We start from the raw sequence: 108,712 nt of genomic DNA, 5'->3' as shown, positions 1-108,712 counted from the left end.
GCGGCGTCGGCCTGAACAACGCGATGGCCTCGGCCGTGAATGTGCTGGGCGACGTGCATGGAGGCGCCGGCGAGCAGGCGGTGGATCTCTACCAGTCCATCGCGGCGCGCCTGGACGCAGGCGAATGCATCGAGGCCGCCGTGAGCGCCGGGCTCGACGAGGCGATCGAAAGCCACGGCAAGTTCGTCTCCGGGTTCGGGCACCGCTTCCATCCGGTGGACCCGCGCGCCCCGCGCCTGCTGGAACTCGTGGACCAGGCGGCGGCGGCGGGCTCGGTCAGCGGACGCTATGCCCGGATCGGCCGGGCCGTGGAGGCGGCGCTCGCACAGCGCAAGGGCGGCAAACGGATTCCCATGAACATCGACGGTGCGACGGCCGTGATCTACGCCGAGCTCGGGTTTCCCGCGCCGCTGGCACGAGGTCTTTTCTGCCTCTCGCGCTCGGTCGGCATCCTCGCGCACGCGTGGGAGCAGATGCAACAGGGAGGCCGCAACAAGGGGCCGATCCCGCGGCAGTACCTCTGGACCTACGACGGGCCGCCCGAAAGACCCGTGCCTACCACCCCAGCCCGAACCGCAAGGCCAGCATGACGCCGGTCCCGCAGACGATCGTGCCGAACAGGCTGCCTCGCCAGACGTAGAACGCCAGGCCCGCGAGGGCGCCGAAGATCCGTGCGTCGCGCCAGGTGTCGATCAAGTGGCCCTGTGTGATCACCAGTTCCGGGGCCACGACCGCGGCCAGGGCCGCGGTGGGCGCATAGCGAAGCCCCTCGCGCAGCCAGCGCGGCATCGGCAGGTCCTGCTTCGGCAGCAGGAAGAACGAGCGGCACAGCAGCGTGATGACGGCCATGCCGAGCGCGGTGAAGAAGATCTCCCACGGGTTCACGGCCTGTCTCCCGCGCCAGCGGCGCGCGCATGATCGACCAGCACGCCCACCGCCACCGCCGCCGCGATCGCGACGACGATGTTCAACTTCAGCGGGAGTGCGTAGGCCGCCACCGCCGCGCAGGCCGCCACGACGGCGGCCACCCAGCTCGACGGGTTGCGCAGTTGCGTGCAGGTCAGCGCCAGCAGCGCCATCGTTCCCGCGAAGCCGAGGCCCCACGAGGCCGGGATGCCGTGGCCTGCGACGATCCCGGTGATGATGGACAGCTGCCACACACCGTAGGTCACCAGGGCGCTGCCCAGGAAGTAATCCTCGTGCGCGTGGCCGGGCGCGTGCTCGGGAAAACGCCGGATGAACAGCGCGAAGTTCGTGTCGCCCGTCAGGTAACTGAGCGCGATGCGCTTCGGCCGCGGCAGGTGGGCGAAGTAGGGGCGGTAGTGGAAGCTGAACGCCATGAACCGCAGGCTGACGCACAGCGTGGTGGCCCAGACCACCCACATCGGCGCATCCGCCGCGATCAGCGGCAACGACGCGATCTGGGCGGAGCCGGCGTACACCAGCAGGGACATGAAGACGGCGAGCGGCACGCCCATCCCGCTCTTCGCCATGGCGACGCCGGCGACGACGCCCCACGCGGCGATGCCGATCGCCATCGGCACGGCATCGCGGGCTCCTTCGCGAACCAGGGGCCGGCGTGCGATGGCCAGCGCCTCGGCGCGCCATGTTGCGGCACAGGATCTCAGAGACAACGCTTCTCCCCTGTCGAGCCTTCGAAACAGTTCATTGCCCAGCCAGCCCGCGCACCCGCGCGTCATAGCATGGCCTCATCCACCGGAAAGGATCGCTCCCATGAGCAAACGCACACGCTACGCCGACAACAGCAAGCGACGGCAGCCCATCCAGCAGCAACGCGCGCAAGCAGCGCTGCAGATGCGCAACCAGAAGAAAGCCGCCAAGGCCGGCGAGCAGGAGGATACCCAGGAGCGCCCGGCGGAACGGACAAGCCGCTGACGACCTGCTCCTCACGGGATCAGCAGGGCAGCGACGAAGATGCCGATCATCATGAAGGCCAGGACGAATTTCGCCAGCATTCCGGCCAGCAGCCCCAGCCAGGTGGCGATGCCGACGCGAAGGGCCTGGCCATGGTGGCGGCGCGCGACGAACTCGCCCACGGCGGCGCCCACCAGCGGCATGAAGAGGACGCCGACCAGCCCCATGAAGATGCCCGCCACGGTGCCGAGCGCGGCACCGGCCACCGCCTGCCGGCTGGCGCCGGCACGCCGGGCGCCCAGCATCGCGGCGACATAGTCCATCAGCAGCGCCAGCACGGTCAACACGGCGACGGCCCCCAGGGCCCAGGCGCCGACGCGCTGGAAGTCGTCGATCCAGGCGGCGAGCGCGATGCCGGCGAAGACGAGGAGGGGGCCCGGCAACGCGGGCAGCACGATGCCGGCCAGACCGGCGATCATCAGCGCGATGCTGAGGAACCAGAGGAGGGTGTCGTTCACTGCGGCCCGAATCATGCCATCTGACGCGTGCAGTGCGCGCATGTGGGATCGCCCGCTGCTCAGCCGCAGGGCCACCCCTACAATCCGCCATGCTCATTGAACCCATGCTGTCCCGGTTGGTGGTGGCCCGCGACCTGGCGGAAGCGCTGAAAGTGGCGCTGCGCGATTTCGTCGCGCTGCACGGCGCCGAGATGGGCGACGTGCAACTGGTCGGCCGTGACGAAGACCTGGTCATCGTGGAGGCACGCGGCGTGAGCCGCGAGTTCCTGGAGACCTTCCGGCGCGTGTCCGTGAAGTCGGGCAGCGTGTGCGGGCGGGCCGCGCGCGATCGCGCACCGATCTACATTCCGGACGTCGGTGTCGACGCGGAGTTCGCGCCGTACAGGGATTTCGCGGCGACCGTCCCGTTCAAGACCGTCCTGTCGTGTCCGCTGCTCGCGCCCGACGGCGGGCTGGTCGGAATGATCTCGGCGCTGTCCGCCCATCGCTTCGCGCCCACACCCCTGGAGCTCGAGGCGGCCCGCCGCTACTGCGTCGAGTTGTCGGCCGTGATCGGGCAATTCTTCGGTGCGCCGAACTTGCCGGAATGGGCCGAGCAAAGGTCCGCGGCGCTGCTCGCGACCACGCCACTGCGTGCCCGCAAGGTGGCGAACGCCAGGTAGCCGGGGCTCAGGCCCGCAGCGACTTCAGCACGTTCTCCGGCGTCGCCGGCGCATCCATCGCCACCGGCGCGCCATCTCCACGCGCCTGGGCGACCGCGTCGCGGATCGCCTCCCACACGCTGATCGCGAGCATGAACGGCGGCTCGCCGACGGCCTTGCTGCCGCCCACGTTGTCCTCGCGGTTCGCCTCGGGCCACAGGCGGATCTCGAAATGCGCGGGCACGTCGCCGGTCGCGGGAATCTTGTACGTGCTCGGCGCGTGCGTGGTGAGCAGGCCCTTGTCGTTCCACACGAGCTGCTCGGTGGTGAGCCAGCCCACGCCCTGGATGAAGCCGCCTTCGATCTGGCCGATGTCGATGGCCGGGTTCACCGAGGTGCCGACGTCGTGCAGGATGTCCACTTTCAGCACGCGCGACTCGCCGGTGAGCGTGTCGATCGCGACCTCGCTGCAGGCCGCGCCATAGGCGAAGTAATAGAACGGCCGGCCCGTCAGCGTCGCCTTGTCGTAGTGGATCTTGGGTGTGCGGTAGAAGCCGTCGCTCCACAGCTGGATGCGGTTGGCGTAGGCGGCCTTCACCACCTCGTCGAAGGAGCGCGTCGTCGTCGGCGAGATCACCTGGCCGCCCGCGAAGCGCACCGCGCCGGCGCCGCAGTGGTCGAGGCCCGAGACGAAAGCGGCGAGGTTGTCGCGCACGTTGCGCGCGGCGTACTGGGCGGCGCGGCCGTTGAGGTCGGTGCCGCTCGATGCCGCGGTGGCCGATGCATTCGGCACCTTGCTGGTATCGGCCGCGGTGGAACGCACCCGCTCGAACGGCACGCCCAGCTCGTCCGCCACGACCTGCGCGATCTTGGTGTTCAGGCCCTGGCCCATCTCGGTGCCGCCGTGGTTCACCTGCACGCTGCCGTCGGTATACACGTGCACCAGCGCGCCCGCCTGGTTGAAGAAGGTCGCCGTGAAGCTGATGCCGAACTTCACCGGCGTGATCGCGAGACCGCGCTTGATGACCGGGCTGGCCGCGTTCCACTGCGCGATCCGCTCGCGTCGCGCACGATAGTGCGAATGCGCTTCGAGGTTGGAAATGAGCGGCTCGAGGATGTTGTCCTCGACCTTCATCCGGTAGTGCGTGACGTTGCGCTCCTCGACGCCGTAGAGGTTGCGCTTGCGCACGTCCAGCGGGTCCATGCCGAGCGCACACGCGATGTCGGCCAGGATCGCTTCGATCAGGATCACGCCCTGCGGGCCGCCGAAGCCGCGGAAAGCCGTGTGGCTCTGGATGTTGGTCTTGCAGCGGCAGGAGACGATCTCCACATCTGACAAAAAGTACGCGTTGTCGGTGTGGAAGACGGCGCGGTCCGCGACGGGCCCCGACAGGTCGGCCGAGAAGCCGCAGTTGGCCATCATCGTGAGCTTGAGCGCGGTGATGCGGCCCGTGTCGTCGAAGCCCGCTTCCCAGTCGTAGGCAAAGGGATGCCGCTTGCCGGTGACCAGGAAGTCGTCGTCGCGGTCCAGCCGCATCTTTACCGGCCGCCCGCACTTCTTCGCGGCGAGCGCGGCCCACACGGCGAGATGGCCGGCCTGCGTCTCCTTGCCGCCGAAGCCGCCGCCCATGCGCCGGCATTCCACGGTGACGGCGTTGTTCTCGATGCCTAGGGCGTGCGCCACCCAGTGCTGCACCTCGCCGGGATGCTGCGTGCTGGAATGGATGTGCCAGCCGGCTTGCTCCTGCGGGAGCGCGTACGCGACCTGGCCCTCGAGGTAGAAATGCTCCTGGCCGCCGACCTCGAGCTGGCCTGTCAGACGCCGCGGCGATGCCGCGAGCGCCGCGTCCGGGTCGCCGCGCCGCACCGTGACCGGCGGCAGCACATAGCTTTGCTTCGCATGCGCCTCGCGCGGCGAGAGGATCGCGGGCAGCGGCTCGATCTCCACCTGGACCTTGCGCGCGGCGCGGCGCGCATCCATCACGGTCTCGGCCACGACGATGCCGATCACCTGTCCGACATGGTTCACCTCGTCCACCGCGAGGATGGGTTCGTCGTGCACGAAAGTGGCAAGGAACGGGTCGCCCGGGATGTCGCGCGCGAGCACGACGTCGCGCACGCCCGGCATCGCGAGCGCCGCGCGCACGTCGACGCTGCGCAACTTGCCGTGCGCCACCTGGGACATCACCGGCGCGGCGTGCAGCGTGCCCTTGATCTCGGCGATGTCGTCGATGTAGGTGGCCGTGCCCATCACGTGTGCGCGCGCGCTTTCGTGCGCGACCGGCGCGGCCATCGCGGGCACATGCCGCGCCGGTGCGTGCGGCGACACGGTGGCGGGCGCCAGGTTGCGCTCGCCCGCATCGGCCGCCCCCGCGGGCCCGCCGCCCGTGGCCGATGTGAACTCGCTGGCGTTCTTGTCGCGCACGTTCATGCCGGCTCCTCGAGCACGAACTGCTCCAGGTTGAGGTGGTCGAGCCCCTGGCTCTCGAGCCAGAACCGCTGCACCAGGTTGCCCAGCACCTCGCGGCGGTACGCGGACGATGCGCGCATGTCGGAGATGGGCGAGAACTCGGTGCGCAGTTCGCGTGCCATGGCCATCGCCGTGGCTTGCGACCACTGCTTGCCCACAGAAAGGGATTCCGTCTGCTTCGCGCGCGCCGGGACGGGGGCGACCCCGCCGGCTCCGATGGAGATGCGTGCGATCCTGTCGTTTTCCAGTTGCAGATGGATCGCCAGGCACACGGCGCTGATGTCGTCGTCGAAGCGCTTGGACACCTTGTAGACGCGCAGGAACTCGCCCATGGCGGGACGGGGCACCTTGATCCACGCCAGCACCTCGTCGGGCGCGAGCACGTTCTGGCGGTAACCGGTGTAGAAATCCTCGACCGGCATCTCGCGCTGGCCGCGCACGCTCTGCAGCACCACATGCGCGCCCAGCGCGATCAACAGCGGCATCGAATCGCCGATGGGCGAGCCGTTCGCGACGTTGCCGCCCAGCGTGCCGGCATTGCGCACCGGCAGGCCGGCGAAGCGGGCGGCGAAGGCCTTGAGCTGCGGCCGCTCGTCGACGAGCGCCGCATAGGCATCCTGCAGCGTCACGGCCGCGCCGATGGCGAGGTAGTCGTCATGGCGCTCGAGGCGGCGCAGTTCGGCCACGCGCGTGACGTCCAGCACCTGCGGCAGGCGCTGGTGCATCTTGGTGACCCACAGCCCCACGTCGGTGCAACCGGCGACGATCTGGGCGTGCGGATGCCCGGCGCGCAATTCGAGAAGCTCGGACAAGGTGGCGGGAAGCAGGTAAGAGTCGTCCCTGTCTGCGCCGGGCCTTCGCACCCGCTGGAGCTGTGCCAGCAGCGCGCCCTCGTCGATCGCATCGGCCGGCCAATGCTTCATCGTCTGCGCCGCATCCAGGATCGGCCGGTAGCCGGTGCAGCGGCACAGGTTCCCCGAAAGTTCCTCCTGCGCCAGCTCGCGCGTGATGGTTTCGCCGCGGCGCACGTGGTTCTGGTACATCCCGAACAGGCTCATCACGAACCCCGGAGTGCAGAAGCCGCATTGCGAGCCGTGGCAGGCGACCATCGCCTCCTGCGCGGGATGCAGCGAGCCGTCGCGGTTGGCGATGTCCTCCACCGTCCAGAGCGCGAGGCCGTCGACGGAGTGCGCGAGGCGGATGCAGCTGTCGATCGCCCGGTACTCGACGCGCGCGCCGTCGTCGCTCGCCTCGCCCAGCACCACGGTGCAGGCGCCGCAATCGCCTTCGCCGCAGCCTTCCTTGGTGCCGGTGCACCCCAGGTCCTCGCGCAGCACCTCGAGCAGCGTGCGGTCGGGTGGTACATTGGGCAGCGCCACGACTGCGCCGCGGCGGATGAAGCGGATCGTTCGGGTTTCCATGTTGCGATGCCAGTATGGTCGAAAATCGGGCCATGCACGAGAAGGAGAAGAGCGGTTGAGCACGCCCCGCCTGGAGCTGGAGCACATCACGAAGCGTTATCCCGCCGTCGTCGCGAACGACGGCGTGTCGCTCACGGTGCTGCCCGGCGAAACGCATGCCGTGCTGGGTGAGAACGGCGCCGGCAAATCGACGCTGATGAAGATCATCTACGGCGCGGTGAAACCCGACGCCGGCACCATCCGCTTCAACGGCCAGCCGGTCGCGGTGCGCAACCCGCACGAGGCGAGGGCGCTGGGCATCAGCATGGTGTTCCAGCATTTCAGCCTGTTCGACACGCTGACGGTGGCCGAGAACGTGTGGCTGGGCCTGCAGAAGACGCTCACCCTCGCGCAGGTCACGCGCGACATCGAGGCCAAGGCCGCCGAATACGGCCTGGACGTGAACCCCTCGCGCCATGTGCACACGCTGTCGGTGGGCGAGATGCAGCGGGTGGAGATCATCCGCGCGCTGCTCACGAACCCGCAGCTGTTGATCCTCGACGAGCCGACCTCGGTGCTGACGCCGCAGGCGGTGGAGAAGCTCTTCGCCGTGCTGAAGAAGCTGGCCTCGCAAGGCTGCTCCATCCTCTACATCAGCCACAAGCTGCACGAGATCCGCGAGCTGTGCTCGGCCTGCACCGTCATGCGCGGTGGCAGGGTCACCGGCGAGTGCGACCCCCGCCGCGAAACCAACGCGTCGCTGTCGCGCCTGATGATCGGCGCCGAGCCGCCGGCGCTGGAACATCATGACCGCCAGCCGGGCGAGCCGGTGCTGCGCGTGAACGACCTGCGCCTGAAAAGTGCCGACCAGTTCGGCGTGGACCTCGAGGGCCTCTCGATGGAGGTGCGCGCGGGCGAGGTCGTGGGCATCGCGGGCGTCTCCGGGAACGGCCAGCAGGAGCTGCTGCTCGCCCTGTCCGGCGAGGACGCGCGCGCGCCCGCCGAGGCGATCCAGGTGTTCGGCAAGCCCGCCGGCCGCATGGGCCCCGCGCAGCGCCGCGCGCTCGGCCTGCATTTCGTGCCCGAGGAGCGGCTCGGGCGCGGCGCGGTACCGACCCTGCCGCTCGCGCACAACCTGATGCTCACGCGCACGGAGGCCGTGCACGCGAGCGGCTGGATCGACGTGAAGGCGCTCAGGCAGCAGGCGCAGGACATCATCGCGCGCTTCAACGTGAAGGCGGGCGGGCCGAATGCGGCGGCGCAGTCGCTCTCGGGCGGCAACCTGCAGAAGTTCATCGTCGGGCGCGAGATCGACGCCAAGCCCAGGCTCCTGATCGTTTCCCAGCCGACCTGGGGCGTGGACGTCGGTGCCGCGGCGCAGATCCGCGGCGAGCTGCTGGCCCTGCGCGATGCGGGCTGCGCCGTGCTGGTGGTCAGCGAGGAACTCGAGGAGCTGTTCGAGATCTGCGACCGCCTGTACGTGATCGCGAAGGGCCGCCTGTCGCCGCCGATCGCGCGGCGCGAGGCGACGGTCCAGCGCATCGGCGAGTGGATGAGCGGCTTGTGGGAAGCGCAGCATGCTGAGGCTTGAGCCGCGGCCGGAGCCTTCGCGCTTCTGGAGCATCGCGTCGCCCCTGCTGGCGCTCGCGCTCACGGTGGTCATCGGCATCGTGCTGTTCGCGGCCCTGGGCAAGGACCCGGTGCGCGGGCTGCAGGTGTTCTTCTGGGAGCCGGTCAAGTCGTCCTACGCGATCGGCGAGCTGATGGTGAAGGTGACGCCGCTGCTGGTCATCGCGCTGGGGCTGGCGGTGTGCTTCCGCTCCAACGTGTGGAACATCGGCGCCGAAGGCCAGTACGTGATCGGCGCCGTTTTCGCGGGCGGTGTGGCGCTGATGGCCGGCAAGGAGACGACGCGCCTGATCGTCGTCGCGATCGTGCTCGCGGGCATCGCCGGCGGCATGGTGTGGGCGGGCATCGTCGCCTTCCTGCGCGACCGGTTCAACGCCAACGAGATCCTCGTCAGCCTGATGCTGGTGTACGTCGCCGAGCAGCTGCTCAATTACATGGTGTTCGGCCCGTGGAAGGACCCGCAGGGCTACAACTTCCCGCAGAGCAAGACCTTCGAGGCGGTGACTCAGATTCCGCGCCTGATGCCCGGCTCGCGCGTGAGCATCGGGCTCGTGATCGCGCTCGTCGGCGTGGCGGCGATGTGGGTCTTCCTGTTCCGGACGCGCGCCGGTTTCGCGCAGCAGGTCGGGGGCCTGGCGCCGCACGCCGCGCGCTACGCGGGCTTCTCCTCGCGCCGCGCGCTGTGGACGGCGCTGCTCGTGTCCGGCGGCGCCGCGGGGCTGGCCGGCGCCCTGCAGGTGGCGGGCCCGATCGGCCAGCTCACGCCTTATGTGCCCGAGGGCTACGGCTTCGCCGCGATCATCGTGACCTTCGTGGGGCGGCTGCACCCGGTCGGCACCGTGTTCTCCGCGATCCTCATGAGCATGTTCTACATCGGCGGCGAGCTGGCGCAGTCGCGCCTGGGCCTGCCGAAGTCCCTGACCGGCGTGTTCCAGGGCCTGCTGCTGTTCACGCTGCTGGCCTGCGACACCTTGATTGCCTATCGAGTGAAATGGACGCGTACGCCCTCCTGATCGCCGCCACCCTCAACGCCGGCACGGTGCTCGCCCTGGCCGCGCTCGGCCTGTTGGTCAACGAGAAGGCCGGCATCGTCAACCTCGGCGCCGAGGGCATGATGCTGTGCGCCGCCATTGCCGGTTTCGCGACCGTGGTGCACACGGGCAACGACTGGCTCGGATTTGCGGCCGGCATGGCCGCTGGCGCGGTCCTTGCTGCAGCATTTGCCGTGCTCGTCATCTGGCTCAACACGAACCAATACGCGACCGGCCTCGCCCTCAGCCTGTTCGGCGCGGGCTTTTCGGCGTTCGCGGGCATCAAGTACGTGCAGGAGAAACTGCCCGAGCGCCCGCACTTCGACATCCCGTTCCTTGCCGACATCCCGCTGGTCGGCCCGGCGCTGTTCCGCCAGCACCCGATGGTGTACTTCGCGATCGCGCTGGTCGTCGCGCTGGTCTGGTTCCTCGACCGTTCGCGCGCCGGGCTGGTGCTGCGCTCGCTGGGCGAATCGCCCTCGTCGGCGCACGCGCTCGGCTACCCGGTGCGCTGGATCCGCTTCGCGGCCGTGGTCGCGGGCGGTGCGCTGTGCGGCCTGGCCGGCGCGTACCTGTCGGTGATCTACACGCCGCTGTGGGTCGAGGGCATGGTCGCGGGCAAGGGCTGGATCGCGCTGGCGCTGACCACCTTCGGCACCTGGCGGCCGCTGCGCGTGCTGCTCGGCGCCTACCTCTTCGGCGGCGTGACGATGCTGCAGTTCCATCTGCAGGGCACGGGCGTGGACATCGCCAGCCAGTTCCTCACCATGCTGCCCTACGTCGCGACCATCGTCGTGCTGGCGCTGATCTCGCGCAACCCGGCGTGGATCCGCATCAACATGCCGGCCTCGCTTGGAAAACCGTTCTATCCCGGCTCATAATCGCCGCCTACGCATCTACCTCCCGGAGAAGAAGCACTCATGGACCTGAAGAAACGATCGATGCTGAAACTCGCGGCCCTGTCGGCACTCGCCGCGGGCGCGCTGGTCGGCTGCAGCAAGAGCGAGGCCCCCGCGCCGGCTCCCACCGCTGCGGCGCCCGCCGCTTCCGCCGCCGCACCGAAGGCCGAGCCGCTCAAGATCGCGTTCGCCTACGTCGGCCCGGTGGGCGACGGCGGCTGGACCTTCGCGCACGACAACGGGCGCAAGGCGGTCGAGAAGGAATTCGGCGACAAGGTGCAGACCAGCTTCGTCGAGAAGGTGCCCGAGGCGGCGGACGCCGAGCGCGTCTTCCGCGACATGGTGGGGCAGGGCAACAAGCTGATCTTCGGCACCACGTTCGGCTACATGGAGCCGATGCTGAAGGTGGCCAAGGACACCCCCCAGGTGAAGTTCGAGCATGCCACCGGCTACAAGAGCGCCGAGAACATGCGCGCCTACGACAGCCGCACGTACGAAGGTGCGTACATGGCCGGCGTGATCGCGGGCAAGATGACCAAGACCAACGTGCTGGGCGTGGTCGGCTCGATCCCGATCCCGGAGGTCGTGCGCAACATCAACAGCTTCACGCTGGGCGCGCAGTCGGTCAACCCCAAGGTCAAGACGCGCGTGGTGTGGGTGGGTGACTGGTTCAATCCGCCGAAGGAAACCGACGCGGCCACGTCGCTGATCAACGGCGGCGCCGACGTGCTGATGCAGAACACCGATTCGTCGGCCGTGCTGCAGACGGCGGAAAAGCTCGGCAAGCGCGCGTTCGGCTGGGACAGCGACATGTCCAGCTACGGCCCGAAGGCGCACCTGGGTTCGGCCATCATCAACTGGGGCCCGTACTACATCTCCACGGTGAAGTCGGTGCTCGACGGCAGCTGGAAGACCTCGCCCACCAAGATCTGGTGGGGCGTCAAGGAAGGTGCGATCGATTTCGTCTCGGTCGCGGCCGACGTGCCGGATGAAGCGAAGCAGAACCTCGAGAAGGTCAAGGCCGGCCTCAAGGACGGCAGCTTCGTGATCTGGAAGGGCCCGATCACCGACAACGCCGGCAAGGTCGTGCTCGAGAAGGACAAGGTCGCCGACGACGAATGGCTGGGCGGCATCAACTTCTTCGTCAAGGGCGTCGAAGGCAAGGTGCCCGGCGGCGAGAAGAAGTAATCACGAACGCAAGGCAACTGCGATTTGGAAAGCCGCCCGGAGAGGCGGCTTTTTTTTGCTCCCGATCTTCAGACCGGGTCCACCGACACGCGAACGCGCAGCGTGGGCCCGGGCTGCTCCTGCCGGAAGGTCGAGTACATCTGGCCGCGGTACTCGTAATCCACGCGGTAGCCGGTCAGGCGCTGCTGCAGGTCCTGCACGGTGCGGCAGGTCGTGACCTGGCGCGGAGCCTGTTCGTACGCTTCGGTGCGGCCGCGGTTCGCCAGGTTGTCACCTGCCAGCGCGCCGACCACCGCGCCCACGGCGGTCGCCGCTTCGCGGCCGTGACCGCGGCCGACCTGGTTGCCGAGCAGCGCACCGGCGACCCCGCCGATCACCACGCCGCCGTAGTCGCGCGACGCCACAGGGCGCACTTCGTTCACCCACTGGTTCGAGCACTCGTTGCGCGGCACGGCAACGGTTTCGTACTGCGGCTCCACGCCGCGCACGCGCGCCTGGTCGATGAACGTTTCCGCGTGCGAGATGGCGGCCAGGGCGGCGAGACCGGCAAAGACAGCTGCTTTCTTCATTCGAGGCTCCTTGTTGCGATGAGGCATCTTGGTCCGCCGTGGCTGAACAGGAACTGAATGGAATCCAGTGCGATGATGGCCGCATGACACGAGCTGCCGTCGACCTGGTCGTCATCCATGAACACCCCGAGTGGCAAAAGCCCCTCTTTGCCGCCCTGGCGGCGCGCGGCGTGCGCTTCGAAGCGTTCGACGTGACGCGCGCCGCCTTCACCAACGAGGACGCGCCCCGCGCCCGCCTGTATTTCAACCAGGCGAGCCCCAGCGCCTACGTGCGCGGCAACACGCGCGCCGTGCCGCTGGCGCTGGCCTACATGCGTTCGCTCGAACGCATGGGCGCGCGTGTGCTGAACGGTGCCGATGTGTTCGCGCTGGAGTTGAGCAAGAGTGCCCAGGCCACGCTGCTGCGCACGCTGGACATCGCGACGCCGTTTTCGATCACGTTCAACGAGCCGTCGGCGCTGCGGCCTTACGCGGACCGGCTCCAGTGGCCCGCCGTCCTCAAACCGGACCAGGGCGGCAGCGGTGCGCGCATCCAGGTCGTGGAGTCGATCGAACAGGTCGAGGAGATCTTCCGGCGCGATCCCGCCTACTGGTTGCCCGACAACCTGTTCCTGTTGCAGGAATACCTGCAGCATGATCCGGCGCAGGGCATCGTGCGCCTGGAGTTCCTGGGCGGCGAGCTGCTGTACGCGATGCGGGTGAAGACCCACGGCCGTTTCAACCTGTGCCCGTCACCGGTGTGCAACCCGGACGAGGGCGGCGGCGTGTGCGAGCTGCCGCAGCCGGAAGCCGTCGCCGCCCCGCCCGTGGAGTTCTACGCCTACCCGGAGGTGCCCGCGGCCGCAGTGCAGGCCGCGAAGCGCATCGTGCAAGCGGCGGGGCTCGACGTCGGCGGAATCGAGTACCTCGAGACGCCCGATGGCCGGCGGGTGTTCTACGACATCAACGCGAATTCGAACCTGCGCCCGTCGGTGGCGGCCGAGTTCGGGTTCGATCCCTTCGAGCGCGTCGTCGATTTCCTGGCCGGGCATCTGGGCTGAAAAAAAGCCGCCCTCGCGGGGCGGCTTTTTCCTGGGTGCCGACGAGCTTACTTGGTCGTCGTGCTGCCGGACGTCGTCGCGCCCGTGGAGCCGCTCGTGCCGGTGCTGCTCGTGGTCGAGGACGAGGAGGGCGGCACCGTGCTCGACGAGGACGAAGACGGCGACGAGGTGCTCGAGCCCGATGCGCCCATGCCGGACGTCGACGTCGAGCCGGAGCTCGGCGCGCTCGCACTGCCGCTCACCGAACCTGCCGACGATCCCATGCCCGATGCCGTGCCGGAGGCGGTGCCAGTCGAGCTGCAAGCGGCGAGCGCGGCGACGCACGCGGCGGTGAGGAGAACTTTCATCATGATCCACTCCATTCTGGATGTTGAACACATGCGCCGGACACAGGATGGGCCCGAACACGAGCTGAGCGTGCCCGGGGCGAGCCCCATCCGGCATTGCCGCAGCGCTTGGCCTCGCGTCGGACGTCGCCGCGCGTGCCCGTCGGCCATGTCGGGCCAACGGTGCAGGGCCCGCTCAGGCTGCGACGTCCGCGCCTTCAGGTTGGAGTTCGCTGCGCACCTCACGCACACCGGCCATCTGGCTCAGCTCATTCACCAGGCGGTCGGACTCCATGCGCGAGGCATGGCCGCGCAGGATCACGCAGCCGTCGACCACCTGCACCACGATGGCCTTCGGATGGTCGATCACGTGGCCCAATTTCGCGCGCACACGCTCGTGCAGCTGGTGATCGCTGCCCGGCTCCTGCGAGGTCTCGCGGTCCATTCGTCCGGTCGCCATGACACCCCGGGCCTGGTCCATCGCGTGCCTGCGCTGGTCCCGGGCCGCATCGGCGATGTCGTGGCCGGCCGAAACGAACTTGTCGTGCACGAGTGCGCGGCGCTGGCCGCCACCGCGCGGGTCGAGGTAATACATCGCGATGGCGCCGACTGCGGCGCCCGCGGCGAACGAAAGCGGGTGCTTGACCATGGTGTTCTCCTTGTGCTGCTGAGTTTGCGGACGAGTGCCTCCCACCCACTTTGCACAGCCGGATCGTGAAGTCTGTCGGACGATATCGACTGAAACCCTGTCGCGCAAAGCCGCGCCGGGCCGCACAATCGCGCCATGGCGGTCATGGACCCGATCAGCGCCTCGGCTACTTTCCAGCAGCCGGACCTGCTCGCAGCCATTGCCCAGGCAACCGACGACGCGATCTTCGCGAAGGACACCGAAGGCCGCTATCGTTTCGCCAACCGCGCCACGCTCGCGGCGTTCGGCCGGGAGGAATCCGAAGTGCTGGGCCGCTGCGATGCGGAACTGGTCAGCGATCCCGAGACGGCGACTCGCCTGATGGCCAACGACCGCATCGTGCTGGGCGGCCAGTCGCTGGAATTCGAGGAGCTGATCCGGCTGCGCAACGGCGCCGTGCGCTGCTGGCTGTCGCGCAAGATGCCGCTGTACGACGCGTCGGGCCAGGTGGTGGGCCTGCTCGGCATCTCGCGCGACATCACGCTGCGCAAGGAGGCGCAGTCGCGCGCGGAGGCCGACCGCGTCAAGCTCCGGATGGCGATGCAGGCGGCGGGCCTGGTCACCGCGGAAATCGACTACCGCACCAACCAGAACCACATCTCGGGTGAGCTCGCGCGGCTGCTGGAGATCGGCGACCATCCGATGACGGTGCCGCGCCAGCTGATCTTCGACCGCGTGCACCCGGAAGACCGCGAGCGCTACGTGCGGGCGATCGCACGCACGCTGGATCCCCGGGGCAACGGCTACCTGTCGATCAAGGTGCGCACGCTCCCGCCCAGCGGCAACGTGCGCTGGATGCACATCGCGCTGCAGGTGACCTTCTCGATGATCGACGGCGAGATGAAGCCCGATCGCGGCATTTGCGCGGCGGCGGACGTGACCACCGAAATGGTCGCCGAGCGCAAGGCGCGGGCTGCCCAGCGCATGATCGAGGCCGTCATCGAGAACGCGGGCGCCCTGGTCTATGCGAAGGACCTCGAGGGCCGTTTCATCCTGTCGAACCAGGCGTGGCGGTGCCTGCACGACCTGACGCCCGAGCAGGCCGCGCAGCAGGTGACCGACGTGCAGGTCTTCGGCCCCGCGGTCGCCGGGAAATTGCGCGAGAACGACCGGCGTGTGATCGAGCGCGGCGAGCCGATGGTCTTTCAGGAGCGGGCCATCGTGCGTGGCCGCACCGTCGTGTACCGCTCGCACAAGTTCCCGCTGTTCGACGACGCGGGCCAGGTGTACGCGGTGTGCGGCGTGTCCACCGACATCACCGACGTGATCGAGGCCGACCGTCGCAAGGACGAGTTCATCGCGACGCTCGCGCACGAATTGCGCAACCCGCTCGCGCCCATCCGCAACGGCCTGGAGATCCTCAAGCGCACGCCCGAGATGCCGGCGCAGGCCTCGAAGGTGCGCGACATGATGGACCGCCAGCTCTCGCACCTGGTGCGGCTGGTGGACGACCTGCTCGACGTTTCGCGCATCACGCGCGACAAGCTCGAGATGCGGATGCAGCCGCTCACGCTGCAGGAGATCGTGGAGCACGCGCTCGAAGCGAGCCGCCCCGCGATCGACGCCGCGCAGCACGAACTGGCGGTGGACCTGCCCGCGCGGCCCGTGCCGGTTGAAGGCGACCTCACGCGCCTGGCGCAGGTGGTGAGCAACCTGTTGAACAACGCGGCCAAATACACGCCGCTGCGTGGGCGCATCGAAGTCTCCGCCCGCATCGAAGGCGACCAGGTCGCGCTGGCCGTGCGCGACAACGGCGCCGGCATCGGCGCCGAGATGCTGCCGCACGTCTTCGACCTGTTCGCGCAGGTGGACCGCACGATCCACAAGGCGCAAGGCGGCCTCGGCATCGGCCTGTGGCTGGTGAAGAAGCTGGTGGACCTGCACCATGGCAGCATCCAGGCGACCAGCGAAGGCCCCGGCCAGGGCAGCACGTTCACCCTGCGGCTGCCGGTTCGCAAGGAGTGAGTCACAGCATGCCGCGCAGCATGCGGCGAACGCCCATCATCCCCAGCGCGAACACGAACAGCGGCAGCAGCCAGTCGCCATCGGCGGCCGGCGCGGGCGCCGGTGGGGGCACCGGCGAGGGCAGGCCGGTCGTCGAGAACGGGTTCATCAAGGCGGCGCCGGCGCTGTCGACGGCGGCGCCCCCCTCGGTCTGCGTCATCCGCTCAGAGGCTCGTGATGCAGTTGGGCGGCAACGGATTCTTCTTCGTGGGCGCGGGGAACGACCGCTCCGCCGGGTCGGGCGTGAGGTGGATGCTGTCGTTGAACGTCGTGTCCGTCAGGACGGTATTCGAGTAGCTCACGGCCATGAGGCACAGCTTCTTGCTGGTGGAGACGCACTTCAGGACGGCGTCCGCGGGTGCCGGGTCGGGCGGGCCGGCCACGAGCTCCCCGGTGATCGAGCCGTTCTTGAGCGAGGTGAAGTTACCGCTGGCGCTCACCGACTGGTCCGGTACCTGGTACGGCTGGCCCTGCGGCGTGTTGCTGCCGCCATTGAAGCATTGGTAGGTCGCCGACGCATCGCTCGTGAGCACGTAGTCCGCTGTGACGGTGTCGCCCAGGCCGGACTCCTTGAAGTCCACGACCAGCGAGCCAGCCGCGTTCACGGTGGCCGAAGCCGAGTTGAAATGAGCGCTCACGGCCCACGCCGTCGACAAAGCCGTGGCGATGGCGGCCGAGGCCGCCAATTTGCGGTACGCATGCATGTCTCTTCCCTCCATTCGGGAATCGATTTCCCGTGCGCCGCGCAGACCCATTCCGCGTCGGCGTGTGGAGTCTGGACAGCGCGGCCCTCACATCAAGCTGAGACTCGGGTGTGGGAAGGAAGGATTGCAAGGGCCATGTATCCCTTGCCGCTCGTTGCGAAACCTCCCGGATGAAACCGGGACATGCCACCTACTTGTTCGTCGCCGCGCCCGTGCTCCTGGACGACTGCGCGCTGGCGGTGCTGCGATGATGGACGGTGCGCCTGACGGTCGTGCGCTTGACCGTTTTGCGCGTGTGCCTGGTGGTGACGACAGGGGTGGCCGAGGCGTCGGAAACACGCGTCGCGGCCTGGTCCCCTGCGGACCATGCCGCGTCAGCGCCCAGCGTGAGCATCAACGAAAACGACAGTACGGCGGCGGTTTGGGAGTTCATGCGGGTTCTCCTCCGAGGACGAGCTCCCACCAATGTCGCGCGCGAAGCAGGGCGTCGCGGTCAGCGAACCTTGCCTGACACTGTAGGCTGCCGCGAACTCTGCAGCACGACGCGTTCGCGGTCGGCGGAGAGCCCGGCACGCACGGTCGCCCGCCGCTCGGCGGGAAGCGCGTCGAACCACGAGAGCGTGTCGTGCACCGTCCGCACCAAGGGGCGGAAGCTGAGGCCGGCCGCCAGCGCGCGGCGTATGTCCACGCGCATCATGCCGGCCAACTCGCCTTCCGCCGGCACCCACGCGGGCAGGTCGCTCCAGGGCGTGACCTCGTGCTGCGCGAGGACGTCGGCGGGCACCCACGTGAACGTCGCATCGGACGGAACAACCGCCCGGAGTGCATCGAGCAAGGCGCCCATCGTGAGCGTGCCGGCCGGCCCGGTCGCGTTGAACACGCCGGTGGCCCGCTGTTCGCCGACGCGGATCGTCCACTCGGCGAGGTCGCGTGTGTCGATGAACTGCACGGGATCGGCTGGCGAGCCGGGCGCGAGGACTTCGCCGCCCCGCCGCACGCGCAGCGGCCAGTAGGTGAAACGGTCGGTGTTGTCGCCCGGGCCGACGATCAGGCCGGGCCGGATGATCGAGCTCGTCGAGGGGAAACGCTGCTGCACCTCGCGTTCGCACAGGGCCTTCAGGGGCCCGTACAGCCGGAAGCCCGACGCGCGGATCGACTCGATCGTTTCGGCATACGCGTCGGCTCCCGCGTAGCGTGCCGTCGGCGTTTCTTCCGTGACCGGACGGCGCATGTCGGCATAGACCGAGATCGTCGAGATGAAGATGTAGTGCGCGACCCGTCCTTGCAGCAGCTCCGTCGCATCGCGTGCCCACGCGGGCAGGGACGTGGGGTTGTCGATGCACAGGTCCCATTCCCTTCCGCGCAGCGACTGCAGGTCGCCGGTGGACCGGTCGCCGTGCAGTTGCTCGACGCCGTGCAGGTCTTCGGGAAGCGCGGCCCGGCCGCGATTGAACAAGGTGACTTCGTGGCCGCGCTGCAGCGCGTAGCGGACCTGGTGCGGCCCGGTGAGGCCGCTGCCGCCGAGGATGAGGATTCGCATCGTTCAGCCTCGCCGTGCAACCAGGCCCTGGGCGACGCTGCCCATGGCCAGGCCCACCAGGTCGGTGAACCAGTCGAGCCATTCGCCGGACCGGGTTTCCGTGAACAGCTGCGCGATCTCGATCGCCCCGCCGTAGGCGGCGAGGGCGACCAGGACCTGCGGCCGCCGCTGCGGCCAGCACATCGCGCCCAGGACGGCGAGAGTCGCGAACGCGAGCGCGTGATTCGACTTGTCCCAGCCGGTCGTCGGCAGGTGAACGCTGGCCGGAACCAGTGCGAACACACCGACGACGACGGCCGTGGTCCAGAACAAGGCCAGCAGGACAATGCGCGGGGGGCGCAGGCTGAAGCTGCGGCTGGAAGAATCGGAAGGCATGGGGCGTATTTTGCCCCGGCCCGGCGCTACACCGTCGCGTGCTGCCGCGCGATCAACTGCGTCATCGCACGGTTGAATGCGGGGATGTCGGCGGGCTTGCGGCTGGAGACCCAGTTGCCGTCGGCGACGACTTCCTCGTCCAGCCAGGTACCGCCCGCGTTGCGGATGTCGTCCTGCAGCGAAGGCCAGCTGGTGAGCGTGCGGCCTTTCACGAGGCCGGCGGACACCAGCAGCCACGGCCCGTGGCAGATCACCGCGACCGGCTTCTTCGCTTCGTCCATCGCCTGGACGAACTCGCGCGCGGCGCGGTTCATGCGGATCATGTCGGCATTCATCACGCCACCGGGCAGCAGCACCGCGTCGAAGTCGTCGGGATTGGCTTCCTCGAAGGTCATGTCGACCTCGAACCTGTCGCCCGGCTTGTCGTGGTGCATGCCCTCGATGTGGCCGTGCCCCGCCGAAACGAGCTTCGTGTCCGCGCCCGCCTGCTGCAGCGCCTTGCGCGGCTCGGTCATCTCGACCTGCTCGAAGCCGGTGCATGCGAGGATGGCGACGGACACACCATGAAGGTCCTTGCTGGCCATGCTGAGTCTCCTTTCCTTGAACCAGCAGATACCTTAGGCCGGCGAAGGCGCGGCGGCTGTCGGCGTCGGCCCTCGCCTGCGCGTAGGAACTCGCGGCTCAAGCGGGCGTGCCGTATGCTTGCCGCATGGCTGCCATCCTCCCGAACATCCCCGCCGAGCGGCTGCCGCAGCTGCTCGCGCGCATGCCCAAGGCCGAACTGCACATCCACATCGAAGGCTCGCTCGAGCCCGAGCTGATCTTCGAGATGAGCCGTCGCAACGGCATCGCGATTCCCTACAAGAGCGTCGAGGAACTGCGGCGCGCCTACGCCTTCACCAACCTGCAGAGTTTCCTGGACATCTACTACGCCGGCGCGAGCGTGCTGATCGAGGAGCAGGACTTCTTCGACATGGCCTGGGCCTACCTGCAACGCGCGAAGGCCGACAACGTCGTGCATGCGGAGATCTTCTTCGACCCGCAGACCCATACGGCACGCGGCGTCAGCATGGAAACGGTGCTCAAGGGCCTGCATCGCGCCACGGTCGAAGGCGCGGCGAAGCTCGGCGTCGACTCCTCGCTGATCCTCTGCTTCCTGCGCCACCTGAGCGAAGAGGAGGCCTTCGAAACGCTCGAGCAGGCCGTTCCGTACCTCGACAAGTTCATCGGCGTCGGCCTGGATTCGAGCGAAGTGGGCCACCCGCCCGAAAAGTTCGCGCGTGTGTTCGCGCGTTGCCGCGAGCTCGGGCTGCGGCTCGTCGCCCATGCCGGCGAGGAGGGGCCGCCCGCCTACGTGTGGAGCGCGCTCGACGTGCTGAAGGTCGAACGCATCGACCATGGGGTGCAATCGACCCGGGACCCGCAACTGATGAAGCGGCTCGCGGTGGACCGCATCCCGCTCACGGTGTGCCCGTTGTCGAACCAGAAGCTGTGCGTGTTCCCCAACCTGGCGGACCACAACATCGGCGAGCTGCTGGCCGCGGGGCTGGTCGCCACCATCAACTCCGACGATCCGGCGTACTTCGGCGGCTACATGAACGAGAACTTCGTGAAGACGTTCGCCTCCACGGGCCTGGACGCGCAGCACGCGTACCAGCTCGCGAAGAACAGCTTCGAGGCGAGCTTCATCGACGCCACGGCGAAGAAGAAGTACGCGGACCGGCTCGACGAGGTGTTTGCGGCGGCGTGACCATGCACTGGAGCCTGCTGGTCGCCGCGCTTGCGGTTCCTGCCGAAGCCACGCCGGCAGTGAACGCCGCGATGGCCGACGTGGCGCGCCGCTTCGAGATGAAGCCGCGCCTGGTGGAGCTGGAGCGCGTCACCTGGCGCGACGGCAGCCTCGGCTGTCCGCGCCCGGACATGGCGTACACGCAGGCGCTGGTGCCGGGATGGCGCATCGTGCTCGCCGCCGGCAGCCGTTCGTTCGAATACCACGCGAGCGAAGGCGGGCGCGTCGTGCATTGCCCCGCAGCGCGCGCCCAGCCGCCCCTGCCGGATTCGAAGAGCTGATAGGCCGTCAGCCGGCGGTCACATGCTCCCGCGCCATCGCGCGGGCAGGGATCTCCAGCGTGACCTGCGAGTTGGCGATGCGTGCGGTGCCGTCGCGGCCCGGGACCACGGTGCGGCCGTCCTCCAGCCGGTACTCGATCTTGCCGGTCGACTGCCAGAGATCGCTGGTGGGAAATGACGGATCGGGCGCGAGACGGTCATAGGCGCAGACCTTGTAGCTGGCGCCGTCGGAGCCCCGGGCGGTGAAGCTGTCGAGCAATTGAAGTCGCAAGTCCATCTGCAATCCTCCTGAAGTGCCGGTTGGAGCCGCGGGCGTGCGGGCAGTTCAGCTCGTCAAAAAAGAGAAGGGCTGCTTGCGCAGCCCTTCCTTGACGGCAGTTTCCCCTTGCGCTTACGGGTCGATGCGCACGATCGTCGGCGCGGGCAGGCCGCTCGCGCCGCCGTACACGATCGAGCCGAGGTACTTCGTCCCGCTCGCGAGGCCGCTGGTCGAGACGGTCACCGTGCCGGACCCGCCGGTCACGGCCGTGGCGGGCGCGCTCACGGTCATGTTGCCCGCATCGGTGCTGCCCAGCACCCAGTGGAACAGGTTGAAGTTCACGCTCGTGGCCGGCACGGCATAGCCGATGACGCGCACGACGTAAGTGCCCGCCGCGGGGTCGCGCAGGCTCACTTCTTCCGATGCCGTTGGGCCACCGCTCGAGCCGACCAGCGTGCCGTTGCGATAGACCTCCATGTCGAGGTCGGTCCCCGCCAGGTTCACGTCACTGTCGAACAGCGAGAAGCGCGCATAGGTGGTTCCGGCGGGAACCACCACGCTGTACTCCACGACCGCACCGGTGGCGACGGCGCCCGGCAAGCGGGTGGCGGCGATGAGCCCGCGCGGCGCGACGCTGAACGGGCCGTCGTAGCCGAAGGTCACTGGATAGCTGCCGTTCACCTCCGCGGGCGCGGCGAGCGCGACCGGTCGCGCGACGATGGGCACGCGCACCTTGTGCGTTCCGTCGCTCCACGTGAGCTGGCCCCCCGCGTACGACTGCAGGGTCGCCGACGTGCGCGTGAACGTGACGGTGAAGCTCTGGGTCTGGCCGGGCGCGATCGTCAGGCTGGGCGGATTCACGCTGGTGGTGAAGCCGGCCATGCCGCTGATGGAGGGGGTGTAGGTCGCGGCGGCGTTGCCCACGTTGGTGACACGCCGCGTGACGCTCTGCACGCCAGCCAGGCTGCCGATCGCGATCGAGGGGACGTTCATGTTCACCGGCTGGACCACCGGCACGCCGGCGGAGGTGCAGAACGACACCGGCAGGCCCGTGCCGCACAGGAACCCGAGCCAGTCGGCGAAGTTCGAGTCGAACACCAGGCCGGGGTCGGTCGCCGCCATCGGCCTCACGTGGCCCGCGCCCTGGCGGAAGATCACCAGCGGGTTCGTGTTCGGCCCGTCGAGCACGTCGGTCGCGCTCGTCATCAGCGCGGACTTGATCATCATCGGCGACCAGTCGCGATGCAGTTCCTTGAAGAGCGCCGCGATGCCGGCGATGTGCGGGCTGGACATCGACGTGCCGCTGTACAGGTCGAAGCTGCGGCCCGAGTTGCCGGGCGGCGCGACGGCGGCGAGGATGTCCTGGCCGGGCGCGATGATGTCCGGCTTCAACAGGTTGCCGGCGCCGGCCTGCAGCGGGCCGCGCGACGAGAAGGAGGCCGTGAACGGTGCGGGCGCCGAGGTGTCGACGACGGCCTGCGAGAGGGTGGCGGTCGGATTCGCCGTCGCGGCGTAAGCCTTGACCGCCGCGCGGTAGGTGTCGGCCAGATGCACCGTGGGCACCGAGTGGTAGTCGGCGTTGAGCGAGTTCGTGCTCGTGTTCACGAGCACCATGCCGACGCCGCCCGCTTGCTTCACCGCGAGGCTCTTGTTCACGCGGGCGGTCACGCCGCGGTCGCACACGACGATCTTGCCGGCGATCTTGGCGGGGTCGAGCACGGGCACGCCGCCGTTGTCCCCGGCCGCGTAGCACAGGCGCACCATCGTCGCGTCGGCGCCGGGCAGGCCGGCCACGGTCGCGTCGATCATGGGTGCGGTCACTTGGGCGGGCGACAGCGATGCGCCGGAGTAGACGGCGCCATTGCCGAGCGTCACCGTCGCGGTCGTCACGCGGTTGTGCGTGCCCGCCGCCACGGTGGTGAGCCACGGGCCGGGGTGCGCGGTGGTGCTCGACGTCGGGCCGTCGTTGCCGGCCGAGGTGGCGACGAACACGCCGGCGTCCGCGGCGTACATGAACGCGATTTCCACCGGGTCGCGGAAGTTCGTGCGGGTGCCGCCGATGGAGAAGTTGATGACGTCGACGCCGTCGGCCACCGCCTGGTCGATCGCCGCGACGCTGTCGGAGTTGAAGCAGCCTCCGCCCAGTTCGGTCGTCGACCAGCAGACCTTGTAGGTCGCGATGCGCGCGCGCGGCGCCATGCCGCTGATCGCGCCGAAGGGTGCGGCCGGGCCGGTGACCGTCACGCCGGAGTTGCCGCCGGCCGTGCTCGACGTGTGCGTGCCGTGCCCGCCGAAGTCGCGCGGCGAGTTGTATTCGTACGGGAAGGCTTCGGCCACGCCCGCGTTGCCGCCCCAGCCGGCGTTGTAGTAGCGCGCGCCGATGAGCTTCTGGTTGCAGTTGTCGCCGGTGAACGCGTCGCCGGGCGTGCACTTGCCGTGCCAGCCGGGCAGCTGCTGGTAATCCAGCTTGCCGTCCTTGGTCGCGTTGCCGTTCGTGCCGACGCGGTCGGTGAAGCTGTCGCTTTCGGGCCAGATGCCCGAATCGACCATGCCGATGACCACGCCTTCGCCCTTGGCGCCGGTGATCTTCCAGAAGCCGTTGTCGCCGCTCAGGCCCAGGAAGCCGGGGGTGGATGACGTGTCCATGGCGCGTGCTTCGTCCTTGGAGACGGCGAGCACACCCTTCATCGCGGCGAGCTGCTGTGCCTGCTCGTCCGTGAGTTCCGCGGCGAAACCGTTGAAGACGAAGCCGTAGCTGTAGAGCTTCTTCGCCGCGCCCACGCTGCGCATCGCCGCATCATGCTTCGGGGCGAGGTAGGCCATGTAGTTGATGACGGCCGGCGAGTTCGGGTCGATCTTCTGGCCCTTGCGCGGCTTGGTCGCCTGCAGCCCCTGGAGGCCGCCTGTGTAGGCGGTCACCGGGGCATCGGCGAGCTGCACGATATAGGCCTTGTTGGTCAATGGTGGGAACGATTTGGCTGAGCTGGCAAGATGTTCCCGTCTGTAACGAGCACGGGGCTTGCCGTATGCTGCGCGGATGCTCAACGCTCGCATCCTGCGCATCGCGCTCGCGTCGCTGGCGCTCCTGCTGCTCGTCGCGGCGGCGGCGCTCGGCACCTATGTCTGGCGCAGCTTTCCCGTACTGGATGGCGAACTGCGCGTCAGCGGCCTGGCGGCGCCGGTGCAGGTGCGGCGCGACGCCGCGGACGTCACGCACATCGAGGCGCAGAGCGTGGCCGATGCCTACTTCGCGATGGGCTACGTGCATGCGCAGGAGCGCGGCTGGCAGCTCGAATTCAACCGGCGCGTGATGCATGGCGAGCTGAGCGAAGTGTTCGGGCCCGCAACGCTGGACACCGACCGCCTGTTGCGGCGCCTGGGCATCCTGCGGGCCGCGCAGGCGCAATGGGAAGGGCTGCCGCAGGAGGCGCGCGACCTGATCACCGCGTATGCGAACGGCATCAACGCCTTTCACGCGACCAGCCGGCAGGCACTGCCCCCGGAGTTCCATGTGCTCGGCGTGAAGCCCGGCGAATGGAAGCCGCAGGACACCGTGGGATGGGCCCTGATGATGGCGCTGGACCTGGGCGGCAACTGGGGCACCGAGTTCGCGCGCCTCTCGGCCTTGCAGCGCATCGACACCGAACACCTGTGGCAGTTGATGCCGCCTTATCCCGGCGAATCGCCGGCGACGCGCGTGGACCTGGCCCGGCTCTATCGCACCCTGGGCGTGTACCGCAACGACGGCACGGTGCGCACGTCGCAGGCCGCGCCCACCGATCTCGACGCGTGGCGCGAGGGGCTGGGCCATCTCGAGGGCATCGGCTCGAACAACTGGGTCGTGAGCGGCACCCACACGGCCAGCGGCAAGCCGCTGGTCGCCAACGATCCGCACCTGGGCCTGTCGGCGCCCGCCATCTGGTATTTCGCCGCGGTCAAGGTCGCGGCCGGGCCCGGTGGCAAACCCATGGACGTGATCGGCGCCACGCTGCCCGGCGCACCCTCGGTGGTGCTCGGCCGCACGGCGGGCGTGTCCTGGGGCTTCACCAACACGGGTCCCGACGTGCAGGACCTCTACCTCGAGCAGATCGACCCGTCCAACCCGAAGCGCTATCGCACGCCCAGCGGCTGGGCCGAGTTCCAGGAGCGCGAGGAGACGATCCGCGTGAAGGGCCAGCCCGACGAGAAGATCGTCGTGCGCAGCACGCGCCACGGCCCGGTGCTGAGCGACGGCAACGCGACCTACCAGGACGTGGTCGACACGAGCCGCTACGCGCTGGCGCTGCGCTGGTCCGCGCTCGATGCGGACAACCGCACCGTGCTCGCCAGCATGCAAGCGAACCTGGCCCAGAACGTGGACGAGTTGCTCGCCGCCTTCGCGACCTACCACTCGCCGATGCAGAACCTCGTCGCGGCCGATACGCGCGGCAGGACCGTGTACCGCGCGATCGGCGTCGCGCCGCTGCGCGCCGCCGACAACGACATCCGCGGCATGGCGCCCGCGCCCGGCTGGGAGGCACGGTACGACTGGACCGGCTGGATTCCCGCGGCGCGATTGCCGCAGGTGGACGACGAAGCCATCGCCGCGAAGGGCTGGCATGCCACGGCCAACCAGCGCATCCATCCGGCGGACTACCCGTTCTTCCTCGGCGCGGACTGGATCACGCCCGAGCGCTTCGACCGCATCGAGACGCTGCTGGCCGCCACGCCGAAGCACGATGCGCAATCGGTGCGCAACGTGCAGGCCGACACGCTGTCCCTCGCCACCCAGCGCCTGCTGCCGGTGCTGCTGCGCACCTCGAGCAACCATCCGCAGGCGCAAGCTGCGCTGGCGCAGCTGAAAGCATTCGACGGCAACATGCGCGCCGACGATGCCGCGCCGCTGGTGTTCGCCGTGTGGGCCGACGAGATCACGCGTGCCCTCGTCGGCGGCAAGCTGGGCGAGGGCAAGCTGAAGTCGCTCTACGGCAAGCGCACCTTCCGCGCCGGCCTCGAACGCATGCTGCTCGACAAGGATGTGGGCGCGTTCTGGTGTGCGCCGCTCAGCTGCGAGGTGCAGGCGACGCAGGCGCTCGACCGTGCGCTCGACCGCATCGTTGGCCAGCAGGGCAGCGACGTCGCGTCATGGCGCTGGGGCAAGGCGCATCCGGCGCTCTCCGGACACCGGCCATTCACCAACGTGGCGCAGTTCGCGCGTTTCTTCGACGTGCAGGTCGAAACGGGGGGCGATCCGTGGACCGTCAACGCCGCGCAATACTGGGTGAACATGGAGAGGCTGCCGTTCGCCACGCGCCATGCGCCCAGCCTGCGCGCGATCTACGACCTGGCCGATCCGGAAAGGTCGCAATTCATCTACCAGACCGGCCAGAGCGGGCTGGTGTTCAGCAGCCGCTACCGCGACATGAAGGGCGACTGGGCGCAGGTGCGCTACCGCCCGCTGCAATTGAAGCCCACGCGCTGGGCGCACGAATCGGTGCTGGTGCCGGCCAGCTAGAATCGCGGCTGAAGCGCGGCGCCCCGGCCGCGCTTCGCACTTGGAATCCCGGGGCCATGTCGAGGCACACCATGTACAAAAACCTCGCCGCCGCGCTGGCCGTGGCTGCTACGTTTGTCTTTTCTCCCGCGCAATCGCAGACCCCGCTGAAGGTCGGTTTCGTTTACGTCGCGCCCGTGACGGACACGGGCTGGGTGCATCAGCACGACGAGGGCCGCCAGGCGGTGGAGGCCGCATTCGGCGGCAAGGTCAAGACCACCTACGTCGAGAACGTGCCCGAAGGCCCGGACGCCGAGCGCGTGATCCGCGACCTGGCGCGGCAGGGGCACCAATTGATCTTCACGCCGAGCTTCGGCTACATGGAGCCGACGCTGAAAGTCGCCAAGGACTTCCCCGACGTGAAGTTCGAGTCGATCACCGGCTACAAGACCGCGCCCAACGTGGCCGCCGCCAACGCGCGCTACTACGAGGGCCGCTATCTTGCCGGCATCGTCGCGGGCCGCATGACGAAGACGAACCTGGCCGGCTACGTGGCCGGCTTCCCGATCCCCGAGGTGCTGCAAGGCATCAACGCCTTCACGCTCGGGATGCGGTCCGTCAACCCGAAGGCGCAGGTCAAGGTCGTGTGGTTGAACGCGTGGTTCGATCCGACGCGCGAACGCGACGCGGCGATGACGCTCATGAACGAGGGCGCGGACGTGCTCACCTTGCACACGGCGTCCGACGCCGTGATGCGCGCTGCGCAGGAGCGCAGCAGGATGGCCATCGCCTATCACTCCGACATGCGCAAGGCCGCGCCCGACGCGCAGATCGCCGCCGTGACGCACCACTGGGGCGACTACTACGTCGCGCGCACGAAGGCCGTGCTCGACGGCACCTGGAAGAGCGGCAACGTCTGGGGCGGCGTGAAGGAAGGGATGATCCGCATCGAAGGCTTCGGGCCGAAAGTGCCGAAGGCCGTGCAGGACGAAGCGCTTGCGCGCCAGAAGGACATCGCGTCGGGCAAGTTGAAGCCGTTCGGCGCCTTGACCGACGAGCAGATCCTGAACATGAACTACCTTGTGGAAGGTGTGATCGGGAAGCTGCCGAAATGAGTTGAGGGGTTCGCGGCATGGGACACCCGGCCTGACGGGCACCGCCTGGCGCGAGCGCCCACGACACTCAAATTCCCCGTCGTGCCAAGATATCGGCCATGCAAGCCTTCCGCGCCGCCGTCCTGCGCTTCGCCGACGACCGCAGCGCCGTCTACGAGGAAGACGGCCTGCTGGTCATCGGACCCGACGCCGCGGGGCGTCAGGTCGTGCGAGCGGTCGGCGCGTGGAATGCGCTGGCGCCCAGCTTCGCCGGCGTCGCCATCGAAGACCTGCGCGGGCGCATCATCGCGCCGGGCTTCATCGACCTGCACATCCACTTCCCGCAGCTCGACGTGATCGGCTCGCCGGCCGAGGGCCTGCTGCCCTGGCTGGAGAACTACACCTTCCCGCACGAATCGCGCTTCGTCGATCCGGCGCATGCGCGCGAGCTCGCGAGCTTCTTCATCGACGAGCTGCTGCGACACGGCGTGACGAGCGCGCTCGCGTTCGCGACCTCGCATCCGTCGTCGGTCGACGCGCTGCTCGCCGAAGCGCAGGGCCGCAACATGCGCCTGATCGCGGGCAAGGTGCTGCAGGACCGGCATTCGCCGGACGGCGTGCGCGACGAGACCGAGCAGTCGCTCGTCGACACCGAAGCGTTGATCCGCCGCTGGCACGGCGTCGATCGCCTCGGCTACGCGATCACGCCGCGCTTCGCGCCGAGCTGCAGCGATGCGCAGTTGCGCGGCGCCGGCGAGCTCGCGGCGAAGCATCCCGACGTGTGGATCCAGTCGCACGTGGCCGAGAACCGCGACGAGATCGCCTGGGCGCGCCAGCTCTTCCCCGATTCGCGCAGCTACCTCGCGGTGTACGACGGCTTCGGCCTGATGCGCGAGCGCTCGATCTACGCGCACTGCATCTACCTCGACGACGAAGACCGCCGGCTGATGCGATCGACCGGCGCGGCGGCCGCCGTCAGCCCCACCAGCAACCTGTTCCTGGGCAGCGGCTTCTTCGATTACGAGGCGGCCGAGCGCGTCGGATTCAAGTACGGGCTGGCCAGCGACGTGGGAGGGGGCACCAGCTTCTCGCCGTTCCACACGATGCTCGCGGCGTATTACGTGGGACGCGAGGGCCAGACCAAGCCCGGCCTTTCCCTTTCGCCGCAGGATCTGTGGTGGCAGCACACGGCCGGTGCGGCCCTGGCGCTGGGGCTCGAAGGCGTGATCGGCAACCTCACGCCGGGGTGCGAAGCCGATTTCATCGTCATCGACCCGAAGGCGACGCCGCTGCTCGCCCGCCGCACCTCGCTCGCCGCGACGCTCGACGAGCTGCTGTTCTCGCTGATCGTGCTGGGCGACGACCGCGTGATCGAACGCGCGGTGATCGCGGGGGCGGCCTAGGGCTCCAGCGGCATCACGGGCCGCCCTAAGTCGCAGGTGCATCCGCAGAGGCGACTTGCCCCAGGAACCTGGCGATCTCGGTGTTCACCGGGTCGGGATGGCCGCACCTCTTCGAAAAGCAGGGAGCGCCGGTTATACGCCGTCGCTCGGGGGGCGGCAAGGCGCGTCCACCTAGAATAGCCGGCAGGAGCGCAGCATGACGATCAAGAGTGACAAGTGGATCCGCAGGATGGCCGAGGAACATGGCCTGATCGAGCCGTTCGAGCCCGGGCAGGTTCGCGCGGTGGACGGCCGCAAGGTGATCAGCTACGGCACTTCGAGCTACGGCTACGACATCCGCTGCGCGCCCGAGTTCAAGGTGTTCACCAACATCCACAGCACGGTGGTGGACCCGAAGAACTTCGACGAGAAGAGCTTCGTCGATTTCCACGACGACGTCTGCATCATCCCGCCCAACAGCTTCGCGCTCGCCCGCACGCTGGAGTACTTCCGCATCCCGCGCAACGTGCTCACGATCTGCCTGGGCAAGAGCACCTACGCGCGCTGCGGCATCATCGTCAACGTCACGCCCTTCGAACCCGAATGGGAAGGTTACGTCACGCTGGAGTTCTCCAACACCACGCCGCTGCCCGCGAAGATCTACGCCGGAGAAGGCTGCGCGCAGGTGCTGTTCTTCGAGAGCGACGAAGTCTGCGAAACCAGCTACAAGGACCGCGGCGGCAAGTACCAAGGACAGCAGGGCGTCACGCTGCCCAAGGCGTGAGCGCCTACACGCGGCCCCGCATCTCCACGGCCGTGAAGCTCACCTCCGTGTAGACCGTGCGGCCGGGGCGCTGGGCGCGCAGCTGGTCGATCTCCCCCTGCAGCTCCGCGATGCGGCGGAGATAGCCGGCCAGCAGGCCGGTCGAGAACAGGTCGAGGTCGAAGTCGCGCTGCAGGCGCACGGCCTCGCGCAACGCCAGGGCCGAACGCAGGTTGATGTGCCCGGGCGCGAGCAGTTCGTCATCGACCAGCTCGCGCACGTCGTGCTCGGGCAGGCCGGCGATGCGCGCGAAATCGGGAATCGACATCACGCCGGTGTCGTCGGGGCGAAGGTGCTCCGTCGTGCTGTTCATGGCCGGCTCTCCTGGTGCTTGCGTGGCTCGAAACGGCTCTCCCTGGCGAGCGCCTCGAACAGTTCGCGCTCGCGGGCGGTCAGCGTCCCTGGAATGTCGATGTGCACGACGGCGTAAAGGTTCCCGCGGCCCGCGCCGCTGCCCAGCCCACGCCCGCGCAGCCTGAGCTTCTGGGCCGAATGCGTGCCCGGCGGCACGGTGAGCAGCACGTCGCCGTCGAGCGTCGTCACGGGGACTTCGGCGCCCAGCGCGGCCTCCCACGGCGCGAGTGCCAGGTCGAAGTAGAGGTCCTTGCCATCGACGCGGTAACGTGGGTCGGGCTTCAGTTCCAGGTGCACGTAGATGTCGCCGTTGGGCCCGCCGTTGCGGCCCGGCCCGCCTTGTCCGCGCAGCCGCAGCTTCTGCCCGCTGGTCACGCCAGCAGGCACCGTGACATGCAGCGTCTGCGGCCCTTCCGGGCGCTGCAGCTGCAACTCCAGGGTGGTGCCGCGGTGGGCATCCTCGATGCTGATCGCGGCCGCGATGTCGTAGTCCTGGCCCGGGCGGGGCCTGGGCTGGCGTTCGTGGCCGCGCCGTCCGCGCGCCAGCGCATCCAGCAGGTCGCCCAGGTCCAGGTCGCCAAGGCCCTGCTCGAAGTCGCCGCCCGCGAAGTGCTCGCGCCAGTCGCGCGGCGCCGTGAACTCCTCGCCTGCGGGGCGCTGGCCCAGCGCATCGTAGGCGGCGCGCTTCTCGGGATCCTTCAGGGTCTCGTAGGCCTCGCCGACTTCCTTGAACCGCTCCTCCGCCCCGGGTTCCTTGGAAACGTCGGGGTGGTACTTGCGCGCGAGGCGCCGGTAAGCCTTGCGGATCGCATCCGCATCGGCCTGCCGCGGCACCTCGAGGGTGGCGTAGTAGTCCTTGAATTTCATGGCTGGGACGGCTGGCGCGCGAGTGTGGGGCACTCATGATAGGGACTCCACCCCAGCGCCGCCATCCTCTCACCCCTGCTGAGCAGCGTTCACGCTCGCCAGCGGATTCGGCGATGGCTCGCCGACCTTGCTGAGTGTGTTGCGGTCCGTGTGATGGAAGGGTTCGGCCCGGCCCTGGATCTGCAGCACGGTGTCCTGGTCGTAGGACCAGGTGCCGTCCGGATTGAACACGACCGTGATGCGCCACTCCTGCGTGGTGAACGCATGCTCGAGAAACGGGTTGGACACGATCCCGTTCACGAGGCTGCCGCGCGTCGCCACGAGTTCGAAACGGTCCGCGTCGGCGGTGGCGCGGCCGCTCGCCATCGCGATCTGGCCGCGAGGGATCGCGAGCGTGAGCATCACGGTCCCGGTGGCCGGCTCCCACAGCCAGAAGCCGACCTGGTCGTGGTACGCCTTGGTCTGGCCCGGCTTGTGGATGAACGTGTGATAGCGCAGGCCGTAGAGCACTTGCGGGCCGTTGGTCTGCGGATCGATGGGCTGCAGTTCGTAGTGCTCGACGTAGACCTGCGTTTTCGGCCCCTGCGCCTTGGGTTTGACATCCACGCCCTTTTCGCCGCGCCACAGGCCGGCCATCCTGCGCAAGGGGCCGAGGTGGGCCAGCGTGTTCCCGTCCAGATCGGATGGCTCGGTGTAGATGTCTTCGGGAAAGATGGCCATGAGAGGTCCCCTGGTTTTCGAAGCGGTTCAGCGAAACAGCGCGTTCAGCTCCGACCCGCTCGCCGCACCGGCGAAGCCGTCGAACTTTCCGTCTTGGGCGATCAGCTGCGCCGCGCGCATGAAACCACCCCAGGCGCTGCGCGCGAGCGCACCGCCCACGCTGATGCGCCGCACGCCCAGGGCTTCGGCGTCGCGCACGGTGAGCTCGCTGGTGGTGCCGATCAGCAGGTTCACCGGTTTCGGCGCGACGGCGGACACCACGGCAGCGATCTGCTCGCCCGTCCTGATGCCCGGCGCGTACAGGCAATCCGCCCCCGCCTGCGCATAGGCCTTGAGGCGGCGTATCGTGTCGTCGAGATCGGGCCGGCCCACGATGAAGTTCTCGGCGCGTCCGATCAGCATCGTCTCGCCGCCGGCCTCGTCGATCGCCGCCCGCGCCGCGCGCAGGCGCTCGACGCTGGTGGCGATGTCGCGCAGCGGCTGCGCCGCGTCGCCGGTGGAGTCCTCGATGGACACGCCCGCCACCCCGGTGTCCACCGCGAGGCGCACGTTGCGCGCGACACCGGCGGCATCGGCCGCGAAGCCCGATTCGAAATCGGCGTTCACCGGCAGGCTGGTCGCTTCGACCATCTCGCGCAGGTGCACGAGCACTTCTTCCAGCGTCATCTGCCCGTCGGCCTTCCCGTGTCGCCAGGCCACGCCGGAGCTGGTGGTGGCCAAGGCCTTGAACCCGAGCCGTTCGAGGTATTTCGCGCTGCCCGCATCCCAGGGGTTCGGGATCACGAAACAGCCGGACTCGTGCAGTTGCCGGAACGCGCGGCGGCGGGCGGAGATGTCTTGCGGGGAGGGCATGCGGATCGTCCTTCCTGATGCTGGAACGGCGATTCTGCGCCGGTCCGGTATAGTCCGCCCCCAACAAGATCAGGGGGATTTCCATGCGGGGAGGAGTGCTTGCCGTGGCCGCAACGGTCTGCGGCATGGTCGGTGGGTGCGCGTCGGTCACACAGGGCACCACGCAAGCCGTGTCGGTCACGGCAGTCTGCGAAGGCCGCATCGTGCTCGATGCTCGCTGCGAAGTCGCCAACGACAAGGGCCGCTGGATTCTCAAGACACCCGGCAGCGTCGTCGTGCAGAAAGCGTACGGCGAACTCGTGGCGGTGTGCCGCAAGGACGAGGCGGCCGGCACCGCGAAGTTCGTGTCCAAGGCGAACGACGGCGCGTGGGGCAACGTCCTCGCGGGCGGCCTGATCGGCTACGCCATCGATTCCAGCAGCGGCGCCGGCTTCAACTACCCGTCCGAGCTGCCCGTCGTGCTCACGCCGCCTTGCCCGGCGTCCTGATTTCCATCACTACCAAGAGGAGAAGAAGATGAAAGTGCGATTCCTGAAACTCGCCTGCGCCATCGCGGGCGCCGCCGTGCTGCTGAACCTGGGCGGCTGTGCGACATCGGCCACCTCGCAGGCCATGACGGTGAAGCCCGGTACGACGGCCGCCGTGAACCCGAAGCTCAAGGGCCTGGTCGCCGTCGCCGATGTGGCCGGCGGCAAGGACACGAACCCGCTGTGGACCTCCCAGGTCGACAACGCCGGCTTCAAGAAGGCGCTGGAGGACAGCCTGAACATCGCGGGTTACCTGGCGGCCGATCCGGCGAAAGCGCAGTACAAGGTCTCGGCCGATCTCAAGTCGCTCGACCAGCCCTTCATCGGCATCACGTTCGACGTGAAGTCGCACGTCGATTACAAGGTGACCGGGCCCAAGGGTGCGACGCCGATCAAGGTCGACGCAACCGGCACCGCCACGCCTTCGGACGCGTTCATCGGCGTCGAGCGGCTGCGCATCGCGAACGAGCGCTCGGTGCTGGAGAACGTCAGGGAGTTCATCAACCAGCTCGCGAAGTTCGCGGACTGAGGACCCCTTACAGCAGGGGCGCCGTCGAATGCGGTGAATCCCGGCCCGCGCTTCCCTGCGCGGGGAAGGGCTGGTCGGCTTCGAGCGGCGCCGCGCGCGAGGACCACAGGCCCGAGCGGATCGATCCCTGCCAGGCCCGGTCGGGGTTCGAGGTGATCGACCCGACGTAATACAGGTCCGCCAGGGCCCGCGCGACGACGGGCTCGTCGACACCGAGCCTGTCCCGCAATTCCGGCAGGCTCGCGGGCCCCAGCGCCAATTCGCGCGAGACCAGCAGGTGGACGTCGCTAATGAGCTTGGGGTCCACGCGCGGGGGGCGGCGGAAGAAGATGGCGCAGTCGCGGTAGCGTTCCGGCAGCAGGCCGCGCGCCGTCCGCGTCGTGTATTGCCACATCAACTCGGCCAGGGGGAAGCTCAGGAAGTTGAGGGGAACCTGGACTGCCTTGCGCGCACGGTGTTTCCACTCGGCTTTCTCGAAGCTGCTTTCGGTCGCCGTGGGCGAAATCGCCACGTCGCCCTTCATGTCCACCACGGCCAGCAATTCGGCGCCGGCGCGCAGCTCGAACAATGCCTTTCCGACCGTGTCATGGTTCGCGAGCAGATGGGCAGCGGTCCAGTAGGCGACCTTGCTCGCATGCAGGCGCAGGTCGAGGTCGCCCAACACGCGCAGCAAGGTGTCCGGCCTTTGCAGTTCGAACAGGCGATGCGGTTTCGGGGCGAGCGGCGCCGGGGCGGCGAACGCGACCGGTCGCGACGTGGCGTCGATCACGACGGGTGCGGTCCGGCCGGAAGCATCGGTGCAGAGCACGCGAACGTGGTGGCCCTGCACGCTGCTGATTCGCGCACCGGCGATCAGCCAGGCATCCGCACCCTCCGTACCGCCGAAGAGCCAGCGCGCCTTGCGAAAGCCCGCCGCGACGTCGCGGATGGCGTCCTGCTCGCGCGCGTTGAATCCAGCAAGGCCCAGGCGCAATACGGCCGTTTCCATTCGGTTGTCCGCAGTAACCTTTTCTTCTAAGCCCCCATTGGAGCCGACGGCCTGCGCTTCGGCAACCGCTTTATGAGCCAGTGACGTATCGGTGCCACAGGTCTAATTGCAGACACCGTAGCGGTAATACGCAGTCCCCGTGCGCACCAGCGGCTCGTTGTCGTAGATGTTGTAGTAGCCGATCCAGTCGCCACTGCCGCGCGCGAAGGCGTAGCAGTTCAGGCAGGCCGCGTTGGCGCGGTATTCGCCGGTGTAGCCCTCGAGGTCCACGTGGGTGTAGTTGTTGGCGAAGTACGGATCGCAGGCGGGGGGTGTGACAGCAGTGGTCTTGCTCACGGAGCCCGAGAGCGCACTCTCGGTGCCGCTCGAATTCACGGCGCTCACCTTGTAGTAGTACGTCGTGTTGGCGGTGAGGCCGTTGCTCGAATAGCTCGCACCCGCCAGGGGCGAGCTCGTGAGCCGGGTGTAGGTGCAGGTGGAGCAGGTGGCGCGATAGACGTGGTAGCCGGTCGCGCCGTTGACGGGTGACCAGACGAGGTTCACACGGTTGTTGGTGCGCTCCTGCGCGGTGAGCCCCGCGGGCGTGCCGAAGCCGCCCGTGAGGGTGGAGGTCCAGCCGGTGTAGCCGCCGGCCAGGCGCGTGAGCATCGCGCGCACGGCGGTGACCTGCGCGCCTTTCTTCGTCGCATAGTTCTGGTTGCCGCTCGTGTTCTGGTCGTAGTCGACGTTGTAGCCCCACCAGTCCCAGCAGCCGTCCGGGTTGTTGCGGTCCTGGTAGACCCCGTTGTAGTCGTACGTGCGCGTCGTCGTCTGCGGGTACAGCACGATGATGTTGTTGGTGTCGGCCCATTCGTTGTAGCCGGCCTGGCTCACGTAGGTCGTGCCGATCTGCTCGGTGCTCTGCTGGCAGCCATGGAAGGCGACGTGCACCCGGCAGGGCTGGCCGGCGGCGCAGGCGGCGGGCACGTACACCCGGCCCGTCGTGGACATGCTGATCGTGTTCGCGCTCGCGAAATCGGTCTGGTAGAACTCGAGCAGCTGGCCTCCCAGCGTGGAGGCCTTCGCGTTCAATTTGCCGTAGAAGTGCGCCAGCATCTCGCCGGCCGCGTCGATGCCGCAGTTGTTCATGTACGGGTCGGCAGTGGTCGAACACGACGCGTGCGACGAGTTGTTCGTCACCATCGCGTGGCCCGCGTTCTGGTCATTCTTGTAGAAGATGTTCTGCGCCGCGATGTAGTTGGCGTAGTAGTTGTAGAGCACGTTGACGGAGGTGCTCTGCTTCACCACGCCGTCGTTGTAGCCCGAGTAGATCCACACCTTCTGCCTGGCCATGTTCGACACCGGATCGATGCGGCCGTCCGCGGCGAAGGTGCCGGTGAGGTTGACCATCGGCGTGAGGTCGGGCGCCGTGATGCGGTTGGCGCAGTAGTAGTAGGCGGTGAAGAGGTTGTTCGAATACGCCTGGCCCGGCTTGGGGATCTGCGCGCAGCCGTACGGGCCGCCCGCGACGATGCCCACGCCCTTGACGATGGATGACCACGCGACGCCGAACTGGCCCGCCATGAACCCGCCCGAGGAGATGCCGGAGACCGTGGTCTCATCCAGCTTCACGTTGTAGGAACCGAGGCTGACGACGGCCCCGGCGCTGGAAGCGGCGGCCCCGAATGCGAAGGCGGCCAGCAGGGAAGCAAAGCGGCGCATGCACTGTCTCCTTTGTTGTAGGGAACGGTGCGCGTTTGTACGCCGTTTGTTTGTGGTGTGGCGCGGACTCGCTTACGCGGGATTACCTAGGGAGTAACGCTGGACGCAAGCGCCGTGCGGGCGGCCGCGAGGTCCCAGCCGGCCCAGCCGCAGCTCTTGAACAGCACGGGACCGCGCACTGCGCTCGGACCGGCCAGCACGTCGCGCAGCGTCGGCAAGCCGGCGACATCGAGCCCCGCCTGGATCAGGTCGCCGGCCTCGTGGACGGCTTCCGGCGAGTCGACGACCATGGTGCCGTGCTGCGCGCAATGCAGGCAGACCTCGGGCGCGATCTCCACCATCCGCGGCGTGAAGGCGCCCACCGCCGCGACGAAGGTTCGCTCGCTCGGGAGGGCTCGCAGCACGATATGCCTCGCCGGCGTGCAGGTCACGACCAGCGGGCAGTCGCGCGCTGCCGCATCGGCATCCGCCACGACCTGCGCCTGCGCGCCGAGTGCACGCGCGTGGTCGGCCAGCGCTTGCGCGCTCGCCGCGCTGCGCGAAGCCACGCGCACCTCACGCACGCCGAGCACGTCGATGAACGCTTCCACATGGGCACGCCCTTGCGCGCCGGCGCCGACGACCAGCAACGGTCCGTGCCGGTCAGGCGCGAGTTGCAGGGCCGCGAGCGCCGACACCGCGGCCGTGCGACGCGCCGTCACGGTCGGACCATCCAGCACCAGGCGGCGCTCGCCGGTCGCCACATCGAACACGACCACGTCGCCCTGGATCGTCGGCCGCGGGGTGCCGGCATTGCCCGGCGTGAACGTGATCAGCTTCGCGATCGCCACCTGCCCATCCGCCGCGGGCATGACGAACAGGCTGGCGCCGCCGGCGAGCGGCTGCACGAGGCGCTGCGGCACCTGCACCGACGCATCGGCCAGCACGGCGCGCAGCTGGGTGATCAGCTCCTGCCAGGGCAGGCGCGCGGCGGTTCGCGCGGCGTCGAGGAGCAAGGCGGACATGCGCCGATTTTGTCCTACGGCGCGGGGCGAGCCCCGCGTCCTAGCATGTCGATCATGCTCCCGCCGCTGCTCGACAAGACCGAACGTACCTCCTCCGATCGATGGCTCTGGGCACTGCTCGGTGCGCTGGTGGTGGGGCAGGTCGTCGCCCTCTGGCTGCTCTGCCAGCAGCAGGTCGACAAGGCCGAGGTGCGCGAAGCCACACTGCGTGCCCAACGGGTGGCGATGCAGGACGAGTGCGCGCCGAAGAACGGGCTCGCGACCTGCATGCCGCCGGACCTGCGGCGACAACAGGTCAACGACGTCAACGCGATCATGGCCGCGCTGCGCTGACCGACACGCACATTCCCTTCAGGCCGACAGCCCTGCACGACCCGGGCCGACCGGGAACGGCCGAGCCGGTCCCTACATTCGAGGCATGAACCATGCCGTCGCCCATCCGAACGGGGCCTGGGACAGCCTGCCGCCGTCGCTCGAGCCGGGCGACGAAGCTCCGCTGCAGGACGAGGCGCGCTACTGCCCGATCCGATTGCTCTCGGCCTTCGCGCTGCTGATGGCGGGGCATGGGCGCTGCGTGAACACCTCGATGATGCTCGGCGACCGCGAGTACGCCATGTGGCAGCTGGCCCGCGCGCACACCGTGGCCGATCCCGAACTGCGCGAGGTCGCCGCGCGCCTGTTCGCGTATTTCGACGATGAGCACGCGCCGGTGCCGGTCGGTCTGCAGCCCTGACTCAGAGCTCCGCGCCTTCGACGAGGAAGCGGACGCGCCGTACGCCCTGCCACTCGTCGGCGTCGAGCCGGAAGGCGATCTTGACGCGCGATGGCAGCGGCTCCGTGTGGCCGAACCAGATCGCGTCGACCGGCTGGCCCTGGTGGCGCAGCTTCAGCTGCAGGTGCTTGTCGCCCACGAGCCGCTGCGACACGACTTCGACTTCCTCGCTGAACATCGGTGGCGCGAAGCCCTGGCCCCACACCGCGTGGTGCAGCGTGTCGACCAGGTCGGCGCGCCGGTACTCGGGGGCGAGCGGGCCGTCGGTGTCGAGCCGGCGCATCAGCGTGGCCGCATCGAGCCATTCCTGCGCGACCTGCGCGAAGGCCTGCTCGAACACGTCCAGGTGCTCTTCGTGGATCGTGCAGCCCGCGGCCATCGCGTGGCCGCCGAAGCGCAGCAGCACGCCGGGGTGGCGCTTGGCCACGAGGTCCAGCGCGTCGCGCAGGTGAAAGCCCGGGATCGAGCGCCCCGAGCCCTTGAGTTCATGCTCCTTGCCGTCGGCCTGGCTGGCGGCGAAGACGAAGGTCGGGCGATGCCACTTGTCCTTGACGCGCGAGGCGACGATGCCGACCACGCCTTCGTGGAAATCCGGGTCGAACACGCAGATCGCGGCCGGCGGCTCCTCGCTGTCGTCGAAGAGCTGGTCGACGATTTCCATCGCCGCGTCGCGCATGCCGCCTTCCAGCTCGCGCCGCTCTCGGTTGATCGCGTCGAGCCTCTTCGCGAGCTCCTCGCCGCGCGCCGCATCGTCGGTCGTGAGGCATTCGATGCCCAGCGTCATGTCCGCCAGGCGCCCGGCCGCGTTGATGCGCGGCCCGAGAGCGAAGCCGAAATCGAACGTGGTCGCGGCCTTCGCATCGCGCGCCGCCGCCGCGAACAGCGCCGCCAGGCCGCAAGGCAGGGCCCCCGCGCGGATGCGCTTCAGGCCCTGCGCCACCAGCCTGCGGTTGTTCGCATCGAGCTTCACCACGTCGGCCACCGTGCCGAGCGCGACCAGCGGCAGCAGCGCATCGAGCTTGGGCTGGGTCGCGCTGTCGAAGGTGCCCCGGTTGCGCAGTTCCGAGCGCAGCGCCATCAGCACGTAGAACATCACGCCGACGCCCGCGATCGACTTGCTCTCGAATGTGCAGCCGGGCTGGTTGGGGTTCACGATCACCGCTGCCGCGGGCAGTTGCGGGCCGGGCAGGTGGTGGTCGGTCACCAGCACCTGCAGGCCCAGCGCGTTCGCGGTCGCAACGCCCTCGACGCTGGCGATGCCGTTGTCCACGGTGACCAGCAGCTCGCCGCCGCGCTCCTTCACGCGCTCGGCGATCGGGGGCGTGAGGCCGTAGCCGTCGACGACGCGGTCGGGCACGAGGTAGTCCACGTGAGGCGCGCCGAGCAGCTTCAGGCCCCGCATCGCCACTGCGCAGGCCGTGGCACCGTCGCAGTCGTAATCGGCGACGATGCAGATCCTCTTTTTCGCGGCGATGGCATCGGCCAGCAGCACGGCCGCTTCCTGCAGGCCCTTCATGCCGGCCGGCGGCAGCAGGCGCGCCAGGCCGTCGTCGAGTTCGTCGGCCATGAGCACGCCGCGCGCGGCATAGAGCTTCGCGAGCAGCGGATGCACGCCGGCCTGCTCCAGCGCCCAGGCGGCGCGCGGCGGGATGTCGCGGGTGATGATCTTCATAAGGAGTCGAGTGCGCCGGCGACGCGGCCGCCGCGCAGGGTTGCCGCGAGTTTGCCGAAGAATCCGCCGCCCGTGCCGGCCCAGGTGCGCGCATTGCGTTCGCCGCACAACGTCAGCGCGACATGTTTCCCGCGGGCTAGCGCCTGGAGAAGGCCCGCGCACTCGCGCGCATCGATCTGCTGCCACGCGGCGGCCCACGCGCGCCAGTCCTGCCGCATCGCCGCATCGCGCAGGTCGTGCGCGATGGCGGGCCCCGCCGTCGCCGCAGGCAAGGGCGATGGCGGCAGGGCGCCGGTGCCGCTCACCCAGAACGAGTTCACGGGCTTCAGGCCGCCGCGCGTGCGCTGGTCGTTGATGTCGTGCGTGTACAGCAGCATCTGCATTTCCTGCTGGAGGCGGCGGATGGTCCTGGCACGATCGCCGCGCGGCAGCCACGGATCGACCACGCGGCCGATGACGCGCGCCAGCGACGCGGAAGGGAAATCGCGGAACACCTCACCGCGCGCGAGCCACAGCGTCGGCGCGTCGTACTCGAGGGCGATGCCGTCCTGCCCGAAGTAGGGCTGCATTGCCGAAAGAAAGGCCCGCGATTCCTCTGCCGAGAGCTGCAGGTCCTGGGGGTGCGCCATGGCGATGTGGTCGCGGCCCACTTCCCAGTGGCACGGCGTGATCCACGCCCAGGCGCTGCCCTGCGTCTCGCGCCCCGCCTGTGCGACCTGCGACGCGGCCCAGGGGATGCAGCCGTCGGGCGCGGCCAGGCCGAGTTCGCGGGCCAGCACGCGCTCGTGCGGAGGCGACAGCGTGTGCTCGTCGCCTTCGTCGGCCTGCGCGGGCTTCAGGCGGGCGAGCAGCTTGGCGAGGTGGGGCAGTTCCAGGGTCCGGCGGGCCGCCATGCAGCCTTCGTCGCCGCTGGCGGCGAAGGGGATGAGCAAGTGGGCACCGTCCGACATGGCCGCTATTCTCTGCGATGAGACAATCCCGCCCGTGAGAATCCCCTACGAACTTGCGCTGGGCTGGCGCTACACGCGCGCGGGCCGCGCCACGCGGCGCAACGGCTTCATCTCCTTCATCTCGGGCGTGTCGATGCTCGGGATCGCGCTCGGCGTCGCGGCGTTGATCATCGTGCTGTCGGTGATGAACGGCTTCCAGAAGGAAGTGCGCGACCGCATGCTGGGCGTGGTCTCGCATGTGGAGATCTACGGGCCGGGCGGTGCGCCGCTGGCCGACGTCGACAAAACCATGCAGGACGCGCGGCGCAATCCGGACGTGGTCGGCGCGGCGCCCTTCGTCGCGGCCCAGGCGCTGCTCGCGCGCGGCGAGGACATGCGGGGCGCCATCGTGCGCGGCATCGACCCGGCACGCGAAGGGGAGGTCACCGACCTGGCGGCGAGCACGCACCAGGTGCTGGCGCGCCTGCAGCCAGGGCAGTTCGGCATCGTGCTCGGCTCGGAGCTCGCCCGCAACCTGGGCGTGCGCGAGGGCGACCCGGTGACGCTGATCGCGCCGGGCGGGCAGGTGACGCCGGCGGGCGTGGTGCCCCGCCTGAAGCAGATGACGGTGGTCGGCACCTTCGACTCCGGGCATTACGAGTACGACAGCGGCCTGGCGATGATCCACCTCGATGACGCGATGCGCATCTACCGGCTCGAGGCGCCGACCGGCGTGCGCCTGAAGCTGAAGGACCTGCAGCGCGCGCCCGAAGTGGCCGCCGAACTGGCGGACACGCTGCCCGGCCGCCCGCTGGTGCGCGACTGGACGCAGCAGAACCGCAGCTGGTTCGCGGCCGTGCAGGTCGAAAAGCGCATGATGTTCATCATCCTCACGCTGATCGTCGCCGTGGCGGCGTTCAACCTCGTGAGCACGCTGGTGATGACCGTCACCGACAAGCGCGCCGACATCGCGATCCTGCGCACGCTGGGCGCTTCGCCCGCCAGCATCATGGGCATCTTCGTCGTGCAGGGCGCGGCCGTGGGCGTGATCGGCACGCTGGCCGGCCTGTTCCTGGGCCTGCTGGTCGCCTTCAACATCGACGTGATCGTGCCCTTCATCGAGCACCTGTTGCACGTGAGTTTCCTGCCGCGCGACATCTACCTGATCTCGCGCATGCCCAGCGACCCGCAGCAATCGGACATCATGCCCATCGCCGTGATCTCGCTCGTGCTCGCCTTCGTCGCGACCGTCTACCCGAGCTGGCGCGCCAGCCGGGTCAACCCGGCCGAGGCGCTGCGCTATGAGTGAGGCTGCCGTTCTCCAGGCCGAAGGCATCACCAAGCGTTTCCACGAAGGCGAGATCGACGTCGAGGTGCTGCGCGGCATCGACCTGACGGTGCACGCGGGCGAGACCGTGGCGATCGTCGGCGCGTCGGGTTCGGGCAAGAGCACGCTCCTGCACCTGATGGGCGGCCTGGACACGCCCACCAGCGGCACCGTACGCCTGATGGGGCAGGCCTTCTCGCAGCTCGACGCCGCGCAACAGGGTCAGCTGCGCAACCGGCACCTCGGCTTCGTCTACCAGTTCCATCACCTGCTGCCCGAATTCACGGCGCTGGACAACGTGGCGATGCCGCTGCGCATCCGGCGCCTGGAGCCGCAGGAGTGCGCGCGGCAGGCGCAGGAGATGCTTGCCGCCGTCGGCCTCGGACACCGGGTGAAGCACCGGCCCGCCGAACTGTCCGGCGGCGAGCGCCAGCGCGTCGCGATTGCGCGTGCGCTCGTCACGCACCCGGCCTGCGTGATGGCCGACGAGCCCACCGGCAACCTCGACCGGAGCACGGCCGACGTGGTGTTCGACATGATGATCGAGCTCGCGCGCAAGCGCGGGACGGCGTTCATCCTGGTGACGCACGACGACCAGCTCGCACGCCGCTGCGGCCGGATGTTGCATCTGGCCGAAGGAAGACTCGCGGCCTCCAGCTGAACGACTTACGATGCGGGTGGCGGGATCCCCGCCGAGGAGAGCGCCATGGTCGATTCGCAGACCGCCCCGTATGCCGCCCTGTTGCTGCGGTTGTGCCTTGCTGCGATGTTCCTCGCGCATGCGCTGCTGAAGATCCGCGTCTTCACGATTCCCGGCACGGTGAAATTCTTCGAATCGCTCGGCCTGCCGGGCTGGTTCGCCTACGCCACGCTCGCTGCCGAACTCGCCGGTACGGCTTGCCTCCTGCTGGGGATCTGGCCCCGCTACGTGGCGCTGCTGCTCGTGCCGCTGATCCTCGGCACCATCGCGACCGTGCACGGCAAGAACGGATGGCTGTTCAGCAACAAGGACGGCGGCTGGGAATACCCGGCGTTCTGGGCCGCCGCGCTGGTCGCTCTCTTTCTTCTGGGCGACGGGACGGCGGCACTGCTGCCATCCCCGGCACTGCCGCACTGAGGGGTCTTGACGCTGTGTTGCGTCAAAGGATCCGGTTGAACCAGAACACCGACAGCGCGGCCGACAGCAGCGCGAGGGCGGCGGCCGCCATCGCGAAGAGGGCCGAGATCTCCGTCTCCTTCTTCTCGACGGTGAGCTTGGAGCTGAGCGCGTCGTAGACCTTCTTCAGGTCCTGCGCGGTGCCGGCGTAGAAGTACTCGGCATTGGTTTTCTGCGCGATCGCCTTGAGCGTCTCCTCGTCCAGCCGCACGCGCATCGACCAGCCCTCGAAACCGATCGTCTCGCCTTCCACGGTGCCGATGCCGACGGTGTAGACGCGCACGCCGCGATCGGCCGCGAGCTTGGCGGCATCGAGCGGATCGACGCCGGTGGTGCGCTGGCCGTCGGTGAGCATGATGATCGCCGCCGAGGTGTACGAGCCCGGCGCGACCGGCTGGCGGTCCTTCTGCGGCTTCTTCTCGTCGTCCAGCGAGAAGCCCTTCTGGCGGTCGCGCCCGGTCTGCAGCGACTCCAGGGCGATGCCGTCGTCGGGGAACAGCGTCGCCAGCGAGATCACGATCGCGTTGCCGGTGGCCGTGGCACGCTGCAGCTGGAAGCGGTCGATCGCCGTGACCAGGTCTTCACGGTTGGTCGTCGGCAGCTGCGCGACCTGCGCCGAGCCGGCGAAGGCGACGATGCCGACCTTGACATTGCGCGGCAGCTCGCCGATGAAGGACTTCGCCGCGTTCTGCGCCGCCACGAGGCGGCTGGGCAGCACGTCGGTCGCGCGCATGCTGCCCGACACGTCCATCGCCAGGATGATGGTCTGCTGGTTCGACGGCAGCGTCACCACCGCGACCGGGCGCGCCGCGGCCAGCAGCATCGCCGCCATCGCGAACAGGAAGAGCAGCGGCGGGATGTGGCGCTTGAAGCTCTGGCGCGCGCCCATCGCGTCCTTCACGATGGACAGCGAGGCGTAGCGCAGCGCGACCTTCTTGCGCCGGCGCATCAGCCAGACGTACAGCAGCACGAGCAGCGGCAGGGCGGCCGCCAGCCAGAGGAATTGGGGCCAGAGGAAATTCATCATGCCACCTGCAGGTGTGCCGGCAGGCCGCCGCCCGCGGCCAGGCGTGCGCGGCGCTTGCGCATGTCGGCGAAACGCACGACAGCATCGACCAGGTCGCCGTCGGTGGACAGCTCCAGCGCGTCGACACCGGCCTTGACGAAAGCCTCGCGCAGCTCGGCTTCGCGCTGCGCGGCAATGCGCGCGAAGCGCGTGCGAAAGCCCTTGTCGTGCGTGTCCACGAGCAGCTGCTCGCCGGTTTCCGAATCGCGCATCGTGATCATCCCGAGGTCGGGCAGGTCGAGCTCGAGCGGGTCGATCACGCGCACGGCCACCACTTCGTGCCGCTGCGCGAGCATGGCCAGCGGCCTTTCCCAGCCGGGCTCGCTGATGAAGTCGGAAATGATGAAGATGGTGGAGCGGCGCTTCACGAGCGACGCGGCGGCTTCCAGCAGGCCGCGCAACCGGGTCGTGCCCTGCGCCGCCGCGACGGGTCGCTTCTGGATCGTGTCGATCAGGTGGAGCACATGGCGGCGCCCGCCGCGCGTCGGGATCACGCTGTCCACGCCCGAACCGTAGAGCATCGCGCCGACGCGGTTGCCGTGCCGCGTGAGCAGGCGCGCGAGCACGGCGACGAACTCGGCCGAGAGGCCGCGCTTGCGCTGCTCGCCCGAGCCGAAGTCCACGGATGGGCTGAGGTCCACCAGGAACCACGCAGCCATCTCGCGATCTTCCGTGAATTCGCGCACGTGCGGGATTTGCAGGCGGGCGGTGACGTTCCAGTCAATGTGGCGCACGTCGTCGTGGTGCTGGTACTCGCGCAGGTCCGCGAGGTCCAGGCCGGCGCCGCGCAGGAGCGTGCGGTAATCGCCTTGCAGCAGGCCGTCCAGGCGCCGGATGACCGTCCACTCCAGCCGCTTGAGGACGTTCTCGGCAGAGGGACGGGCAGCGAGGGACGAGGCGCCGCCCGGTGCCTCGTCGGCAGTCTTCGTCCCTTTACGCCACCAGCTTTTCATGTTCCAGCGGTCTCGGCGGAGCCGGGATCTTGGCCATGATCTTGCTCACCAGCGCGTCGGGCGAGAGGCCCTCCGACAGCGCCTCGTACGAGAGGACGATGCGGTGGCGCAGCACGTCGGCCACGAGGTCGCTCATGTCCTCCGGCAACACGTACGTGCGGCCGCGCAGCATGGCCAGCGCGCGGGCGCCTTCGGTGAGGTTGATCGTGGCGCGCGGGCTGGCGCCGAAGGTGATGTACCTGCGCAGGTCCTTCAGGCCGTGACGCTCGGGCGTGCGGGTCGCGGAGACCAGTCGCACCGCATACTGCACCAGCGACGGGTCGACGTACACGCGGCGGCATTCGCCCTGCAGCTGCGCGAGCTGCTCGGTCGTCGCGACGGAAGACACCGTGACGGCCGGGCCGGTGACGCGCTCGACGATCACGAACTCCTCCTCGTCCGTCGGATAATCGACCAGCACCTTCATCATGAAGCGGTCCACCTGCGCCTCGGGCAGCGGGTAGGTGCCTTCGGTCTCGATCGGGTTCTGCGTCGCCATCACCAGGAACGGGTTCGGCACCTTGTGCGTTTCGCCGGCGATCGTCACCTGGCGTTCCTGCATCACTTCGAGCAGCGCGCTCTGCACCTTGGCCGGCGCGCGGTTGATTTCGTCGGCCAGCAGGAGATTGGTGAACACCGGGCCCAGCGCCGTGCTGAACTCGCCGGTCTTCTGGTTGTAGATGCGCGTGCCGACCAGGTCGGCCGGCACGAGGTCGGGCGTGAACTGGATGCGCTTGAACTGGCCGCGCATGGTCTGCGCGAGCGTCTTCACCGTCAGCGTCTTCGCCAGGCCCGGCACGCCTTCGACCAGCAGGTGGCCCTGCGCGAGCATGGCGACCATCACGCGCTCCAGAAAGCGGTCCTGTCCCACCACCACGCGCTTGACCTCGTACAGGATCTGTTCCATGAGCTGGGCGGTGTCGCTGTCCTGGCGGGTCGTCGAATTCATGTCTGGGCTCTAAAACGGCGAAAGGCCGGCCGCGGTGGCGGCGTTCTCGATGGGCACGGCGAAGCCGATGCCGATGAAGGTGCGGGCGGGCGTGGGGTTGAGGATCGCGGTGACGATGCCGACCACCTCGCCGTCCATCGTGACGAGCGGCCCGCCGGAATTGCCGGGGTTGGCGGCCGCGTCGAACTGGATGAGGTTGTCCATCTCCTGCTTGCCTTCGGGCGAGCGGAAGGAGCGCTTCAGGCCCGACACGATGCCGCCCGAGGCCGAGGGGCCGATGCCGAACGGGAAACCGATGGCGGCGACCTTGTCGCCCGGCGCGAGGTCGCCGGTCGAGCGCATGGTGGCGGCGATCAGGTCATCGGGAATCTTCTGGGCCTGCAGCACGGCGAGGTCGTTCTCGGGCTGCACGCCGGTGATGGAGGCGTCGGCCTCGAGGCCGTCAAAGAAGGTCACCTTCACATGGTCGGCGCCCGAAATGACGTGCAGGTTGGTGAGGATCACGCCCTTGTCGATGATGACGACGCCCGTACCGACGCCCTGCTCGATTTCCTCGTCGTCATCCTTGCCGTTGCTCTCGCTTTCGAGCGCGGGGCCGAGCGCCTTGGGCTTGGCTTTCAGGCCCTGGTGCGCCTTGTCGATCGCATCGCGCACCCGGCTTTTCTTCACGTAGCTGACCACGCGCACGACCGAGGGGCGGACGTTCTCGTAGGCCTTCGCGTACTCGGACGGGAGCACCTGCGTTTCCATCGTCTTGAGCACGGCCTTGTTGATGTCCTCCTGCGTGATGCGGCGCGGCGCGGGCTTGAGCGCGAGCGTGAGGCTCAGCGCCAGCAGCGTCGCGAGCAGCAGGATCGCCGCCCACAGCAGGCGCGGGCTGGAGAGGTCGATGCGACGGGGTTTCGCGACGGCGACGGCCGCAGGCTCCTGCGCGACGTCGGCCGCCGTGGAAGGCGGCGGGTCGCCCGCCGGGCGCTGGGACCGGCTGGAGCTGTAGAGGGCAGGCCTGCGCATGGGAAACAGGAGTCGAAACGCACGGTATCACGGTTTGGCGCGCTCTGCACGTAGGACGTAGCCCGTTCGGGCATCATCCCGCCATGCCTTTCTGGGTCGATACGCACTGCCACCTGGATGCGCCGGAATTCACGCCCGACCGGGGCGAAGTGCGCGAGCGCGCGCGGCGCGCCGGCGTGGCGCACTGCGTCATCCCCGCCGTGGCGGTCGCCAACTTTTCCGCGGTGCGCGAACTCGCCCACGCGGGCGGCGACAGCTACGGGCTGGGAATCCACCCGATCTGCACGCCCGGCGCAGCGGATGAGGAGCTGGCGCGGCTGGATGAGGCGCTCGCCGCTGCGCGCGACGACTCCCGCCTCGTCGCGGTGGGCGAAATCGGGCTCGACTATTTCCTGCCGCAGCTCGATGGCGAGCGGCAGGAATTCTTTTATCGGGAGCAGCTGGCGCTCGCGCAGCGGCACGGCCTGCCGGTGATCGTCCATGTGCGACGTTCCGCCGACCAGCTGCTCAAGCACCTGCGCCGCATTCCGGTGCGCGGCATCGCGCACGCCTTCAACGGCAGCCTGCAGCAGGCGCAGGAGTTCGCGCGGCTTGGCTTCAAGCTCGGGTTCGGCGGTACCCTGACCTTCGAGCGCGCACAGCAGATCCGCCGGCTCGCGGTGGAGCTGCCGCTCGACGCCATCGTCCTCGAAACCGATTCGCCCGACATCCCGCCGCACTGGTTGTACCGCACGGCCGACGAGCGCGCGGCCGGCGCGCCGCAAGGCCGCAACGAGCCCGGCGAGCTGCCGAAGATCGCGAAGGTGCTGGCGCAGTTGCGCGGGATCGGCGAAGAGGAACTGGCGCACGCGGCGATGCGCAATGCGATCGAGGCTCTGCCGAAACTCGGCCCTTTGCTGTCAGGGTCGTCATCCCGGACCTGATCCGGGATCCGGTAGACATAATCGCCGCCAGTGAAGAAATCCGCGCCGTCCCTTCCCGAAGTCAATTTCTCCGATTACGGCGACGTGCGCTACCTGCACCTCGGCACCGAGTGGGTGCAGGGCTCGATGCGGCTGGACAAGCCGTTCGACATCCACCTCGATTACGTGCAGCGCATGATGGCCTGGCTGCTGTTCGTCGATCCGGATTCGGTGGCCACGCGCCACGCGATGCAGCTCGGGCTCGGTGCGGGCTCGCTCACCAAATTCTGCTGGCGCAAGCTGCGCATGAAGACGACCGCGATCGAGCTGAACCCGCAGGTGATCGCGGCATGCCGGCTGTGGTTCAAATTGCCCGCGGACGACGCGCGCCTGTCGGTGATCCTCGGCGACGCAGCGGAAGTCGCGGCGCACGAGCACTGGCGCGGCCGGGTCGACGCGCTGCAGGTGGATCTCTATGACCAGGAAGCGGCCGCGCCCGTGCTGGACTCCAAGGCGTTCTACGCCGATTGCCGCAGGTTGCTGACCGAGGACGGTTGCATGACGGTGAACCTGTTCGGCCGTTCCTCCAGCTACGACGAGAGCCTGCGCAAGATCGTGACGGTGTTCGGCGAGGAGTGCGTCTGGGCGTTCCGCCCGACGCGCGAGGGCAACACGATCGTGCTGGCGCTGCGCGAGGCGCAGCATCCCGAGCGCGGCGAGCTTGCCCGCCGTGCGGAAACCATCGAAACTCGCTGGGGCCTTCCGGCGCGCAAATGGTTGCGCGTGTTCAAGCCGGTCGGACCCCTGCGCACACGATGACCGCCGCCGCCAAAGCCCGCCCTTCCTCCCGCAGCGTCCCTCAGGGCCCGCTGCACTGGCGTTCGCTCGTCGAGTGGCTGGAACATGACGGCGTGATCAGCGCCGAGGAAGCGAAGCGCACGATCGCCCGCTGCTCGCAGGCCGAGAGCGCGCAGCACCCGCTCGTGCGCCTCGCGGCGGTCGCGATCGCGCGCGCGGCCGACGGCAAGCCGCTGGACATCGAGATGCTCACGCAATGGCTCGCGCAGCGCTCGGGCCTGGACTACCTGCGCATCGACCCGCTCAAGGTGGACGTGGGCAAGGTCGCCGACACGATGAGCGCGGGTTATGCTGAGCGCCACCGCGTGCTGCCGGTGCAGGTCACCTCGGGCGAAGTGGTGGTCGCCACGGCCGATCCCTTCCTCACCGACTGGATCGACGAGGTCGAGCGGCAGTCGCGCCGCACGGTTCGGCGCGTGCTGGCCAACCCGCAGGACATCCATCGCTACACCGCCGAATTTTTCGCGCTCGCGAAATCCGTCCGCGCGGCGCAGAAGGCGGGCGGGAACGCGGGCGCGGCCAGCTTCGAGCAGCTGGTCGAGCTGGGCAAGAACAACAAGCAGCTCGACGCCAACGACCAGGGCGTGGTGCAGGTCGTGGACTGGTTGTGGACCTACGCCTTCGACCAGCGCGCGAGCGACATCCACCTGGAGCCGCGGCGCGAGCAGGGCGTGATCCGCTTCCGCATCGACGGCGTGCTGCATCCGGTCTACCAGATGCCGCTGGCGGTGCTCAACGCGATGACCGCGCGCATCAAGCTGCTCGGGCGCATGGACGTGGTCGAGAAGCGCCGCCCGCAGGACGGACGCATCAAGACGCGCAACCCGCGCGGCGACGAGATCGAGATGCGCCTGTCGACGCTGCCGACGGCTTTCGGCGAAAAGATGGTGATGCGCATCTTCGACCCCGACACGGCGGTGAAGGACCTCGACGCGCTCGGCTTCTCGCAGCACGATGCGCAGCGCTGGGAGCAGCTGGTCAGGCGGCCGCACGGCATCGTGCTCGTCACGGGCCCCACGGGTTCGGGCAAGACCAGCACGCTCTATTCGACGCTCAAGCGCATCGCGACGGAAGAGGTGAACGTGAGCACGGTGGAGGACCCGATCGAAATGATCGAGCCCGCCTTCAACCAGACCCAGGTGCAGTCGCAGCTCGATTTCGGCTTTGCCGAAGGCCTGCGCGCGCTGATGCGGCAGGACCCGGACATCATCATGGTCGGCGAGATCCGCGACCTCGAAACCGCCGAGATGGCCGTGCAGGCCGCGCTCACCGGCCACCTCGTGTTCTCCACGCTGCACACGAACGATGCCCCCTCGGCCATCACGCGCCTGCTCGAGCTGGGCATCCCCGGGTACCTGCTCAACGCGACAGTGACCGGCGTGCTTGCGCAGCGCCTGGTGCGCACGCTGTGCAAGCAGTGCCGCGAGCCCGACGGCACCGCCACGCGCGCGCAGCTGGACACGCTGGTGAAGCCGTGGAAGGTGACGGGCGCCTGGCAGCCCTACAAACCCGTGGGCTGCGTCGACTGCCGCATGACGGGTTTCCTCGGCCGCATGGGCCTGTACGAGTTGCTCACGGTGAGCGAAGCGTTCAAGGAAAAAGTGATCGCCGATCCGTCCATCGACGCACTGCGCCGGCAGGCCGTGGCCGACGGCATGCGGCCGCTGCGCCTGGCGGGGGCGTTGCGCATCGCGGAGGGGCTCACGACGCTCGAGGAGGTGCTGACGGCGACACCGCCGCTCGAGTGAGGTCTTCCGGCTGTAGGTGAAAGCCACAGCAGGCGCCGGCCGCCCTGCCAACCACAATCGCGGCACCGTACTTGTCCTGACGAGGAGAACGACACGTGAGAATCAAGAGTCAGCGCGACTTCTTTTCCGGCCTCATGTTCCTGGCGGTCGGGATCGCGTTTGCATGGGGCGCCACCACCTACAACATCGGCGAGGCCGCGCGCATGGGGCCGGGCTACTTCCCGCTGATGCTGGGCATCGTGCTCGCCGGGCTGGGCGGCTTCATCATCTTCGAATCGCTGGTCGTCGAAACCGAGGACGGCGAGCCGATCGGCCAGTGGGCGTGGAAGCCGCTCGGCTTCGTGGTCGCCGCCAACCTGCTGTTCGGCGTGCTGCTGGGCGGCTTGCCGAGCATCCGGTTGCCGTACATGGGCATGGTCGCCGCGATCGTCGGCCTGACCTTCGTGTCCTCGCTCGCGGGCGACAGGTTCAAGTTCAAGGAGGTGGCGATCCTGTCGATCGTCCTGTGCGTCGGCAGCTGGCTCGCCTTCATCGTGCTGCTCAAGCTGCAGCTCCCGGTGTGGCCCGCGTTCATCTCCGGTTGAAAGGCAGACCATGGACCTCTTTTCCAACCTCGCGACCGGCTTCGGCGTCGCCGCCACTCCGATCAACCTGCTGTATTGCTTCATCGGCTGCCTGCTGGGCACGCTGATCGGCGTGCTGCCCGGCATCGGCCCGGTCGCCACCATCGCGATGCTGTTGCCGGCCACCTACGCGCTGCCGCCGGTGTCGGCGCTGATCATGCTGGCGGGCATCTACTACGGCGCGCAGTACGGCGGGTCCACCACCGCGATCCTCGTGAACCTGCCGGGCGAATCGTCGTCGGTGGTCACCTGCATCGACGGCTACCAGATGGCGCGCCAGGGCCGCGCCGGCCCGGCGCTCGCGGCCGCGGGCCTGGGCTCGTTCTTCGCCGGCTGCGTCGGCACCCTGATCCTCGCCGCGTTCGCGCCGCCGCTGACGGAGCTCGCGTTCAAGTTCGGCCCGGCCGAATACTTCTCGCTGATGATCCTGGGCCTGATCGGCGCGGTGGTGCTGGCCTCGGGCTCGTTGATCAAGGCGATCGCGATGATCGTGCTGGGCCTGCTGCTCGGGCTGGTGGGCACGGACGTGAACTCGGGCGTGGCGCGCTATTCGTTCGACATCCCGGAGCTCACGGACGGCATCGGATTCGTCGTGGTGGCGATGGGCGTGTTCGGCTACGGCGAGATCATCAGCAATCTGTCGGTGCCCGAGGAGCGCCGCGAGGTCTTCACGTCCAAGGTGCAGGGCCTGTGGCCCACCAAGGCGGACTTCAAGGCGATGGTGCCGGCCGTGCTGCGCGGCACCGCGCTGGGATCGATGCTGGGCATCCTGCCCGGCGGCGGCGCGCTGCTCGCCTCGTTCGCGTCCTATGCGTTCGAGAAGAAGATGCCGTCGAAACCGGGCGAGATCGAGTTCGGCAAGGGCAACATCCGCGGCGTCGCCTCGCCGGAGTCGGCCAACAACGCCGGCGCGCAGACCTCGTTCATCCCGCTGCTCACGCTGGGCATCCCGCCCAACGCCGTGATGGCGCTGATGGTCGGCGCGATGACCATCCACAACATCCAGCCCGGCCCGCAGGTGATGACCAGCAACCCGCAGCTGTTCTGGGGCCTGATCGCCTCGATGTGGCTGGGCAACCTGATGCTGATCGTCCTGAACCTCCCGCTGATCGGCATGTGGATCAAGCTGCTCACGGTGCCGTACCGCTGGCTGTTTCCGGCGATCGTGCTGTTCTGCGCGATGGGCGTGTACTCGACCAACAACAACACCTTCGACGTGTGGATGGTCGGCGCCTTCGGCGTCATCGGCTACCTGTTCATCAAGCTCGGGTGCGAACCCGCCCCGCTGCTGCTCGGCTTCATTCTCGGCCCGATGATGGAGGAGAACCTGCGGCGCGCGCTGCTGCTCTCGCGCGGCGACTGGGGCGTGTTCGTCACGCGGCCGCTCTCCGCGGGCCTGCTGACCGGCGCACTCGCGCTGCTGGTGATCGTGGCGCTGCCCTCGATCAAGGCCAAGCGCGAAGAGGCGTTCGTGGAAGACTGAGGCGAGCATCGCGAAACGAGACGGCGCCCGCGGGCGCCGTTTTTCTTCCGGTCATCGGTGTTTGCGAGAATGGGGCCTCCATGCTTCCGAAGACCCACCCGCAGCGCATGGCGCTGCACAACGAGATCCACGCGCGGCCCCCCGAAGGAATGACGCCGCCACTGGCGATCTCGCATATCGTGATGGTGGCCGATGCGCAGCGCCGCGCGGCCAGCCGCGAACACCTGGCCGCGCTGCTGCGCGACCACCACCTGCCGCAGCCCGATGCGCACAGCTCGCACGTGCGGATGGACCTCGGCGGGTTCCGGCTGCGCTGGGAGCTGCACACGGAATTCGTGACCTGGACCTTCTCGCGGGCCACCGACGCGGAGGGCTTCGGCGAGCGCGAGCCCGCCACGGCGATCGAGGCGGTGCCGCAGGAGTGGCTGGCACGCCTGCCGGGCGAGCTGATCGCGAGCCTGCACCTGTGGGTGCTGCCCGCGCGCGAATCGGCGAGCACCACGCTGGTCAAGCACGTCCTGCACGAGGACACGCTGGTCGCCTCGACGGTCGCGGACGGGCATGCCGAGGTCTACACCGATTTCGCCTTGCATGCCGACGGCTTCTCGCGCATGGTGGTGCTGGCCGGCAGCATGACCCCGCGCCGGCTCGGGCGCCTCGTGCAGCGGCTGATCGAGATCGACACCTACCGCATGGCGGCGCTGCTCGGCCTGCCGGCGGCGCGCGAGAGTGCGGCGGTGCTGGCCACGGCCGAACTGGACCTGGCGGAGCTGGCCGAATCGATCCGCGCCGCGGGCCGGCACGAGGAGCCGAAGCTGCTCGACCGGCTGACCAAGCTGGCCGGTGAGGTGGAAAGCCAGTACGCCGCGACGCACTCGCGCTTTTCCGCGAGCGCCGCGTACTTCGAGCTGGTCGACCGGCGCATCGCCGACATCGGCGAATCACGCCTGGCCGGCCTGCAGACCATAGGCGAATTCGTCGACCGTCGCCTGTCGCCGGCGCGGGCGACCTGCGCCTGGGTGGTGCGGCGGCAGGATGCCTTGTCGCAGCGCGTCTCGCGCATCAGCAACCTGCTGCGCACGCGCGTCGAGATCGAGCAGCAGCAAAGCAGCCAGGCCTTGCTCGCGACCATGAACAAGCGCCAGGGCCTGCAGCTGCAACTGCAGGCGACGGTGGAGGGCCTGTCGGTCGCCGCGATCACCTACTACATCGTCGGGCTGGTGAGCTACCTCGCGAAAGGCGCGCACGCCATCGGCTGGCCGTTCAGCGCGGAAAGCACGGCGGCCGTGGCCATCCCGATCGTCGCGTTCTCGGTGTGGTGGTCGCTGCGCCGGCTGCACCGGAAGGTGTTCCACGATTGACGCCCGATAGCAAGGGCCGCCTGGGCAGCGGGCTGGTGATGGCCCTGGCGGGCTCGATCGCCTTCAGCGGCAAGGCCATCATCGTCAAGCTTGCGTACCGCTACGACGTGGACGCCGTGACGGTGATCATGCTGCGCATGCTGTTCGCACTGCCTTTCTTCGTTGCGATGGCGTGGTGGGCGAGCCGCGGCAAGCCTGCGCTCACGCGGCGCGACTGGCTCGGCGTGCTGGGCCTGGGCGTGTCGGGTTACTACCTCGCGAGTTTCCTCGACTTCGTCGGCCTGCAGTACATCACGGCTTCGCTCGAGCGGCTGATCCTGTACCTCAACCCGACGCTGGTGATGCTGCTCGGCTGGTTCCTGTATCGCCGCACCTTCACGCGGCGCCAGGTGGCCGGCATGGCCGTCAGCTACACCGGCGTGGCGCTGGTGTTCGGGCACGAGGTGCGGCTCGAAGGCGCGAACGTGGCGCTGGGCGCGCTGCTCGTGCTGGCCAGCACCGTCAGCTACGCGATCTACCTGGTCTACAGCGGCCAGCTGGTGCAGCGCATCGGCTCGCTGCGGCTGGTGGGCCTCGCCACCAGCGTCGCCTGCATCTGCTGCATCGTGCAGTTCCTGCTGCTGCGGCCGGTCGGCGTGGCGCTCTCGGTCGCGCCGCAGGTGCTCTGGCTGTCGGTCCTCAACGCGAGCCTGTGCACGGCCGTGCCCGTGCTGCTGGTGATGATGGCGATCGAGCGCATCGGCCCGTCGCTCGCCGCGCAGTCGGGCATGGTCGGCCCGATTTCCACCATCCTCATGGGCGTGCTGATCCTGGGCGAGCCGTTCACCGCCTGGATCGCGGCGGGCAGCGTGCTGGTGATCGCGGGGATCTTCGTGTTCTCGCGCAGCGCCTAGCGGCAGGACGCTAGCGCACCTGGCGCAGGCGCTGCGCGACGCTCACCGACGGCTTTCCTGCATACCGATCGAGCCGGTTGCCCATGGCCGCCTCCAGGTAGTCCAGTCGTTGCTGCGCCGGCGGGTGCGTGGACATCTGCAAGGCGAACAGGCCGTCGTCGTCGGGCACCGAGCGCAACTGCAGCAGGACCGAGGGCAGGCCATAAGGATCGAAGCCCGAGCGCGCGGCCATCGTCACGCCACCGACGTCGGCGCTGAACTCGTCGTCGCGGTCCAGGCCCTTCGAGTACACATCGCGGACCATGCCGGTGAGGGCGCCGCCGAGGGCGTCGGCTGCGGCGCCCTGGCGCGCCAGCAGGGCCTGCGCGCTCATGCCGACCAGGCCGGCCCGGGCCCGTACGCGCAGGGCATTCAGGTGATGCCTCTCGGTCACGTGGGTGATCTCGTGCGCGAGGATGCCCGCGAGCTCGGCCTCGTCGACCCGGTCCACCAGGCCCTTGGTCACCAGCACGTAGCCGCCGGGCGCGGCGAAGGCGTTGAAGCCCGGGTCGTCGATCACGGCGAACTGCCAGGCCAGGTGCGGCCGGCCGGACTGCAGGCTGATCCAGCGGCCCAGCTGGTTGACATAGCGCTGCAGCTTCATGTCGGGGTGCAGGGGCTTGCTGCCCAGCAGCACCGCGGCCATGTTGCGGCCGATCTCGATCTCCTTGGGCTCGTCGATGTTCTCCATCGACTGCGCGAGCAGCTTGACCAGCTCCAGGACATCCGGTTTGGCGCCGGATGGCGCCAGCGCGTTCGTCACCGGATTCGCGGGCAACGCGGATTTCGCGCCGAGCACGGAGTTCAGGATGCCCAGGCCCTTGCTGAAGTCCTGCGCCATGGCCGGCGCGAACAAGGTCGCCGCGACCACGGCGCACAGGGCGCCGCGCACCAGGGAGCGGGAGGCGAGGCGGCGCGTCATTGGGCGGACTCCGTGTTGCCGGCCGTGGCCGGTGCGGAACCGGGCCTGGGCGTGGAGGGCAGGTCGGGCACCCGCACCGCTGCCAGCGAGGACGATTGCGCGAAGCGCCGTGCCTGGTCTTCGCTCTGGCGCAGGCCTTCCATCTGCGTCACGGCCGGCAGGTTGGGCTGGGCATTGGCCAGGTCCTCGGCACTCAGGCCGCGGATGCCCACGGTGGCCGTCGGTGTGGTGATGGGCGATGCGCCGCGCTTCGAGAACAGGCCGGTGACGGCGCGCAGCATGCCGGCGCCGCCCGAGGCGATGCTGCCGGCCGTCCCGCTGGCCGGGCCCAGGTCGAACATGTGGACCCAACCGCTGGGGCCGCCGCTGGTGGTGACCTTGACCCATGGCCCCTGACGCTCGGTCAGGCGCTGCACCTGCGTCTGGGCCGCCAGCGGCGCCAGCACCTTGGCACTCTCGCCCGGGCCGTCGCGCAATTCGGTGGCCCGCTTGATCGTGGCCGGCTCTCCCTGGGCCTGCGCCACGCCCATCGTGCCGGCGATCACCAGCGCCGCCAGGCCCGCCCTCGTCAGGGCCTTGCATCCTGCACGTATCATGTTTCTGCCGATTGAATTTCGAAAGCAGGAATTGTCATGGACTTGGGTATTGCGGGCAAATGGGCGCTGGTGTGCGGCGCGAGCAAGGGACTGGGTTTCGGATGCGCGCAGGCGCTCGCCCGCGAGGGAGCGAACGTGCTGCTCGTCGCCCGCGGTGAGGAAGCGCTCGCAGAAGCTGTGAAGAAGCTCACCGCCGACGCGTTGCGCCCGAAAGACGCGCTGGTGCAATCCGTGGCGGCCGACATCACCACGCCCGAAGGGCGGGCGAAGGTCTTCGCCCTGCGGCGTGACTTCGACATCGTGGTGACCAATGCGGGCGGGCCGCCGCCCGGCGACTTCCGCGACTGGGACCGCGAGGCCTGGATCAAGGCCGTGGATGCGAACATGCTCACGCCCATCGAGTTGATCAAGGCGACCGTGGACGGCATGGCCGCGCGCGGCTTCGGGCGCATCGTGAATATCACGTCGAGTGCGGTGAAGGCGCCGATCGACATCCTCGGCCTGTCCAACGGCGCGCGCAGCGGCCTCACCGGCTTCGTCGCGGGCGTGGCGCGCACGAGCAAGCTCGCCTCGGCCAACGTGACGATCAACAACCTGTTGCCCGGCGCCTTCGACACCGACCGCCTGCGCGGCACGATGGAAGGTGCGGCCAAGAAGACGGGCAAGCCGATCGAGGAGATCGCCCAACTTCGCCGCAAGACGATCCCGGCGCTGCGCTTCGGCACGGCCGAGGAGTTCGGCGCCACCTGCGCGTTCCTGTGCAGCGCGCACGCGAGCTACATCACCGGACAGAACCTGCTGATCGATGGCGGCGCTTACCCCGGCACCTATTGACGTCCTCGCCCTCGGCGAGGCGATGGTGGAGTTCAACCAGACGGGCGAGGGCGGCGGCCGGCAGTACCTGCAAGGCTTCGGCGGCGACACGTCGAACTTCGCCATCGCCGCCGCGCGGCAGGGTGCGCGCGCCGGCTACATCTCGGCGCTGGGCGACGACAGCCATGGCCGCATGCTGCGCGAGCTGTGGTCGCGCGAAGGCGTAGACCATTCGCACGTGGCGACCGATCCTGCGGCCTTCACCGGGATCTACTTCGTCACGCACGGCCCCAAGGGGCACGAGTTCAGCTTCCTGCGGGCCGGCTCGGCCGCGAGCCGCATGACGCCCGCCCAATTGCCGCGCGCCGCGATCGAATCGGCGAAGGTGCTGCACCTGTCGGGCATCAGCCTGGCGATCTCGGCCTCGGCATGCGATACGTGCGAGGCGGCCGTCGACATCGCGCGCGCGGCCGGCGTGAAGGTGTCCTTCGACACCAACCTGCGGCTCAAGCTCTGGCCGCTGGACCGGGCGCGGGCGGTGATGACCGACGTCATGCGCCGCTGCGACATCTGCCTGCCCAGCCTCGACGACATCACGGCGATCACCGGCATCACGGAGCCGGAGGCCCTGGTCGATCACTGCCTCTCGCTGGGCGCGCAGGTCGTCGCGCTGAAGCTGGGGTCGCAAGGGGCGCTCGTCGCGAATGCGCAGGAGCGGCACCGCATCGCGCCGCATCCGTGCAAGCCGGTGGACGCGACCGGCGCGGGCGACACCTTCGGCGGTGCGTTCGTCGCGCGGCTGATCGCCGGCGACGATCTGCGCAGCGCGGGCCGCTACGCGGCGGCGGCGGCCGCGCTGTCGACCGAAGGTTACGGGGCGGTCGATCCGATCCCGCGCGCACAGCAGGTGCGCGCGGCGCTGGTCACTCCACCTTCGCGCCCGACTCCTTGACGATCTTCGCCCACTTCGCCGTCTCGCTGCGGATGAAGGCGTCCAGCTGCTGCGGCGTCATGTCGCCGGCAGTGACGCCCTGGTCGGCGAACTTGGCCTCGACGTCCTTGGCCTGCAGCGCCGCCTGCAGTTCCTTGTGCATGCGCTCGATCACGGGCGCGGGCGTGCCGTGCGGGGCCATCAAGGCGAACCACGTCGTCATCTCGTAGCCCGGCACGCCGGCTTCGGCGAGTGTCGGCACGCCGGGATAGGCGTTCGAGCGCTTCGCCGAGGTCACCGCGAGAGCGCGCACCTTGCCCGCGCGCACGTGCGGCGCGGCCGAGGGGCTGGTCTCCAGCGCCATCTGGATCTGCCCGGCGACCAGGTCGGCCATCATCGGTGCGCCGCCCTTGTAGGGCACGTGCGTGATCTGCGTGCCGGTCATCGAGCGGAACAGCTCGCCGGCGAGGTGCTCGGTGCTGCCGGGGCCGGCCGAGCCGAAGTTGACCTTGCCGGGGTTGGCCTTGACGTACGCGATCAGCTCCTGCACGTTCCTCGCGGGCACCGAGGGGTGCACGATGAGCACGTTGGGCACGGAGCCCACGAGGCCGACCGGCGCCAGGTCGCGCGTGAACTCGTAGGGCAGGCTCTTGTACAGGCCCGGTGCGATCGCGTGGGCGATCGTCGCGAGGAAGAAGGTGTTGCCGTCGGCCGGCGCATGCGCTGCCACGTTGGCGCCCAGCGTGCCGCCCGCACCGGCCTTGTTCTCGATGATGACCGGCTGGCCGAGCGCGGTGGAGAGCTTCTGGCCGACGATGCGCGCCAGGATGTCGGTCGTGCCGCCGGCCGCGAACGGGACGATGAGCGTGACCGGCTTGCTGGGCCACGCGTCGGCGGCCTGGGCGTTCCCCAGCCCCGCGGCCAGGCCGGCGCAGGCGAGGGCACAGAGGATGGCGCGGCGTGCGCGGTTCAGGGATGGCATGGTGTCTCCTTCATGGGTTGAGAGTTGGATCAATCGTTGCCGACTTGCAGCCGGCTTGGCAGGCGTTTCTCGAGGGCGTGCTTCGCGAGCGCCGCGGTGCGATACGCACCGTGCGCGAACTTGCCCCAGGGCAGCGTGACGAACAGGGCCAGCACGACCCCGAGGTGGATCGCGAGTGCGAGCGGCATCGCAGCCGTGTGGCGCAGGACAAGCAGGGCGAAGCCCGTGCCGCTGGTCAGCAGCAGCAACGCGATGAAGCCGCGGTCCATCGGTCGTTGCTGTGCGTCGCCATGCATCGGGTGACGAGCGAAGTTCAGCCACAGCAGGCCGGCCGGCCCGGCGAGCAGGCCGAGGCCGCCCAGGCTGCCCAGCACGACGGGCCAGCTCGCGAGCGGATACGGCGCATGCAGGCCGAGCACGAAATGCTCGAAGGTCGCCACGCAGGTCGCCGCGAAACACAGCAGGAAACCGTAGAACGTGAGATGGTGGAAGTGCCGGCGCGCGAGCGAATAGCGGTCGTCCGCGTTGTTGCAGCCGTCGCCATGCCCGCCGTCGAGGTAAGTGAGGCGGGCGACGTCGCGCGCCGTCTCCGCGGCGGCCGGTGCGCGGGCCTTGGCCAGCAGCGGCCCTTGTGCGCCGGGCAGATCGCGCGCAGGCGAGATGTCGCGCCAGAAGCGCCGCACGCCGACGCCCAGCGCCACCAGCGCGAAGACGAACACCAGCCCGAACAGCGTGGCCATGAAGTTGTGCGGGAACACGGCATAGAAGTTCGCGCCGTGCGATTGGGTCAAGCCTTCGCCCGCCAGCAGCACCGCGAGCACGAGGAACAGCGCCAGGCCGCCGGCGAGCGCCAGCGCCGTCGCCAGGCCCGCGCGGCGGTACAGGGCGGCGAACGGCGCCGGCCACGCGTAGTCTTCGTAGGTGCGGGCCCGCACCTTGGCCATTGCCTGCGGGAACACCACCGCGAATTCGTGCGGCGGCGCGTACTGGCAGGCATGCAGGCACGCACCGCAGTTGTGGCACAGGTTGGCCAGGTAGTGGATGTCCGCGCGGCCGAACTCGAGCCGGCGCGTCATCGCCGGGAACACCGCGCAGAAGCCTTCGCAGTAGCGGCAGGCATTGCAGATCTGGAGCTGGCGCGCGGCTTCGGTTTCGGCCGGGCCGATGGGCGCCGTGCCCGCCGCCAGCGAGGCGGCTTCGCGCGTGAGCGCCTCAAGCTGCCGCATGCGACGCCTCCCTGCGCGCGGCGTGCGCTGCGCGTTCGCCCGCGATGCGGCCGAAGGCGGTGCCTATGCTCATGCCGACGCCCGCCGTGTAGCCGCGGCCGAGTACGTTGCCGGCCATCATCTCGCCCGCGACGAAGAGGTTGTCGCTGGGTTGCCCGCCGAAGTGCACGGCGGCGTGTTCGTTGGTCTTCAAGCCGAGATAGGTGAAAGTGATGCCGGGCCGCAGCGCGTACCCGTAGAAGGGCGGCGTGGCTATGGGCCGCGCCCAGTGCGATTTCGCAGGCGCGAGTCCCTCGGTCGCGCAATCGTCCAGCACGGTGTGGTCGAAAGTGCCGGGTCGGCAGGCGGCGTTGAATTCCGACACCGTCCGCATGAACGCCTCTTCGGACAGGCCGAGCTGGCGCGCGAGCTGCGGCAGCGTGTCGGCCTTCTCGCCCGGGAACACCGGCGGCATGAAGCGGCCGATCGCCTGGCTGTCGATGACGCAGTAGCCGATCTGCCCCTGCTGCTGCGCGACCAGCCGGCCCCAGATCGCATAGCGCTTGGGCCAGAAATCCTCGCCCTCGTCATAGAAGCGCTGCCCATTGCGATTGACCATGATGCCGAGCGACACGCAGTCCACCCGGGTGACGATGCCGCCGTCGTACAGCGGCGCCCGCGCGTCGATCGCCACGCAATGCGCCTGGGTGGGATCGCCGACGATGTCCGCGCCGGCGGCCATCATCCGCCGCAGCAGCACGCCCTGGTTGAAGCGCGTGCCGCGGATCAGGAAGTTGTCGGCGGGCCATTCGTCCCACTCATTCTGTCCCCAGGCCTCGCGCAGCCATTCGCGGTTCGACTCGAAGCCGCCGGCGGCCAGCACGCAGGCGCGGGCCTCGATGCGCTCGCTGCCGATGCGCGCGGCGACGAAGCGGCCGTCGTCGATCTCGATCGCCTCGACCGGCGCGTCATAGCGCACCTGCACGCCCAGCGCCTGCGCGCTGCGGTAGTACGCATTGACCAGCGCCTTGCCGCCGCCCATGAAGAACGCGTTCGTGCGTGACAGGTGCAGCGTGCCCGACAGCGAGGGCTGGAAGCGCACGCCGTGCCGCGCCATCCAGGGCCGGCAGGTCGAGGAGGCGCGGATGACCAGGCGCGCGAGCTTCTCGTCGGTGGCGCCGCCGGTGACCTTGCGCAGGTCCTGCCAGAATTCCTCTTCGGGATAGGCGTCCTGCAGCACGTCCTGCGGCGCCTCGTGCATGCAGCGCAGGTTGCGCGTGTGCTGCGAATTGCCGCCGCGCCATTCGCGCGGTGCGGCCTCCAGCATCAGCACGCTCGCGCCGGCCTCGCGCGCGGTGAGCGCGGCGCACAGCGCGGCGTTGCCGCCGCCGACCACGAGCACGTCGATCATCGTTTCTGGGTCTTGGGCACCAGGCCCGTCGCGCGGATCACGTCCGCATTGGCGGGCGAAGACAGGAAGTCGAGGAAGCGTTTCGCTTCGTCCTGGTGGGCACTCGATGCCACGACGGCCGCGGAGAACGGCGTCACGTACTGCACTTCCTGGGGCAGGTCGCCGACGATCTCGATGCCCGCCACGGGCTGCAGCTCGCTGCGCTGCTGGCAGCCGAAGTCCGCTTCCTTCTTCGCCACGATCTCGCCCACGGGCGTGGCCGGAATCTTGTGGCCCTTGGGCCGCACCTGCTCGCCGATGCCGAGCTTGTCGAGCATCTCGCGCTCGATGTATTCGCCGCTCGCGCTGTCGGACCAGGCGACCGAACGCGCGGCCAGCAGCGCGGCCTTCAGGCCTTCGACGGTATGGATGTCGGGCTTGGCGGCGCCCTGCGGCACCGCGCAGGCGATGGTGGAATCGGCCAGCGCCACCTTGCTGCCGGGCACGAGCTGGCCCGTGGCCATCAGCTTGTCGAGCGCGTCGCCGACCATGATCACCACGTCGATCGGCTCGTGGCGCGAGAGGCGCGCCGGGATCGCGTTGTGGGTCTGGCCCATCGACGGGCCCCATTCGGAGCGGACCTCGTGACCGGGCTCCTTCTGCCACTGCTGCACGAGCTGCTTGTAGGCGGCGGCGAACCCGCCGGAGGAAGCGACCACGAGCGGGTCGGCGAAAGCGGCGCCGGCCAGCGAGAGCGCGGCGGCGGCGAGAAGGCGGGCCAGGGTAGTGCGTGCGGACATGGACGGTTTCCGGGGGGTGGGGAGCGCGGATGATCGCGCCCGGCGGTTGCTGCAACAAGTGCAATGTTCAATACAATTGTTGCGTGTCACGCATCAATTTCGACCTGCAGCAGCTCCAGGCCTTCGTGGCCGTGGCCGACAAGGGCAGCTTCCGGGCGGCGGCCGACCACCTGCACCTGTCCGCACCGGCGCTCGGGCGGCGGGTCGACCGGCTCGAGGAACTGCTCGGCGCGCGCCTGTTCACGCGCACGACGCGCGACGTGCGTCTGACACGCGTCGGCGAGGCGTTCCTCGAGAGGGCACGCGCCGCGCTCGACGACCTCGAATCGGCCGTGCTGGGCATCCACGAGATCTCGGCGCGCCATGCCGGCCGGGTGACCATCGCCTGCCTGCCCACGGCCGCCGTGACCTTCATGCCGCAGGCCATCCAGTCGTTCTGCGCCGCCATGCCGCGCGTGCGCATCCGCGTGATGGACGAGGGCATGAACGAGGTCGCGGCCGCCGTGGTCTCGGGCGAGGCCGACTTCGCCTTCGGCTTCGCGGGCGCACCCGACGCGGCGCTGCAGTTCGAATCCCTCTGGCGGGACCCGTACGTGCTCGCGATCCGCCGCGACAGCCCGCTCGCGCGCAAGCGCACGCTCAAGCTGGCCGACCTGTCCGGCCAGCCCTGGCTTTCGGTCGCGCGGACCAGCCGCAACCGGCAGGTACTCGACGATTACTTCACCGCATCCGGCCGTTCACCGCAGGCCTGGCTCGAGGTGGGCCATGTCGCCACGCTGCTGGCGATGGTGGAAGCGGGCCTCGGCGTCGGCATCGTGCCGTCGATGGCCTTGCCGCCCAGCCACCGATCGGTGGCCGCCGTGAAGCTGGCCGACGTTCATCTCGCGCGCGAGATCGGGCTGCTCACACTGCACGGCCGCCGGCTCACGCCGGTGGCGCAGCGCTTCTACGACCATCTCAGGAAGCTGCTGGCGCGGAACACGGCGCGTTGATGCGTTCAGCTTTTTCGGGACGACACGACGATCCCGCCGACGATCAGCACGAACGCCAGCGCGTGATACACGCGCGGCGGCTCGCCCAGGAATGCGGTGGACATCACCGCGGCGAAGAGCGGCGTGAGGTTGGAGAAGAAGCCGGCGATCGTGGGCCCGACGCGCTGCACACCCAGTCCCCAGCTGCGGTACGCGATCACGGCCGGGAAGATCGCGACATACGTCAGCGCCGCCGCGAGCGGCCAGCCCCATTCGATGTGGGTGTCGCCCGTCATCCATTCGCCGGCCGCGAACAGGGCCGACCAGCCCAGGCCCAGTGTCATCTGGGCCATGAGGAACGCGGCCCAGTCGCGGCGGATTTCGGGCGGGTCGCCCGGGCGGATCAACAGCCAGCTGTAGAAGGCCCACGCCAGCGTGGCGAGCAGCACGTAGAAGTCGCCCGGCACCAGCCGCACCTGCGCCAGCTCTTCCCAGTCGCCGCGGCTGAGCACCACCAGCACGCCGCCGATGGACAGCACGGCGCCGATCATCTGCCGTGGCGTGATCCGCTGGCCGAAGAACAGCGCGCCCACGATCAGCATCCAGATCGGCACGCTCGCGGCGACCAGCGTCACGTTCAGCGGCGTAGAGGTCTTGAGCGCGAGGTACTGCAGCGCGTTGTAGCAGCCCACGCCGAGCAGACCCAGGAGGGCGAAGCGCTTCCAGTGCGGCCACAGCGGGCTGTCCCTGCGCACGACCCAGCCGGCGAGCGGCAGCAGGATGAGGAAGGCCAGCGCCCAGCGCAGCAGGTTCAGCGTGATCGGCGGAACGAGCCCCATGACGAGCCGGCCAACCACCGCATTGCCCGCCCAAAGCAGTGGCGGGATTGTCAATAACGCGGCGGTGCGAAGGTCAAGTCTGGAGTCCATGCGAGGGCGCCACTTTAGCCGTACGATGGCGCCGCTTTCTTTAAAGAGGACAACAACATGACTCGCGCCATCCAGATCGAACAAGTCGGCGGTCCCGAAGTCCTGAAACTCGTCGACGTCACGGTCGGCGAGCCCGGTCCCGGCGAGATCCGTATCCGCCACAAGGCCATCGGCCTGAACTTCATCGACGTGTACCACCGCACCGGGCTGTACAAGCTGCCGCTGCCGGCCGGCATCGGCGGCGAAGGCGCCGGCATCATCGAAGCGGTGGGCGAGGGCGTCACTCACCTCAAGGCGGGCGACCGTGCGGCCTACGCGAGCAGCACGCCCGGCTCGTACAGCGAGGTCCGCGTGATGGCAGCCAGGCACGTCTGCAAATTGCCCGACGCGATCGACTTCGACACCGCGGCGGCCATGATGCTCAAGGGCCTGACGGCGCAGTACCTGCTCAAGCGCACGCCCCTGGGCCAGCTGCAGGCGGGCGACCAGATCCTGTTCCATGCGGCGGCGGGCGGCGTCGGCCTGATCGCGTGCCAGTGGGGCAAAGCGCTTGGCTACGAGGTGATCGGCACCGCCGGCAGCGACGAGAAGTGCCGGCTGGCGAAGGAGAACGGCGCCGCGCACATGATCAACTACAACAAGGAGGACTTCCTCGCGCGCGTCAAGGAAATCACCGCGGGCCGCGGGGTGAAGGTGGTGTTCGACTCGGTCGGCAAGAACACCTGGGACAAGTCGCTCGATTGCCTGCGCCCGCTCGGACTGATGGCGAGCTTCGGCAATTCTTCCGGCCCTGTTCCGCCGTTCGCGCCCGGCATCCTCGGCCCGAAGGGCTCGATCTATGTGACGCGCCAGACGCTGTTCACGCATATCGCGACGCGCGAAGCGACGCAGCAGATGGCCGACGACCTGTTCGACGTGGTGGCGAGCGGCAAGGTGAAGATCCGCATCGGCCAGCGCTACAAGCTGGAGGACGCGCAGCAGGCGCATCGCGACCTCGAGGCGCGCAAGACCACGGGTTCGACCATCTTTACATTGTGAGCCTGCGGGCGCCGGCAGTCGCAGGGCGACTGCTGGGTGAAGGATTCACGCGGGAGGCGGCCCGGGTGTTGTCGCAATCCGCGATGTGACGTGCGCGCCGCAGCGCGTTCCTACAAGTGCTGATGACGAGGGACGGCACACTGCCCGGCCGTAGCGCGCTAGAGTGGGATGCATGACGTTTCGTGCCTACATCGTGGAGGATAGCCCGGTAATCCGCGACAACCTCATCGAAACCCTGCAGGAACTTGCCATGGTCGAGCCTGTCGGCACGGCCGAGACCGAGGAAGAAGGCAAGCAGTGGCTGACCGAGCACGACGGCTACTGGGACCTCGCAATCATCGACCTGTTCCTCAAGCACGGCAACGGGCTCAACATCCTTGAAGCGTGCCGCGCACGCAGCCCCGCGCAGAAGATGGTCGTGCTGTCGAACCACGCGAGCAACGACATCCGCTGGCGCTGTGTACAGCTCGGCGCCGACGCGGTGTTCGACAAATCGACCGAGCTCGACGAACTGGTGAATTACTGCGTGTCGGTGCGCACCGAGCACTGAGGACGCGTCACTTCGGCACCAGCATCGCGCCGTCGGGCGCGCCCTCTTGCTGGCGCAGGCGGCTGGGCGCGAGCGCGCCGGCCGAGTCGAGGATCGGGTACGCGATCGAGCAGATGTGCGAGTTGATGCGCTTCAGGTCGCTGATCAGGTCGATGTGCAGCGAGCTCGTTTCGATGCTCTGCACCGTGTTGCCCGTCAGCCGGGTGAGGTGCGTGGCCGCGTAGGCGCGCTCCAGGTCGCGAAAGCGCGCCTTCTCTTCGAGGAGCTTTTGCGCGTCGCGCACCGAGCCGTTGAGGAACACGCTCATGCCCAGGCGCAGGTTGTCGATCAGGCGCGCGTGCAGCTCGCAGATTTCGGCCATCCCCGCGTCCGAGAAGCTGCGACCCTTCTTGATCTTCTTGTCCTCGATGTCGATGATGATCCGCTCGATGATGTCGCCGACCTGCTCCATGTTGATCGTGAAGCTGATAATGTCCGTCCAGCGGCGGCTTTCCTCCTCGCCCAGCGCCTCGCGGGAGATCTTGGTCAGGTAGTACTTGATGGCGGAGTAGAGCTCGTCGACGTCGTCGTCCAGCTTGCGCAGTTCTTCGGCCAGCCGCAGGTCGTTGGTCTTGATCACGGTGAGCATGCCCACCAACATGGTCTCGACGACGTCGGCCTGGTGCAGCGCCTCACGCGCCGCGCAGGAGATGGCGAGCGACGGCGTGGCCAGCGCGGAGACGTCGAGGTGGTGCGGGCGGCCCGCCACCAGCGCACGGTCCGGCTTGGGCAGCCAGCGTTCGACCCAGCGCGCGACCGATTGCGTGAAGCCGATGAACAACAGCGAGGCCACCAGGTTGAAGCACAGGTGCGCGAGCACCACCACCGTGGCGGCGTCGTGGATGTAGGGCCGCGCGTGCGTGAGCCACAAGCCCGCGAAAGGCGCCAGCACGAGCACGCCGATCGCCTTGAACACCAGGTTGCCCACCGGCACCTGGCGCACCTCGATGCTGGAGTGCGAGGTGGTCAGCACGGCGAGCAGGCCGCTGCCCAGGTTGGCACCCAGCACGAGCCCCATCGCGGAATCCAGCGGCACCAGGCCGGAGGCCGTCATGGTCGCCGTGAGCAGAACGATGGCCAGGCTCGAGTAGGCGATCAGGGCGAGGAAAGCGCCCACGGTGATCTCCAGCAGCAGGTCGTGGGAGATCGAGCCGAGCAGTTCCTTCACGGCCGGCGACTGCGTCATGATCTGCGTGGATTGCGCGATCAGCCGCAGCGCGAGCAGCATCAGGCCCAGCCCGATCAGGATGCGGCCCACCCGGCCGACCGGCGTTGCCTGCCGAGAGACATAGAGCACCACGCCGATGAAGATGAACAACGGCGACAGCCACGACAGGTCGAACGAGAACACGACCGTCATCAGGCTCGTGCCGACGTCCGCGCCGAGCATGATGGCCAGCGCCATCGCCAGCGAGACCAGGCCCTGCCCGACGAACGAGGAGATGATCAGCGCCGTGGCGGTGCTCGATTGCAGGAGCGCGGTGACGCCGAGCCCCGAGATGGCGGCGGCCCAGCGGTTCGCCACGCTGTGTGCCAGGACGTTGCGGAGGTTGGCGCCGAAGACCCGAAGGATGCCGGCGCGTACGAGTTGTGTCCCCCAGACCAGCAGCGCGATGGCCGCCAGCAGATTCAACAAATGCTTCATCTCTGCGGGTCAACTATACGCCCCGCCGCGCGCCTGTGGGTTAACCCGAGCGCCGCACCCGAAAGAGTTCGTCGAGGATCAGGCAGGCCGCGCCGATCGTGATCGCGCTGTCGGCAACGTTGAAGGCGGGGAAGTAGTAGACGGTGCCCCAGTGGACCTGGATGAAGTCCACGACGTAGCCATGCACGAGACGGTCGACGACGTTGCCGATCGCGCCGCCCAGGATGCAGGCCAGGGCGAACGAGAAGAGCCTCTGCCCCGCATGCCGGCGCAGCAGCCAGATGATGAACACCGCGGCCGCGATCCCGATCGCCGTAAAGAACCAGCGCTGCCAGCCCGAGGCCGAATGCAGGAACGAGAATGCCGCGCCGGTGTTGTGGGCCCGCACGACGTCGAAGAAGCTGGTGACGTAGGTGGTGTCGCCGAGCCGGTAGTAGCCGAGGATCAGGACCTTCGTGAACTGGTCGACGATGAACACGCCGGCGGCCAGCAGCAACCACGGCAGCCAGGACAGGGAGGCGTCGCCCGAATTGCCGCGCACCATCAGGCGAACTTCCTCGCTTCGCCTTCGCCGAACAGGTTGGCGACGCAGCGCCCGCAGATCAGCGGGTGCGCGGGATCGATGCCCACGTCCTCGCGCCAGTGCCAGCAGCGCTCGCACTTGACGCCCAGTGACGGCTCGACGCGCACGTTCATTTGCTCGCCGGCATCGACCGCCGCCTTCGACGTGATGAAGACGAACCGCAGGTCGTCCTCCAGGCTCGCCAGCGCTTCGAAGAGCTCCGGATGCTGGTGCATCGGCACGGTGACTTCCACGTTGGCCTGCAGCGACGAGCCGACCCGGCCCGCCTCGCGCAAGGTCTCGATCTCCTTGTTCACCATCTCGCGCGCGGCGCGGATGCGAGTCCACTTGTCCAGGAGGGCGGGTTCGGTGTCCCCGAATTCCCAGTAGGTCTCGAAGAAGATCGACTCCGAGTTGCCATAGAGCTTCCACGCCTCTTCGGCGGTGAAGGACAGGAACGGCGCCATCCAGCGCAGCATGGCGTGGGTGATGTGCCAGAGGGCCGTCTGCGCGCTGCGGCGCGCGAGCGACTTCGGCGCCGTCGTGTAGAGCCGGTCCTTCAGGGCGTCCAGGTAGAACGCGCCCAGGTCCTCGGAGCAGTACACCTGCAGCTTGGCCACGACCGGATGGAACTCATAGACCTCGAAGTGGTCCAGAACGTCCGCCTGGAACTGCGCCGCGCGGGTGATCGCGTACCGGTCGATCTCGAGCATGTCGCCGAAGGCCACGGCATCACCGGCCGGATCGAAATCGCTGGTGTTGGCCAGCAGGAAGCGCAGCGTGTTGCGGATGCGGCGATAGGCATCGACCACGCGGGCGAGGATCTTGTCGTCACCCGCGATGTCGCCCGAGTAATCCGAAGCGGCGACCCACAGGCGGATGATCTCGGCGCCCAGCTTCTTCGTCGTCTCCTGCGGATCGACGCCGTTGCCGAGCGACTTGCTCATCTTGCGGCCCTGCGCATCGACCGTGAAGCCGTGCGTGAGCAGGCCGCGGTACGGCGCGCGACCGTACATCGCGCAGGCCGTGAGCAGCGAGGAGTGGAACCAGCCGCGGTGCTGGTCGTGGCCTTCGAGGTACAGGTCCGCTTCCGGGCCGGTCTCGTGGCCGGCGCCCGCGTGCGACTTCTTCAGCACCGTGGTGTGCGTGGTGCCCGAATCGAACCACACCTCGAGGATGTCGCTCGACTTGGTGTAATGGGGCGCGTCGGCGGCCGCGCCCACCCTGGCGAGGATTTCCTCGGTGCTGGCCTTGCTCCACGCCTCGACGCCGCCGGCTTCGACCATCTCGGCCGCGATGTCCATGATCTCCATGGTTTTCGGGTGCAGCTCGCCCGAATCCTTGTGCAGGAAGAAGGGGATGGGTACGCCCCAGCTGCGCTGGCGCGAGATGCACCAGTCGGGCCGGCCCGCGATCATGTCGTGCAGACGCTGCTTGCCGTTTTCCGGGAAGAAGCCGGTTTCCTCGATCGCGTCGAGCGCCATCTGGCGCAGCGTCTTGGGCGCCTTGTCCTTGGTGAAGACGCCTTCGCCCTCGTCCATGCGGATGAACCACTGCGCCGCGGCGCGGTAGATCACCGGCGTCTTGTGGCGCCAGCAGTGCGGATAGCTGTGCGTGATCGTCTCGGTGGCGAACAGGCGATTCGCTTCCTTGATCTTCTCGATGATCACCGGCACGGCCTTCCAGATGTTCTGGCCGCCGAACAGCGGGAAATCGGGTGCGTAGGAGCCGTTGCCTTGCACCGGGTTCAGGATCTCGTCGTACTTCAGGCCGTGCGCGATGCAGGAATTGAAGTCGTCGATGCCGTAGGCGGGCGAGGAGTGGACGATACCCGTGCCATCCTCGGCGGTCGCATAGTCCGCCAGGTACACCGGCGACAGGCGTTTGTAGCCCGGATCGGCGTCATAGAGCGGATGGCGGAATTTCAGCCCGGCGAGCGCTTCGCCTTCGACGGTGGACAGCACCTTGCCGTGCAGGTTGTAGCGCTTGAGGACGGCCTCGACCAGCGACTCGGCCACGATGATCATCCCGCGCGGCGTGTCGACCAGCGCGTAGATGATCTGCGGGTTCAGGTTCAGCGCCTGGTTGGCGGGGAGGGTCCACGCGGTCGTCGTCCAGATCACCGCGAAGATGTCCTTCTTCGGCGCGGTGTCGAGCCCGAATGCATCCAGCACCTTCCGGGGCTGGTCGGCGAGGAAGCCCACGTCCAGCGTCTGCGACTTCTTGTCGGCGTACTCGATCTCGAACTCCGCCAGCGAGGAGCCGCAGTCGAAGCACCAGTACACGGGCTTGAGGCCGCGGTACACGAAGCCGCGCTCGATCACGCGCTTGAACGCGCGGATCTCCTCCGCCTCGTTCACGAAATCCATCGTGCGGTACGGATGCTCCCAGTCGCCCAGCACGCCCAGGCGCTTGAAGTCGCCCATCTGGATCGCGATCTGCTCGGTCGCGTAGGCGCGGCTCCTGGCCTGCATCTCGTCGCGCGACAGGTTGCGGCCGTACTTCTTCTCGATGGCGTTCTCGATCGGCAGGCCGTGACAGTCCCAGCCCGGAATGTAGGCGGCGTCCAGCCCCTTGAGCTGGCGCGCCTTGACGATCATGTCCTTCAGGATCTTGTTGACCGCGTGACCCATGTGGATCTGCCCGTTCGCGTAGGGCGGGCCGTCGTGCAGCACGAACTTCTCGTGCTGGCAGCGGGCGGCGCGCAGCTTCTGGTAGATCCCCTTGTCCTCCCACTCCTTCACCCAGGCGGGTTCGCGCTTGGGCAGGTCGCCGCGCATCGGGAACGGCGTATCGGGCAGGTTGAGCGTGGCGCGGTAATCGGTCTTGTCTGTCATGGGAGCCTCGAAAGCGGTGAAGGGTTGTCATGCCGGACTCGATCCGGCATCCGGTGTCTTGACGACACGGTCACCGCCTTAAATTCGGTCGCGCGTGGTCTGGCGCCGCGTGGACGCGAAGAACGCACGCGCTTCTTCGACGTCGCGCGCGATGCCGTGCTTCAGGGCATCGAGGCCGTCGTATTTGAGCTCGTCGTGCAGCTTGTGCAGCAGTTCCACGCGGATGATTTTGCCATAGCCCCCCTCGGCGCCGAGCTCCTGCGGCCAATCGAAGCAGTGCGTCTCCAGCAGCACGCGGCCGCCGTTCGCATCCGTGGGGTCGAGCGAGGGACGGATGCCCAGGTTCGCCACGCCGTCCAGGGGCTGGGCCGAGAGGCCATGAACCTGCACGGCGAAGATGCCGCCGGCCGCCGGCTTCCAGTGCGAGAAGCGCAGGTTCACGGTCTTGAAGCCGAGTTCGCGGCCGAGCTTGCGACCGTGCACCACGTGGCCGCTGATGCTGTAGGGACGGCCGAGCAGGGCGGCCACGCCGGCCATGTCGCCGCGCGCCAGCGCCTCGCGCACGGCGGAACTGGACACGCGCAGGCCGTGCACCTCGTAGCTGTTCATGCGTGCGACGTCGAAGCCCTTGGCCGCACCGGCCGAATCGAGCATCGCGTAGTCGCCCGCGCGTTTGGCGCCGAAACGGAAGTCGTCGCCGACCAGCACGTACTTCGCGCCCAGGCCCTTCACGAGCACGTTGTCGATGAACGCTTCGGGAACCTGCGACGACAGCCGCGCATCGAACTGAAGGACCACGCACTGGTCGACCCCACAGCGCGCGAGTTCGGTGAGCTTGTCGCGCAAGGTGGCGACGCGGGCGGGCGCGAGTTCGGGCTTGCGCGCGATCCTGGCGAAGAAGTCGCGCGGATGCGGCTCGAAGGTCAGCACGCAGCTGGCCACGCCGCGGTGCCGGGCTTCGTTGATCAGCAGCGCGAGCATGGCCTGGTGCCCGCGGTGCACGCCGTCGAAGTTGCCGATCGTCACCGCGGAGGCTTTCGCGATGCCGGGGTGGTGGAAGCCGCGGAAGATCTGCATCGGCCCGGACAGGTTTGGTATCTTTTTGATAGCAGACCGTGGCCGTCCCGCCACGGGCCGCAAGGTTGCGGGTGCACGGGAGGTCACGGAAACAGGTTATATTGTGCTGTAGAGCGCGCTGGCGCGTGATCGCGTGGTTCCTTTGACCTAAGAGGAGCGGTATCTTGAAGGTCTTGAAGTTGTCGGCCCAGGGCTTGCCCCAGTCGTGGATTTCACTGGAGCAGGCCGTGCTGCACTACGCCGCCGGCGAGGTGCGCTGGGAGGTGGGCGCGCGCGTCGCGCTCTTCCGCGGGGGCCACAACGCCGTCACCGGGCTGCAGTCGCAAATCGGCGTGTCCAGCATCATCGGCACCAAGGGCGTGCCGAACATCAACCCGTTCGACCTGAAGCCGGGCCTGACCAACGGCAAGCTCTTCGCGCGCGACCGCAACGTCTGCGCCTATTGTGGCGACCATTTCCACGAGGAAGAGCTCACCCGCGAGCACATCATCCCCTTTGCGCAGAACGGCAAGGACCACTGGATGAACGTGGTGACCGCCTGCCGGGCCTGCAACCACCGCAAGGGCAGCCGCACGCCCGAGCAGGCGCGCATGTCGCTGTTGTATGCGCCCTACGTTCCCAGCCTCTGGGAGGACTTCATCCTGCGCAACCGCCGCATCCTGGCGGACCAGATGGAGTTCCTGATGGCGCACCTGCCCAAGAACTCCCGGCTGCACTCCTGATCAGGCAAAAACCCCGGCCGTGTCCTGCATCCGGGCGGAGACCTCGCCCAGGTGGTGCAAGGTATCGCCGAAGGTCAGCTCCAGTTGCGTGAGCTTCTTGAAATAGTGGCTGCCGACGTATTCGTCGGTCACGCCGATGCCGCCGTGCAGCTGCACCGAGTTCTGGCCGATGAAGCGCATCGCGACACCGAGCTGGTACTTCGCGCGGGCCATCGCGCGCCGGCGCTCGTCGGCCGGCGCATTCAGCTTGAGACTGGCGTAGTAACTCATGGAACGCGCCAGTTCGAGCTGCATCTTCATGTCGGCGACGCGGTGGCGCAGCGCCTGGAAGGTGGCGAGCGTCACGCCGAACTGCTTGCGCGTGTTGAGGTACTCCACGGTGACATCCATGGTCTTGTCGAGCACGCCCACGGCTTCGGCACACAGGGCGGCGATGCCGACGTCCACTGCGTACTCGAGCGCGGCCAGGCCATCGGTCGTGATCAGGGTCGCCGTTGCACCCTGGAACTTCACCTCGGCGGCGCGGCTGCCGTCCTGCGTGCCGTAGCCTCGCGTCGTGACGCCGCTCGCCTGGCGCTCCACCAGGAACAGCGCGATCTTCCCGCCGGCGGTCGCGGGCACGATGAAGGCGTCCGCCTGGTCGCCCGCGGGCACGATGCTCTTCGCGCCGGTGACGGTCCACGCGCCGCCCGCTTGCGCAGCCTGCGTTGCGCAGGCGTCCAGGCGCCAGCGCGCCTTCTGCTCGACTTGCGCAAGCACCACGAGCGCATCACCCGATGCGATCTTCGGCAGCCACGCCGCCTTCACGTCGGCCGGTGCGTAGGCGCCGAGCGTCGCGCCTGCGATCAGCGCATGCGCCAACGGCTCCATCACGATGCCACGCCCGAGTTCTTCCATGACCACCATGCCTTCGACCGGGCCCATGCCCATGCCGCTGAAGTCGTCGGGGACGTACAGGCCGGTGAGGCCGAGCTGGGCCAGCTCGCCGTACACGCCGCGGTCGAACCCGCCCGCCTTCACGATCGCGCGGCGACGCTCGAACCCGTAGCCCTTGTCCACCCAGCGGCGGACGGCATCACGCAGCTGTGCTTGATCATCGGAGAATTCGAAATCCATCTTCTTTACCTCGCTTTAGCGACTTGCTGGAGCCCCCTCCCGGAGGGGGCTCGGGGGAGCGGTGTATTCGCGCATTGCGCAGGTTGTTTGAGGCTCAGCCGAGAACGACCTGCGCGACGATGTTCCGCTGGACCTCGTTGGACCCGCCGTAGATCGTCGTCTTGCGCATGTTGAAATAGGTCGGCGCGAGCGGCGCGGCATACGCGGCGCCCACGTAATCGCCTTGCCAGCCCGCCTCCATCGCTTCCTGGATGAAGGGCAGGGCGAAGGGGCCGACGGCCAGCATCATCAGTTCGCTGTAGCGCTGCTGGATCTCACTGCCCTTGATCTTCAGCAGGCCGGCGATGTCCAGCGGGTTCTTGCCCGATTTCTCGGCCGACAGGACGCGCAGCACCAGCATCTCCAGCGCCACGACGTCCACTTCGAGCTTCGCGATCTCGTCACGGAAGCGCTGGTCGTCCCAGACGCCTTCGGATTTGGCGATGCGCTTGAGGCGTTCGAGCTCGCGCTTGGCGCGGTTGACGTCGGCGATGTTGGTGCGCTCGTGCGACAGCAGGTGCTTGGCATAGGTCCAGCCCTTGTTCTCCTCGCCGATCAGGTTCTCGGCCGGCACCTCGACGTTGTCGAAGAACACCTCGTTCACTTCGTGGCCGCCGTCGAGCATGATGATCGGCCGCACCGACACGCCGGGCGACTTCATGTCGATCAGCAGGAAGGAGATGCCGGTCTGCGGCTTGCCTTCGTTGCTGGTGCGCACGAGGCAGAAGATCCACTCGCCGTACTGCGCGAGCGTGGTCCAGGTTTTCTGCCCGTTGACGATGTACTTGTCGCCCTTGCGCTCGGCCCGGGTCTTCAGCGACGCCAGGTCCGAGCCGGAACCCGGCTCGCTGTAGCCCTGGCTCCACCACACCTCGCCGCTGGCGATGCCGGGCAGGAAGCGCTTCTGCTGCTCGGGCGAGCCGAAGGCCATGATCACCGGGGCGACCATCACCGGTCCGAACGGGATCACGCGCGGCGCGCCGGCCAGCGCGCACTCTTCCTCGAACAGGTGCTTCTGCACCGCGGTCCAGCCGGGGCCGCCGAATTCCTTGGGCCAGCCGTAGCCCAGCCAGCCCTTCTTGCCGAGGATGCGGGCCCATTTCTGGTGGTCCTCGCGCGTCAGGTGCAGTGCGTTGTGGACCTTGTGCGCGATGTCCTTGGGCAGGTTCTCGCGCACCCAGGCGCGGACCTCTTCGCGGAACTTCTGTTCCTCGGGGGTGAATGCCAGATCCATGTGGTGTGTCTCCAGTGGGCGAGCCCGAAATCAGCGCCGATTATTAGCACGGTCGTGCTTTTCGCGGTGTCCGGACCGCGACATGGCAGGGATAATCCCGCCCGCGATGAAGAACATTGTGATCCTGATTTCCGGCGGCGGCTCGAACATGGCGGCGATCGTGCGGGCGGCGCAGCGCGACAACTGGCGCCAGGTGCATGACGCGCAGGTCGCGGCCGTGATCAGCAACCGGCCCGATGCGGGCGGGCTCGCCATCGCGCGCGAGGCCGGCATCGCGACCGAGGTGGTGGAACACCGGAAGTTCGAATCGCGCGAGGCCTTCGATGCCGAACTCGCGCGCGCCATCGATGGCCACCAGCCCTCGCTCGTCGTCCTGGCGGGCTTCATGCGCATCCTCACACCCGGGTTCGTCTCGAAGTACGAGGGGCGGCTCATCAATATCCATCCCTCGTTGCTGCCCGCGTTCCCCGGGCTGCACACTCACCAGCGCGCGATCGACGCCGGGTGCAAGGTCGCGGGGGCGACGGTGCACCAGGTCACCCACGAACTCGACTTCGGGCCGATCCTCGAGCAGGCCGTCGTGCCGGTGCTGCCGGGCGACGACGCCCAAAGGCTGGCCGCGCGCGTGCTGACGCAGGAGCACATCATCTACCCGCGGGCGGTCGCGGCGCTGCTGCCCACGCTGTAATTCGATGCATCCCAAAGCCCTGCTGGACGCCTGCTCCGAACTGGTCGGCCGTGTGTTGAAGTTCGAACATCCCGCCGACGCGGTGGTGTCGCGCTATTTCCGCGAGCATCGCTCGCTGGGCCCGCGCGAGCGCGCGACGCTGGCCGAAACCGTGTACACGGTCCTGCGCAAGAAGCTGCTGTTCGACCATTTCGCGCCGTCCGGCTCCGGCCCGCGCGAGCGGCGCCTGGCCATCCTGGGCTTCCACGGCCCGCGCGACTTCCTCAAGAGCGCCCTGACCGAGCAGGAGCGCCGCTGGCTGGACCAATGCGACGCGATCGATCCCGAGGATTTGCTCGAGCGCCATCGCCACAACCTGCCCGATTGGCTGGTCGAGCCCCTGAAGGCGCAGCTCGGCGACGAGTTCTGGGACTTCGTCGACGCGGTGAACCAGCCGGCGCCGCTGGACCTGCGCGTGAACGTGCTCACCGACAAGCGCGACGACGTGCGCCACGAGCTCGAACTGGCCGGCATCAAGGCGCAGCCCACGCCGTACTCACCCTGGGGGCTGCGTCTGAAGGACAAGCCCGCGATCAACAAGCTGGACGCGTTCGCGCGCGGGGCGGTCGAGGTGCAGGACGAGGGCTCGCAACTGCTGGCGCCGCTGCTCGACGCCCGGCGCGGCGAGATGGTCGTGGACTTCTGCGCCGGCGCCGGCGGCAAGACGCTGGCGCTGGGCGCCGCGATGCGCAACACCGGCCGGCTCTACGCCTTCGACACCTCGGCGCACCGCCTCGACGCGCTGAAGCCTCGCCTGGCCCGCAGCAAGCTCTCCAACGTGTATCCGGCGGCGATCGCCAACGAGCGCGACGAGCGCATCAAGCGCCTGGCCGGCAAGATCGACCGGGTGATCGTCGACGCACCGTGCTCGGGGCTGGGAACCTTGCGCCGCAATCCGGACCTCAAGTGGAGGCAGTCGCCCGAAGGCGTGCGCGAGATGACCGTGAAGCAGGCCGCGATCCTGGCCAGCGCCGCGCGGCTGCTCAAACCCGGTGGGCGGCTGGTGTACGCCACCTGCAGCGTGCTGCCGCAGGAAAACGAGGAGATCGCCGCGGCGTTCGGCGCCGCCCATAACGACTTCCGCCCCTTGCCGGCCGCCGAAGTGCTCGGGCAACTGAGGGTCGGCAGCGAAGTAACCCTGTGCTCCGGCGGAGAGCAAGGCCAGCAGTACCTCCGGCTCTGGCCGCACCGCCACGCCACGGACGGTTTCTTCGCCGCCCTGTGGGTGAAAATTTGACGTGCGTCACTGAAATGCCTCGCATTTCAGATAAAGGGCTTGCATTTGAACCCCCGGCCTTAAAATGGGCGGTTGGCAGCGGGCGCGCCCCCTGCACTTGTTTGACTTACGTTTAGAGAGATCTCCCACCCATGATGCTTCCCGACTGGCCCGTGCTGAACGCGGCGATCGACTGGCTCGCGAACGGCCTGTGGCACCTGTCCTGGTGGCAGATCGTGCTGTACACGCTCGCCACGACGCACATCACGATCGCGTCCGTGACGATCTTCCTGCACCGCGCGCAGGCGCACCGCGCGATGGACCTGCATGCCATCCCGTCGCACTTCTTCCGCTTCTGGCTGTGGCTGGGCACCGGGATGGTGACCAAGGAGTGGGTCGCGATCCACCGCAAGCACCACGCCAAGTGCGAAACCGCGGACGATCCGCACAGTCCGCAGACGCGCGGCATCGATACCGTGCTGTGGCGCGGCGCCGAGCTGTATCGCGCGGAAGCGAAGAACCAGGAAACCATGGCCAAGTTCGGCCATGGCACGCCCAACGACTGGATCGAGCGCAACCTCTACACCCGCTACAGCTGGCAAGGCGTGGGCCTGATGCTGATCCTGAACGTCGCCCTGTTCGGCGCGATCGGCCTGACCGTGTGGGCCGTGCAGATGCTGTGGATCCCGATCACCGCCGCCGGCATCATCAACGGCATCGGCCATTACTGGGGCTACCGCAATTTCGAAGCGCCCGACGCCAGCACGAACATCTCGCCGTGGGGCGTGATCATCGGCGGCGAGGAGCTGCACAACAACCACCACACGTACCCGACCTCGGCCAGGTTCTCGGTCAAGAAGTACGAGTTCGACATCGGCTGGGTGTACATCAGCGCGTTGAGCAAGCTGGGCCTGGCGACCGTCAAGAAGGTGCCGCCGAAGCTCCAGCTGGGCGCGATCAAGCCGGTCGCGGACGAGAAGACGCTGGAAGCGCTGATCGCCAACCGCTACGAAGTGATGGCCGCCTACGCCCGCGAGATGAAGCGCGTGTGCCGCTCCGAGATCACCGCGCTGAAGGAGAAGCAGGCCGATTTCACCGTGCTCAAGTCGGCCAAGCGCTGGCTGCACCGTGACGAGGATCGGGTGCCCGCCGCCGCCCTGCCGCATGTGCAGCAGGTCCGCGCCGCGCACCCGGTGATCGACAAGATGGTCGCCATGCGCGAGGAGCTGCGCCAGATGTGGCTCAACACCTCGCAGTCGCGCGAGCAGCTGGCCGCCGACCTGCAGGCCTGGTGCCGTCGCGCCGAGGAAAGCGGCATTGCGCAATTGCAGCAGTTCTCGATGCGACTGCGCGCCGCGCACGCCTGAGAAGCAAGCTCCCAGTGAAGAGCCCCGCAACGCGGGGCTTTTTTCGTTGTGACATTCATTTACGCGATCGGCGTCGTCGAAACGTGCCGGCTGACGTTAAAAAGGCTCATCCATTCATCCAAACAGAGGAGCCGACATGATGACCCGCCTTGCCCTTGCCGCCGTCCTGGCCACCTGCGCCTTCAGCGCTGGTGCGCAGTCCCCCAACGCGTCGGACACGGCTCGTGCTGCCGTCGCGGCGGCCCGCTGCCACGATTGCGCGACGGTGCAGAAGGTGCATTCCGTCAAGCGCAAGGGTGAGGGCGGTGCGGTGGGCATGATCGGCGGCGCGGTGGTCGGCGGCTTGCTGGGCCACCAGGTCGGTGGCGGCACCGGCAAGACGATCGCGACCGTCGGCGGCGCTGCGGCCGGCGCATACGCGGGCAACGAGGTGCAGAAGTCGGTGAATTCGACGACCGTGTGGGTGACCACGGTGAAGATGAAGGACGGCTCGACCCGGACCTTCGAACAAGCCAAGCAGCCGACGTGGAAGGCCGGCGAGCACGTGCACGTGAAGGACGGCGTCCTCTCGCCCGCCTGAAGGGGAAATCCCGACACACTTGTCACTCCCACCCGGGGTGGCGTCGCTCCTAGGATGGTCCTCACCATCAACACCGAAGGAGCGACGAATGACGACACACACCACCGCCACGCGTGAAAAGTGGCTGGACGCGCGGCTGGCGCTGCTGAAGGCGGAAAAGGAACACACGCGGCGCAGCGACGAGCTCGCGCGCCAGCGCCAGGCCTTGCCGTGGGTCCGCGTGGACAAGGACTACCGCTTCGAGACCGACTCGGGCAAGGCCACGCTGAAGGACCTGTTCCAGGGACGCTCGCAGCTGCTGGTCTACCACTTCATGTTCGGGCCCGACTACACCGCGGGCTGCCCTTCCTGCTCCGCCATCGCCGACGGCTTCAACGGCTTCGTCGTGCACCTCGCCAACCACGACGTGACGCTGGGCTGCGTCTCGCGCGCGCCGCTGGCGAAGCTGCAGGCGTTCAAGGGGCGCATGGGCTGGACGTTCCCGTGGGCGTCTTCGCTCGGCAGCGACTTCAACTACGACTTCGGCGTGGCGTTCACCGAGGAGCAGCAGCGTCAGGGCGGCATCGACTACAACTACAGCCGCGGCAGCGTGAGCTCGCGCAAGGACGACATCGATGCGGTGCAGGCGGCCCAGGCCGCGCCCGCGAGCCCGGCGAACGATTTCCAGACGCAGATCGCGTCGAGCGTGGGCGTGGACTGGCCCACCTATATCCGCGAGACCCCCGGCATGAGCGCCTTCGTGCTCGAGGATGGCGTCGTGTACCACACGTATTCGACCTATGCGCGAGGCCTGGACGGCCTGTGGGGCATGTACCAGTGGCTCGACCGCGCCCCGCTCGGCCGCAACGAGCAGGGCATCTGGTGGCGCCGCCACGACGAGTACGCGAACGCGGCGCGGCGATGAAAGCGGACCGGACAGCGCACGGGCTTTTCCTCGGCCTTTCGGCACTGCTCTTTGCCGCCAGCGCGACGGCGACGATCGCCTGGTCGTCCTCCGCATCGGCCATGGCGGGCATGCCGATGCCGGGAGAGTCGTGGGCCGGGACGGCGGCCTCGTTCGTCGGCATGTGGGTCGCGATGATGCCGGCCATGATGTTGCCCTCGCTGATGCCGGCGCTGTGGCGTTACAGGCGGGCCATCGGCGCAGCCGGCGAAGCGCGCGGCGACGTGCTCACCGGGCTCGTCGGCGCGGGGTACTTCCTCGTGTGGACGGCGCTCGGCGTCATGCTTCTTCCGGTCGGGGTCGCCCTCTCGGACGCGCAGATGCTGTGCTCCCCGCTGGCGCGTGCCGTTCCCGTCGGGGCGGGCGCCACGGTCCTGGTGGCGGGTGCGCTGCAGTTCACGCGATGGAAAGCCCACCTGCTGGCTTGCTGCCGCGAGGCGCCGGGACGCGGCGCGGCACTGCCGGCGAATGCCGGCGCCGCATGGCGCTACGGTCTGCGCCTCGGAGTGCACTGCACCGTCTGCTGCGCCGGCCTGACGGCGACCCTGCTCGTGATCGGCGTGATGGACCTGCGCGCAATGGCAGCCGTCGCCGCCGCCATCACCTTCGAACGCCTCGCGCCTGCGGGCTGGCGCCCCGCGCTGGTGGTCGGCCTGGTCGGCCTCGCGGCCGGGATCTGGCTGATCGCCCAATGAAAAGGGCTCCGCGCGGGAGCCCTTTTTCCTGCCGCAAGCGAGTTGCTTACTTCAGCTTCGTCTCTTTGTACTCGACGTGCTTGCGCGCCTTCGGGTCGAACTTCATGATCGACATCTTCTCGGGCATCGTCTTCTTGTTCTTGCTCGTGGTGTAGAAATGGCCGGTGCCCGCGGTGGACTCCAGCTTGATCTTCTCGCGACCGCCTTTGCTTGCCATGGTGATGCTCCTTGATTAGGCCTGGCCGCGGGCGCGCAGGTCCGCCAGCACGGCATCGATCCCGTTCTTGTCGATCAGGCGCAGCGCGGCGCCGGAAACACGCAGGCGCACCCAGCGGTTCTCGCTCTCGACCCAGAAACGGCGATATTGCAGGTTCGGCATGAACCGGCGCTTGGTCTTGTTGTTGGCGTGGGAAACGTTGTTCCCGACCATCGGGCCCTTGCCCGTGACTTCACATACGCGTGCCATGAAGCACTCCGATTTCTTCGTAGACGGCGGTCCGTGACCGGAGCGCCTCACCTCGCCAGCAGGGTGGCGGTAACCCATGATTGGACGGCCCGAAAGCAGCCAAGCCGATGATTATAGCCAATCGCGCAGCCCTGGGCCGCGGCGAAGGCCAGGACCCAGTTGTGACATTCATTTACCCGCGCCGGGTCGTCCGAACTGCCGAGCTCGCGTTAAAAGCTCATCCGTTCCACACACACGAGAGGAGTTGAAATGAACAGCCGGATCACCTTGGCCGCCGTCGTACCCGTTGTCCTGGCCTGCATGGCGTGCGGTGGCGGAGGCGCAGGCCAGTCCGCCAGCGCGTCGCCGGCTGCCCAGGCCCCGATCGGGGCGGGCACCAACACTGCCGCCGCACCGGCCGCCCAGGCGGCGGTCATGCCGGCTTCCCACGCCCCGGCCGCACCGGCGCGTCGCGCTTCGACCGCTCATGCTCCGACCGCCCACCCCGCGACGGCCAACGCGGCGGTCTCTCCGACCACTCGCGTCGCGGGCTCCTCCGCGTGCCTGGACTGCGCGACCGTCATGGAGGTGCAATCCGTCAAACACAAGGGCGACGGCGGAGCCGTGGGCATGATCGGTGGCGCGGTGGTCGGCGGCTTGCTGGGCCACCAGGTCGGCGGCGGCACCGGCAAGACCCTCGCCACCGTGGGTGGTGCGGCCGCGGGTGCCTTCGCGGGCAACGAAGTCCAGAAGCAGGTGAATTCCAAGACGGTGTGGGTCACCACGGTCAGGTTGAAAGACGGATCGACCCAGACGTTCGAACAGGAAGCCCAGCCCGTATGGAAGGCCGGCCAGTCCGTGCACGTCAGGCAAGGCGCACTCCAGGCGCTCTGAGCCGCTCTGGCGCCGAAAAGGAAAAAGCCCCGCATCGCGGGGCTTTTTCGCTGGAACCGCAGTTCGGGTGTCAGCCTTGCTGCTCCAGGAACCGCTGGGCATCCAGCGCCGCCATGCAGCCCGTGCCCGCGCTGGTGATCGCCTGGCGGTACACATGGTCCTGCACGTCGCCGGCGGCGAACACGCCCGGGACGCTGGTCATTGTCGCCATGCCGTTCATCCCCGATTTCGTGATGATGTAGCCGTCCTTCATCTCGAGCTGGCCCTTGAAGATCTCGGTGTTGGGCGAATGGCCGATCGCGATGAAGCAGCCCTGCAGCATCAGATCCTCGGTCGCGCCGGTGTTCACGTCCTTCAGCCGCACGCCGGTCACGCCCGTCGCGTCGCCCAGCACTTCGTCGAGTGTCTTGAACAGCTTCAGCTCGATCTTGCCTTCCTTGACCTTCTCGGCCACCTTGTCGACGAGGATCGGCTCGGCGCGGAACTTGTCGCGCCGGTGCACGAGGTACACCTTGCTCGCGATGTTGGAGAGGTACAGCGCCTCTTCGACGGCGGTGTTGCCGCCGCCGATCACGCAGGTGGTCTGGCCGCGGTAGAAGAACCCGTCGCAGGTGGCGCAGGCCGACACGCCCTTGCCCATGAAGGCCTGCTCCGAGTCCAGGCCCAGGTAGCGGGCCGACGCACCGGTCGCGATGATCAGCGCGTCGCAGGTGTACTCGCCGCTGTCGCCCTTGAGCGTGAACGGCCGCTTGCCGAAGTCGACCGTATGGATGTGGTCGAACACGATCTGCGTCTTGAAGCGCTCGGCATGTTCGAGGAAGCGCTGCATCAGCTCGGGGCCCTGCACACCGTGCACATCGGCCGGCCAGTTGTCGACGTCGGTCGTGGTCATGAGCTGCCCGCCCTGGGCGATGCCGGTGATGAGCACGGGATCGAGGTTCGCGCGCGCGGCGTACACCGCGGCGGTGTATCCGGCGGGGCCCGAACCGAGGATCAGGACTTTGGCGTGGAGCGTGGTTGGCATTTGTGAAAAACCCGTGTGATATAGAGCACGGACCGTGTACAGTTCGGGCCGTGGTTGCAAGTATCAACCCCGCTGTGCAGCGGGCGTGCTTGCGGCTTTCAATCGCAGCGATTGTAAGAAGCCATCGCAGCCGTGCTCGCAGAAGGGATCAGATGACATGTCCATGCTGTCGAACCTCGAACTGATTCGCCGGGTGCCGCTGTTCGCGCTGCTGACGGCGAACCAGGCCGAGGCGGTGGCGGACGCCGTCGTCAAGCGCCGGTTCAAGCGCGGCGAGATCGTCGTCGAGCAGGGCGAAAAATCCAACACGCTGTTCATCATCCTGACCGGGCGCGTGCGTGTCGTCACCTCGGACAAGCGCGGGCGCGAAGTGATCCTCGCCACGCTGAGCCCGGGCGACTACATCGGGGAGATGAGCCTCATCGACAACGAGCCGCATTCGGCGACCGTCCGTGCCGAGGTGCAGACCGACATGCTGGCGCTCGGCCGCGCCGAGTTCGCGCGCTGCCTGCCCGAGAACAGCTCGATGGCGTACGCCATCATGAAGGGCCTCGTGCAGCGCCTGCGGCAGGCGGACCGCAAGATCGAATCGCTGGCGCTGATGGACGTGTACGGTCGCGTCGCGCGCGCGCTGCTGGAGTTCGCCTCGCCCGACAAGGACGGCCAGCCGACCATTCGCGAGCGCATCTCGCGCCAGGACATCGCCAAGATGGTCGGCGCCTCGCGCGAGATGGTCAGCCGCGTGATGAAGGACCTCGAGGACCGCGGCTTCATCGAGACACGCGAGGACGGGTCCATGCTGATCAAGGACCGGCTCACCACCTTGGGATGACGGGCTGACGCAACACCCCGCTGGATGCCGGGAGGTATCCGGCACGACAATGCGGTGTTGATGACCTATTCGCTGAATACCCTGACAGACACGCAGTCGCCGACCGCAGGCAAGCAGGCCGGCGTCGGCCGCTTTGCCCATGAGTTCGCGCTGGTGGCCGGCCTGGCCGCGATCGTGTTCTGGCTGCTGGCCCTCCTGAGCTATTCGCCCTTCGATGCCGCGTTCTCCACGTCCGGCGCGGGCGGCGGCGTGCACAACTGGGGCGGGCGCCTGGGCGCAGGGCTCGCCGATGCGAGCTACTTCCTGCTGGGGTTCTCGTCCTGGTGGTGTTTCGCCGCGGCGGTGCGCACCTGGCTCGCCACGCTGGCGCGCTGGACCCGCGGTGAACACCAGCGCGAGGAAAAGCGCCTCACGCGCACGCGCCTCGCGTTCTGGGTCGGCCTGGCGGTGCTGCTGGCCGCGAGCTGCGCGCTGGAGTGGTCGCGCCTGTACCGTTTCGAAGGCCAGTTGCCCGACCATGCCGGCGGCGCGCTGGGCTACCTGGTCGGCCCGGCGGGCGTGAAGTGGCTGGGCTTCACGGGCTCGGGCCTGGTGTTCGTCGCCCTGGTCGTGCTCGGCATGGCCGTGGTGTTCCGCTTCTCCTGGAGCGAGGTCGCGGAAAACATCGGTGCGCGCATCGACACCTTCATCGAATCGCGCCGCGAAAAGCGTGAAGTGGCGCAGGACATCGCCATGGGCCAGGCGGCCGCCCGCCAGCGCGAAGAGGTCGTCGAAGTCGAGCGCGTCGAGATCGCCGAGCACCACCCCGCACCGGTGCTGATCGAGCCGGTCATGATCGAAGTGCCGAAGAGCGAGCGAGTCGTCAAGGAGCGCCAGAAGCCGCTGTTCTCGGAACTGCCGGACTCGAAGTTGCCTCAGGTCGACCTGCTCGACAGCGCCAACGCGCGCCAGGAATCGGTCTCGGCCGAGACGCTGGAGATGACCTCGCGCCTGATCGAGAAGAAGCTGAAGGACTTCGGCGTCGACGTGCGCGTCGTGCTGGCGCAGCCCGGCCCGGTGATCACGCGCTACGAAATCGAACCCGCCACCGGCGTGAAAGGCTCGCAAGTCGTCAACCTCGCGAAGGACCTCGCACGATCGCTGTCCCTGGTGTCCATCCGCGTGATCGAGACGATCCCCGGCAAGAACTACATGGCGCTCGAACTGCCGAACGCCAAGCGCCAGTCGATCCGCCTCTCGGAAATCCTCGGCTCGCAGGTCTACAACGAGGCGAAGTCGATGCTGACGATGGGCCTGGGCAAGGACATCGTCGGCAACCCCGTGGTGGCGGACCTGGCGAAGATGCCGCACGTGCTGGTCGCCGGCACCACGGGCTCGGGCAAGTCGGTCGGTATCAACGCGATGGTGCTGTCGCTGCTGTACAAGGCCGAGGCGCGCGACGTGCGCCTGTTGATGATCGACCCGAAGATGCTGGAGATGTCTGTCTACGAAGGCATCCCGCACCTGCTGGCGCCGGTGGTCACCGACATGCGCCAGGCGGCCAACGGCTTGAACTGGTGCGTCGGCGAGATGGAGCGGCGCTACCGGCTCATGTCCAAGATGGGCGTGCGCAACCTCGCGGGCTACAACGTCAAGATCGATGACGCGAAGGCCAGGGGCCAGTCGATTCCCGATCCGTTCGCGCTGGGCGGCGAGGAGAGCCAGGTGCCGCTCGACCGGCTGCCGCACATCGTGGTGGTGATCGACGAGCTGGCCGACCTGATGATGGTCGTGGGCAAGAAGATCGAGGAGCTGATCGCACGTCTGGCGCAAAAGGCGCGCGCGGCCGGCATCCACCTGATCCTTGCGACGCAGCGTCCGAGCGTCGACGTGATCACGGGCCTGATCAAGGCCAACATCCCGACGCGCATCGCCTTCCAGGTCTCCAGCAAGATCGACAGCCGCACCATCCTCGACCAGATGGGCGCGGAGGCGCTGCTCGGCATGGGCGACATGTTGTACCTGCCTTCGGGCACGGGCTTCCCGGTCCGCGTGCACGGCGCTTTCGTCAGCGACGACGAGGTGCATCGCGTCGTCGCGTACCTGAAGGAGCAGGGCGAGCCGAACTACATCGAGGGCGTGCTCGAAGGCGGCACCGTGGATGACGACGGCGAGCTGCTGGGCGGAGAAGGCGGCGGCGGGGGCGGCGAGAAGGACCCGATGTACGACGAAGCCGTGGCCATCGTCGTCAAGGAGCGCCGCAGCAGCATTTCCTACATCCAGCGCAAACTGAAGATCGGCTACAACCGCGCGGCACGCATCGTCGAGGACATGGAAAAGGCCGGCATCGTGGGCGCCATGAGTTCCAAGGGCGAGCGTGAAGTGCTGGCTCCCAACCGCGAGTAACGCCGGGTTACGAGGTCAACACAACCGTCGGCATGCGCTGACGAAGGCGTTGCCGGGCGCACGCGACAATGGGCCCATGAAGAACAGGATTCTTGCCACGCTCCTTGCCGTCGCAGCGATGGCGGCGCACGCCAGCGGCCTCGACGCGCTCGAAGGGTTCCTCAAGACCGTCAAGAGCGGGCGCGCGTCGTTCACCCAGGTGGTCATGTCGCCGGCACGCGAAGGCCAGCCCGCCAGGACGCGCACCTCGAGCGGCACCTTCGAATTCGCGCGGCCGAACCACTTCCGCTTCGACTACAAGAGGCCCTTCGAGCAGGTCATCGTCGCGGATGGCCAGACGCTGTGGCTGTACGACGCGGACCTGAACCAGGTCACCGCCCGCAAGCAGGAGGCGGTGCTCGCGTCCACCCCGGCCGCGCTGATCGCATCGGCGTCGAGCACGGCGGCGCTGGCGCGTGATTTCAAGCTCGAAGCCGCGCCGGACAAGGACGGCCTGCAATGGGCGGTCGCGACGCCGAAGGACCGCGAGGGCCAGTTGAACACGATGCGTGTGGGCTTTCGCGGCAACGCCCTCGCGCAACTCGAGATCGTCGACGGCTTCGGCCAGCGTTCCGTGATCACGTTCGACACGATGGAGCCGAACGTCGCGATTGCGGCGGAGCGCTTCCGCTTCAAGCCGCCGCAGGGCGCGCAGGTCGTAAGGCAATAGGGCTAGCGGATCAGCCCCTTGAGGGCCTCGCCCAGCCCCTTCTTGCCCAGTTGCTTGTCGAGCTGCTGCCCGAGCTGTTTCTGCACCTGCTGCTTGGCGAGGTCCGTCGCGAGCGCGCCATATTCGACGTGGTAGGTGGGATTGTCCAAGGGCCCGGTCAGCCGCACGGGGACGGTCAACCCGTTGAGGTCGGCAAGGTCCTTGCCTTCCTGCCCCTTGGTGCTGTTGACGATGGTGACCTTCGCCAGGTAGTCGATCTGATCGCGGACCAGGTCGATGTTGCCCGCGCCGCCCGCGCGCAGGAAGGGGGACTTGGCCGACAAGTCGTCGTTATGCGCCACGCCGTTGGTGATCCTGAACGACGCCGACAATTCGGAAAAGTCGGTTTTCTCGGCCTTGTCGGCGGCGGTCACGGCATCCTGCTTGCCGCCCGAGATCATCGCCTTGGCCTGCCGCAACGACTTGGCCAGGTTGATGCCCTTCACGGCGCCGTCGTGCAGGCTCATGCTGGCCGATCCGTTCAACGACTGCCGCGCGGCCATCACCGTGCTGCCTGCGGCACTGACGTCCAGCATGACCTGGCCGCGTCCCTCCAGAATGTCCTTCTGCGCGTAGTCCTTCATCAGCGGGCCGATGGCGACGTTCGTCATGTTTTGCTTCAGTGCCACCCGGTTGCCGTCGGCCTGCGCCGAGAGTGAGCCGACCAGATTGCCGCCATAAAGGCTGGCCGACAACGGGTTCACGTCCAGCCGCCCCTTGCTCGCCACCAGTTTGGCAATGACGTTGCTGAATTTGAGGTTGCGCGCCTGCAGGGACCCGATCCGCATGTCGCCCTTGAGGTCGAGACCGCGCAGGAACGAGAAGTCGATCGGCGCGGCGTGACCGGCAGGCCCCGGCGCCGCAGGCGCGGGCGTGGCCGCGGGCTGGGCGGGTGAGGCTTGCGGGAGGTAGCGGTCGATGTTGAGGCGATCGATCGCGACGTCGAAGGCGGCGGCAAGCGGGGAGAAACGCGCCACCTCGAGCTTGCCTTGCACCGCGCTGTCCTCGATGCGGGTGGACCAGCTGGACGCGGCTTGCGACCTGCCCCAGTCGGCATGAACCGATGCATCCAGCGGCAGCTTGAGCTGCTTCATGGGCAATTGCGGATGCGTGACCTGCAGTTCCCCGGTGAGCCGGGGCAGGTCGACCACCTGTTTTTCCAGGTTGGCCTCGGCCGCGCCCGCGATGTGCCCCTGCGTGGCGAGCGGGCCCTGCTTCAGGCTCCACTGCGCATCGAGCTTGCCTGCGCTCACATGGTCTCCCACCGTCGCGACGTGCGGCAGGTCGACTTTCGCCTCGAGTGCGTCCGGCCCGAGCTGTCCCGTCGCCGTCAATACAAGCGCTTCGACCTGGATGCCATGGGCAGCGTCGCCCAGGCCCGCCTCCCTGGCACTGGCAGCGAGGTTGAGTTGCTGGAACCCGAAGAGATCGCCCTTGACCTTCAAGTCGAGCTTTTCCACGGCGTACTGTCTGCGCGCGAGGTCATAGCGATAGTTCCCGCCGAGGTCGACGGCGACGGCCAGCCTCGGCTGCTCGCTAGCGATCCTGAAGGCCAGTTCCACGGGCCCGCTCGCCGACTGCGCGAGGCGGCCGGTCTTCACGCCGAGGTCGTTCAGCTGGATGGTGCGGCCCGCCTTCTGGTCTTCGAAGAGGACCGCCGAACGCGTGATGCCGACGCCGGCGACGTCGAACGTGATCGGCGTGCCTTCCGCTGCCGTCGTGCGCTCCTTGTCGGCCTCTTTCCCGCGGGGCAACAGGTCGTCGAAGTTGAACGTGCCGTCCTTCTTGCGCACGATGTGCGCGCGCACGCCGTCCAGCTCGATACGGTCGACGACGAGTTGCCGCTGCAGGAGGGGCAGGACGCGCACCGACACGCGTGCGTTCGCGACGCCGGCGAATTCCTGGGTCGAACTGCGCTCGCTGAGAGTGGCCTTGCCCAGTGTGACGCCGACCGAGGGGTAGAACGAGAGCGCGAGGTCGCCATCGATCCTGAGGTCGCGCTGCTTCTCGTCGTGGACGGCCTGGGTGAGCTTCTGCTTGGCCCAGGCGGGATCGAAACGCCATGCGATCGCCGCCAGGCCGACCACCAGCAGCACCAGCACGGCCAGGAGCACCAGACCGGCGAACTTGAGCGTCCTCATCCATCTCTCCACGCGTGGCCAGGGTCAGGCGATTTTCCATGCAAACGGGTTCGCCAGCTCGCATGGCCCACAGGCGCTCCGCATGCGAGCTTTCGCTCGCATGAAACCGGCGATGCACGCGTGATCAGGACGCCGGCACGGACGGTGCCACCAGCACCCACCCCTCAGGACAGGCGGCCACATTCGGGTAGTAGGCGCCGGCACTTGGGCAGTAGTAGTACCACGGCTGCACGTAGACCGGCGCTGCAGCGGCGTACCACGGATACCAGACCCCCCCGACAACGAACAATCCGCCCAGGTGCCGGCCATGGAAGCCATGCCCGAAATGGCCGTCGTGCCTGAATGCCCCATGTCGTGGAAAGTGACCGGCGTCGCCATTGAAATGCGAGCCGCCCACGTGCACGCCCCCCATATGTCCGCCACCCGCGTGCGCTTGGGGGACGGCATGCGCGGATGCAAATGCCAGTGACGCCGCGGCGGCGAACACGGCGAGTCGAAGAATCTTCATGGCGACCTCCTGACGGAAACACCAATCGGGCAGGGCTCGAGAGCCTGCGGTCACGCGGTTGGAGTGCTGCCGCCACCTGAAGGTTGCACTGGCTCGCGCCCATTCAGCGGCGATCCGTTGTTGAGTAATGGCCCCGCGCTGCTTGGCTCTGCGGCGTCGAAGCAGGGATCAGATCTCCCGCGCGATCTTCTCCAGTTCCTTCTTCTCGATGAATTCGTCCATGCGCGAGACGAGCCGCCACCATTCGCTGCCGTCCTCGCGATAGATGCGCATCGCGCCGGCGCGCACGAGGATCTTGCGCAGCTCGTCGTCCTCGAAGCCGCCCAGGTGACGGCGCAGGGTTTCGAACGAGCGGTCGATGAAGGCCTTGTGCGAGAGCAGGGCACGGGCCGTTTCTTCGGCCATGAATTCGGTGCGATGCTGCTCGCGCGACAGCTTCAACTGGTTGTCGAACTGCTGCCGGTTGAGCAGCCAGCTGATGCCGCCGCCCACGAGGGCGCCGAGCAGGGCGGAAAGGGCGGACCAAGCGGGAGCTTCCATGAGGGGGCCGATCGATTCAGCCGGACTATATTCGAGCCGTGGCCAAATCTCCGCCCCCGCAGTTCCAGCCTCTCGCCGAGCGCCTGCGCCCCAAGACCCTGGGCGAGGTGATCGGCCAGCAGCACCTGCTGGGCGAAGGCATGCCGCTGCGCATCGCCTTCGAGTCGGGCCAGCCGCACAGCTGCATCCTGTGGGGGCCGCCCGGCACGGGCAAGACGACCATCGCGCGGCTGATGGCCGAATCGTTCGACGCGCAATTCATCCAGATCAGCGCGGTGCTGGGGGGCGTGAAGGACATCCGCGATGCGGTCGAAGCGGCCACGCGGGCCCGCGACGGGCTCGCGCAGCAGCGCACGATCGTGTTCGTCGACGAGGTGCACCGCTTCAACAAGAGCCAGCAGGACGCCTTCCTGCCGCACGTGGAGTCGGGCCTGTTCACGTTCATCGGCGCGACCACGGAGAACCCGTCCTTCGAGGTGAATTCGGCGCTGCTGTCGCGCGCCGCCGTGTACGTCCTGCAGCCGCTCACGGAAGACGACCTGAAGCAGATCGTCGCCAAGGCGCAGGCGATCGGCGCGGTGCCGCCGATCGAACAGGCCGCCCTCGATCGGCTCGTCGCCTACGCCGACGGCGACGCCCGGCGATTGCTGAACACGCTGGAGACGCTCGCGGTCGCCGCGCAGAAGGAGAAGCTCGGCGAAGTGACGGATGCCTGGCTGCTCAAGGTGCTGGGCGAGCGCATGCGGCGCTACGACAAGGGCGGCGAGCAGTTCTACGACACGATCAGCGCCTTGCACAAGTCGGTGCGCGGCTCGGACCCGGACGCGTCGCTTTACTGGCTGATGCGCATGCTCGACGGCGGTGCGGACCCGCGCTACATGGCGCGCCGCATGATCCGCATGGCGGCCGAGGACATCGGCCTGGCGGACCCGCGCGCGCTGCGGCTTGCGCTCGACGCCGCGGAGGTGTACGAGCGCCTCGGCTCGCCCGAAGGCGAGCTGGCCCTGGCCGAATGCGTGATCTACCTGGCGATGGCGCCGAAGTCCAATGCGGTTTACGTGGCCTTCAACGAAGCCAAGGCATTGATCGCGAAGGACGGCACGCGTCCCGTGCCGCTGCATCTGCGCAACGCGCCGACGAAACTGATGAAGGACCTCGCTTACGGCCGCGGCTACCGCTATGCACACGAGGAGGAGGGCGGCTTCGCGGCGGGTGAGGACTACTTCCCGGAAGGCATGGAGCCGCCCGGGTTCTACCGGCCGGTGGACCGGGGCCTCGAGATCCGCATCGGGGAGCGCTTGCGCGAACTGAGGGAACGCAACGAACAAGGGAAAACCCGGGACCGCTGAAGCCCGGGAGCGCGCAAGGTCCGTAGCTACAATCGCGCGGCAAACCCGCCCATGCGCACCCTGGCGGGTTTTTTGCTAATTGGATCCGGGCCCACGAGGCCGCATTCCACCGGAGAACGTGTCTATGGAAATCCTGCTGCAGCAGATCATCAACGGTCTGGTCCTTGGCAGCATGTATGCCCTGGTGGCCCTGGGCTACACCATGGTGTACGGCATCATCAACCTGATCAACTTCGCCCATGGCGAGGTGCTGATGGTCGGTGCCGTCACCAGCTGGTGGATCATCACCAACGTGCAGGACGTCATGCCCGGCATGCCCGGGTGGGTCCTCCTCGTCGTGGCGCTGGTGCTCTCGTGCGTCGTCGCGTCGATCCTCAACTTCACGATCGAGAAGGTCGCGTACCGGCCGCTGCGCAACAGCCCGAAGCTTGCACCGCTGATCACCGCCATCGGCATGTCCATCCTGCTGCAGACGCTGGCGATGATCATCTGGAAGCCGAACTACAAGGCCTATCCCACCCTGCTGCCGCCCAAGCCCTTCGAGATCGGCGGTGCGGTGATCACGTCCACCCAGGTGATGATCCTGGGGCTGACGGCGGTTTCCCTCGCGGTGCTGATGTACCTGGTCAACTACACCAAGCTCGGTCGCGCGATGCGCGCGACGGCCGAGAACCCGCGCGTCGCGGCGCTCATGGGCGTCAAGCCCGACACGGTGATCTCGGCGACCTTCGTCATCGGTGCGGTGCTCGCGACCATCGCCGGCGTGATGTACGCGTCGAACTACGGAACGGTGCAGCACACGATGGGTTTCCTGCCCGGCCTGAAGGCCTTCACCGCCGCGGTGTTCGGCGGCATCGGCAACCTCGCGGGCGCGGTGGTCGGCGGCATTCTGCTCGGCCTGATCGAGTCGATCGGGTCCGGCTACATCGGCACGCTCACGGGCGGGGTGCTGGGAAGCAACTACTCCGACATCTTCGCCTTCATCGTGCTGATCGTGATGCTCACGCTGCGTCCTTCGGGCCTGCTGGGCGAACGCGTCGCGGACCGCGCCTGAGGATGCAGCCATGAACGACTTCATCAACCGCCAGAACAAGTACGTGGTCTACGCGGTGGGCGCCGTCGCGCTCATCGTGCTGCCGCTGATCCTGCAGTACGCCGGCAACTTCTGGGTGCGCATCGCCGACTTCGCGTTGCTGTACGTGCTGCTGGCGCTCGGCCTGAACATCGTCGTCGGCTACGCGGGCCTGCTGGACCTGGGCTATGTCGCGTTCTTCGCGATCGGGGCCTACATGTATGCGCTGCTCGCGTCGCCGCACCTGACGGAGAACTTCCCCTGGATCGCCGCGTACTTCCCCGAAGGGCTGCACATGCCGCTGTACATCTGCATCCCGGCGGGCGCGGTGCTGGCCGGCCTGCTGGGCATCCTGCTCGGCGCGCCGACGCTGAAGCTGCGCGGCGACTACCTCGCGATCGTCACCCTCGGTTTCGGCGAGATCATCCGGGTCTTCCTGAACAACCTGGACCAGCCGGTCAACGTCACGAACGGGCCGAAGGGCGTCGGGCAGATCGATTCGATCCATTTCTTCAACCAGAGCCTGGGTCGGCGCTGGGACCTCTTCGGCTTCGACATCGAGTCGGTGACGAACTACTACTACCTGTTCCTGGTGCTGGTAGTGGTGTCGGTCATCATCTGCCATCGCCTGGAGCTCTCGCGCATCGGCCGCGCATGGATGGCCATCCGCGAGGACGAGATCGCCGCCAAGGCCATGGGCATCAACACCCGCAACATGAAGCTGCTGGCCTTCGGCATGGGCGCGACCTTCGGCGGCGTCTCGGGCTCGATGTTCGCGGCCTTCCAGGGCTTCGTTTCGCCCGAGTCGTTCAGCCTGACCGAATCGATCATGATCGTTGCCATGGTGGTGTTGGGCGGCATCGGCCATTTGCCGGGAGTCATCGTGGGCGCGGTGCTGCTTTCGTCGCTGCCGGAGGCCTTGCGCTGGGTCTCGGGCTACCTCGACCTGCAGGCGGCGACCGGCGGTCGCCTCGATCCCGCCATCCTGCGGCAGTTGCTCATCGCGCTGGCGATGATCATCGTGATGCTGCTGCGCCCGCGCGGCCTGTGGCCGACGCCGGAACACGGCAAGGCGCTGCCGCAGCAGCCGGCCAAGTGAGGAAGGACGACATGGCAGACACCGTTCTTCGCGTCACCGGCATCTCCAAGCGCTTCGGCGGTTTGCAGGCCCTGTCGGACGTGGGCCTCACGATCCAGCGCGGGCAGGTCTACGGCCTGATCGGGCCGAACGGCGCTGGCAAGACGACCTTCTTCAACGTCATCACGGGCCTGTACACGCCCGACAGCGGCACCTTCGAGCTCGCGGGCAAGCCCTACACGCCGAGCGCGGTCCATGAAGTCGCGCGGGCCGGCATCGCGCGCACCTTCCAGAACATCCGCCTGTTCGCCGAGATGACGGCGCTCGAGAACGTGATGGTGGGCCGCCATATCCGGACGCAGTCGGGCCTGGTCGGCGCGATCCTGCGCACGAAATCGTTCCGCGACGAGGAAGCGGCGATCGCAAAGCGTGCGCAGGAGCTGCTCGACTACGTCGGCATCGGCAAGTTCACCGACTACAAGGCACGCACGCTGTCGTATGGCGACCAGCGGCGGCTGGAGATCGCGCGCGCGCTGGCGACCGACCCGCAGCTGATCGCGCTGGACGAGCCGGCCGCGGGCATGAACGCCACCGAGAAGGTGGTGCTGCGCGAGCTGATCGACCGCATCCGCAAGGACAACCGCACGATCCTTCTGATCGAACACGACGTGAAGCTGGTGATGGGCCTGTGCGACCGCGTCACCGTGCTCGACTATGGCAAGGCGATCGCGGAAGGAACACCCGCCGACGTGCAGAAGGACCAGAAGGTGATCGAGGCCTACCTCGGCTACAGCCATGCGCACGGCGGCGAGGCCGCCGCCACGGGAGAAGGGAAATGAGCCAGACGCTGCTCAAAGTGACTGGCTTGCGCGTCGCCTACGGCGGCATCCAGGCCGTGAAGGGTGTGGACTTCGAGGTGCGCGAGGGCGAACTGGTGTCGCTGATCGGCTCCAACGGCGCCGGCAAGACCACCACGATGAAGGCCATCACCGGCACGCTGCCGTTCGCGGGCGGCGACATCGAATACATGGGCCGCAGCATCAAGGGCAAGGGCGCGTGGGACCTGGTGAAGCAGGGCCTGGCGATGGTGCCCGAAGGCCGCGGCGTCTTCACGCGCATGTCGATCACCGAGAACCTGCAGATGGGCGCGCACATCCGCAGCGACAAGGACGGCATCGCGGCGGACATGGACAGGATCTTCTCGACCTTTCCCCGCCTGAAGGAGCGCGCGACGCAGCTCGCCGGCACGCTCTCGGGCGGTGAGCAGCAGATGCTCGCCATGGGCCGCGCGCTCATGAGCCGGCCCAAGGTGCTGCTGATGGACGAACCGTCGATGGGCCTGTCGCCGATCATGGTCGACAAGATCTTCGAGGTGGTGCGCGAGGTGTATGCGCAAGGCGTCACCGTGCTGCTGGTCGAGCAGAACGCCGCGCGCGCGCTGGAAATCGCCGACCGCGGCTACGTGATGGAGTCGGGCCTGATCACGATGAGCGGCAACGCCAGGACGATGCTGGACGACCCGAAGGTGCGCGCCGCATACCTGGGCGAGTGAGCCCTCAGTAGCGGTACTGCAGCCCGAGGTTCGTGGAGCGCACGGGCCCGCCGGGAAGGCGCAGGTCGTAGCGGCCCCATTCGAAGGTCGCCGACAGGCGCGGCGTGAAGTCCCAGCTGACCCCGCCGCCGAACGACAGCCCGAAACCTGCGGCGTCCGGCCCGGCCGCGGCGGCGTTGCCCATCACGGATGTATCGGAAGAGCGGCTGTAGGTGGTGCCCACTTTCCCGTACACGCCGAAGGACGACAGGTGGGCGCGCCCCACCAGGCTGAGGTTCAGGCCCTGCGCGCGCGCTTCGCCTATTGGACGCAGCAGGGGCCCGGTGTCGACATAACCGACTTCCGCGCCCCAGTGCGAACCGAGCATGCGTCCCGCATAGATTTGCGCGGATTGGTCCCGGCTCTGGCAGAGCAACAGGGTTGCCGGGCAATTCGAGGAGGTGAGGCCGCGCCCCAGGCTCAGCCCGAGATAACCCTTGGCTCCCGGCAGCGCGTACCCGTAGGGCGTCGTGAAGGTCGCGGCCCCCGGGTCCGGCACCTGGGCGATGCCGCTGTCCGCGAAGGCCAAGGCGAGAACCGATACCGAGAAGCTCCTGCCGACGATGCCCATGGTGCGTCTCCTTCTTCCCTACTGTCGAGCCAATGTAGGGAGGCGCCGGCCGCGTCCGTGTCGGACAAACCGCACACGCGTTGTAGGAAGCTCAGCTTGGACTTAATCGACCTTGGCGCCGGAGAGCTTCACTACTTTTTCATATTTCGCGAGCTCGGCCCGCATGAACCGGCCGAACTCGTCCGGCGAGTTCCACACCGGCTCGGCCAGCAACAACGCGAATTTCTGCCTGGCTTCCGGCGATTGCAGCGCAGCAACGAAGGCCGCGTTGTATTTGGCCACCAGATCGCGCGGCATCCCGGCCGGGCCGACCAGGCCCCACCAGGTGTCGATCGCGAAACCCTTGATCGTGTCCGCCACCGGCGGCACGTCCGGCAGTTGCGCCGAGCGCGTGAGCGTCGTCACGGCCAATGCCTTCAGCTTGCCGGCACGGATGTTCGGCGCGGCGGTCGCGAGGTTGTCGAAGTTGAAATCGACTTGTCCCGAGAGCAGTGCAAGCTGCGCCGGGTTGCCGCCGTTGAAGGGGATGTGCACGGCGAAGATGCCGGCGCCCTGCTTGAACATCTCGCCGGCGAGGTGCCCGGCGCTGCCGTTGCCGCCGCTGCCGTAATTGAGCTTGCCCGGATTCGCCTTCGCATAGGCGATCAGGTCGGCCAGCGTGTTGATGCGCAGGCGCGATGCCGTGCCGGCGTTCATCACGAGCACGTTGGGCACGCGGACCATCTGCGTGATCGGTGTGAAGTCGCGCGCCGCGTCGTACGGCATCTTCGAGAAGAGCCACGGGTTGATCGCGTGCGTCGCCACGGCCGCGATGCCGATCGTCGTGCCGTCCGGCGCCGACTTGGCAATGAGGTCCGCGCCGATGTTGCCGCCGCCGCCCGGCTTGTTCTCGATGATCACCGTTCCGAGCGAATCCTTCACGCGCTCGGCCAGGATGCGCGCGGTGGCGTCGATGGGGCCGCCGGCCGCGTAAGGCACGACGATGCGGATCGGACGCCCTTGGGCGAAGGCGAGAGGGGCGGCCACGGCGCTCGCCGCGCCCAGGAGGAATGGTCTGCGTTGGATCATGCGCGGATCAGGCGGTCGTGCCGTGCTTGTCGGCTTCGGTCGTGAAGGCGTCGGCGTAGAACTCCTCCGGCGGGAGCTTGGCCAGTTCGCTGTACTCCTTGCGCGCGGAGTCGACGACGATCGGCGCGCCGCACGCGTACACCTGGAACCCCGAGAGGTCGGGGAAGTCCTCCATCACGGCCCGGTGCACGAAACCCGTGCGGCCCGTCCAGTTGTCCTCGGGCAGGGCATTGGAGATCACCGGCACGTATTTCAGGTTCGGCATCGCGGCGAGCTGCGCCTGCACCCAGTCGTCGAGGTACAGGTCCGCCGGGCGGCGGCCGCCCCAGTAAAGCGTGATCGGCCGCTGGATGCCCCTGAACTGCATGTGCTCGATCAGTGCCTTGATCGGCGCGAAGCCCGTACCGGAAGCGAGCAGCACCATCGGCTTGTCCGAATCCTCGCGCAGGTAGAAGCTGCCGAACGGCCCTTCCAGCCGCATGATCTCCTTCTCCTTCATCGCGGTGAACACGTGGTCGGTGAATTTGCCGCCCGGCATGTGGCGGATGTGGAGTTCGACGACGGGCGCCGTGGTGCCCGCGCCCGTGGCCTGCATCTGGTTGTGCGGCGCGTTCGCCATCGAGTAGCTGCGGCGCGAGCCGTCGCGCAGGATGAATTCGACGTACTGGCCCGCGTGGTAGCGCAGCGTGTCGTTGGCGGGCAATTGCATGCGCACCACCATCACGTCGTGCGAGCGCTTTTCCAGCGACAGCACGCGCGAGGGCATCTTGCGCACGGGGAAGGCGCTCTCGTCGGTGACCTGCTTCGACTCGAGGACCAGGTCGGTCTGCGGCACGCCGCAGCAGGTGAGGATGTAGCCGGCGGCCGCTTCCTCGGGACTGAGGGCTTTCGTTTGATGCACGCCGTGCACGACCACGCCCTCGAGCTTCTTGCATTTGCACGAGCCGCAGGCGCCATCCTTGCAGCCGTAGGGCATGCCGATGCCCTGGCGGATCGCCGCGAGCAGGATCGCCTCGCCGGCATCGACCTCGAACGCGCGGCCGCTGGGCTGCACGGTCACTTTGAAAGGGCCCGCCGCGGCGGAAGCGCTTGTCATCTTTGGTTATCCTCGGCCGGTCTCGATTTGTCCCACTATCGATTTTGCCTTCAATTCAAAGCCCCCTTGGCGCCTTGCCGTCGCGCTTCCGGCGCGAGCGCGTGCTCATCGTGGGTTGCGGTGACGTCGGCTTGCGCGCCGCCAGGGCTTTGCGCGGTCGCGTGCAGCTCCGTGCGCTGACTTCGACGGCGGCGCGCGCACCGGCTTTGCGCGAGGCGGGGATCGTGCCGCTCGCGGGCAACCTCGATGAGGTGGCCACATTGCGCCGGCTCGCGGGCATCGCGACGCGCGTCGTGCACCTCGCTCCGCCGGCGATCCTGCATTCGGGCGCGTGGTGGCGCGACTTCCGCACCCACGCGCTCGTGCGGGCGCTCGCGCTGCGCAGCGTTCCCCGCACCCTGGTCTACGCCTCCACCAGCGGCGTGTACGGCGATTGCGGCGGTGCGCTCGTCACCGAGTCCCGCCCGCCCGCACCGCGCACGCCGCGCGCGCAACGCCGGCTCGACGCCGAGCGGCTGGTGCGCCACTTCGGCCGGCGCACGGGCACGCGCGTTTCGCTGCTGCGAGTGCCGGGCATCTACGCGCCGGACCGGCCCGGCGGCCCGCGCGAGCGGCTGCAGCAAGGCGCGCCCGTGTTGCGTGACGAAGACGATGTGTATACGAACCACGTGCACGCCGACGACCTGGCGCGCATCGCCATCGCGGCGCTGTGGCGCGGTGCGCCGCAGCGCGTGTACAACGCCAACGACGACACGCAGCTGAAGGTGGGGCAGTACTACGACCTGGTGGCCGACCTGTACGGCCTGCCGCGCCCACGGCGCGTGCCACGCAGCGCCGCGGAGCAGGAGCTCTCGCTCAACTCGCTCGGGTTCATGAACGAGTCTCGAAGAATGTCCAACGTGCGCATCAAGCGCGAGCTGCGAGTACGATTGAACTACCCGACCGTAGCGCCGGGACTGATGTGAGCCCAACAGCCGTGTGCTGTATTGCCCAAGCGCGCGGGTAATTTTTCCCAGTCCCGAACACGCATATGGCCTACATGCCGGGTGGCATGCAAACCTATCCTTCGTATGCGGGCGATCGACTCGCAATCAGGGGCAGGAATCATCGTGGGCAACTCCAATACGTTGAGAGAGACGGCGCAGTCCGTGGTCGTAGCGATGGCGCTGCTGGGCTCGCTTGCCTGCCCCGCTGCCGCCAGGGCCGGCAGCATCGGCGTGACGGTGAACGCCACCATCCTCAAGCACGCGAGCCTTCAGGTGCTCGCGCAACCTTCTTCAGTGTCGGTCACACCGCTCGACATCGCGCGCGGATATGTCGACGTACCGGCACCGGCCCGTGTGGTGATCAAGAGCAACACGCCGGACTACATGCTCGTGTTCGCGGGCGAGGGCGAATTCGTCCGCCAGGTCCGCGTCAGCGGACTGGGTGCGGACGTGCAGATGGGCCCAGGCGGCGGCGTGGTCACGCGCAGCACTCCGGGCCGCGGCATGATGAGTACCGTGCTCGACCTCGAGTTCCGCTTCGAGCTGGCCAAGGACGCCCGGCAGGGCGTGTATCCCTGGCCGATCCAGATGTCAGTCGTGCCGCTCTAGGGGCTTCAATCGGCAGAGCACTGCCGGCAATTCCACGAAAGTCTCCGCGGTATCCGGAATCACGAGCTCGAACGGGCATGGCCTGTCCTCGACGAGCGCGTTCGCGGCATAGGTTCCCGGCGCCAGGTTCTCCAGGTAGAACTCGCCCGCCTTCCCTGTCTCGACAGTCAGCGTCTTGCCGTTGGCGCGGAGCGTGATTTCCTGGTAGACGACCGGCTTGGGCCCGCTCTCGCCCTGGTATTTCAGGACGCCGCTGAACGCCTGGATCTTCTTCGCCGCGAAATCGATGATCGCACCGCCGCGTGCCCAGGGTGATACCTTCTTCGAGGTCGCCGCGACCTCGTATTCGATCGGCACGGATTCGGGCGCGATCGAGACGTCGTTGTCGTGATAGGAGTTCAAGGTCGGCACGAGCAGCTTTCCTTCCGCATTGGTCCGGCCCATTTCCTGGGCAGCCACCAGGACCTTCACGCCAGGCAGCTTGCCGACCTTGACGATCCCGAAACCGTCGACCAAGGGCCGGCCCATCGCCGCCTCACCGCCCACGTAGGCGACGCCACCGGCGACGGACAGGCGCTCGATGGTGGACTGCCGGCCTTGCGGCGACCGCTGCGTGTCGTATTCGGCGCGCAGGATCGCGGCGGGCGCGTTGTACTGGGCCTGTGTGAGAAGCGTCGTGCTGCTGCCGCCTGCATCCGCTGCGTGTCCGGTGGTGATCTGGTAGCCCAGGCCTTCGCCGATCGGCTGGTTCCTGGTGAACTGCACGACTTCCGAATGGCGATCGGCCTCGCGGCGGACATTGGTGGTCGCCGTGTAGTAGCGATCCAGGAAGAAGGTCAGCCCGACAAAAGCTTCCGTCCTGCTCGTCGTGTCGCGAGTGCGGGTCAGGCTGGCGATGAGCGACACCCGGCCGGACACGAGGGACCTCGTATAGGAGATGGCGGAAACGCGTTGCCTGGCCAGCCCGACGAAGACGAAAGGCTGGCCGACGGCTGAAGGGTCGCCAGCCCGGGTCGGGTCAGTCACAACCGCCGAATGGCTCAGCGAGATGCTGCCGCCTTGGGCCGGCAGGTTGTAGCCCAAGGTGACGTTGCCCTCGTATTTGCGGTTCGTCACAGTGGGCGGATCGCCCAGCACGGCATAGTCGCCCCGGTCCCGCCGCAGGGTGAGACCGACGTTCCAGCTCGGGGCCTGGTAGTTGTAGCCGACCAACCCGGCCGTGCCATGCCGGCCCGCCACGCTGCTGGCGGCGGCAGCCATGCTGAGAACGCCCCAAGGGCCGAGCACGAGCGTCGCCGACGGGCCGCCGTTGAGGAACTTCTGTGCCCCTTCCGCCCGGACGCCCAGCGTGAGTGCGTTGGTGAGACCGTAGCGGTGGAACATCGAAAACGCGGCCGGGCCGTAGAGATTGCTCTCCACGCCGTAGCGGCGCCGGAACGCGCCGACGTTATAGCTGTACTCGTGCAGACCCCGCTGCAAAGGGCTGTCGCTGAAGTAGAACGAATAGTCGAGTGCCTGGGTGCGGCCGAACGCGTCGCGCACGATCACCTGTACGTTGCGTGCCCCGCTGTACGCCAGGATGTCGTTGAGCTGGAACTGGCCGGGGTTGACGTTCTCGGAGCGGATCTTCTGGCCGTCCATGTACACGTCGAGCTGGCTCGGCAGCGCCACCTGCCCGCTGATCGTCTGTGTGGGGAACTGCACGAGGTAAGGGTTCAAGCCGTACAGCTTGGAGACGCTGAAGCCGCCCAGGTTGACGCCGTTGCTCAACTCGCGCGAAGGCGTGAAGAAGTCGCCGGCCACCCAGCGACGCAGGTCTTCCCGATCGTCGCGCGTCACGTTCGACATCAGCCGGACGAACTTGTGTGCACCGTCCGGCGACTGCACGGTGGCACCGTTCGTCACGAACAAGTAATCGCCCTGGCGCCAGCCGGCCTCCGCGGTTGCCGCCCAGGTGGTGCGCGGGAGGGCACTGCCGCCTGCATAGTCCAGCGCGTAATTGAAGAAGCCGCTGTTCTCGCGCGGCACGAAGCCGCGGCCGGAGCCCGGCGGCGACCCGAACTGGCGCACCGGCAGCAGCTGCGGATCCGCCGTGATGGCGAACGTCAACCGGCGTGGATCGAAGCTGTAGGTGACGCCGCCGATCGACTTCAGGGATATGTATCGCTCGCCTTCCAGCGTCGTTGCCATGCCGGGCAGGGGAGCCTTGAAGCCGAGCTCCTGGAGATCGCTGTCCTTGACGAGGAAGTCGCCGTCCCCCGTGCGGCTCACGAACAGGTCACCCTTGTCCTGGCCGTTCAAGCTCACGCGCAGCACCATCGCTTCCGCCCGCGCACCGGCGCCGAGTTCGGCGGTAGGGACCGCTTGCGCGAGCGCCGGGACATGCGTCGCCAGGCAGCAGAGCGCCGCGACCGCGACGCTCTTAAGGACAGTTCGCACGGCTGACGTCCAGCTTGCGAGTGCGACTGAGCTTGTCGGTCTTCAGCTCCATCGTGATCGCCGCAAGGCGGCGGCACGTTTCGGCAGGGATGGTCGCGGTAAAAGCCTTGGTGGTCCCCGCCAGCAGATAGCGGTCGGCCAAAGTCAACGTATAGAGCTCCTGGCCATCGGGCCCGATCCCCTTGAGATGGATGCCTTCGATGACCTGGTGGCGGTTGCCCGTGTTCTTGACCGACAAGTTCAAGGCGCCTTTGTCGAGCGACACGACCGTGAGTTCCGCCTCGTCCAATGCCTGCTGCGGCTCCACGAAGATCGGCGCGCCGAATCTCAGCAGCACATTGACGTGCGGCCCGGCGACATTGGTGCCGGCGCGGTTCGGGTTCGGCAGCTCCTGAATGAAAACGCGGTAGGTCTTTTCGACTGGCACGACCGGCTTTTTGGCGCCGACCCGAACGATCGCCTCCTCACCGGGTTCCACGCCCAGGATCTTGGGGAAGAAGATGAGATCCGGCGTCTCGGTGTAGCGGTCCGCCCCGCTCGCGTCCTGGGTCCACTCCATTGCTTCGAGCTGGAAGCTGATCTTCTCCTTGCTGTCGTTGCGCACCGTGAGGGCACCGCTCCTGACGGCGGCCCCGAGTTCCAGGCGGATCGGGCCAACCGAGAACTCGGCCGCAAGAGCCGGGGCGCAAACAAGGAAGAGGCCGGCAAAGCCGGCCGCAGCCCAGGATTTCAATCGTTTCGGCAGGTAATGCATGAGCCGGGTGTCTCCGAACGGCAGCACATCCTGTTAAGGAGTTACCGTAAGCGTGACGGTGTCGCTGTAGTTCCCGGCGGAAACGTTCTGATAGCTGGTGCCCAGAACCGTGCCGGTGAAGGTGAAGGTGGCGTACGTGTTGTTGCCGGGTCCGGGCAGATTCCCCGGCAGCGTGATGCTGTAGGGGATGAAATCCGTTCCGTTGGTCATGCGGCGCGAGCCACTGAAATGCAAGCCGTTGTCGGCACTGAAGACCATCGTCTTGCTGGTCGCGCAGTCGCCCACCTTGTCTGCATTGAGCGTGGCGGCCGCGACCGGGACCGTGACGTTGGCAGCGCTCGCAGGGTTCAAGGTGCCGAAACTCAGCGCCAGTCCTTTGGCTTGAAAAAGGCAGGTGCTGCCACTCGCGAAAGCCGGCGAGGCGCCAAGTCCTGCGGCCGCGAGCAATGCGACGAGCGCGATCCTTGCCCAGCTGCGCCGCATCGCTCAACTGCCTGCGAGATCAGGGCGCGACGGTCAGCGAGACGGTTTCGGCATAGGGACCGACCGTCTTGTTCTGGTAGTTGGCCGCGGTGATCGTGCCGCCGAGAACCACCGTGAGGTCCTGGCCCGCGCCGAACCCGGTGCCCGTGCCCGTGCTACCCGAGGTGAAGGCCAGGGTGTACGTCATCGTATCGGCGGCGGCGGTGCCGCTGCCGGTCAAAGTGCGCGAACCCACGCCGCCGGTGGCGGTGACGGTTGCCCCCGTTCCCTTGGTGCACCTGTACGTCACGCTGGCACTCCCGGTCGCATCGGCGGTGCCGGAAGGATCGATCGCGCCGAAGGCCAGCACCGGGGTCTGGCCGGTGTTGAACTTGCAGATGCCCGTCACGGACGCGGTGACGCTCACGGACTGGGTATCCGCCGCGGCGATGCCGGCGGCCAAAGTGAGGGAGAGGGCGGCGGCGATCTTCGCCATGCGGGTACGGGTCATTTCAGAGCTCCAAAACTGAATACTTAGTGATCTGCGCCGAGTAACAATCTTCCTTGAATGAAACGCGGGGCGAGATGTGTCAAAAGGCAACGTTACTGTAACACTTGAAGTGTAAGAAGGCAACCGATAGTAGCTCATCCGATGTCGCTCTTTTGAAAAACCCGTGAAATTATCACGATTTATCGACTCTCGATGACCTCTTCAGGGCGTTTTTGTTCAGCAGTTCAATGTTACAAATTGTCGATAAACTGCACCTAAACGGGGAGTTCTGCGAGAGAACGTCTTCTTGGATCCCCCAATTCGATTTCGGTGAAATAGGTCACAGCCCTGCTTTCTAAGCCCTGCAATACCCAATTCGGTGGATAGCATCCTCTTACATACGCGCTACACTTGATACAAGTGTAAAAAACTGCATAGGATGAGGAGAAGGGCATGACGCACGTAGCGCAAGCCGCTGTGGGGCATGGCGCCATGGGCAAGGGAGGCCCGTGGTGAGCGGTCTCTCAGCCGAGCTTGGGGCCGGGGGCGCCGCCGCTTGGACGCTGGTGTGCGCGCTGGCTGCCTGCATCTTTCTGGTGCTGACCAAGGGCCGTCACGGCAGATTCACTTTCGACAGCAGTGTCGGCGTCCAGAAGCTTCATATGCAGCCCACCCCGCGCGTCGGGGGCATCGCGATTTACGCGGGCCTGCTGGTGGGTTGGGCCGTGGTTCCCAACGCGCAGGCGAAGCAGATCCTGGGGGTGATCCTTTTTGCCGGCATCCCCGCGCTCGCATGTGGCCTGCTGGAAGATGTGACCAAGAAGGTCGGGGTCATTCCGCGCCTGCTCGCCACGATCTGCAGCGGCTGGGTCGCCTGCATGCTCACCGGCGTGGCATTGAACCGGTTGGAGGTCCCCGCGCTGGATACCGTGGTTGCGTGGTCCCCGTTGGCCATTGCCTTCACCGCCTGCTCGGTCGGCGGCGTGGCCAACGCGATCAACATCGTCGACGGCCTGCATGGGCTGGCGAGCGGCATCGCCATCATCGCCCTCCTGGCGCTGGGCGCCATCGCAGGACATGCGGGCGACACCGCGCTGCTGCTCGCGTGCGTGCTCGTTGCCGCCGCCGTCGCGGGCTTCGGCCTCGTGAACTTCCCCTGGGGAAAGCTCTTCATGGGTGATGGCGGCGCCTACTTCGTCGGGTTCGCGCTTGCATGGCTGGCCGTGCTGCTCCCGATGCGGAATCCCGGAGTGTCCGTATGGGCCGCGCTTCTGATCTGCGCCTATCCGATCACTGAAGTCCTCTACAGCATCGTGCGCCGTTACCTGGGTGGGCAGTCACCCGGGCACCCTGACAGCGCGCACCTGCACAGCCTGATCAAGAGCCGGGTGATTGCCCGCAAGCTCGCCGGCACAAGGCAAGGCTTCCAGAATGCGGCCGTTTCCCCGATCGTCTGGTTCTTTTCCGCGTCACCGGCGCTTGCCGCAATCACCGTCTTCGACCAACCCGTGTTGCTGGTGTGCGCCAATGCGGCATCGGTGCTCCTCTATCACGTCAGCTACAGGTGGTTGCGCGCGCGGGCCGCAGCCGACGCCTTGGGCGCCCCGAGCCGGATCGCGATTGTGGGCACGGTGGGAGTCCCGGCGGCGTACGGCGGATTCGAAACGCTCGTGGAAAACCTGGTGCGCGCCCACCAGGCGAAAGGCCTGCGCTCGCGCCTTGTTGTGTATTGCAGCTCGAAGAACTACCGCGTGCGGCCCAGGGCGTACATGGGCGCGCGGCTGCATTACCTGCCCCTGAGCGCCAACGGCGCATCCAGCGTCCTGTACGACGTACTCTCGTTGGTGTCCGCGGTCTGGCGCAACTGCGACGTGATCCTGCTCCTTGGCGTGTCGGGCGCGATCGCGCTCCCCTTGGTGCGTCTTGTCTCGACCGCCCGCATCGTGACCAACATCGACGGCGTCGAGTGGCGTCGCGCGAAGTGGAAGGGCTTTTCCCGGTGGTTCCTGCGGATCTCGGAGCGCATGGCGGTCCGCTGGTCGCATGAGGTCATCGCCGACAACGCCGGCATCGCCCTGCATGCCAAGCAGATGTACGGACGGGATTGCCGCGTGATCGCCTATGGCGGCGATCACGCCGTGGCTGCAGACGCCAAGCCCTGCGAAGGCCTGCCGCAACGCTACATGCTGGCCCTGTGCCGGATCGAGCCCGAGAACAACCCCGAAATGATCCTCGAGGCGTTCGCGGTGCGGCCGGAAACGGACCTGGTTTTCATCGGCAACTGGAACGCCAGCGCGTTCGGCCAGAAACTGAGGCAGCGCTTCGCGTACCATCCGCACCTGCACATGCTCGATCCGATCTACGACGTGGGCGTGCTGCGCACCGTCCGCAGCGGGGCGAGCCTGTATCTGCATGGCCACTCGGCGGGCGGCACCAACCCGTCACTGGTCGAAATGATGCACTTCGGCGTGCCGGTGCTCGCGTTCGATTGCATCTACAACCGCAAGGCGACCGATGACGCGGCGGTTTTTTTCAGGAACCCGGTCTCGCTGCGTGCAGCAGTCGATTCGATGACTCCTGCGCGCGGCGAAGCGGTCGGCGCGCAATTGCAGCAGATCGCCCGTCAGCGTTACACGTGGGACGCGGTGGCCCGCGAGTATTTCAAGTTGCTCGAGGAGACTCCCGCGCCGGCCGATGCGGCCGGGCGCATCGTCACCCGGGTCGTGGCGCAGAACGATTCGATGATCGACCCGGATGAATTTCCGGCGACCGTCATTCAAGGACGCGCCCACGCGAAATAGAAATCGCCGTTCCCAGCTGCCTTCTATGCTTCCCCGGGATTCCTGGCTTCGGGGCACGGAAGGCGGTGCTGAACGAGCGCTCGCCAACGGAAGTCGATCAACCCCGCCCACTCGTGGATGACCGCCTTGCTGCGGGACCAGCCAATGCGGCTTGGCAGCCACGGGTTCTCGGAGTGACCGGACCACGGCGGACCTGAGACAGCAGGCGTTGCCTTTACGGCGTAGTACCCGAACCACGCGAGCGCTCTGGGCATGTGCGCTTCATCGGTGACGACGAACACCGAATCGACCCTCCTGCTTGCGAGCAGGCACGCCGAGCAGGCGGTGTTCTGTTCCGTGTTGATGGAGGAAGATTCGGGCCAGAGGTTGTGCGTGCCGGCAGCGCGCAGGGCCTTGAAGTAGTGGCCCGCATTGCGCCCAGAGACAATCAGCGGCAGGCGAGTCGCGCGTTGTAGCGTAGCGGCCGCTGGCACGCGGTCAAGATGGTCTCCGGTGAGAAGAATGAGGGCACCTTCGGAGCCTTTGGCAACGCCGTGTTCCTCGCCATGCCAGTGTCGTCAGGACCAAATTTGAGCCGGCTTCCGTGCTCGCGATGTACAAGATGCCGAGAAAAAGTGCTGCCACGAACGCGAGCCGCCTGTGCTTGCCCCGTGATCGGTTGCGCTCAGCATGCCCGTCTGCGACTTCGACTCTTTCCAATCTCGGAGTACCAGATTACTTAACGGCGACCAGATGCAAGGCTCTGCGAAGGCCATTGACAAATTCGCGTTGTGAGAACGTGCTCGCCCTCAAGCGGGCAGCAGCAGACATTTGCAGGCATAAGCCCTCGTCGCTGGCTAGTTCCTGCACTTTCTCCGCGAGCGTGTCGATTTGACGGCAATCAACAAGGAATCCTTCCACGCCGTCCGTGACCAGCTCTACAGGGCCGCCAACCGGCGGGGCGATCACGGGGATACCGAACGCCATTGCTTCGAGCAGTGTGAGGCCGAACGTCTCGACCCATTCGCCAGGCCGGGAGAGGTTCAGCACGAGGCTGGCTCGGGCATAGTGGGTTGCCGGATCATCCGTGCGTGGATGCACGGTCAGGTTTGGGGGAGCGCCCAAATCCGCAAAGTACCGTTTCGTCGTGTGCTCGTCGTCGTTGGCAACCAAGTCGAAGTGGATGTCTGCGCACGCCTTGAACCGTTTGGCCAATTCGACCAGTTCGGGGATTCCTTTGTAATCGCGCAGCGAAGCCAACATCAGGATTCGAAAGCATCCGCTGCGGCGGTGATGGTATGGCGTTTCTTGCCCACGGCAGGTGAGCGTCTCATCGAGCGCGTTGTAGACCGTCGTCGCAGGCACTGACGATATAGGCAGGCAATTGCGATGGAAGTCCGACACGTAGATCAGATAGTCCGCAGTGTGACGCGCGATCGTAGTCAGAAACCAGCGCAAAGGCGCAGGGCTGAGAGAAAGCTCGTGCAGGTGATAGACGACGGGTCGATCCGTCAGGCGGCCATAAAGCGCAGCCCCAAACGGCAGGAGCGTGTTGACGTACACCACGGCATCAGGCCGAATATCCCGATCCCGCACCAAC

Annotated in this window: 110 protein-coding genes (2 of these 110 cut by a window edge); 53 read left to right on the top strand and 57 right to left on the bottom strand. The window is 67.8% G+C overall.

What is annotated here, in order from left to right:
* On the top strand, nucleotides 1-590 hold the 3' portion of the coding sequence (locus tag AC3EF3_RS15415; RefSeq protein ID WP_488533024.1) for a citryl-CoA lyase. It extends 274 nt beyond the left edge of the window; 590 of the gene's 864 nt are visible here — the last part of the coding sequence; its start codon lies beyond the left edge, outside the window; its stop codon occupies nucleotides 588-590.
* Here AC3EF3_RS15415 and AC3EF3_RS15410 read toward each other — a convergent pair.
* A complete protein-coding gene (locus AC3EF3_RS15410; protein ID WP_488533023.1) occupies nucleotides 556-885 on the bottom strand; it encodes an AzlD domain-containing protein in 330 nt (109 codons plus the stop codon). The genes AC3EF3_RS15415 and AC3EF3_RS15410 overlap by 35 nt on opposite strands.
* A complete protein-coding gene (locus AC3EF3_RS15405; protein ID WP_488533809.1) occupies nucleotides 882-1,538 on the bottom strand; it encodes an AzlC family ABC transporter permease in 657 nt (218 codons plus the stop codon). The genes AC3EF3_RS15410 and AC3EF3_RS15405 overlap by 4 nt, the downstream gene beginning before the upstream one ends.
* Before the next feature lie 196 nt (nucleotides 1,539-1,734).
* Between AC3EF3_RS15405 and AC3EF3_RS15400 the strand changes: the two genes are divergently transcribed.
* Nucleotides 1,735-1,896 (top strand): hypothetical protein, encoded by a 162-nt coding sequence (locus AC3EF3_RS15400; protein WP_488533022.1) that lies wholly within the window; start codon nucleotides 1,735-1,737, stop codon nucleotides 1,894-1,896.
* A gap of 11 nt (nucleotides 1,897-1,907) precedes the next feature.
* On the opposite strand, the gene AC3EF3_RS15395 is transcribed toward AC3EF3_RS15400, so the two are convergent.
* Nucleotides 1,908-2,393: a DUF456 domain-containing protein gene (locus AC3EF3_RS15395; protein ID WP_488533021.1), complete on the bottom strand. Its 486-nt coding sequence runs from the start codon at nucleotides 2,391-2,393 to the stop codon at nucleotides 1,908-1,910.
* 89 nt (nucleotides 2,394-2,482) lie between these two features.
* Here AC3EF3_RS15395 and AC3EF3_RS15390 point away from each other — a divergent pair, with 89 nt between their 5' ends.
* Nucleotides 2,483-3,055, top strand: coding sequence for a GAF domain-containing protein (locus tag AC3EF3_RS15390; RefSeq protein ID WP_488533020.1), 573 nt, complete (start codon nucleotides 2,483-2,485; stop codon nucleotides 3,053-3,055).
* Nucleotides 3,056-3,062: 7 nt separating this feature from the next.
* Here the strand turns inward: AC3EF3_RS15390 and xdhB are convergent, their stop codons facing one another.
* Nucleotides 3,063-5,465, bottom strand: coding sequence for a xanthine dehydrogenase molybdopterin binding subunit (gene xdhB, locus AC3EF3_RS15385; protein ID WP_488533019.1), 2,403 nt, complete (start codon nucleotides 5,463-5,465; stop codon nucleotides 3,063-3,065).
* Entirely contained in the window at nucleotides 5,462-6,925 is a 1,464-nt protein-coding gene (gene xdhA / locus AC3EF3_RS15380; RefSeq protein WP_488533018.1) for a xanthine dehydrogenase small subunit, read from the bottom strand. The genes xdhB and xdhA overlap by 4 nt, the downstream gene beginning before the upstream one ends.
* A gap of 55 nt (nucleotides 6,926-6,980) precedes the next feature.
* On the opposite strand from xdhA, the gene AC3EF3_RS15375 reads away from it, so the two are divergent.
* Genes AC3EF3_RS15375 through AC3EF3_RS15360 form a run of 4 tightly spaced genes read left to right on the top strand, consistent with a single transcriptional unit; the run spans nucleotide 6,981 to nucleotide 11,651 of the window.
* Nucleotides 6,981-8,495, top strand: coding sequence for an ABC transporter ATP-binding protein (locus AC3EF3_RS15375; protein ID WP_488533017.1), 1,515 nt, complete (start codon nucleotides 6,981-6,983; stop codon nucleotides 8,493-8,495).
* Nucleotides 8,482-9,546 carry an ABC transporter permease gene (locus tag AC3EF3_RS15370; protein WP_488533016.1) on the top strand — a complete coding sequence of 355 codons (1,065 nt, stop codon included), beginning with the start codon at nucleotides 8,482-8,484 and terminating at the stop codon, nucleotides 9,544-9,546. The genes AC3EF3_RS15375 and AC3EF3_RS15370 overlap by 14 nt, the downstream gene beginning before the upstream one ends.
* Nucleotides 9,525-10,445 (top strand): ABC transporter permease, encoded by a 921-nt coding sequence (locus AC3EF3_RS15365; RefSeq protein ID WP_488533015.1) that lies wholly within the window; start codon nucleotides 9,525-9,527, stop codon nucleotides 10,443-10,445. Before AC3EF3_RS15370 ends, AC3EF3_RS15365 begins: the two co-directional genes overlap by 22 nt.
* Nucleotides 10,446-10,484: 39 nt before the next feature.
* Nucleotides 10,485-11,651: a BMP family ABC transporter substrate-binding protein gene (locus AC3EF3_RS15360; protein ID WP_488533014.1), complete on the top strand. Its 1,167-nt coding sequence runs from the start codon at nucleotides 10,485-10,487 to the stop codon at nucleotides 11,649-11,651.
* A 68-nt stretch (nucleotides 11,652-11,719) separates the two neighbouring features.
* Here AC3EF3_RS15360 and AC3EF3_RS15355 read toward each other — a convergent pair whose 3' ends face one another.
* Nucleotides 11,720-12,220 (bottom strand): glycine zipper 2TM domain-containing protein, encoded by a 501-nt coding sequence (locus tag AC3EF3_RS15355; protein ID WP_488533013.1) that lies wholly within the window; start codon nucleotides 12,218-12,220, stop codon nucleotides 11,720-11,722.
* Nucleotides 12,221-12,303: 83 nt separating this feature from the next.
* Here AC3EF3_RS15355 and AC3EF3_RS15350 point away from each other — a divergent pair, with 83 nt between their 5' ends.
* Nucleotides 12,304-13,260, top strand: a complete 957-nt coding sequence (locus AC3EF3_RS15350; RefSeq protein ID WP_488533012.1) for an ATP-grasp domain-containing protein — start codon at nucleotides 12,304-12,306, stop codon at nucleotides 13,258-13,260.
* 47 nt (nucleotides 13,261-13,307) lie between these two features.
* Here AC3EF3_RS15350 and AC3EF3_RS15345 read toward each other — a convergent pair whose 3' ends face one another.
* Both AC3EF3_RS15345 and AC3EF3_RS15340 read right to left on the bottom strand, forming a co-directional pair.
* On the bottom strand, nucleotides 13,308-13,610 hold the full coding sequence (locus AC3EF3_RS15345; RefSeq protein ID WP_488533011.1) for a hypothetical protein: 303 nt from the start codon (nucleotides 13,608-13,610) through the stop codon (nucleotides 13,308-13,310).
* A gap of 172 nt (nucleotides 13,611-13,782) precedes the next feature.
* A complete protein-coding gene (locus AC3EF3_RS15340; RefSeq protein ID WP_488533010.1) occupies nucleotides 13,783-14,235 on the bottom strand; it encodes a BON domain-containing protein in 453 nt (150 codons plus the stop codon).
* 135 nt (nucleotides 14,236-14,370) lie between these two features.
* Between AC3EF3_RS15340 and AC3EF3_RS15335 the strand changes: the two genes are divergently transcribed.
* Nucleotides 14,371-16,239, top strand: coding sequence for a PAS domain-containing sensor histidine kinase (locus AC3EF3_RS15335; protein ID WP_488533009.1), 1,869 nt, complete (start codon nucleotides 14,371-14,373; stop codon nucleotides 16,237-16,239).
* A 1-nt stretch (nucleotide 16,240) separates the two neighbouring features.
* Here AC3EF3_RS15335 and AC3EF3_RS15330 read toward each other — a convergent pair whose 3' ends face one another.
* The 6 genes from AC3EF3_RS15330 to AC3EF3_RS15305 form a co-directional block, all read right to left on the bottom strand.
* Nucleotides 16,241-16,438, bottom strand: coding sequence for a hypothetical protein (locus AC3EF3_RS15330; RefSeq protein ID WP_488533008.1), 198 nt, complete (start codon nucleotides 16,436-16,438; stop codon nucleotides 16,241-16,243).
* Between the two features lie 4 nt (nucleotides 16,439-16,442).
* Entirely contained in the window at nucleotides 16,443-16,982 is a 540-nt protein-coding gene (locus AC3EF3_RS15325) for a hypothetical protein (protein ID WP_488533007.1), read from the bottom strand.
* 190 nt (nucleotides 16,983-17,172) lie between these two features.
* Nucleotides 17,173-17,415: a hypothetical protein gene (locus tag AC3EF3_RS15320; protein ID WP_488533006.1), complete on the bottom strand. Its 243-nt coding sequence runs from the start codon at nucleotides 17,413-17,415 to the stop codon at nucleotides 17,173-17,175.
* Between the two features lie 60 nt (nucleotides 17,416-17,475).
* Nucleotides 17,476-18,522, bottom strand: a complete 1,047-nt coding sequence (locus AC3EF3_RS15315; RefSeq protein ID WP_488533005.1) for a Rossmann-fold NAD(P)-binding domain-containing protein — start codon at nucleotides 18,520-18,522, stop codon at nucleotides 17,476-17,478.
* 3 nt (nucleotides 18,523-18,525) lie between these two features.
* Complete coding sequence (locus AC3EF3_RS15310; RefSeq protein ID WP_488533004.1) at nucleotides 18,526-18,897, bottom strand: VanZ family protein; 372 nt, start codon at nucleotides 18,895-18,897, stop codon at nucleotides 18,526-18,528.
* Between the two features lie 26 nt (nucleotides 18,898-18,923).
* Nucleotides 18,924-19,481, bottom strand: coding sequence for a type 1 glutamine amidotransferase domain-containing protein (locus AC3EF3_RS15305; protein WP_488533003.1), 558 nt, complete (start codon nucleotides 19,479-19,481; stop codon nucleotides 18,924-18,926).
* Between the two features lie 125 nt (nucleotides 19,482-19,606).
* Here AC3EF3_RS15305 and AC3EF3_RS15300 point away from each other — a divergent pair, with 125 nt between their 5' ends.
* Both AC3EF3_RS15300 and AC3EF3_RS15295 read left to right on the top strand, forming a co-directional pair.
* Nucleotides 19,607-20,647, top strand: coding sequence for an adenosine deaminase (locus AC3EF3_RS15300; protein ID WP_488533002.1), 1,041 nt, complete (start codon nucleotides 19,607-19,609; stop codon nucleotides 20,645-20,647).
* Nucleotides 20,648-20,649: 2 nt separating this feature from the next.
* Nucleotides 20,650-20,967, top strand: coding sequence for a hypothetical protein (locus tag AC3EF3_RS15295; protein ID WP_488533808.1), 318 nt, complete (start codon nucleotides 20,650-20,652; stop codon nucleotides 20,965-20,967).
* A gap of 7 nt (nucleotides 20,968-20,974) precedes the next feature.
* On the opposite strand, the gene AC3EF3_RS15290 is transcribed toward AC3EF3_RS15295, so the two are convergent.
* Together AC3EF3_RS15290 and AC3EF3_RS15285 are read right to left on the bottom strand one after the other, a co-directional pair.
* Nucleotides 20,975-21,244 carry a hypothetical protein gene (locus tag AC3EF3_RS15290; RefSeq protein ID WP_488533001.1) on the bottom strand — a complete coding sequence of 90 codons (270 nt, stop codon included), beginning with the start codon at nucleotides 21,242-21,244 and terminating at the stop codon, nucleotides 20,975-20,977.
* A 114-nt stretch (nucleotides 21,245-21,358) separates the two neighbouring features.
* Nucleotides 21,359-24,187 (bottom strand): S8 family peptidase, encoded by a 2,829-nt coding sequence (locus AC3EF3_RS15285; RefSeq protein ID WP_488533000.1) that lies wholly within the window; start codon nucleotides 24,185-24,187, stop codon nucleotides 21,359-21,361.
* Nucleotides 24,188-24,263: 76 nt separating this feature from the next.
* Here AC3EF3_RS15285 and AC3EF3_RS15280 point away from each other — a divergent pair, with 76 nt between their 5' ends.
* The 4 genes from AC3EF3_RS15280 (at nucleotide 24,264) to dcd (ending at nucleotide 29,959) form a co-directional block, all read left to right on the top strand.
* Entirely contained in the window at nucleotides 24,264-26,720 is a 2,457-nt protein-coding gene (locus tag AC3EF3_RS15280) for a penicillin acylase family protein (protein WP_488532999.1), read from the top strand.
* A 71-nt stretch (nucleotides 26,721-26,791) separates the two neighbouring features.
* On the top strand, nucleotides 26,792-27,814 hold the full coding sequence (locus AC3EF3_RS15275) for a BMP family ABC transporter substrate-binding protein (RefSeq protein ID WP_488532998.1): 1,023 nt from the start codon (nucleotides 26,792-26,794) through the stop codon (nucleotides 27,812-27,814).
* A gap of 98 nt (nucleotides 27,815-27,912) precedes the next feature.
* Entirely contained in the window at nucleotides 27,913-29,196 is a 1,284-nt protein-coding gene (gene guaD, locus AC3EF3_RS15270; RefSeq protein WP_488532997.1) for a guanine deaminase, read from the top strand.
* Between the two features lie 196 nt (nucleotides 29,197-29,392).
* Entirely contained in the window at nucleotides 29,393-29,959 is a 567-nt protein-coding gene (gene dcd, locus AC3EF3_RS15265) for a dCTP deaminase (protein ID WP_488532996.1), read from the top strand.
* 4 nt (nucleotides 29,960-29,963) lie between these two features.
* On the opposite strand, the gene AC3EF3_RS15260 is transcribed toward dcd, so the two are convergent.
* The 4 genes from AC3EF3_RS15260 to AC3EF3_RS15245 all read right to left on the bottom strand — a co-directional run bounded on the left by AC3EF3_RS15260 (nucleotide 29,964) and on the right by AC3EF3_RS15245 (nucleotide 32,791).
* On the bottom strand, nucleotides 29,964-30,311 hold the full coding sequence (locus AC3EF3_RS15260) for a chaperone modulator CbpM (protein WP_488532995.1): 348 nt from the start codon (nucleotides 30,309-30,311) through the stop codon (nucleotides 29,964-29,966).
* Nucleotides 30,308-31,219: a DnaJ C-terminal domain-containing protein gene (locus AC3EF3_RS15255; RefSeq protein ID WP_488532994.1), complete on the bottom strand. Its 912-nt coding sequence runs from the start codon at nucleotides 31,217-31,219 to the stop codon at nucleotides 30,308-30,310. The genes AC3EF3_RS15260 and AC3EF3_RS15255 overlap by 4 nt, the downstream gene beginning before the upstream one ends.
* A 69-nt stretch (nucleotides 31,220-31,288) precedes the next feature.
* On the bottom strand, nucleotides 31,289-31,939 hold the full coding sequence (locus AC3EF3_RS15250; RefSeq protein ID WP_488532993.1) for an FABP family protein: 651 nt from the start codon (nucleotides 31,937-31,939) through the stop codon (nucleotides 31,289-31,291).
* A 27-nt stretch (nucleotides 31,940-31,966) separates the two neighbouring features.
* The gene (locus AC3EF3_RS15245) at nucleotides 31,967-32,791 is read right to left on the bottom strand and encodes an isocitrate lyase/PEP mutase family protein (protein WP_488532992.1); all 825 of its coding nucleotides are present in this window, start codon (nucleotides 32,789-32,791) and stop codon (nucleotides 31,967-31,969) included.
* A gap of 104 nt (nucleotides 32,792-32,895) precedes the next feature.
* Between AC3EF3_RS15245 and AC3EF3_RS15240 the strand changes: the two genes are divergently transcribed.
* Together AC3EF3_RS15240 and AC3EF3_RS15235 are read left to right on the top strand one after the other, a co-directional pair.
* On the top strand, nucleotides 32,896-33,279 hold the full coding sequence (locus AC3EF3_RS15240) for a hypothetical protein (protein ID WP_488532991.1): 384 nt from the start codon (nucleotides 32,896-32,898) through the stop codon (nucleotides 33,277-33,279).
* Nucleotides 33,280-33,307: 28 nt separating this feature from the next.
* Entirely contained in the window at nucleotides 33,308-33,847 is a 540-nt protein-coding gene (locus tag AC3EF3_RS15235) for a hypothetical protein (RefSeq protein WP_488532990.1), read from the top strand.
* A gap of 7 nt (nucleotides 33,848-33,854) precedes the next feature.
* Here AC3EF3_RS15235 and AC3EF3_RS15230 read toward each other — a convergent pair whose 3' ends face one another.
* The 3 genes from AC3EF3_RS15230 to AC3EF3_RS15220 form a co-directional block, all read right to left on the bottom strand.
* Nucleotides 33,855-34,835, bottom strand: a complete 981-nt coding sequence (locus AC3EF3_RS15230; protein WP_488532989.1) for a hypothetical protein — start codon at nucleotides 34,833-34,835, stop codon at nucleotides 33,855-33,857.
* A gap of 102 nt (nucleotides 34,836-34,937) precedes the next feature.
* Nucleotides 34,938-36,536, bottom strand: a complete 1,599-nt coding sequence (locus tag AC3EF3_RS15225) for an extracellular catalytic domain type 2 short-chain-length polyhydroxyalkanoate depolymerase (RefSeq protein ID WP_488532988.1) — start codon at nucleotides 36,534-36,536, stop codon at nucleotides 34,938-34,940.
* 86 nt (nucleotides 36,537-36,622) lie between these two features.
* Nucleotides 36,623-37,540, bottom strand: a complete 918-nt coding sequence (locus AC3EF3_RS15220) for a delta(1)-pyrroline-2-carboxylate reductase family protein (protein ID WP_488532987.1) — start codon at nucleotides 37,538-37,540, stop codon at nucleotides 36,623-36,625.
* 45 nt (nucleotides 37,541-37,585) lie between these two features.
* Between AC3EF3_RS15220 and AC3EF3_RS15215 the strand changes: the two genes are divergently transcribed.
* On the top strand, nucleotides 37,586-37,873 hold the full coding sequence (locus tag AC3EF3_RS15215; RefSeq protein WP_488532986.1) for a hypothetical protein: 288 nt from the start codon (nucleotides 37,586-37,588) through the stop codon (nucleotides 37,871-37,873).
* A gap of 85 nt (nucleotides 37,874-37,958) precedes the next feature.
* Nucleotides 37,959-38,273: a hypothetical protein gene (locus AC3EF3_RS15210; protein ID WP_488532985.1), complete on the top strand. Its 315-nt coding sequence runs from the start codon at nucleotides 37,959-37,961 to the stop codon at nucleotides 38,271-38,273.
* Nucleotide 38,274: 1 nt separating this feature from the next.
* On the opposite strand, the gene recJ is transcribed toward AC3EF3_RS15210, so the two are convergent.
* Nucleotides 38,275-39,984, bottom strand: a complete 1,710-nt coding sequence (gene recJ / locus AC3EF3_RS15205) for a single-stranded-DNA-specific exonuclease RecJ (protein WP_488532984.1) — start codon at nucleotides 39,982-39,984, stop codon at nucleotides 38,275-38,277.
* Nucleotides 39,981-40,934, bottom strand: coding sequence for a phosphoglycerate mutase (locus AC3EF3_RS15200; protein ID WP_488532983.1), 954 nt, complete (start codon nucleotides 40,932-40,934; stop codon nucleotides 39,981-39,983). Before AC3EF3_RS15200 ends, recJ begins: the two co-directional genes overlap by 4 nt.
* Nucleotides 40,935-40,968: 34 nt before the next feature.
* Here AC3EF3_RS15200 and AC3EF3_RS15195 point away from each other — a divergent pair, with 34 nt between their 5' ends.
* Genes AC3EF3_RS15195 through AC3EF3_RS15185 form a run of 3 tightly spaced genes read left to right on the top strand, consistent with a single transcriptional unit; the run spans nucleotide 40,969 to nucleotide 43,357 of the window.
* Entirely contained in the window at nucleotides 40,969-42,222 is a 1,254-nt protein-coding gene (locus AC3EF3_RS15195) for a lipoprotein-releasing ABC transporter permease subunit (protein WP_488532982.1), read from the top strand.
* The gene (lolD, locus tag AC3EF3_RS15190; protein ID WP_488532981.1) at nucleotides 42,215-42,901 is read left to right on the top strand and encodes a lipoprotein-releasing ABC transporter ATP-binding protein LolD; all 687 of its coding nucleotides are present in this window, start codon (nucleotides 42,215-42,217) and stop codon (nucleotides 42,899-42,901) included. The genes AC3EF3_RS15195 and lolD overlap by 8 nt, the downstream gene beginning before the upstream one ends.
* 45 nt (nucleotides 42,902-42,946) lie before the next feature.
* Complete coding sequence (locus tag AC3EF3_RS15185) at nucleotides 42,947-43,357, top strand: DoxX family protein (RefSeq protein WP_488532980.1); 411 nt, start codon at nucleotides 42,947-42,949, stop codon at nucleotides 43,355-43,357.
* A 22-nt stretch (nucleotides 43,358-43,379) separates the two neighbouring features.
* Here AC3EF3_RS15185 and AC3EF3_RS15180 read toward each other — a convergent pair whose 3' ends face one another.
* From AC3EF3_RS15180 to AC3EF3_RS15165, 4 genes are read right to left on the bottom strand one after another with little or no spacing between them, the layout of a single operon-like run.
* Nucleotides 43,380-44,420 (bottom strand): VWA domain-containing protein, encoded by a 1,041-nt coding sequence (locus AC3EF3_RS15180; protein ID WP_488533807.1) that lies wholly within the window; start codon nucleotides 44,418-44,420, stop codon nucleotides 43,380-43,382.
* Nucleotides 44,420-45,415, bottom strand: a complete 996-nt coding sequence (locus tag AC3EF3_RS15175; RefSeq protein ID WP_488532979.1) for a DUF58 domain-containing protein — start codon at nucleotides 45,413-45,415, stop codon at nucleotides 44,420-44,422. Before AC3EF3_RS15175 ends, AC3EF3_RS15180 begins: the two co-directional genes overlap by 1 nt.
* On the bottom strand, nucleotides 45,396-46,403 hold the full coding sequence (locus tag AC3EF3_RS15170; protein WP_488532978.1) for an AAA family ATPase: 1,008 nt from the start codon (nucleotides 46,401-46,403) through the stop codon (nucleotides 45,396-45,398). The genes AC3EF3_RS15175 and AC3EF3_RS15170 overlap by 20 nt, the downstream gene beginning before the upstream one ends.
* Before the next feature lie 9 nt (nucleotides 46,404-46,412).
* Entirely contained in the window at nucleotides 46,413-47,417 is a 1,005-nt protein-coding gene (locus tag AC3EF3_RS15165) for a S1C family serine protease (protein WP_488532977.1), read from the bottom strand.
* A gap of 83 nt (nucleotides 47,418-47,500) precedes the next feature.
* Here AC3EF3_RS15165 and AC3EF3_RS15160 point away from each other — a divergent pair, with 83 nt between their 5' ends.
* From AC3EF3_RS15160 to AC3EF3_RS15130, 7 genes are all read left to right on the top strand, one after another.
* The gene (locus AC3EF3_RS15160; RefSeq protein WP_488532976.1) at nucleotides 47,501-48,340 is read left to right on the top strand and encodes a TatD family hydrolase; all 840 of its coding nucleotides are present in this window, start codon (nucleotides 47,501-47,503) and stop codon (nucleotides 48,338-48,340) included.
* A 30-nt stretch (nucleotides 48,341-48,370) separates the two neighbouring features.
* Complete coding sequence (locus tag AC3EF3_RS15155; protein WP_488532975.1) at nucleotides 48,371-49,138, top strand: spermine/spermidine synthase domain-containing protein; 768 nt, start codon at nucleotides 48,371-48,373, stop codon at nucleotides 49,136-49,138.
* Nucleotides 49,135-50,925, top strand: a complete 1,791-nt coding sequence (gene tfpB, locus AC3EF3_RS15150) for a type IV pilus assembly ATPase TfpB (RefSeq protein WP_488532974.1) — start codon at nucleotides 49,135-49,137, stop codon at nucleotides 50,923-50,925. The genes AC3EF3_RS15155 and tfpB overlap by 4 nt, the downstream gene beginning before the upstream one ends.
* A 95-nt stretch (nucleotides 50,926-51,020) precedes the next feature.
* Entirely contained in the window at nucleotides 51,021-51,509 is a 489-nt protein-coding gene (locus AC3EF3_RS15145; RefSeq protein ID WP_488532973.1) for a tripartite tricarboxylate transporter TctB family protein, read from the top strand.
* A 10-nt stretch (nucleotides 51,510-51,519) separates the two neighbouring features.
* Nucleotides 51,520-53,031 (top strand): tripartite tricarboxylate transporter permease, encoded by a 1,512-nt coding sequence (locus AC3EF3_RS15140; RefSeq protein WP_488532972.1) that lies wholly within the window; start codon nucleotides 51,520-51,522, stop codon nucleotides 53,029-53,031.
* Nucleotides 53,032-53,111: 80 nt separating this feature from the next.
* Nucleotides 53,112-54,392, top strand: coding sequence for a DUF3422 family protein (locus AC3EF3_RS15135; protein WP_488532971.1), 1,281 nt, complete (start codon nucleotides 53,112-53,114; stop codon nucleotides 54,390-54,392).
* A gap of 38 nt (nucleotides 54,393-54,430) precedes the next feature.
* A complete protein-coding gene (locus AC3EF3_RS15130) occupies nucleotides 54,431-55,285 on the top strand; it encodes a DMT family transporter (protein WP_488533806.1) in 855 nt (284 codons plus the stop codon).
* A 10-nt stretch (nucleotides 55,286-55,295) separates the two neighbouring features.
* Here the strand turns inward: AC3EF3_RS15130 and AC3EF3_RS15125 are convergent, their stop codons facing one another.
* Entirely contained in the window at nucleotides 55,296-56,246 is a 951-nt protein-coding gene (locus AC3EF3_RS15125) for a M48 family metalloprotease (RefSeq protein ID WP_488532970.1), read from the bottom strand.
* Nucleotides 56,243-56,842 carry an SH3 domain-containing protein gene (locus tag AC3EF3_RS15120; protein WP_488532969.1) on the bottom strand — a complete coding sequence of 200 codons (600 nt, stop codon included), beginning with the start codon at nucleotides 56,840-56,842 and terminating at the stop codon, nucleotides 56,243-56,245. Before AC3EF3_RS15120 ends, AC3EF3_RS15125 begins: the two co-directional genes overlap by 4 nt.
* A 36-nt stretch (nucleotides 56,843-56,878) precedes the next feature.
* Here AC3EF3_RS15120 and AC3EF3_RS15115 point away from each other — a divergent pair, with 36 nt between their 5' ends.
* Together AC3EF3_RS15115 and AC3EF3_RS15110 are read left to right on the top strand one after the other, a co-directional pair.
* Complete coding sequence (locus AC3EF3_RS15115) at nucleotides 56,879-57,676, top strand: SDR family oxidoreductase (protein WP_488532968.1); 798 nt, start codon at nucleotides 56,879-56,881, stop codon at nucleotides 57,674-57,676.
* The gene (locus AC3EF3_RS15110; RefSeq protein WP_488532967.1) at nucleotides 57,648-58,607 is read left to right on the top strand and encodes a sugar kinase; all 960 of its coding nucleotides are present in this window, start codon (nucleotides 57,648-57,650) and stop codon (nucleotides 58,605-58,607) included. Before AC3EF3_RS15115 ends, AC3EF3_RS15110 begins: the two co-directional genes overlap by 29 nt.
* Here the strand turns inward: AC3EF3_RS15110 and AC3EF3_RS15105 are convergent.
* The 4 genes from AC3EF3_RS15105 to AC3EF3_RS15090 are packed head-to-tail and all read right to left on the bottom strand — an operon-like array spanning nucleotide 58,579 to nucleotide 62,963.
* Nucleotides 58,579-59,568: a tripartite tricarboxylate transporter substrate binding protein gene (locus AC3EF3_RS15105; protein ID WP_488532966.1), complete on the bottom strand. Its 990-nt coding sequence runs from the start codon at nucleotides 59,566-59,568 to the stop codon at nucleotides 58,579-58,581. The genes AC3EF3_RS15110 and AC3EF3_RS15105 overlap by 29 nt on opposite strands.
* A gap of 29 nt (nucleotides 59,569-59,597) precedes the next feature.
* The gene (gene tcuB / locus AC3EF3_RS15100; protein WP_488532965.1) at nucleotides 59,598-60,794 is read right to left on the bottom strand and encodes a tricarballylate utilization 4Fe-4S protein TcuB; all 1,197 of its coding nucleotides are present in this window, start codon (nucleotides 60,792-60,794) and stop codon (nucleotides 59,598-59,600) included.
* Nucleotides 60,781-62,184: an FAD-dependent tricarballylate dehydrogenase TcuA gene (tcuA, locus tag AC3EF3_RS15095; protein WP_488532964.1), complete on the bottom strand. Its 1,404-nt coding sequence runs from the start codon at nucleotides 62,182-62,184 to the stop codon at nucleotides 60,781-60,783. Before tcuA ends, tcuB begins: the two co-directional genes overlap by 14 nt.
* Nucleotides 62,181-62,963 (bottom strand): substrate-binding domain-containing protein, encoded by a 783-nt coding sequence (locus AC3EF3_RS15090; RefSeq protein WP_488532963.1) that lies wholly within the window; start codon nucleotides 62,961-62,963, stop codon nucleotides 62,181-62,183. Before AC3EF3_RS15090 ends, tcuA begins: the two co-directional genes overlap by 4 nt.
* Nucleotides 62,964-63,046: 83 nt before the next feature.
* Here AC3EF3_RS15090 and AC3EF3_RS15085 point away from each other — a divergent pair, with 83 nt between their 5' ends.
* Entirely contained in the window at nucleotides 63,047-63,955 is a 909-nt protein-coding gene (locus tag AC3EF3_RS15085; RefSeq protein WP_488532962.1) for a LysR family transcriptional regulator, read from the top strand.
* Between the two features lie 5 nt (nucleotides 63,956-63,960).
* Here the strand turns inward: AC3EF3_RS15085 and AC3EF3_RS15080 are convergent, their stop codons facing one another.
* Nucleotides 63,961-64,863 (bottom strand): DMT family transporter, encoded by a 903-nt coding sequence (locus tag AC3EF3_RS15080; protein ID WP_488532961.1) that lies wholly within the window; start codon nucleotides 64,861-64,863, stop codon nucleotides 63,961-63,963.
* A 57-nt stretch (nucleotides 64,864-64,920) separates the two neighbouring features.
* Between AC3EF3_RS15080 and AC3EF3_RS15075 the strand changes: the two genes are divergently transcribed.
* Both AC3EF3_RS15075 and AC3EF3_RS15070 read left to right on the top strand, forming a co-directional pair.
* Nucleotides 64,921-65,901: a quinone oxidoreductase family protein gene (locus tag AC3EF3_RS15075; protein ID WP_488532960.1), complete on the top strand. Its 981-nt coding sequence runs from the start codon at nucleotides 64,921-64,923 to the stop codon at nucleotides 65,899-65,901.
* A 172-nt stretch (nucleotides 65,902-66,073) separates the two neighbouring features.
* On the top strand, nucleotides 66,074-66,451 hold the full coding sequence (locus AC3EF3_RS15070; protein ID WP_488532959.1) for a response regulator: 378 nt from the start codon (nucleotides 66,074-66,076) through the stop codon (nucleotides 66,449-66,451).
* Between the two features lie 7 nt (nucleotides 66,452-66,458).
* Here AC3EF3_RS15070 and AC3EF3_RS15065 read toward each other — a convergent pair whose 3' ends face one another.
* From AC3EF3_RS15065 to AC3EF3_RS15050, 4 genes are all read right to left on the bottom strand, one after another.
* Nucleotides 66,459-68,135 (bottom strand): Na/Pi cotransporter family protein, encoded by a 1,677-nt coding sequence (locus AC3EF3_RS15065; protein ID WP_488532958.1) that lies wholly within the window; start codon nucleotides 68,133-68,135, stop codon nucleotides 66,459-66,461.
* Nucleotides 68,136-68,175: 40 nt separating this feature from the next.
* A complete protein-coding gene (gene lspA, locus AC3EF3_RS15060; protein ID WP_488532957.1) occupies nucleotides 68,176-68,679 on the bottom strand; it encodes a signal peptidase II in 504 nt (167 codons plus the stop codon).
* Entirely contained in the window at nucleotides 68,679-71,534 is a 2,856-nt protein-coding gene (gene ileS / locus AC3EF3_RS15055) for an isoleucine--tRNA ligase (RefSeq protein WP_488532956.1), read from the bottom strand. The genes lspA and ileS overlap by 1 nt, the downstream gene beginning before the upstream one ends.
* Nucleotides 71,535-71,612: 78 nt before the next feature.
* Complete coding sequence (locus AC3EF3_RS15050) at nucleotides 71,613-72,611, bottom strand: bifunctional riboflavin kinase/FAD synthetase (RefSeq protein WP_488532955.1); 999 nt, start codon at nucleotides 72,609-72,611, stop codon at nucleotides 71,613-71,615.
* A gap of 164 nt (nucleotides 72,612-72,775) precedes the next feature.
* On the opposite strand from AC3EF3_RS15050, the gene AC3EF3_RS15045 reads away from it, so the two are divergent.
* Entirely contained in the window at nucleotides 72,776-73,333 is a 558-nt protein-coding gene (locus AC3EF3_RS15045) for an HNH endonuclease (protein ID WP_488532954.1), read from the top strand.
* Here AC3EF3_RS15045 and AC3EF3_RS15040 read toward each other — a convergent pair whose 3' ends face one another.
* Nucleotides 73,334-74,449 carry an acyl-CoA dehydrogenase family protein gene (locus AC3EF3_RS15040; protein ID WP_488532953.1) on the bottom strand — a complete coding sequence of 372 codons (1,116 nt, stop codon included), beginning with the start codon at nucleotides 74,447-74,449 and terminating at the stop codon, nucleotides 73,334-73,336. It lies immediately after the preceding gene.
* A gap of 94 nt (nucleotides 74,450-74,543) precedes the next feature.
* Entirely contained in the window at nucleotides 74,544-75,722 is a 1,179-nt protein-coding gene (locus AC3EF3_RS15035) for an acyl-CoA dehydrogenase family protein (RefSeq protein ID WP_488532952.1), read from the bottom strand.
* A gap of 106 nt (nucleotides 75,723-75,828) precedes the next feature.
* On the opposite strand from AC3EF3_RS15035, the gene purN reads away from it, so the two are divergent.
* From purN to AC3EF3_RS15005, 6 genes are all read left to right on the top strand, one after another.
* Nucleotides 75,829-76,410 carry a phosphoribosylglycinamide formyltransferase gene (gene purN, locus AC3EF3_RS15030; RefSeq protein WP_488532951.1) on the top strand — a complete coding sequence of 194 codons (582 nt, stop codon included), beginning with the start codon at nucleotides 75,829-75,831 and terminating at the stop codon, nucleotides 76,408-76,410.
* 4 nt (nucleotides 76,411-76,414) lie between these two features.
* Nucleotides 76,415-77,686, top strand: a complete 1,272-nt coding sequence (locus tag AC3EF3_RS15025; protein ID WP_488532950.1) for an RsmB/NOP family class I SAM-dependent RNA methyltransferase — start codon at nucleotides 76,415-76,417, stop codon at nucleotides 77,684-77,686.
* A 131-nt stretch (nucleotides 77,687-77,817) separates the two neighbouring features.
* On the top strand, nucleotides 77,818-79,032 hold the full coding sequence (locus AC3EF3_RS15020) for a DesA family fatty acid desaturase (protein ID WP_488532949.1): 1,215 nt from the start codon (nucleotides 77,818-77,820) through the stop codon (nucleotides 79,030-79,032).
* 136 nt (nucleotides 79,033-79,168) lie between these two features.
* On the top strand, nucleotides 79,169-79,612 hold the full coding sequence (locus AC3EF3_RS15015) for a glycine zipper 2TM domain-containing protein (RefSeq protein ID WP_488532948.1): 444 nt from the start codon (nucleotides 79,169-79,171) through the stop codon (nucleotides 79,610-79,612).
* A gap of 88 nt (nucleotides 79,613-79,700) precedes the next feature.
* On the top strand, nucleotides 79,701-80,516 hold the full coding sequence (locus AC3EF3_RS15010; protein ID WP_488532947.1) for a DUF899 domain-containing protein: 816 nt from the start codon (nucleotides 79,701-79,703) through the stop codon (nucleotides 80,514-80,516).
* Nucleotides 80,513-81,250 (top strand): DUF2182 domain-containing protein, encoded by a 738-nt coding sequence (locus AC3EF3_RS15005; protein ID WP_488532946.1) that lies wholly within the window; start codon nucleotides 80,513-80,515, stop codon nucleotides 81,248-81,250. Before AC3EF3_RS15010 ends, AC3EF3_RS15005 begins: the two co-directional genes overlap by 4 nt.
* A 46-nt stretch (nucleotides 81,251-81,296) precedes the next feature.
* On the opposite strand, the gene rpmG is transcribed toward AC3EF3_RS15005, so the two are convergent.
* Nucleotides 81,297-81,467: a 50S ribosomal protein L33 gene (gene rpmG, locus AC3EF3_RS15000; protein WP_055899695.1), complete on the bottom strand. Its 171-nt coding sequence runs from the start codon at nucleotides 81,465-81,467 to the stop codon at nucleotides 81,297-81,299.
* A 15-nt stretch (nucleotides 81,468-81,482) separates the two neighbouring features.
* The gene (gene rpmB / locus AC3EF3_RS14995; protein ID WP_488532945.1) at nucleotides 81,483-81,716 is read right to left on the bottom strand and encodes a 50S ribosomal protein L28; all 234 of its coding nucleotides are present in this window, start codon (nucleotides 81,714-81,716) and stop codon (nucleotides 81,483-81,485) included.
* A 567-nt stretch (nucleotides 81,717-82,283) separates the two neighbouring features.
* Here rpmB and AC3EF3_RS14990 point away from each other — a divergent pair.
* Complete coding sequence (locus AC3EF3_RS14990; protein WP_488532944.1) at nucleotides 82,284-82,589, top strand: glycine zipper 2TM domain-containing protein; 306 nt, start codon at nucleotides 82,284-82,286, stop codon at nucleotides 82,587-82,589.
* 70 nt (nucleotides 82,590-82,659) lie between these two features.
* On the opposite strand, the gene trxB is transcribed toward AC3EF3_RS14990, so the two are convergent.
* A complete protein-coding gene (gene trxB, locus AC3EF3_RS14985; protein WP_488532943.1) occupies nucleotides 82,660-83,613 on the bottom strand; it encodes a thioredoxin-disulfide reductase in 954 nt (317 codons plus the stop codon).
* 157 nt (nucleotides 83,614-83,770) lie between these two features.
* Between trxB and AC3EF3_RS14980 the strand changes: the two genes are divergently transcribed.
* From AC3EF3_RS14980 to lolA, 3 genes are all read left to right on the top strand, one after another.
* Nucleotides 83,771-84,445: a Crp/Fnr family transcriptional regulator gene (locus AC3EF3_RS14980; protein ID WP_488532942.1), complete on the top strand. Its 675-nt coding sequence runs from the start codon at nucleotides 83,771-83,773 to the stop codon at nucleotides 84,443-84,445.
* A gap of 60 nt (nucleotides 84,446-84,505) precedes the next feature.
* Entirely contained in the window at nucleotides 84,506-86,830 is a 2,325-nt protein-coding gene (locus AC3EF3_RS14975) for a DNA translocase FtsK (protein ID WP_488532941.1), read from the top strand.
* Nucleotides 86,831-86,906: 76 nt separating this feature from the next.
* Nucleotides 86,907-87,539 (top strand): outer membrane lipoprotein periplasmic chaperone LolA, encoded by a 633-nt coding sequence (gene lolA, locus AC3EF3_RS14970; protein WP_488532940.1) that lies wholly within the window; start codon nucleotides 86,907-86,909, stop codon nucleotides 87,537-87,539.
* A gap of 2 nt (nucleotides 87,540-87,541) precedes the next feature.
* On the opposite strand, the gene AC3EF3_RS14965 is transcribed toward lolA, so the two are convergent.
* From AC3EF3_RS14965 to AC3EF3_RS14955, 3 genes are all read right to left on the bottom strand, one after another.
* Complete coding sequence (locus AC3EF3_RS14965) at nucleotides 87,542-89,719, bottom strand: AsmA family protein (RefSeq protein WP_488532939.1); 2,178 nt, start codon at nucleotides 89,717-89,719, stop codon at nucleotides 87,542-87,544.
* A gap of 124 nt (nucleotides 89,720-89,843) precedes the next feature.
* A complete protein-coding gene (locus tag AC3EF3_RS14960; protein WP_488532938.1) occupies nucleotides 89,844-90,227 on the bottom strand; it encodes a hypothetical protein in 384 nt (127 codons plus the stop codon).
* 168 nt (nucleotides 90,228-90,395) lie between these two features.
* The gene (locus AC3EF3_RS14955) at nucleotides 90,396-90,767 is read right to left on the bottom strand and encodes a hypothetical protein (RefSeq protein WP_488532937.1); all 372 of its coding nucleotides are present in this window, start codon (nucleotides 90,765-90,767) and stop codon (nucleotides 90,396-90,398) included.
* 38 nt (nucleotides 90,768-90,805) lie between these two features.
* On the opposite strand from AC3EF3_RS14955, the gene AC3EF3_RS14950 reads away from it, so the two are divergent.
* The 5 genes from AC3EF3_RS14950 to AC3EF3_RS14930 all read left to right on the top strand — a co-directional run bounded on the left by AC3EF3_RS14950 (nucleotide 90,806) and on the right by AC3EF3_RS14930 (nucleotide 95,818).
* Nucleotides 90,806-92,116, top strand: coding sequence for a replication-associated recombination protein A (locus AC3EF3_RS14950; RefSeq protein WP_488532936.1), 1,311 nt, complete (start codon nucleotides 90,806-90,808; stop codon nucleotides 92,114-92,116).
* A gap of 124 nt (nucleotides 92,117-92,240) precedes the next feature.
* On the top strand, nucleotides 92,241-93,170 hold the full coding sequence (locus tag AC3EF3_RS14945; RefSeq protein WP_488532935.1) for a branched-chain amino acid ABC transporter permease: 930 nt from the start codon (nucleotides 92,241-92,243) through the stop codon (nucleotides 93,168-93,170).
* A gap of 10 nt (nucleotides 93,171-93,180) precedes the next feature.
* Complete coding sequence (locus AC3EF3_RS14940; protein ID WP_488532934.1) at nucleotides 93,181-94,287, top strand: branched-chain amino acid ABC transporter permease; 1,107 nt, start codon at nucleotides 93,181-93,183, stop codon at nucleotides 94,285-94,287.
* Between the two features lie 11 nt (nucleotides 94,288-94,298).
* Nucleotides 94,299-95,105, top strand: a complete 807-nt coding sequence (locus tag AC3EF3_RS14935) for an ABC transporter ATP-binding protein (RefSeq protein WP_488532933.1) — start codon at nucleotides 94,299-94,301, stop codon at nucleotides 95,103-95,105.
* On the top strand, nucleotides 95,102-95,818 hold the full coding sequence (locus AC3EF3_RS14930) for an ABC transporter ATP-binding protein (protein WP_488532932.1): 717 nt from the start codon (nucleotides 95,102-95,104) through the stop codon (nucleotides 95,816-95,818). The genes AC3EF3_RS14935 and AC3EF3_RS14930 overlap by 4 nt, the downstream gene beginning before the upstream one ends.
* A gap of 4 nt (nucleotides 95,819-95,822) precedes the next feature.
* Here AC3EF3_RS14930 and AC3EF3_RS14925 read toward each other — a convergent pair whose 3' ends face one another.
* The 3 genes from AC3EF3_RS14925 to AC3EF3_RS14915 form a co-directional block, all read right to left on the bottom strand.
* Nucleotides 95,823-96,428, bottom strand: a complete 606-nt coding sequence (locus AC3EF3_RS14925) for an outer membrane beta-barrel protein (protein ID WP_488532931.1) — start codon at nucleotides 96,426-96,428, stop codon at nucleotides 95,823-95,825.
* A gap of 102 nt (nucleotides 96,429-96,530) precedes the next feature.
* Nucleotides 96,531-97,496, bottom strand: a complete 966-nt coding sequence (locus AC3EF3_RS14920) for a Bug family tripartite tricarboxylate transporter substrate binding protein (RefSeq protein WP_488532930.1) — start codon at nucleotides 97,494-97,496, stop codon at nucleotides 96,531-96,533.
* Between the two features lie 7 nt (nucleotides 97,497-97,503).
* Nucleotides 97,504-98,592 carry a CDP-6-deoxy-delta-3,4-glucoseen reductase gene (locus AC3EF3_RS14915; protein ID WP_488532929.1) on the bottom strand — a complete coding sequence of 363 codons (1,089 nt, stop codon included), beginning with the start codon at nucleotides 98,590-98,592 and terminating at the stop codon, nucleotides 97,504-97,506.
* A gap of 44 nt (nucleotides 98,593-98,636) precedes the next feature.
* Between AC3EF3_RS14915 and AC3EF3_RS14910 the strand changes: the two genes are divergently transcribed.
* The gene (locus AC3EF3_RS14910) at nucleotides 98,637-99,557 is read left to right on the top strand and encodes an SDR family oxidoreductase (RefSeq protein ID WP_488532928.1); all 921 of its coding nucleotides are present in this window, start codon (nucleotides 98,637-98,639) and stop codon (nucleotides 99,555-99,557) included.
* Between the two features lie 144 nt (nucleotides 99,558-99,701).
* Nucleotides 99,702-100,187: a hypothetical protein gene (locus AC3EF3_RS14905; RefSeq protein WP_488532927.1), complete on the top strand. Its 486-nt coding sequence runs from the start codon at nucleotides 99,702-99,704 to the stop codon at nucleotides 100,185-100,187.
* Here AC3EF3_RS14905 and AC3EF3_RS14900 read toward each other — a convergent pair.
* The 4 genes from AC3EF3_RS14900 to AC3EF3_RS14885 all read right to left on the bottom strand — a co-directional run bounded on the left by AC3EF3_RS14900 (nucleotide 100,170) and on the right by AC3EF3_RS14885 (nucleotide 104,353).
* Nucleotides 100,170-102,506, bottom strand: a complete 2,337-nt coding sequence (locus AC3EF3_RS14900) for a fimbria/pilus outer membrane usher protein (protein ID WP_488532926.1) — start codon at nucleotides 102,504-102,506, stop codon at nucleotides 100,170-100,172. The genes AC3EF3_RS14905 and AC3EF3_RS14900 overlap by 18 nt on opposite strands.
* 103 nt (nucleotides 102,507-102,609) lie before the next feature.
* Nucleotides 102,610-103,380, bottom strand: a complete 771-nt coding sequence (locus AC3EF3_RS14895) for a fimbrial biogenesis chaperone (RefSeq protein ID WP_488532925.1) — start codon at nucleotides 103,378-103,380, stop codon at nucleotides 102,610-102,612.
* 33 nt (nucleotides 103,381-103,413) lie between these two features.
* Complete coding sequence (locus AC3EF3_RS14890) at nucleotides 103,414-103,863, bottom strand: Csu type fimbrial protein (protein WP_488532924.1); 450 nt, start codon at nucleotides 103,861-103,863, stop codon at nucleotides 103,414-103,416.
* 19 nt (nucleotides 103,864-103,882) lie between these two features.
* Nucleotides 103,883-104,353, bottom strand: a complete 471-nt coding sequence (locus tag AC3EF3_RS14885; protein WP_488532923.1) for a spore coat protein U domain-containing protein — start codon at nucleotides 104,351-104,353, stop codon at nucleotides 103,883-103,885.
* Between the two features lie 491 nt (nucleotides 104,354-104,844).
* Between AC3EF3_RS14885 and AC3EF3_RS14880 the strand changes: the two genes are divergently transcribed.
* Complete coding sequence (locus AC3EF3_RS14880) at nucleotides 104,845-107,133, top strand: DUF1972 domain-containing protein (RefSeq protein WP_488532922.1); 2,289 nt, start codon at nucleotides 104,845-104,847, stop codon at nucleotides 107,131-107,133.
* 23 nt (nucleotides 107,134-107,156) lie between these two features.
* Here the strand turns inward: AC3EF3_RS14880 and AC3EF3_RS14875 are convergent, their stop codons facing one another.
* Nucleotides 107,157-107,636: a YdcF family protein gene (locus AC3EF3_RS14875; RefSeq protein ID WP_488533805.1), complete on the bottom strand. Its 480-nt coding sequence runs from the start codon at nucleotides 107,634-107,636 to the stop codon at nucleotides 107,157-107,159.
* Between the two features lie 211 nt (nucleotides 107,637-107,847).
* Nucleotides 107,848-108,712: the 3' portion of a glycosyltransferase family 4 protein gene (locus AC3EF3_RS14870; protein ID WP_488532921.1), read on the bottom strand. 242 nt of this gene lie beyond the right edge of the window; only the last 865 of its 1,107 coding nucleotides appear in the window; the start codon falls outside the window, past its right edge — the gene reads right to left on this strand; it ends in the stop codon at nucleotides 107,848-107,850.

It is taken from the genome of Ramlibacter sp. GS1-15, from assembly GCF_057785015.1.
The sequence above is the reverse complement of the archived record's forward strand: the minus strand, read 5'-3'. Positions and strand labels throughout refer to the sequence as shown.

What these genes read in the sequence shown, in the direction of transcription:
- AC3EF3_RS15065 (WP_488532958.1), bottom strand. Translation starts at nt 68,135, where the DNA reads ATGAAGCATTTGTTGAATCTGCTGGCGGCCATCGCGCTGCTGGTCTGG.
- AC3EF3_RS15015 (WP_488532948.1), top strand. Translation starts at nt 79,169, where the DNA reads ATGATGACCCGCCTTGCCCTTGCCGCCGTCCTGGCCACCTGCGCCTTC.
- rpmG (WP_055899695.1), bottom strand. Translation starts at nt 81,467, where the DNA reads ATGGCAAGCAAAGGCGGTCGCGAGAAGATCAAGCTGGAGTCCACCGCG.
- AC3EF3_RS14935 (WP_488532933.1), top strand. Translation starts at nt 94,299, where the DNA reads ATGGCAGACACCGTTCTTCGCGTCACCGGCATCTCCAAGCGCTTCGGC.
- AC3EF3_RS15080 (WP_488532961.1), bottom strand. Translation starts at nt 64,863, where the DNA reads ATGGACTCCAGACTTGACCTTCGCACCGCCGCGTTATTGACAATCCCG.
- xdhA (WP_488533018.1), bottom strand. Translation starts at nt 6,925, where the DNA reads ATGGAAACCCGAACGATCCGCTTCATCCGCCGCGGCGCAGTCGTGGCG.
- AC3EF3_RS15160 (WP_488532976.1), top strand. Translation starts at nt 47,501, where the DNA reads ATGCCTTTCTGGGTCGATACGCACTGCCACCTGGATGCGCCGGAATTC.
- tfpB (WP_488532974.1), top strand. Translation starts at nt 49,135, where the DNA reads ATGACCGCCGCCGCCAAAGCCCGCCCTTCCTCCCGCAGCGTCCCTCAG.
- AC3EF3_RS15125 (WP_488532970.1), bottom strand. Translation starts at nt 56,246, where the DNA reads ATGACGCGCCGCCTCGCCTCCCGCTCCCTGGTGCGCGGCGCCCTGTGC.
- AC3EF3_RS15350 (WP_488533012.1), top strand. Translation starts at nt 12,304, where the DNA reads ATGACACGAGCTGCCGTCGACCTGGTCGTCATCCATGAACACCCCGAG.
- AC3EF3_RS15120 (WP_488532969.1), bottom strand. Translation starts at nt 56,842, where the DNA reads ATGATACGTGCAGGATGCAAGGCCCTGACGAGGGCGGGCCTGGCGGCG.
- AC3EF3_RS15300 (WP_488533002.1), top strand. Translation starts at nt 19,607, where the DNA reads ATGGCTGCCATCCTCCCGAACATCCCCGCCGAGCGGCTGCCGCAGCTG.
- AC3EF3_RS15020 (WP_488532949.1), top strand. Translation starts at nt 77,818, where the DNA reads ATGATGCTTCCCGACTGGCCCGTGCTGAACGCGGCGATCGACTGGCTC.
- AC3EF3_RS15320 (WP_488533006.1), bottom strand. Translation starts at nt 17,415, where the DNA reads ATGAACTCCCAAACCGCCGCCGTACTGTCGTTTTCGTTGATGCTCACG.
- AC3EF3_RS15170 (WP_488532978.1), bottom strand. Translation starts at nt 46,403, where the DNA reads ATGAATTCGACGACCCGCCAGGACAGCGACACCGCCCAGCTCATGGAA.
- AC3EF3_RS14885 (WP_488532923.1), bottom strand. Translation starts at nt 104,353, where the DNA reads ATGACCCGTACCCGCATGGCGAAGATCGCCGCCGCCCTCTCCCTCACT.
- AC3EF3_RS15315 (WP_488533005.1), bottom strand. Translation starts at nt 18,522, where the DNA reads ATGCGAATCCTCATCCTCGGCGGCAGCGGCCTCACCGGGCCGCACCAG.
- AC3EF3_RS15090 (WP_488532963.1), bottom strand. Translation starts at nt 62,963, where the DNA reads ATGTCCGCACGCACTACCCTGGCCCGCCTTCTCGCCGCCGCCGCGCTC.
- AC3EF3_RS15005 (WP_488532946.1), top strand. Translation starts at nt 80,513, where the DNA reads ATGAAAGCGGACCGGACAGCGCACGGGCTTTTCCTCGGCCTTTCGGCA.
- purN (WP_488532951.1), top strand. Translation starts at nt 75,829, where the DNA reads ATGAAGAACATTGTGATCCTGATTTCCGGCGGCGGCTCGAACATGGCG.
- tcuB (WP_488532965.1), bottom strand. Translation starts at nt 60,794, where the DNA reads ATGCGGCAGCTTGAGGCGCTCACGCGCGAAGCCGCCTCGCTGGCGGCG.
- AC3EF3_RS15215 (WP_488532986.1), top strand. Translation starts at nt 37,586, where the DNA reads ATGTCGATCATGCTCCCGCCGCTGCTCGACAAGACCGAACGTACCTCC.
- AC3EF3_RS15390 (WP_488533020.1), top strand. Translation starts at nt 2,483, where the DNA reads ATGCTCATTGAACCCATGCTGTCCCGGTTGGTGGTGGCCCGCGACCTG.
- AC3EF3_RS15210 (WP_488532985.1), top strand. Translation starts at nt 37,959, where the DNA reads ATGAACCATGCCGTCGCCCATCCGAACGGGGCCTGGGACAGCCTGCCG.
- AC3EF3_RS14960 (WP_488532938.1), bottom strand. Translation starts at nt 90,227, where the DNA reads ATGAAGATTCTTCGACTCGCCGTGTTCGCCGCCGCGGCGTCACTGGCA.
- AC3EF3_RS14965 (WP_488532939.1), bottom strand. Translation starts at nt 89,719, where the DNA reads ATGAGGACGCTCAAGTTCGCCGGTCTGGTGCTCCTGGCCGTGCTGGTG.
- AC3EF3_RS15105 (WP_488532966.1), bottom strand. Translation starts at nt 59,568, where the DNA reads ATGCCATCCCTGAACCGCGCACGCCGCGCCATCCTCTGTGCCCTCGCC.
- lolA (WP_488532940.1), top strand. Translation starts at nt 86,907, where the DNA reads ATGAAGAACAGGATTCTTGCCACGCTCCTTGCCGTCGCAGCGATGGCG.
- AC3EF3_RS15165 (WP_488532977.1), bottom strand. Translation starts at nt 47,417, where the DNA reads ATGCGCAGGCCTGCCCTCTACAGCTCCAGCCGGTCCCAGCGCCCGGCG.
- AC3EF3_RS14940 (WP_488532934.1), top strand. Translation starts at nt 93,181, where the DNA reads ATGAACGACTTCATCAACCGCCAGAACAAGTACGTGGTCTACGCGGTG.
- AC3EF3_RS14925 (WP_488532931.1), bottom strand. Translation starts at nt 96,428, where the DNA reads ATGGGCATCGTCGGCAGGAGCTTCTCGGTATCGGTTCTCGCCTTGGCC.
- xdhB (WP_488533019.1), bottom strand. Translation starts at nt 5,465, where the DNA reads ATGAACGTGCGCGACAAGAACGCCAGCGAGTTCACATCGGCCACGGGC.
- AC3EF3_RS15180 (WP_488533807.1), bottom strand. Translation starts at nt 44,420, where the DNA reads ATGAATTTCCTCTGGCCCCAATTCCTCTGGCTGGCGGCCGCCCTGCCG.
- AC3EF3_RS15200 (WP_488532983.1), bottom strand. Translation starts at nt 40,934, where the DNA reads ATGTCGGACGGTGCCCACTTGCTCATCCCCTTCGCCGCCAGCGGCGAC.
- AC3EF3_RS15305 (WP_488533003.1), bottom strand. Translation starts at nt 19,481, where the DNA reads ATGGCCAGCAAGGACCTTCATGGTGTGTCCGTCGCCATCCTCGCATGC.
- AC3EF3_RS14915 (WP_488532929.1), bottom strand. Translation starts at nt 98,592, where the DNA reads ATGACAAGCGCTTCCGCCGCGGCGGGCCCTTTCAAAGTGACCGTGCAG.
- AC3EF3_RS14900 (WP_488532926.1), bottom strand. Translation starts at nt 102,506, where the DNA reads ATGGTGCTGCGCGTGAGCTTGAACGGCCAGGACAAGGGTGACCTGTTC.
- AC3EF3_RS15335 (WP_488533009.1), top strand. Translation starts at nt 14,371, where the DNA reads ATGGCGGTCATGGACCCGATCAGCGCCTCGGCTACTTTCCAGCAGCCG.
- AC3EF3_RS15050 (WP_488532955.1), bottom strand. Translation starts at nt 72,611, where the DNA reads ATGCAGATCTTCCGCGGCTTCCACCACCCCGGCATCGCGAAAGCCTCC.
- AC3EF3_RS15345 (WP_488533011.1), bottom strand. Translation starts at nt 13,610, where the DNA reads ATGATGAAAGTTCTCCTCACCGCCGCGTGCGTCGCCGCGCTCGCCGCT.
- AC3EF3_RS14945 (WP_488532935.1), top strand. Translation starts at nt 92,241, where the DNA reads ATGGAAATCCTGCTGCAGCAGATCATCAACGGTCTGGTCCTTGGCAGC.
- AC3EF3_RS15370 (WP_488533016.1), top strand. Translation starts at nt 8,482, where the DNA reads ATGCTGAGGCTTGAGCCGCGGCCGGAGCCTTCGCGCTTCTGGAGCATC.
- AC3EF3_RS14975 (WP_488532941.1), top strand. Translation starts at nt 84,506, where the DNA reads ATGACCTATTCGCTGAATACCCTGACAGACACGCAGTCGCCGACCGCA.
- AC3EF3_RS14920 (WP_488532930.1), bottom strand. Translation starts at nt 97,496, where the DNA reads ATGATCCAACGCAGACCATTCCTCCTGGGCGCGGCGAGCGCCGTGGCC.
- AC3EF3_RS15040 (WP_488532953.1), bottom strand. Translation starts at nt 74,449, where the DNA reads ATGGATTTCGAATTCTCCGATGATCAAGCACAGCTGCGTGATGCCGTC.
- AC3EF3_RS15260 (WP_488532995.1), bottom strand. Translation starts at nt 30,311, where the DNA reads ATGAACAGCACGACGGAGCACCTTCGCCCCGACGACACCGGCGTGATG.
- AC3EF3_RS15255 (WP_488532994.1), bottom strand. Translation starts at nt 31,219, where the DNA reads ATGAAATTCAAGGACTACTACGCCACCCTCGAGGTGCCGCGGCAGGCC.
- dcd (WP_488532996.1), top strand. Translation starts at nt 29,393, where the DNA reads ATGACGATCAAGAGTGACAAGTGGATCCGCAGGATGGCCGAGGAACAT.
- lolD (WP_488532981.1), top strand. Translation starts at nt 42,215, where the DNA reads ATGAGTGAGGCTGCCGTTCTCCAGGCCGAAGGCATCACCAAGCGTTTC.
- guaD (WP_488532997.1), top strand. Translation starts at nt 27,913, where the DNA reads ATGCAAGCCTTCCGCGCCGCCGTCCTGCGCTTCGCCGACGACCGCAGC.
- AC3EF3_RS15135 (WP_488532971.1), top strand. Translation starts at nt 53,112, where the DNA reads ATGCTTCCGAAGACCCACCCGCAGCGCATGGCGCTGCACAACGAGATC.
- lspA (WP_488532957.1), bottom strand. Translation starts at nt 68,679, where the DNA reads ATGGTGCGCGGCAATTCGGGCGACGCCTCCCTGTCCTGGCTGCCGTGG.
- AC3EF3_RS15235 (WP_488532990.1), top strand. Translation starts at nt 33,308, where the DNA reads ATGAAAGTGCGATTCCTGAAACTCGCCTGCGCCATCGCGGGCGCCGCC.
- AC3EF3_RS14955 (WP_488532937.1), bottom strand. Translation starts at nt 90,767, where the DNA reads ATGGAAGCTCCCGCTTGGTCCGCCCTTTCCGCCCTGCTCGGCGCCCTC.
- AC3EF3_RS15225 (WP_488532988.1), bottom strand. Translation starts at nt 36,536, where the DNA reads ATGCGCCGCTTTGCTTCCCTGCTGGCCGCCTTCGCATTCGGGGCCGCC.
- AC3EF3_RS15325 (WP_488533007.1), bottom strand. Translation starts at nt 16,982, where the DNA reads ATGCATGCGTACCGCAAATTGGCGGCCTCGGCCGCCATCGCCACGGCT.
- AC3EF3_RS15405 (WP_488533809.1), bottom strand. Translation starts at nt 1,538, where the DNA reads ATGGCGATCGGCATCGCCGCGTGGGGCGTCGTCGCCGGCGTCGCCATG.
- AC3EF3_RS15340 (WP_488533010.1), bottom strand. Translation starts at nt 14,235, where the DNA reads ATGGTCAAGCACCCGCTTTCGTTCGCCGCGGGCGCCGCAGTCGGCGCC.
- tcuA (WP_488532964.1), bottom strand. Translation starts at nt 62,184, where the DNA reads ATGATCGACGTGCTCGTGGTCGGCGGCGGCAACGCCGCGCTGTGCGCC.
- AC3EF3_RS14980 (WP_488532942.1), top strand. Translation starts at nt 83,771, where the DNA reads ATGTCCATGCTGTCGAACCTCGAACTGATTCGCCGGGTGCCGCTGTTC.
- AC3EF3_RS15185 (WP_488532980.1), top strand. Translation starts at nt 42,947, where the DNA reads ATGGTCGATTCGCAGACCGCCCCGTATGCCGCCCTGTTGCTGCGGTTG.
- AC3EF3_RS15355 (WP_488533013.1), bottom strand. Translation starts at nt 12,220, where the DNA reads ATGAAGAAAGCAGCTGTCTTTGCCGGTCTCGCCGCCCTGGCCGCCATC.
- trxB (WP_488532943.1), bottom strand. Translation starts at nt 83,613, where the DNA reads ATGCCAACCACGCTCCACGCCAAAGTCCTGATCCTCGGTTCGGGCCCC.
- AC3EF3_RS15140 (WP_488532972.1), top strand. Translation starts at nt 51,520, where the DNA reads ATGGACCTCTTTTCCAACCTCGCGACCGGCTTCGGCGTCGCCGCCACT.
- recJ (WP_488532984.1), bottom strand. Translation starts at nt 39,984, where the DNA reads ATGAAGATCATCACCCGCGACATCCCGCCGCGCGCCGCCTGGGCGCTG.
- rpmB (WP_488532945.1), bottom strand. Translation starts at nt 81,716, where the DNA reads ATGGCACGCGTATGTGAAGTCACGGGCAAGGGCCCGATGGTCGGGAAC.
- AC3EF3_RS15230 (WP_488532989.1), bottom strand. Translation starts at nt 34,835, where the DNA reads ATGGAAACGGCCGTATTGCGCCTGGGCCTTGCTGGATTCAACGCGCGC.
- AC3EF3_RS15130 (WP_488533806.1), top strand. Translation starts at nt 54,431, where the DNA reads ATGGCCCTGGCGGGCTCGATCGCCTTCAGCGGCAAGGCCATCATCGTC.
- AC3EF3_RS14895 (WP_488532925.1), bottom strand. Translation starts at nt 103,380, where the DNA reads ATGCATTACCTGCCGAAACGATTGAAATCCTGGGCTGCGGCCGGCTTT.
- AC3EF3_RS15400 (WP_488533022.1), top strand. Translation starts at nt 1,735, where the DNA reads ATGAGCAAACGCACACGCTACGCCGACAACAGCAAGCGACGGCAGCCC.
- AC3EF3_RS15245 (WP_488532992.1), bottom strand. Translation starts at nt 32,791, where the DNA reads ATGCCCTCCCCGCAAGACATCTCCGCCCGCCGCCGCGCGTTCCGGCAA.
- AC3EF3_RS15110 (WP_488532967.1), top strand. Translation starts at nt 57,648, where the DNA reads ATGGCGGCGCTTACCCCGGCACCTATTGACGTCCTCGCCCTCGGCGAG.
- AC3EF3_RS15035 (WP_488532952.1), bottom strand. Translation starts at nt 75,722, where the DNA reads ATGGATCTGGCATTCACCCCCGAGGAACAGAAGTTCCGCGAAGAGGTC.
- ileS (WP_488532956.1), bottom strand. Translation starts at nt 71,534, where the DNA reads ATGACAGACAAGACCGATTACCGCGCCACGCTCAACCTGCCCGATACG.
- AC3EF3_RS15250 (WP_488532993.1), bottom strand. Translation starts at nt 31,939, where the DNA reads ATGGCCATCTTTCCCGAAGACATCTACACCGAGCCATCCGATCTGGAC.
- AC3EF3_RS15275 (WP_488532998.1), top strand. Translation starts at nt 26,792, where the DNA reads ATGTACAAAAACCTCGCCGCCGCGCTGGCCGTGGCTGCTACGTTTGTC.
- AC3EF3_RS14930 (WP_488532932.1), top strand. Translation starts at nt 95,102, where the DNA reads ATGAGCCAGACGCTGCTCAAAGTGACTGGCTTGCGCGTCGCCTACGGC.
- AC3EF3_RS15360 (WP_488533014.1), top strand. Translation starts at nt 10,485, where the DNA reads ATGGACCTGAAGAAACGATCGATGCTGAAACTCGCGGCCCTGTCGGCA.
- AC3EF3_RS15290 (WP_488533001.1), bottom strand. Translation starts at nt 21,244, where the DNA reads ATGGACTTGCGACTTCAATTGCTCGACAGCTTCACCGCCCGGGGCTCC.
- AC3EF3_RS15310 (WP_488533004.1), bottom strand. Translation starts at nt 18,897, where the DNA reads ATGCCTTCCGATTCTTCCAGCCGCAGCTTCAGCCTGCGCCCCCCGCGC.
- AC3EF3_RS15025 (WP_488532950.1), top strand. Translation starts at nt 76,415, where the DNA reads ATGCATCCCAAAGCCCTGCTGGACGCCTGCTCCGAACTGGTCGGCCGT.
- AC3EF3_RS15280 (WP_488532999.1), top strand. Translation starts at nt 24,264, where the DNA reads ATGCTCAACGCTCGCATCCTGCGCATCGCGCTCGCGTCGCTGGCGCTC.
- AC3EF3_RS15365 (WP_488533015.1), top strand. Translation starts at nt 9,525, where the DNA reads ATGGACGCGTACGCCCTCCTGATCGCCGCCACCCTCAACGCCGGCACG.
- AC3EF3_RS14890 (WP_488532924.1), bottom strand. Translation starts at nt 103,863, where the DNA reads ATGCGGCGCAGCTGGGCAAGGATCGCGCTCGTCGCATTGCTCGCGGCC.
- AC3EF3_RS15220 (WP_488532987.1), bottom strand. Translation starts at nt 37,540, where the DNA reads ATGTCCGCCTTGCTCCTCGACGCCGCGCGAACCGCCGCGCGCCTGCCC.
- AC3EF3_RS15115 (WP_488532968.1), top strand. Translation starts at nt 56,879, where the DNA reads ATGGACTTGGGTATTGCGGGCAAATGGGCGCTGGTGTGCGGCGCGAGC.
- AC3EF3_RS15175 (WP_488532979.1), bottom strand. Translation starts at nt 45,415, where the DNA reads ATGAAAAGCTGGTGGCGTAAAGGGACGAAGACTGCCGACGAGGCACCG.
- AC3EF3_RS15075 (WP_488532960.1), top strand. Translation starts at nt 64,921, where the DNA reads ATGACTCGCGCCATCCAGATCGAACAAGTCGGCGGTCCCGAAGTCCTG.
- AC3EF3_RS15070 (WP_488532959.1), top strand. Translation starts at nt 66,074, where the DNA reads ATGACGTTTCGTGCCTACATCGTGGAGGATAGCCCGGTAATCCGCGAC.
- AC3EF3_RS15295 (WP_488533808.1), top strand. Translation starts at nt 20,650, where the DNA reads ATGCACTGGAGCCTGCTGGTCGCCGCGCTTGCGGTTCCTGCCGAAGCC.
- AC3EF3_RS15010 (WP_488532947.1), top strand. Translation starts at nt 79,701, where the DNA reads ATGACGACACACACCACCGCCACGCGTGAAAAGTGGCTGGACGCGCGG.
- AC3EF3_RS15330 (WP_488533008.1), bottom strand. Translation starts at nt 16,438, where the DNA reads ATGACGCAGACCGAGGGGGGCGCCGCCGTCGACAGCGCCGGCGCCGCC.